The sequence below is a fragment of the Duganella sp. Root198D2 genome (assembly GCF_001428585.1).
GTDB lineage: Bacteria > Pseudomonadota > Gammaproteobacteria > Burkholderiales > Burkholderiaceae_D > Rugamonas.
Window position 1 is genome coordinate 108192 of the sequence record NZ_LMIC01000049.1, and the last position, 113925, is coordinate 222116.

Sequence of the window (113925 nt, forward strand, 5' to 3'; positions counted from 1 at the left end):
ATGTGGAGAAGCTGCTGCGCGCCGCAAGCAAGGCAGTGGCCGACTTCGGCGAAGAATTCCGCCAGATGTACGACCTGCGCAAGCGCACGCAGAAGGTGCTGGGCAAATACACCGAGAAGCACAATATCTGCTTCGACGGCATGAAGCGTATCACCCACGTGACCGACGCCACCGACTGGCGCGTCGAGTACCCGTTCGTGGTGCTGACGCCGGACAGCGAAGATGAAATGGCAGGCCTGGTGAAAGGCTGTATCGAACTTGGCCTGACCATTATCCCGCGCGGCGGCGGCACCGGCTACACCGGCGGCGCGATTCCGCTGACGCCATTGTCGGCTGTCATCAACACCGAAAAGCTGCTCAAGCTGGGCGCCGTTGAAATGAAGGTGCTGCCAGGCCTGGACCGCGAATACGCGACCGTGCACTCGGAAGCAGGCGTCATTACCAACAAGGTCAGCGAAGCGGCGGAAAAAGCTGGCTTCGTGTTTGCGGTCGACCCGACTTCGGCCCACGCCTCCTGCATCGGCGGCAATATCGCCATGAACGCGGGCGGCAAGAAGGCTGTGCTGTGGGGCACCGCGCTGGACAACCTGGCCTCGTGGCGCATGGTCGACCCGAACGGCGACTGGCTGGAAGTCACGCGCCTGGACCACAACCTGTCCAAGATCCACGACACGCCGCTGGCGCGCTTCAAACTGGAGTGGACGCATCCGAACGGACGCGGCGAATCGAAAGGCGAGCCGTTCAAGACCGAGATCCTGGAAATCGAAGGCCGCAAGTTCCGCAAGGAAGGCCTGGGCAAGGACGTCACCGACAAATTCCTGGCCGGTCTGCCCGGCGTGCAGAAAGAGGGCACCGATGGCCTGATCACGTCCGCGCGCTGGATCCTGCACAAGATGCCGAAGTTCACGCGCACCGTCTGCCTGGAGTTCTTCGGTCAGGCGCGCGATGCGATCCCGTCGATCGTTGAGATCAAAGACTACCTGGATGGCCTGCCGGCACAGGGCGAGCAATTCACGACCATCCGCCTGGCTGGCCTGGAGCACCTCGACGAGCGCTACCTGCGCGCCGTCGGCTACGCCACCAAATCCAAGCGCGGCGTGCTGCCTAAGATGGCGCTGTTCGGCGACATCGTCGGTGACGATGAAAGCGCCGTGGCGCTGGCCGCATCCGAAGTGGTGCGCCTGGCGAATACGCGCGTCGGTGAAGGCTTCGTGGCCGTGAGCCCGGAAGCGCGCAAGAAATTCTGGCTGGACCGCGCCCGTACCGCGGCAATCGCGAAGCACACCAACGCCTTCAAGATCAATGAAGACGTGGTGATCCCGCTGAACCGCATGGGCGAGTACACCGACGGCATCGAGCGCATCAACATCGAGCTGTCTCTCAAGAACAAGCTGCAGCTGGCCCAGGAACTGCGCGCATTCCTGGTCGCCGACAAGCTCCCGATCGGCAAGAGCGACGACGCCACCGACGACAAGGTCGGCTACGACGAAATGCTGGGCGACCGCCAATCCCAGGCGCTGGCGCTGCTGGACCAGGTGCATGCACGCTGGACTTTCACCCTGGCCAACCTGGACAAGCCGCTGGCGGAAGTGCGCGCCGACTTGCTGGCGCTGGGCCTGCAGCACCTGGCTGGCGCCCTGGACGACCGCCTGCAGCACCAGCCGCAAGCGACCCTGTTCGACGTGGCGCAAGACCGCACCGTGCGTATCAGCTGGAAGCAGGAAATCCGCGCGCAACTGCGCCAGGTCTTCAACGGCGGCGCTTACAAGCAGATCCTCGATGAAGCGCAGGCGATCCACAAGCGCGTACTGCACGGCCGCGTCTTCGTGGCGCTGCACATGCACGCCGGCGATGGCAACGTGCACACCAACCTGCCGGTCAACTCGGACCACTACGAAATGCTGCAGGATGCGCACAAGGCAGTGGCACGCATCATGAAGCTGGCCCGCTCGCTGAACGGCGTGATCTCGGGTGAGCACGGCATCGGCATCACCAAGCTGGAATTCCTGACTGAAGACGAGATCGGCGAATTCCGCGAATACAAGAAACGCGTCGACCCGGAAGGCCGCTTCAACAAAGGCAAGCTGCTTAACTTGCCGGGCATGGAAGCGACCCTGCTGAATGCCTATACGCCTTCGTTCGGCCTGATGGGCCACGAATCGCTGATCATGCAGCAAAGCGATATCGGCGACATCGCCAACAGCGTGAAGGACTGCCTGCGCTGCGGCAAGTGCAAGCCGGTGTGCTCGACCCACGTGCCGCGCGCCAACCTGCTGTACTCGCCGCGCGACAAGATCCTTGCGACGTCGTCGCTGATCGAAGCCTTCCTGTACGAAGAGCAGACCCGCCGCGGCATTTCGATCCGGCACTGGGAAGAATTCGAAGACGTTGCCGACCACTGCACCGTATGCCACAAGTGCGAATCGCCATGCCCGGTCAATATCGACTTCGGCGATGTGTCGATGAATATGCGCAACCTGCTGCGCAAGATGGACAAGCGCTCCTTCAATCCGGGCAAGCGTGCGGCCATGTTCTTCCTGAATGCGACCGACCCGTCCACGATCCGCGCCACGCGCGAGGTGATGATGGGCTGGGGCTACAAGGCGCAGCGCCTGGGGCATGAAGTGTTCAAGACCGTCGCGCGCAAGCAGGCCAAGGCACCGCCGCCTACGGTCGGCAAACCGGCCGTGCGCGAGCAGGTGATTCACTTCGTGAACAAGAAAATGCCGGGCAACCTGCCGAAGAAGACGGCGCGGGCGCTGCTGGACATCGAAGACAACAAGATGATCCCGATCATTCGCGATCCGAAGAAGACCAATGCCAATAGCGAGGCCGTGTTCTACTTCCCGGGCTGCGGGTCGGAGCGGCTGTTCTCCCAGGTCGGCCTGGCCACGCAAGCCATGCTGTGGGATGTGGGGGTACAGACCGTGCTGCCGCCGGGCTACCTGTGCTGCGGCTATCCACAGCGCGGTGCAGGGGATTACGACAAGGCGGAGAAAATGGTGACGGACAATCGTGTCCTGTTCCACCGCATGGCAAATACGCTGAACTACCTGGATATCAAGACTGTGGTGGTGTCTTGCGGTACCTGCTACGACCAGTTGGCTGGCTACGAGTTCGAAAAAATCTTCCCTGGCTGCCGCATCATGGACATCCACGAGTACCTGCTGGAGAAGAACGTCAAGCTGGAAGGCGTGACCGGCACCCGCTACATGTATCACGATCCGTGCCACTCGCCGATGAAGATGCAGGATCCGCTGAAGACGGTGAACGCGCTGGTGTCCACGGTCGACAATGTGAAGATCGAAAAGAACGACCGCTGCTGCGGCGAGTCCGGCACGCTGGCTGCCGCCCGTCCGGATATTTCGACGCAGGTGCGCTTCCGCAAGGAACAGGAGATGGTGGCCGGCGCCGACAAGCTGCGCCAGGATTTCGATGGCGACGTGAAGATCCTGACCAGCTGCCCGGCATGCCTGCAAGGCCTGACCCGCTATAACGACGATTCCGGTACCACTGCCGACTACATCGTGGTCGAAATGGCCAAGCACAAGCTGGGCGACAACTGGCTGGTGGATTACGTGGCGCGCGCCAATGACGGCGGCATCGAAAGGGTGCTGGTATGACGATCAACTGCGACCTGTGCAAGCTGCTCGCCAATCCGCCTGCGGACGTGGTGATCTGGCATGACGACCGCCTGGCAGTGATCCTGGTCGACGAGCCGGGCTACCCGGGCTTCACGCGTGTAGTGTGGCACGACCACGTGCGCGAAATGACCGACCTGCCGCCGGCGGACCGCGACCACCTCATGCAGGCCGTCTGGGCGGTTGAGCAGGCGCAGCGCGCCACCATGGCGCCGCACAAGGTCAACGTGGCCAGCTTCGGCAACATGACGCCGCACGTGCATTGGCACGTCATCCCGCGCTACACTGACGACGCGCACTTCCCGAACCCGACCTGGGGCGCAAGGCAGCGCGAGCCTGACGCGGCCGCCATTGCGGCGCGTGCAGCCCTGCTGCCGGCCCTGCGTGCGGCTATCATCGAGAATCTGAAATGAAGAACCCAACCGGCCTGACAGTCCACAGCAAATCGCGCTACCTCGAAATCTCTTTCGACGATGACGCGAGCTTCAACATTCCGTTCGAGCTGCTGCGCGTGTATTCGCCGTCGGCGGAAGTGAAGGGGCACGGGCCGGGCCAGGAAGTACTGCAAGTCGGCAAGCGCGATGTCGCCATGACCAACCTCGAGCCGGTCGGCAATTACGCCGTCAAGCCGACCTTTGACGACGGCCACAATTCGGGCCTGTACACCTGGGATTACCTGTACGACCTGGGCGCCCGCATGGAGCACCACTGGGCCGACTACCTGAAACGCCTGGAAGCCGCCGGCTTCCCTGGCGACTCCGGCCGCGAAGCCGGCACCGTGCTGCCCGGCGCCGCCACCAAGGCCCACGGCTGCGGCCACCACCACTGAGCCAGTCCGGATCCAGATCCGGTGATGCGCGCGCGCAGGCGCCGCGGGCCGGCGGATCGGCCTGGCGCAGAGGATGGCGGTGTCGAGGTAGATCTTGCTGGGCATTGGGCCAGCTTGCGCTTGGCCCGAATGCCTGCTTTCGGATACGTCAAGAAATGGCGGCATGTTGCCGCCATTGAAAGAATGCTTAGTTGACCATCATTTTGCGGCGCTGGAACTCTTCATAGCGTTGCTGCTCGCGTTCCCAGATGTAGCGGAATGCGGCGCGGGCTTCCGGAGTCAGGCGACGGATGGCCTCAACATTGAAGGTCATCGGGTGCGGCTCAGCGGATGCCAGTGCACGCGATTGGGCGCGGGTGGCATCGATGAACTGCTTGGTGGCTTCGTCGATATCCGGGAAAAAAATGTCCGCGGGCAATTTTTGCTGAAGCTCCATCTGAAAATCTCCTAGTAAGACAAATCGTCTGAGCCATAAAACGACTCGTTGAGCATTCTGGTTGACAAGCGTCATCAAAATCTGTGCGCCACCCCACAAATGTATAATGCGGCAATTACAAGGCACCCTCAAAATGACCAATACCACCCATTTCGGTTATAAAACCGTCAACGAAGACGAGAAAGTCAAGGAAGTCGCCAAGGTCTTCCATTCCGTCGCGGCCAAGTACGACATCATGAACGACCTTCTGTCCGGCGGCCTGCACCGCATCTGGAAGGCTTTCACTATTGCTAACGCTGCCGTGCGGCCGGGCATGAAGGTGCTGGATATCGCGGGTGGTACCGGCGACCTGGCCAAGGCATTCGCCAAGGCGGCCGGAACGACCGGCGAGGTCTGGCTGACCGATATCAATGAATCGATGCTGCGCGTCGGCCGCGATCGCCTCTTGAATAAGGGCCTGGTGACCCCCACCTTGATTTGCGACGCGGAGAAGCTGCCATTCCCGGATAACTACTTCGACCGTGTCAGCGTGGCGTTCGGCCTGCGCAATATGACGCACAAGGATGTTGCTCTTTCTGAAATGCGCCGTGTGCTGAAGCCGGGCGGCAAATTGCTGGTGCTGGAATTCTCGAAAGTGGATCCGGTCTTGCAAAAACCATATGACTTTTATTCCTTCACGGTGTTGCCGTGGATGGGCCAGAAAGTGGCCAACGATTCGGAGAGCTATCGCTACCTGGCCGAGTCGATCCGCATGCACCCGGACCAGGAAACGCTGAAGACCATGATGCAGGCTGCGGGTCTTGAGCGCGTGCAGTACTACAACCTGACGGCCGGTGTGGCCGCTTTACACACCGGCATCAAAATGTGAGACGCCAAAAGATGAAAATGAAAAAATTCCTGGCCGGCGCGATGATCGCGCTGTCCGCAGTGAGCATGATGAGCGAGTTGTCCGCACGCCCGATGGGCGGCGGCAAGTCCTTCGGCCGCCAGTCGTCGGGCGTGAGCAGCATGCCGCGCCAGGCAGCTCCGGCGCCGGCACCAAGCGCCCCGAGCGCAGCGCCGACCGCCAACCGTCCTGCTGCCGCACCGACTCCTGCAGCGCCCGCACCGGCCCCTAAGCCAAGCATGTGGAAGGGCATCCTCGGCGGCGCACTGCTGGGCCTCGGCCTGGGCGCGCTGCTGTCGCACTTCGGCCTGGGCGGCGCCATGGCGTCGGCCATCAGCTCGATCCTGATGATCGCCCTGATCGGCGGCGTGATCTTCTTCATCGTCCGTATGCTGCGCCGTAAATCGCAGCCGGCGGCCCAGCCGGCATTCAGCGGCAGCTACAACGGCGGCAACGTGCACCAGATGCAGCCAGCGGCGTTCGAACCGGTGGCGCCTGCGGCCGGTGCAGCGCTGGCGGCGCCTGCCGCGGCGGAAGCGGCAGCGCATGCGCCTTGGGGTGTGCCGGCCGATTTTGATACCGCTGGCTTCCTGCGTGGGGCCAAGTCCAACTACATCCGCCTGCAAGCGGCATGGGACAAGGCAGACGTGGAAGATATCCGCACCTTCACCACGCCTGAAGTGTTTGCCGAGCTGCGCATGCAGATCCAGGAGCGCGGCGCGCAAGCCGAGTACACCGATGTGGTGGCAATCGAGGCTGAGCTGCTGGGCATCGAGAACGACGGCAACGATTCCCTGGCCAGCGTGAAGTTCTGGGGCAAGATGAAGCCTGCAGCCGATGCGCTGCCGGAACCATTCCAGGAAGTATGGAACCTGACCAAACCGCATAACGGCAAAACGGGCTGGATGCTGGCAGGTATCCAGCAGCTTGCGTGACCTGGCGCAGTAACTGGTAAGATCGAGACCGCCCTGGTTTTCCGGGGCGGTTTTGTTTTATTTGGACCGACCTGATTATGTTTCCATTTCCTACCAGGCTGCCCGGCCTCAGCATGCCGGCAGCCGCCACCGTCAACCACTTGCTGGCGCAAGAGCCTTGGGCGCGCACCGAACTCAAGCTGCACGCCGGCAAGGTCGCCGTGATCGACGCCAGTCCTGCTGTACTGCGCTTGCGCGTCACGCCGGACGGCATGGTGGAGGCGGCAGGCAGCGAGACGGGAGCTGCGGTGACGATTCGCCTGAAGCTGGGCGAGCTGCCGCTGATCGCGCAAAACCGCGAGCGCGCTTTTTCGTACGTACAGATCGAAGGCGACGCCGAATTTGCCAACGCCATTTCGCACCTGTCGCAATCGCTGCGTTGGGAAGCCGAGCATGACCTGGAGAAACTGGTGGGCCCGGTTGCTGCCGTGCGCCTGGTCCAGGGCGCCAAGGCATTGGTGGAGGGCGCGCGCAACGGCCAGCGCAAAGTGGCCGAGAATGTCGCGGAGTACTTCCTCGACGAAAACCCGCTGTTGATCCGCCCGTTGGTGGCGGAAAGCTTTGCGGCCGACGTGACCCGCTTCCGCGACGACGTGGAGCGCGCCAGCAAACGGCTGGAAAAACTCGAACAAAAACTGGCTAAATGATCCGCAAATTCCTCAGGCTGTTCAAGATCGTCCGTGTCTCCGTCCGTTACGGGCTGGACGAAATCGCCATTTCCGGCTTCGACAAGCCGCGCATCAGCAAATTCCTCGACATCGTTTTCTTCTGGCGCGACCTGTCGACGCCGCGCGCCGTGCGCCTGCGCCGCGCACTGGAGGAGCTGGGCCCGATCTTCGTCAAGTTCGGCCAGGTGCTGTCGACCCGCAGCGACCTGTTCCCGCTCGATATCGTGTCCGAGCTGTCCAAGCTGCAGGACCGTGTGCCGCCGTTCGATTCCGACCTGGCGATTGCGATGATCGAAGCGTCGCTGGGCGCCCATCCTGACGAATTGTTCGCGCGCTTCGAGCGCGTGCCGGTAGCTTCAGCCTCCATCGCCCAGGTGCACTTCGCTGCGCTGAAGGATGGCACGCAGGTGGCGGTGAAAGTGCTGCGTCCGGGCATGAAGAAACTGATCGACGAAGACGTCGCGCTGATGCATATCGCGGCCAACTTCATCAACCGGCTGTGGGCCGATTCCAAGCGCCTGAAGATCCAGGAAGTGGTGCAGGAATTCGACAAGTACCTGCATGATGAACTGGACCTGATGCGCGAGGCGGCCAATGCCAGCCAGCTGCGCCGCAATTTCGCCGAATCCAAGCTGCTGCTGGTGCCGGAGATGTATTGGGACTATTGCTCCAGCAACGTGATCGTGATGGAGCGCATGTACGGCATTCCGGTGTCGCAGATCGGACGCCTGGCCGAGGCCGGCGTGGACCTGAAAAAGCTGTCCTCGGATGGCGTGGAGATCTTCTTCACGCAGGTGTTCCGCGATGGCTTCTTCCACGCCGATATGCATCCGGGGAATATCCTGGTGTCGATCGAGCCTGAATCGTTTGGCCGCTACATCGCGCTGGACTTCGGCATCGTCGGCACGTTGAACGATTACGACAAGGATTACCTGTCGCAGAACTTCCTGGCCTTCTTCCGCCGCGACTACAAGCGCGTGGCGGAGGCGCATATCGAATCCGGCTGGGCGCCGAAAGAAACCCGTGTCGATGAACTGGAAGCCGCGGTGCGCGCTTGCTGCGAGCCGATCTTCGACCGTCCGCTGAAGGATATCTCGTTCGGCCAGGTGCTGCTGCGCCTGTTCCAGACCTCGCGCCGCTTCAATGTGGAAGTGCAGCCGCAACTGGTGCTGCTGCAAAAGACGCTGCTGAATATTGAAGGCCTGGGCCGCCAGCTCGATCCTGACCTGGATTTGTGGAAGACGGCCAAACCTTACCTGGAGCGCTGGATGGCGGAGCAGGTGGGCTGGCGCGGGCTGGTGGATCGCTTGAAGGCGGAAGCACCGCGCTATTCGCATATCTTCCCGCAATTGCCGCGCCTGGCGCACCAGGCGCTCACCGTCGCGGCGGAGCGGGATGTGGAAACCAAAGCTTTGCTGGCGCACCTGGTGGCGGAGCAGCGCCATACCAACCGCTTGCTGTCGTTCTTTGCGTTCTTTGTCGGGTCGTTTGTGGTGGGTGCGGTGGCGTTTGTGGCGTATGCCCGACTTCACTAACCGCGATCCGCGCACGGCGGAGTTTTGGGACCAGCGGTTTGAGGCGGCGTTTACTCCCTGGGATCGGGGCGGGGTGCCGGAGCAGCTCTCCGCCTGGCTGCAAACCGGTGGCCCGGTGTCTGGCCCACAGGGTCAGACACCGGGCCACCGGTTTTCGGTGTTGATCCCCGGCTGCGGCAGCGGCTACGAGCTGCAAGCCTTCTGCCAGGCCGGCTGGAACGCCACCGCCATCGACTTTTCCCCCTCCGCCGTTGTTGCGGCGCAACAAGCGCTGGGCCCCTGGCGCGAGCACGTGCTCGAGGCAGATTTTTTCGCTTACGCGCCGCAGCAGCCGCTGGACCTGGTCTACGAGCGCGCCTTCCTGTGCGCCATGCCGCGCGACATGTGGCCGCGCGTGGTGCAGCGCTGGGCGCAATTGTTGCCGGAAGGGGGCCTGCTGCTGGGCTACTTTTTCTTCGATGGCAATCCAAAAGGCCCGCCCTTCGGCGCCGAGCGCGAGCAGCTGGCGCAGTTAATGAGTGCTCACTTTGATCTCGAGCAGGACGCGCCGGTAAGCGATTCCATCCCGGTATTCCAGGGCAAGGAGCGCTGGATGGCCTGGCGCCGGAAAAAAGCTTTATAATTCAGGGTTTTGATGTTTTTTGCGGAGTAATCGATGCCTATCTACGCTTACCGCTGCGAGGAATGTGGCTTTGCCAAGGATGTGCTGCAAAAGATCTCCGATCCGCAGCTCACGGATTGCCCTTCCTGCGGCAAGTCCACCTTTAAGAAGCAACTGACCGCGGCCGGCTTCCAACTCAAGGGCACCGGCTGGTACGTAACCGATTTCCGTGGCGGCACCGCCCCGGCAACCGGCGTTGCCAGCACGGCCAAATCCGAAGCCCCGGCAGCCGCCGCCCCGGCGCCTGCGCCGGCAAAGTCCACCAGCGAGGCGTAATTCCCCCGCACAAGGAACACGATGCGTAAATATTTCATTACCGGCTTGCTGGTCCTGGTACCGTTGTCGATCACGGCCTGGGTGCTGCACCTGGTGATCTCCACCATGGACCAGTCGCTGTTGCTGATCCCGGAGAAATGGCTGCCGGATGACCGTCGCCCATCGGGCCTGGGCACTATCCTGACCGTGGCGATCGTATTCCTGACCGGCCTGCTGACCAATAACCTGGTCGGCAATTTCATGATCCGCCAATGGGAAAAGCTGCTGCATCGCATTCCTGTGGTCAGCTCACTGTACGGCAGCGTGAAGCAGGTTTCGGACACCTTGTTCTCCGAATCCGGCAATGCTTTCCGCAAGGCGGTGCTGGTGCAATATCCGCATGCCGGCTCGCGCACGATCGGTTTCCTGACCGGCGCGCCGGCGACCGAAGTGCAGAAGCACCTGGACGGTGAATACATCAGCGTCTACGTGCCAACCACGCCGAACCCGACTTCCGGCTTCTTTTTGATGTTGCCGAAAAAAGATGTAATCGAGCTCGACATGAGCGTCGATGCCGCACTGAAGTACATCGTTTCGATGGGCGTTGTCGTCCCTGAATAAAACTTAACCTGAAACTGAGAATCAATATGTCCATGCGTACTGAATACTGCGGCCTCGTAACCGAAGCCCTCATCGGCCAAACCGTCAGCCTGTGCGGCTGGGTGCACCGTCGCCGCGACCACGGCGGCGTGATCTTCATCGACCTGCGCGACCGCGAAGGCCTGGTGCAGGTGGTCTGCAACCCGGAACAGGCGGAAGTGTTCTCCGTCGCCGAATCCGTGCGTAACGAGTACTGCCTGCGCATCACCGGCACCGTGAAAGACCGCCTGGCCGGCACCGTCAACAACAACCTGAAGTCGGGCAAGATCGAAGTCGTTGCCGCCAAGGTGGAAGTGCTGAACGCCTCCGTGCCTGTTCCCTTCCAGCTGGACGACGACAACCTGTCCGAAACCACCCGCCTGACCCACCGCGTGCTGGACCTGCGCCGTCCTCAGATGCAGAACAACCTGCGCCTGCGCTACAAGGTCTCGATGGAAGTGCGCAAGTACCTGGACAACCTGGGCTTCATCGATATCGAAACCCCGGTGCTGACCAAGTCCACTCCGGAAGGCGCACGCGACTACCTGGTGCCATCGCGTGTGAACGCGCACGAATTCTTCGCGCTGCCGCAGTCGCCACAGCTGTTCAAGCAGCTGCTGATGGTCGCCAACTTCGACCGTTACTACCAGATCACCAAGTGCTTCCGCGACGAAGACCTGCGTGCCGATCGCCAGCCTGAATTCACCCAGATCGACTGCGAAACCTCGTTCCTGACCGAACAGGAGATCCGCGACCTGTTCGAGACCATGATCCGCAACGTGTTCAAGAACACCATGGACGTGGACCTGCCAAACCCGTTCCCGGTGATGGACTTCGCCGAAGCCATGGGCAAGTACGGTTCGGACAAGCCGGACATGCGCGTCCAGCTGGAATTCACCGAACTGACCGACATCATGACCAACGTCGAGTCGAAGATCTTCTCCAGCGCCGCCAACCTGAGCAACGGCCGCGTGGTCGGCATGCGCGTGCCGAAAGGCGGCTCCATGTCGCGCTCCGAGATCGATGCATACACCCAGTTCGTTGCCATCTACGGCGCGAAAGGCCTGGCTTACATCAAGGTCAACGAAAAGGCCAAAGGCCGTGATGGCCTGCAGTCGCCAATCGTCAAGTCGCTGGACGACGCAACGCTGGCTACCATCCTGGAGCGCACCGGCGCACAGGACGGCGACCTGATCTTCTTCGGCGCCGACAAGGCAAAGGTTGTGAACGATGCGATCGGCGCGCTGCGCGTGAAGGTCGGCCACTCCGAGTTCGGCAAGGCCAACGGCCTGTTCAACGACGTGTGGGCGCCGCTGTGGGTGATCGACTTCCCGATGTTCGAATACGACGAAGAAGACGACCGCTGGACCGCAACCCACCACCCATTCACTTCGCCAAAAGACGGCCACGAAGACATGCTGGAAACCAATCCAGGCGCATGTATCGCCAAGGCCTACGACATGGTGCTGAACGGCTGGGAACTGGGCGGCGGCTCGATCCGTATCCACCGCGAAGAAGTGCAGTCGAAAGTGTTCCGCGCACTGAAGATCGGTGCCGAGGAAGCGCGCGAGAAGTTCGGTTTCCTGCTGGACGCACTGCAGTACGGCGCGCCTCCGCACGGCGGCCTGGCATTCGGCCTGGATCGTATCGTGACCCTGATGACCAAGTCCGATTCGATCCGCGACGTGATCGCCTTCCCGAAAACCCAGCGCGCACAGTGCCTGCTGACCCAGGCTCCTTCGCCGGTCGACGAGAAGCAATTGCGTGAACTGCATATCCGCCTGCGTTCGGCCGAGCCGAAAGTAGCCGGCTAATCTGCTGCAAAGGGCGGGCCGCAAAGCCCGCCTTTTTTACATGAAGCCCTACAAAATCCCGGAATCCGTCCTGGTGGTGATCCATACCGCCGACATGGAAGTGCTCCTGATCGAGCGCGCCGGCAATCCCGGCTACTGGCAATCCGTCACCGGCTCGAAGGACGCCGTCGACGAGCCCCTGCTCACCACCGCCACCCGCGAACTGTTCGAAGAAACCGGCATTGTTGCCGACGGCAGGGGCATCGTGCTGCGCGACTGGGGGCTGCAGAACATCTACGAAATCTACCCGGTCTGGCGCCACCGCTACGAACCCGGCGTGACGCACAACCTGGAACATATTTTCAGCGTGCAGGTGCCGTGCAACGTGCCCATCATGCTGAGCCCGCGCGAACATACCGCCCACGTCTGGCTGCCCTACCTCGAAGCTGCCGACCGCTGCTTCTCCCCCTCCAACGCCGAAGCAATCCTGCAACTGCCGCAGCACTTATAACTTGCAATTTGCTTGTTAATTGCACCCGGCTCGTTGTGGCTATAATCGGACATCGACTGTCACGCTGGGGGCGCACGCCATGCCGGAGACTCAGGATATCCTTCTGGAACAGTTGCAGGTCGGCTTATACGTCCACCTCGACTTGAAGTGGTTCGAGCATCCTTTTGCATTCAGCCATTTCAAGATCAAGTCGCAGGAGCAGATCCACCAGCTGCGCAGCCTGGGCTTGCACAAGATCCGCATCGACCCCGCCCTGAGCGATGTCCAGCCTGCCGCGATGCCGGTCGAGGCGTCGGCAGCCGCTGCCATGGAGTCGGCCGGCAAACCGCAAGCGCCGGCTCCCGAATCCCCTGAGCTTGCCGCCAAGCGCGCCATGATGGAACGCATGCGCCAGCAGCGCGAGAACGCGGCCCGCATCGAGCACGCCTTCGTCGATACTGCGCGCGCCATGAAGGACATGGAGAAGAACATCTTCGCGCGCCCGGCCGAGAACCTGCAAAAGGCGAGCGAGATGATCGGCAAGATTGCCGACTCCATCCTGAGCGCGCCGGAGTTGGCGATCCACGTCATGGGCGACCGCACCGGGGGCGAAGAAATCTACCTGCACTCGCTCAACGTCACCATGCTGTCGATGATGATCGCGCGCGACATCAAGCTGCCGCGCGAAGTGGCGGGGGCGATGGGTGTCGGCTCCATGTTCCATGACCTTGGCGTACGCAATATCCCCGACAAGGTGCTGACCAAGGCGGAAGCGTGGACGCATTCCGAGCAGAACATGTACGAGACCCATTGCGCGGTCGGGACCGAAATGGGGCAGCAGCTCAAGTTTCCCGCCGCCGCCGTGGCCATCGTGCGCGACCACCACGAGATGTTCGATGGCAGCGGCTACCCGCGCCATCTGAAGGGCGAGGAAATCGGCGTATTGGCGCGCATTGTTGGAATCGCCAACTACTACGACCGCCTGTGCAATCCGGTTAACGGCACGCCCGGCTTGACCCCGCACGAAGCGCTGTCGCTGATGTTCGCCAAGAACCGCGGCAAGTTCGATCCCAAGCTGCTGCAGGTGTTCATCCGCTGCCTGGGCGTGTACCCGCCGGGCACCATCGTACAGCTATCGAACGGCGCCACCGGCATGGTGGCCACCGTCAACACCGAGAAACCGAACAAGCCGGAACTCGTCGTGTATGAAGCGGGCGTGCCGCGCGAGGATGCCATCATGGTCGACATGGCCCTGGAGAGCGACCTGAATATCGTACGCGCCATCAAGCCTGCGCAAGTGCCGAAGGAAATCTACGCTTACCTTAGTCCGCGCAAACGGGTCAGCTACTACTTCGACGCCACCAAGCCGGGCCAGGGAGCTGCCGGGTGATCTCCGAACTACGCCAGCTGATGCTCGACCACAGCCCGCATATGATGCTGCTGGTCGATCCCAGCGACCTGCGCATCATCGTCGCCAACCAGGTGGCAGAGCATGTGCTTGGCTACTCGGGAGCGCAGCTGGTTGAAATGCAGATTACCGATATCGAGAGCTCGCTTCAGGACGTGTTTTACTGGGAAGATGTGCGCGGCGGCCACTTCCAGGATATCGACGCGCAGGAAGGCGAATACCAGCGCGCCGATGGCACCCAGATCATGGTCATGAAGTCGCTGCGCGTGCTGCGCCACGAAGAGCGCTGGCTGATCCTGATCCTGGCCCGCGATGCCCGGCAGGAACGCAAGGTTGAGGACGTGCTTGAACAAACCCTGTCGCAGCTGCGCACCACGCTGGAAGCGACCGGTAATGGCATCCTGGTGATCGACTGGCACAACAAGATCGCCAGCATGAACCGTCAGTTCAGCGAGATGTGGCACATCCCGGATGCCTTCCTCAAGAACGGCAACGATGCCGCCATCCTTGAATTCCTGACGGCGAACGTGGTGGAGCAGGAAGTGTGCCGCGAACGGCTGCAGCAAGTCAGCGACCCGCACGAGACGCTGGACCAGCTGCATCTGCAGGATGGCCGCGTATTTGAATGCCGCTCACGCCCACAATTCCTCGGTGAGCGCATAATCGGCCGCGTGTTCGGCTTCCTGGACACCACGGAGCGCGAGCATGCCGAACAGGCTCTGCGCGAATCGCGCGACCAGCTGGAGAGCCGCGTACACGAACGCACGCTGGCACTGCAGATGGCCAACATCACGCTGGAGGGCGAGAAGACGCGCCAGGCCGACTTGATCCGCAAGCTGGGCGAGGCGCAGAACCAGCTCCTGCAATCGGAGAAGATGGCTTCCATCGGCGTGCTGGCGGCCGGCGTGGCGCACGAGATCAACAATCCGGTCGGCTTCGTCAATTCCAACCTGAGCAGCCTGCAGCGCTATATGCAGTCCTTGATGCGCCTGCTCGACGCTTATGAGGCGCGCGAAGAGCACCTGCCGGAAAACGACCGCGGCGAGCTGAATGCCCTGCGCAAGGAGATCGATGCGGACTACCTGCGCGAAGACCTGGGCAGCCTGCTGTCGGAATCGATGGATGGCCTGGACCGCATCAAACGCATCGTGCAGGACATGAAAGACTTCTCTCATGCAGGCGGCGGCGACGTGCTGGTGGCCAACCTTGAAACGGGCCTGGACAGTACGCTGAACGTGGTCTGGAATGAAATCAAATACAAGGCGGAAGTCGTGAAGGAATACGGCGGCGTGCCGGAAATCGAATGCATCCCGTCGCAGCTGAACCAGGTGTTCATGAACCTGCTGGTCAACGCCGCGCACGCCATCGAGAACCGCGGCCGCATTACGGTGCGCACCAGTTATGAAAACGAGATGGTGACCGTGTCGGTGAGCGATACCGGCGGCGGCATCGCGGCCGAGAACCTGGGACGCATCTTCGAACCCTTCTTCACCACCAAGCCGGTCGGGAAAGGGACGGGGCTGGGCTTGTCGCTGTCTTACAGCATCGTGCAAAAGCACGGCGGCCGCATCGAGGTCGATAGCGAGATCGGGAGCGGTACCACCTTCCGTGTGATCCTGCCGCGACAGATGTCGCCCGCCGCCGAGGAAAATGATGTTGTAAATTGACTAATTGGCGCGCATCTGGCTAAGATGCCGCGCATGAAGAGACTGTTCCATCCGGGGCTACGCGCCAACACCGTCCGTCCGCCGCAGTCTGGCGAGTGCCACAACTGCCATGCCCCGGTGCCCGAAAAATTCTGCGGCCAGTGTGGCCAGCCCGGCCACGTGCATGTCGCCAGCGCGCACGAATTCATTCATCACTTCATCGGACATTACGTCGCCGCCGAGGGCAAGTTGTGGGCCACGCTGGGCTTGCTGTTTTTCCGGCCGGGGCAGTTGACGCTTGAATTCATCCAGGGAAGACGCGGCCGCTATATCGATCCCCTGCGGCTGTTGCTGACGATCTCGCTGGTCGCTTTCCTTTGCCTGAAAGTGATTCCCGCCATTGACCCGGCGCCCGGCAAGAAGGCGGTGCCTGAGGCGGCGCAGGCGCAAAATGCCGTGCCCCATGAGGCCATGCCGCCTTTGCAGCTGCTGGTGGTCAAGGCCTTCAGGTGGGGAAGTGCGTCATTTGCCACGAACTTCGAGCATTACCAGGCGCTCTCAAGCCACCAGCGAAATGAGGCTTTCTTCAAACTGTGGCTTGCAAAGGGGCCGACCGTGGCGCTGCTGCTGATCCCATTGATAGCGGTTTGGCTGAAGCTTGTCCACCTTGGCAATGGGTGGCGCTACGGCGAGCACCTGGTGTTCGCCATGCACCTGCTCGCATTCTCACTGGCCGGGCTGACATTGGGGATCGCGCTTGCCCCGCTCGCTGATGCCGCATGGATGGCCGCGCTTGTCGCCATTCCATTGTATTTACTTTGGGCGATGCGCAGGGTGTATGGCGGCGGCCTGGTGTTGCTGCTGCGCTGGGGAGCGGCAGCCTGCCTGACGGCGTATTCCTTCAAGGTCTTGATGTGGATGGTCTTTTACGGAGGCCTGGCAATGTCGCCTGTCACTTGAGGCAGGGGACGGCGAAATCGACGTGGTAATGCTCGTCATGCCGCACCCACGGCTTGCCCTTCATGAAGTTCAGCTTCTTTAGCGCCGCGCCGCGCGGCGTGGCGAACAGGCGCGGCAGGTAGGCGGTGTCGAAGATGACCTGCGCGATGCCGCGGCCACGCGCCCGGGCGGCCTGGTCGAGCTGGTACAAGTGCTCGGCCATCGCGGTAAAGTCGATGCTGTATTCGCCATAGCGCGCCGTGCGGTCGAATTCGATGTCGTAGCCGAAGTGCTGGGTAGCCGGCGTTGGCAGGCGTGCAGGAAGGCCGTCCCTGCCGTGCACCGGCACGAAGAAGTCGACCGACAGGCCATTCTGGTGCGTGCGGTGGGGGCGGAAGCGGCCGCCATACTCGTTGCCTGTTTCACCGTAGACATATTGTGCTTTTGGCGCCGCAAGCTCGAGCTTCGCATAGGCTTCGAGGATAATCGCCGACACTTCGCTGTGCACATGGTTGCGCCGCATGGCGACCGCGACCGGGCTGTAGGCCGTGAAGTTGGCACCCTCAGGCGGCAACTGGACGCTGCCTTCAATGCTGCCGCGATTAACTGTGCCGTGGCAATTGCTGGCGGCCGTGGCGCCTGGTGCAATGGCTGCCATGCCCCAGGCGCACATCGCCAGCAGAAAAGCTTTCGATGCAGAAGGGAAGGTAGTGTGTCGTTCGGTCATGGGGCATGACTATAAAGCAATTCCCAGCACTTTTGACAGGGAGCAAGCCGGGCAGTTGGGGTTAGAATGTTCCCATGATGATTCGCGTTGCCACATACAATATCCACAAAGGCGTCTCGTACCGTAGCCATCCACGGGTGCACGCCTTGCGCCATGCGATTGAAGCCTTCCATGCCGACCTGGTGTTCCTGCAGGAAGTGCAGGGCCAGCACGACCGGATCGAGGCCCGTTATGGCGAGGAAAGCCAGGGCCACCGGCACTGGCCGAAAAAAGCCCAGCATGAATTCTTTGCGGGTGAATCGCACCAGTCCGTTTACGGCATGAATGCGCAATACGACCATGGCCACCACGGCAATGCCCTGCTCAGCAAATACCCGATTGCACGCTGGACCAATACTGATATTTCCGACCACGCCTATGAATCGCGCGGCATCCTGCATTCGGTGGTGGAGACGGATGGCAAGCGGGTGCACTGTTACGTGATCCACCTTGGCCTGTTCGAGCGCAGCCGGGTGCGCCAGGCGGAGATCCTGATTGAGGCGGTGCGCAGTTCGGCGCCGGATGGCGAGCCGGTCATCATCGCCGGCGACTTCAACGACTGGCGCAATACCCTGACGGACAAGCTGCAAAGCGCACTCGGCGTGCGCGAAGTATTCGACGAGATCAATCACGGCCATCCGGTAGGCGACCTGGTGCGCACTTTGGCGCGGCGCAAAGCCTCCCAGCGCCCGGCCCGCACCTTCCCGGCAGCCTTGCCATTTTTCAGGTTGGACCGCATCTATGTGCGGGGCTTCAAGGTAGAATCCGCGGAAGTCCTGCATGGCCCGCTGTGGGCCAGGCTGTCGGATCATGCGCCCATCGTGGCGAACCTGAAACTGGTTTCCTGACACATGCGTCACGTTGATTTTCTGGCCGATAACGAAGTCAAACTCCTGCACTGCGGTACCGATTATTTTCCGGCACTGGTCGCGGCTATCGAAGCTGCCCAGTTTGAAATCTATTTCGAGACCTATATCTTTGCCGAGGACGAGACCGGCAAGCGCGTGATGGCCGCGCTCAAGGCGGCTGCGCAGCGCGGCGTCGTCGTGCGCATGATTACCGACTGGTTCGGCACCGGCCACAAGCCCGCCTACCGCCTGCATGCCGAGGTCACGGCGGCTGGCGTCGAGCATCGCATCTTCAATCCCTGGTTCCGGCGCGGCGTCACGCGCACCCACCGCAAGATCTGCGTGGTGGACGCCCAGGTGGCCTTTGTCGGCGGCATCAATATCAACGACGATATGTTTACCGACTACGACCACAACAAGGCGCTGGAGGCGCCGCGCTGGGACTTTGCGGTCGCAGTGCGCGGGCCGCTGGTCGAGTCCATCCATAGCGAGGCGGAAACGCAGTGGACCCGCCTGGGCCATATGAACTTCGTCAAGCGCCTGACCCTGTTCAACGAGGTGCGCAAACTGAACAAGATCGCGCGCCTGAGCACGATGCAGGCCGGGTTCGTCGTGCGCGACAACCTGCGTAACAGGCGCACCATCCAGCGCGCGTACCTGCAGGCGCTGGGCAGGGCGAAGAAGAGCGTACTGCTGGCCAATCCTTATTTTGCGCCGGGACGTAAATTCCGCCGCGCCCTGGCGGCGACTGCGCAGCGCGGGGTGGATGTGGTGCTGTTGATCGGCGTCGGCGAATTCTGGCTGCAGGATGCGGTGGCGCATTCCTTCTATCCCAAGCTGCTGGAGGCGGGCGTCAAGGTGGTGGAATACCGCAAGACGCAGCTGCACGCCAAGGTGGCCGTGATCGACGATGACTGGGCGACCGTTGGCTCCTCCAATGTGGACGGGCTGAGCCTGTTCCTCAACCAGGAAGCGAATGTGGTCATCAAGGACGCCGCATTTGCGCGTTCGCTGCGGGCCAAGATCGAGCAGGCGATTGCCGATGGGGTGGTGATCCACCAGCAGGATTTCGAACATGTCGGGCGCTTCCGGCGGGTAGGTTACGAAGTGGCGTACTTCTTCTACCGCACGCTGATGCGCATTTTTGCGGTAGGGAAGTACACATGAGTGACGTAAGAGTGGACAAATGGCTGTGGGCGGCGCGCTTCTTCAAGACGCGCCAGCTGGCCATCGACGCCATCGACAAAGGCAAGGTGAAGTTATCAAATGGCGAACGCATCAAGCCTTCGCGCAATGCGAAGCTGGGCGAGCGCCTGCATATCGATAATGGCGCGGATGAGTGGGACGTGCTGGTGGTCGGGATTTCCGGCAAGCGCGAAGGAGCGCCAATTGCCCGCCTGCTCTATGAAGAGAGCGAAGAATCGCTGGCGCGCCGCGCCGCCCTGATCGAGCGCAGGAAGATGTTCCCCGAACCCTTTGCCGACAACAAAGGCCGTCCGACCAAGCGCGACCGCCGCGCCTGGGAACGAGCAACTGGTGAATGAAAAGTCGGGGTCAGGTCTGGCAATCGGACATTGCGCGAAGCGCGAAGCTCCTCGAGAAGCCAGACCTGACCCCGACTTTCACGAGGATATTCCATGAATCAAATAGCCCTGCATTTTTTGGAAACCTATGCCAGCAATCGTGAGGTTGAGGGGGGATGGTTGTTTGGCAAAGCACTGCAACAGGCTCAACTCGATTATTCCGACAAGAGTCTTTGGCGCCTGGATCAATTGCTGACCCAGATTCAGGAGCGTGCGAAACCGTCGCGCGAGAAAGTACAGGATACGCTGGAAGGGCGCAATTTCTGCTCGCTCATCGCCTATTACCTGATCGAACTCGTGAGCCGTCGCACCGGCGCTTCGTTTGATTGGCACGATCGCGCCTCAGCGCTGGATGCGTTGCCGATAGGAAGCCAACTGCCGGACGATGGCTTCGCGCGCCTGGTTTCGATGGCGCCGGACCAGGGCGCGGCGTTCCTGCCGCTCGGCTGGCTCGAGGCAAGGCTGCTGGGCGACGGCCCGCAGCTCAGCGCCGATGATTATGTCAATAGTCTGGTGGCGCAGGTGGAGCGTAATGGGCCGGTTGTGTGGTGGACCGGCATGCATGCGCTAGGCCGAATGGCGTCCTGGCAGATGATGATGGCGGCCGATGGCGGGATGGTCTGGCCGGTGCGCCTGACTTCCAAAGCCCCGAATTCCTGGATTTCATCGGCTTTCTCCGGGCGCGATGTCGGCGAAGTCCTGGAATCAGGTGGCCGTATTCTTGAGGAAAATCCCGAAGGCACGGCTTGGCAGGTATTCAGTTATGACGGCGTGGCGGACCTCAAATCCGGACCAAGCGATGCGATTATGGTGCTCCTGTATACCTACGGGCCTTCGCCAATGAAGCTGAAAATTGCCTTCCCTTACCGGCCGGCCAAGGCTGGTGGCCCATTCGCGATCCTGGATCCCCGGCTTCTTGGCGCCAATCTGGAGGACGCTCAGATTGAACGATTGAATGGCGCGCTGGAGCAGGGCATCCAGAGCATCAAGTGGCCGTTCGGGACAAGCTGGGACCAGCTGCGCGCAGCTGGATGACCAGCAGGAAATGTCCACTTCCGTTCCTGACCCCATGGCGGACATTTGCTGCGGCGCAACAATAGAGGTGCACTTCTAGTAGTGCCGTTTGACTTTCGCCACACGCTGGATAATAGTACGAACGTTCGCAAAACTTTTCACCAGCGGCCGATCTGTTAGAGCGAGAATAAGGTTTTTCCTTCTTTCTGGATGGGTCCAAAAGTGAGTGGCACTCTTGTAAATACACCAACTAAATTCATGCGCAAAGGCGAAATGACCCGTGCGGCCATCCTCGATGTGGCCCTCGATCTGGCAAGCCGTGACGGCCTTGAAGGCCTCACCATTGGTTTGCTCGCCGACAAGATGAACATGAGTAAGTCCGGTGTGTTCGCGCACTTTGGTTCGCGAGAAGATTTGCAGATTGAAGTCCTGAAGCTGTATCACCATCGCTTCGAGCAGGAAGTGTTTTACCCGGCGATGAAGGAGGCCCGTGGCCTGCCTCGCCTGCGCGCCATGTTTGCCAACTGGATCAAACGTGTGAGCGTGGAAATCGCCTCGGGCTGCATCTATATCAGTGGCGCCGTTGAATATGACGACCGCCCTGGCCCGATCCGCGAAGAGCTGCTGGCAATGGTCGGCGCGTGGCAGGCAGCATTGCTGCGTTGCGTGCGCCAGGCTATCGACAACGGCGACTTGCGGCCCGATACCGATGCTTCCCAGCTTGTGTACGAGATGTATGGCCTGATATTGGCCCTGCACCACGAGGCGCGCTTCATGCGCACTCCTGGCAGCGTGGACCGGGCAGGCGTGGGCTTCAACCGACTGATCGAGAACTATCAACCATCCTAAGGCTGCGTTTCGCAGCAGCCGAGCAAACATAACCTTTTAGCTATCTGGAGAATAAAATGGGTCAATACGTCGCGCCAATCCGTGATATGCAGTTCGTACTGCATGAACTGCTGAAGGTGGAAGAGAAGCTGAAAGAGCTGCCTCCTCACGCCGAAACCGACGCGGACATCATCAACCAGGTGCTGGAAGAAGGCGCCAAGTTCACCTCCGAAGTGCTGTTCCCGCTGAACCACTCGGGCGACCGCGAAGGCTGCCACCACGATGCAGCGGCCAAGACTGTGACCACTCCAAAGGGCTTCAAGGAAGCTTACGCTCAGTACGTTGAAGGCGGCTGGGCTGCGCTGGCTTGCGATCCTGACTTCGGCGGCCAGGGCCTGCCTATCGTCCTGAACAACTCGTTCTACGAGATGCTGAACTCGGCCAACCAGGCATGGACCATGTATCCAGGCCTGTCGCACGGCGCCTACGAGTGCCTGAAAGAACACGGCACCGACGAACAGAAGAAGACCTACCTGCCTAAGCTGGTTTCCGGCGAGTGGACCGGCACCATGTGCCTGACCGAGCCACACTGCGGCACCGACCTGGGGATGCTGCGCTCGAAAGCCATCCCTAACACCGACGGCTCGTGGGACATCACCGGCGCCAAGATCTTCATCTCGGCCGGCGAACACGATATGGCTGAAAACATCCTGCACCTGGTGCTGGCTCGCGTACCGGACGCACCGGAAGGCTCGAAGGGCATCTCCCTGTTCCTGGTGCCTAAGTTCATCCCTAACGCGGACGGTTCGATCGGCGAGCGCAACCCGATCTTCTGCGGCGCGATCGAAGAGAAAATGGGCATCCACGGCAACTCGACCTGCCAGATGAACCTGGACGGCGCAAAAGGCTGGATCATCGGCCAGCCGAACAAGGGCCTGAACGCGATGTTCGTGTTCATGAACGCTGCCCGCCTGGGCGTAGGCGTGCAGTCCCTGGGCCTGACCGAAGTGGCTTACCAGAACGCGCTGGTGTACGCAAAAGACCGCCTGCAGATGCGCTCCCTGTCCGGCGTGAAGAACCCGGAAGGTCCTGCCGACCCGATCATCGTGCACCCTGACGTGCGCCGCATGCTGCTGACCGGCAAAGCCTACGCTGAAGGCGCGCGTGCTTTCGCTTCCTACGTGGCACTGCAGATCGACCGCGAACTGCACCACCCTGACGCCGATGTGCGCAAGGAAGCCGGCGACGAAGTAGCCCTGCTGACCCCGATCATCAAGGCCTTCATTACCGACAACGCATGGATCGCCACTTCCGACGCCATGCAGGTGTACGGCGGCCACGGCTACATCTCCGAATGGGGCATGGAGCAGTACGTGCGCGACGCGCGCATCAACCTGATTTACGAAGGCACCAACACCGTGCAGTCGCTGGACCTGCTGGGCCGTAAGATCCTGATGGACAACGGCGCCAAACTGCGCAAGTTCGGCGAGAAAGTGCGCGCCTTCGTGGAAGAAAACGGCACCGACGAAGCGATGTCCGAATTCGTCACCCCGCTGGGCGACCTGGGCGAGAAGCTGACCAAGCTGACCATGGAAATCGGCATGAAGGCCTTCCAGAACCAGGACGAAGTGGGCGCCGCCGCCGTGCCTTACCTGCGCGTCGCCGGTCACCTGGTGTACTCCTACTTCTTCGCACAGATGGCGAAGATCGCCCTGGAAAAAGAAGCGTCGGGCGACAAGTTCTACACCTCGAAACTGGCAACCATCCGCTTCTACTTCGGCCGCCTGTACCCAGAAACCGCAACCCTGATCCGCCAGGCTCGTTCCGGCGCCGCCAACCTGATGGCCCTGGATGCTGACCTGTTCTAATTAAAGGAAAAACATGAGCAACTTCAACGTGAAAAAAGTAGCGGTACTGGGCGCCGGCGTGATGGGTGCGCAGATCGCTGCCCACTGCGTCAACGCTAAAGTACCAGTGGTCCTGTTTGACCTGCCGGCCAAAGAAGGCAACAAGAACGGTATCGGCATCAAGGCCATCGAAGGCCTGAAAAAGCTGTCCCCGGCTCCTTTCGGCGACAAGGCCGACGCGGAACTGGTGCAGATCGCCAACTACGAAGACAACCTGGACCTGCTGGCCGGCTGCGACCTGATCATCGAAGCGATCGCCGAGCGCATGGACTGGAAGCATGACCTGTACAAGAAGGTCGCTCCGCACATCGCCCAGAACGCGATCTTCGCCTCGAACACCTCCGGCCTGTCGATCAACAAGCTGGCCGAAGGCTTCGACGCAGACCTGAAGGCGCGCTTCTGCGGCGTGCACTTCTTCAACCCACCACGCTACATGCACCTGGTGGAACTGATCCCGACCACCGACACCAAGCCGGAAATCCTGGACCAGCTGGAAACCTTCATGACTTCCGTGCTGGGCAAGGGCGTGGTCCGTGCCAAGGACACCCCGAACTTCATCGCCAACCGCGTTGGCGTGTTCGGCATCCTGGCCATCATCCACGAAGCCGAGCAGTTCGGCCTGTCCGTCGACGTGGTCGACGACCTGACCGGCGCCAAGCTGGGCCGCGCCAAGTCCGGTACCTTCCGTACCGCCGACGTGGTTGGCCTGGACACCATGGGCCACGTGATCAAGACCATGGAAGACAACCTGCCGAACGATCCGTTCGCAGCGCTGTACAAGACTCCTGCCGTGCTGTCCGGCCTGGTCGCCAAGGGCGCCCTGGGCCAGAAGTCCGGCGCCGGCTTCTACAAGAAGGTCGGCAAGGACATCATGCGCCTGGACGCAGCCACCGGTGAATACGTCGCCGGCGGCAAGAAAGCAGACGACATCATCGCCCGCATCCTGAAAGAAAAGGATCCGGTCAAGAAGATGAAGGCGCTGCGCGAATCGACCAACCCGCAAGGCCAGTTCCTGTGGGCGATCTTCCGTGACGCTTTCCATTACATCGCGATCCACCTGGAATCGATCGCCGACAACGCGCGCGACATCGACTTCGCCATGCGCTGGGGCTTCGGCTGGAACGTCGGCCCGTTCGAAACCTGGCAAGCGGCAGGCTGGGGCCAGGTTGCACAGTGGGTCAAGGAAGACATCGAAGCCGGCAAGGCGCTGTGCAATGCACCGCTGCCAGCTTGGGTGTTCGAGGGCAAAGTTGGCGAGCAGGGCGTGCATACCGCTGAAGGCTCGTTCTCGCCAGCGACCAAGTCCTACACGCCACGTTCCGAACTGGCCGTGTACAAGCGCCAGGAATTCCGCGCTCCGGTATTGGGCGGCGGCGGCGCCGATCCTAAGACTGCCGGCGTGACCGTGCACGAAGACGAGTCCGTGCGCCTGTGGCACACCGGCGACGACGTCCTGATCCTGTCGCTGAAGACCAAGATGCACGTGATCGGCAAAGGCGTGATCAACGGTATCAAGCTGGGCCTGGCCGAAGCTGAAAAGAACTTCAAGGGCATGGTGATCTGGAACACCGACGCAGCCGAAGGCGGCGCCTTCTCGGCCGGCGCCGACCTGCAGGAAGCCCTGCCAGCCTTCATGGCCGGCGGCGCGAAAGCGGTCGACCCGATCATCAAGGAACTGCAAGACACCTTCATGTCGATGAAATATTCCAACGTGCCAGTGGTGGCGGCTGTTGCCGGTATCGCCCTGGGCGGCGGCTGCGAGATGATGCTGCACGCATCGAAGCGCGTAGCGGCACTGGAATCCTACATCGGCCTGGTGGAAGTGGGCGTTGGCCTGATCCCTGGCGGTGGCGGCCTGAAAGAAGCGGCTGTCCGTGCTGCCAAGGAATCCAAGGGCAACGACATCCTGCAATTCCTGAAGACCGGCTTCACCAACGCTGCTACCGCGAACGTCTCCAAGTCCGCGCTGGAAGCGAAGGCCATGGGCTACCTGAAGGAAGACGACGTGATCGTGTTCAACGCGTATGAACTGCTGCACGTGGCTAAAACCACGGCACGTGCGATGGCCGATTCCGGCTACCGCGCGCCGATCCAGCGTCCGGTGCCAGTGACCGGCCGTTACGGCTGGGGCACCATCCGCGGCCAGCTGGTCAACATGCGCGACGGCGGCTTCATCTCCGCCCACGACTACAAGCTGGGCGACATGATCGCCGAGATCGTGTCCGGTGGCGACATCGACCAGGGCAGCGTGGTGAGCGAGCAGTGGCTGCTGGATATGGAACGCAAGGCCTTCCTGGAATTGCTGAACCATCCTAAGTCGCAAGAGCGCATCATGGGCATGCTGCAGACCGGTAAGCCGGTACGCAACTAAGAGCAAATGTCCATCCTGTCGCTGGCCTTTAAACTTTTACTTCGAGTGAAACCTGGCATGGTCTATGAGCAAATCAAGAAGCACATGACGGAGTCGCTGCCGTTTGTGCGCCTGCTCGGCATCCGCATCGACAGCATCGGCCCGGGAACGGCCGAAGTGTCGATGCCGGACGACGGCAAGCTGCATAACCACCTCGGCACGCCGCATGCAGGTGCGATCTTCACGCTGGCCGAAACGGCCTCCGGCGCAGCCATGGCAGGCGGCTTTGCCGACCTGATCATGGACATGCGCCCGGTCGCCAAGGAGTCGCGCATCCAGTACCAGAAAGTGGCCAAGGGCGCGACGCGCGCCTCCGGCAAGGTACCGGGCGACCTCGCCGCGATCCGCGCACAGCTGAAGGATGAAGGAAAAGTAGCGTTCCCGGTCAACGTCGACATCTTCGACGAACACGGCACGCTGGCAGCACAAGTACAGGTGGACTGGTACCTCTCCGCCAAACGCTAACGAATACAGATACTGGAAAGCTTAAAAATGAGCAAACAACTCCAAGACGCATACATCGTCGCCGCTACCCGCACCCCGATCGGTAAAGCACCGCGCGGTATGTTCAGCAAGACCCGCCCGGACGACCTGCTGGTCGCCGCCATCAAGGGCGCCATGGCCGCCGTGCCTGGCCTGGACCCGGCCCTGATCGTCGACGCGATCATCGGCTGCTCCTTCCCGGAAGCGGAACAGGGCTTCAATATCGCCCGTAACTCCGTGGTGCTGGCAGGCCTGCCGAACACCGTGGGCGGCGTGACCATCAACCGTTACTGCGCCTCGGGCATCACCGCCCTGGCCATGGCTGCCGACCGCATCCGCGTTGGCGAAGCCGACGTGATGATCGCCGGCGGCGTGGAATCGATGTCGATGGTGCCGATGATGGGCCACCATCCGTCGATCAACATGGACACCTTCAAGGACGAGAACGTGGGCCTGGCCTACGGCATGGGCCTGACCGCCGAGAAAGTGGCGCAGCAGTGGAAGATCTCCCGCGAAGACCAGGACGCCTTCGGCCTGGAATCGCACCGCAAGGCGATCGCCGCCCAGCAAGCCGGCTTCTTCAAGGACGAGACCACCCCGGTCGAGATCATCACCCGCACCCCTGACCTGCGCACCGGCGAGATCAAGGTTGGCAAGCGCACCGTGGATACCGACGAAGGCGCACGCGCCGACGCCTCCATGGAAGGCATGGCCAAGCTGAAGCCAGTGTTCGCCGCCAAGGGCACCGTGACCGCCGCGACCTCCTCGCAGATGTCCGACGGCGCCGGCGCGTTGATCGTGGTCTCCGAGAAGATCCTGAAAGAACACAACCTGACCCCGCTGGCCAAGTTCTCCTCGTTCGCCGTGCGCGGCGTACCACCGGAAATCATGGGTATCGGTCCTAAGGTTGCCATCCCAGCCGCTTGCGCCGCTGCCGGCATCACCCAGGACCAGCTGGACTGGATCGAACTGAACGAGGCTTTCGCAGCACAGGCCCTGGCCGTGATCCGCGACCTGAACCTGGACACCAGCAAAGTGAACCCGATGGGTGGCGCAATCGCCCTGGGCCACCCACTGGGCGCCACCGGTGCTATCCGCGCCGCGACCGTGGTGCATGCACTGCGCCGCAACCAGCTGAAATACGGCATGGTCACGATGTGCGTGGGCGCCGGGATGGGCGCAGCAGGCATCATCGAGCGCGTATAATCCGCGCGACGACGCGATAACGCATTAGCAAGGCGGGTCGGATGGCCCGCCTTTTTCATATCCACAGTCCTGTGAGCAGCAGGTGTCTGACCCTGCGGGTCTGACACCGGTTTACCGGTTCAAAGAACGGAGACAAACGAAAATGGCAATCCAGACCAGCAAAGCCAACGGCATCCTGACCATCGAATTCGACCGCCTGGACCGCAAGAACGCGATCACCTCCGCCATGTACCAGACCATGGCCGACACCATCAACGCCGCCGAAACCGACGCTGAAGTGCGCGCCATCCTGTTCACCGGCAAGCCGGAGATTTTCACCGCCGGTAACGACCTGGTCGACTTCGCCATGACCACCACCGCCAACGACGGCGTGGCATTCTCCGACCGGCCGGTAATCCAGTTCATGAAGGCCCTGTTCAACAGCACCAAGCCAGTCGTGGCAGCCGTGAACGGCGCCGCCATCGGCATCGGCACCACCATGCTGATGCACTGCGACCTGGTGTACGCCGCCGACAACGCGAAGTTCTCGGTGCCTTTCGCGGCACTGGGCCTGTGTCCTGAATTCGGCTCCAGCATGCTGCTGCCGGCCAATGGCGGCCATGCCCGCGCGGCGGAAAAGCTGATGCTGGGCGAACCGTTCAGCGCGCAGGAAGCCTACGACATGGGCCTGATCTCCAAGCTGCTGCCGGCCGACCAGGTTCTGGCCCACGCCCAGGCGCAAGCAGCCAAGCTGGTCGCCCTGCCGGCGGAGTCGATCCGCCAGACCAAACGCCTGATGAAGGCCGGCCGCGAAGCGCTGAAAGCCCACATCGACGTGGAAAGCGCGCAATTCGGCTCGATGCTGACCGGCGCCGAAGCGAAGGAAGCCTTCACCGCCTTCTTCGAAAAGCGTAAGCCGGACTTCTCCAAGTTCGCCTGACGCGAAGCATGCAAGCGATTCCTGCTCTGGCCTGGCTGCCGTTTTGTTTGCTGGGCCTTTCGATTGCTGGCACGGGCCTGGCAGCGGCGAACGATGAACGGCCAGCCTTCCTGCGGCACCTCTGGCTCGTCCTGCTCGGACTGGCGACTGGCGCCGGCCTGGCGGCAGGGGTGCTGCACCCCGTCGTGCTGGCCAGTATCTGCGCCTTACTGGCTTTCGCATGGTTGGCGAGCCGCCACGGCAAGCCCGCTGTGCGGGTGCTGTTCACGCTATTGACGCTGCTGCTGGCCCTTGCACTCGCAGTGCATGCGGTTCCTGGCTTCGACAATCCCTTGTTGTTGAAGGATGTGCAGCTGTCAGCTGCTTCGGCGCCGTACACCATGTATGCGAACTTCGATAAGGGGGTGGTCGGGGTAGTGCTGCTGGTGTTCTTCTGCCACCGTGCCAGTTCCTTGCGGGATTTTGGCGCCGCATTGAGATCGCAGGGTATTGTGCTGGCAGCGCTCCTGGTGGCGGTGCTGGGCGCGAGCTGGGCAATTGGATTCGTGCATCCCGACTTCAAACTTTCGCCATTCCTGCCGCTGTTCGCCGTCGTCAACCTGCTGTTTGTCTGCGTGGCGGAGGAGGCCTTCTTCCGTGGCGTCATCCAGGGGCAGCTTGCGCGCTACGGCAACACTTTAGCCGTAGCGGTTTCGGGCTTGTTGTTCGGTGCCGCGCACCTGGGCGGTGGTTGGCAGATTGGCGTGCTCGCCAGCCTGGCCGGCGTGGGATACGGGCTGTTGTATGCCAGGACGCGGCGCATCGAGATTCCGATCGCCGCCCACTTCCTGCTTAACCTGGCACATTTCATCGCGTTTACCTATCCGCGTGGCGGCTGAATGCGGGCTTCAAATCTCGACGATGCAGTTCGGATTGAAGCTTTCGTTCTCACCACTTCCGCTCTTTGACATATATCCAAACGGGTTGCACACAACTCGGCAAGGCCCGATTTCGTAGTCAAATGATTCGTGCATGTGGCCATGCACCCAAAGATCCGCCTTGGCCGCTACCTCGTCCAGGTTCGAGGCATAGGCGGATGAAGTCAGGTCGTTCGCATACTGGCTCGGAACCGAGCGCATGGAAGGCGCCATGTGGGTTACGACGACGGTTTTACCGCCGTGGGGATCAGCCAGCTTAGTGCTGATCCAGGACTTGTGCTGCTCATGGAACAAGGCAGTATCCTTGGTGCGCAGCCTGCCGTAGTTCTTGCTGGCGAGCCGTATGCGGCGGTAGTCAGACATGACCTCTTCCGCCCTGGTCATGGCGAAGTATCGCCGGTCATCTCCAAACAGCTTGAAGTCGGTCCATAACGCAGCACCCAGGAAGCGCACGCCTCCTATGACATGCTCATCGCAATTCAGGAACTTCACATTCTGCGTCGCGGCACTGGCGGCACGTATCTTTTCGATCTCGCTATCCAGGTTGTGGCCGTAACCTTCATGGTTGCCGTGCACGTAGATGACCGGGATACCTGCAAAGGCAGCTTCGGCCCACTGCACGGACCGCACGCCGCTGGTATCGATATCCCCAGCCAGGACAACGACGTCCGGCGACGAAGCGGCGATGTCAAACGAAACCTGGTGCTTATTCCAGAATTCGCGATGGAGGTCGGAGAGAATCAGTAAGCGCATGTCCTGATCATATCAGGCGGCCCCCGCCATCGATATGCAGCACCTCTCCGTTGATGTAGGTATTGGTCATCATGAACAGGATGGCGGCGCCAATTTCTTCCGCCTGTCCCACGCGTCCGACGGGAAGGCTTTCGGCAACCTGCTGAAGGAATGCTTTGCTGGTTTCACCCAGTACATCGAACAGTGGCGTGTCGGTGAAGCCTGGTGCAACCACGTTGACGCGAATGGGTTTCAGCTCTTGCGCGAGTGCGCCTGCAAGCGCTTCGACGCCTCGAACCGCAGCCGAAATCACCGCAACGCCGTTGCCGGTCGGGCGATCCGACAACTGGCCACCCGTCAGGATGATGGAACCTCGATTGGAAAACAAGGGCAGTGCTGCCTTGATCGCATACAGGGGCCCGGCGATACGTTCGTCCAGTGCGTGCAGCAAGACATCCGGATCGCAGTCGGCAACGCGGCCGGCATTAAAGGTGCCGGCGGTGACCACCAGGTGATCCACGCGTTCCAAGCCGGCGAATACTGCCTCGACTTCCGCACGGTCCGTAATGTCCGCCACGACGACACGCGCGCCTCCCAGCGAGTCTGCCGCCTGGTTCAGTTTTGCGCGGTTGCGGCCGACCAAAGTCAGTTCGGCGCCCAGGCTCCTGGCTTGGACGGCGGCGGCCAGGCCGATCCCGCTGCTGCCGCCGAAGATGACTACGTGTTGACTGTCGAGCATATCGTTCTTCCAGTTGAAGTTGAGTTGCGACGCAGTGTATGCTCTTCAAAAAGCGTTGGGTACGCTGTCAAATCGAATGGGTGCCATTCCAAAATGGAATGCTGAGGGCAATGGATCAACTCAAGGGAATGCAGTCTTTTGTGCGCGTCGTGGAAACGGGCAGCCTGTCGGCGGCCGCGCGCGATGCCGGTATCACGCAGCCAACCGTCAGCAAGACAATCTCGAATCTTGAGCGAACGGTTGGCGCCCGGCTGCTGGAGCGCAGCTTCACCGGCCTGACGGTGACGGATGCCGGAAAACGATTTTATGAACAGGCCAAACGCGTGCTTGACGCTTATGAGGAAGCGCTGGCGGACGTGCATGGAGCGCGGGAGCAGCCCTCAGGGGCGATCCGGGTGAGCGCGCCGGTCGGCATCGGCCAGGCGCATTTGAGCGCGGCAATCCAGCACTTCCTGGAAACGCATCCGAAGATACAGGTCGAGTTGATTCTGAACGATCGCATGATCGACCTGGTCGAGGAGGGCGTCGACCTTGCGGTGCGCCTTGGCGGCGAGCTTCCCGGCAACCTGATCGCGAGAAAAATCGCTTCGTCGCCGCGCGTGCTGCTCGCGTCGCCGCAATACCTGGATCGCTTCGGTGCGCCGGCAGCGCTGGAGGAACTGGCCGATCACAATTTCGTGCGGTACGCGTGGCTGCAAGGCGGCGACCGGATTACCTTCCATCGTGAAGGGCAAGCGTCGGAAGTCGCGGTACGCGGACGTTTTCGTATCAACAGTTCCCATGCGGTACGCGAATGCCTGGCGTCGGGATTTGCGCTCGGGATGGCGCCACTCTGGCTGGTCGGAGACTTGCTGCAAAGCGGGCAATTGGTACGCATCCTGCCGGCGTGGGAAGCTGCGCCGCATGAAGTTCATATTCTTTATCCTTCTCGCCGCTTTGTGCCAGTGCGTACGCGTGCCTTGATTGAATTCCTGCAAGCGACGATTCCCGCATGGCCCGGTATGGAAAAGGTGTAAAGGCCTTATCGATGCCTGGGCCTCGGGAACATTTCAGTCATCCGCGATGAGGGTGGCGCGGATGCCGCTGTGTTCACCTCCTTGAAGCAGCTGGAGAATGCTCTCGTGGCACACCAGATCGCCGGCGAAGCAGCCGCCCATCACGAACAACAGGCGCTCGTGCAAGGGCGTCCGTTCCAATAGCTGTGTATTCAGGCAGAAAGATGAAACGATCGGCTCAGGGTCAGTGGGATCGGCATCTTCTTCCTGGCCGGAATGCTCGGAAAGTTCCCGGTCCCAGCAATCGAACTTTTTTTGAAAGCCCACGTAGCAATAGTCCTCATAAAGGGACTTATCGTCATGCACCCACCACGCGGGGTGCATGGAAAGACCGGTAACTTTGCGTTCCAGCAGAGCCTCGCGCACGTGATTGCGCACGATAAGGTTGCCAGCGTCATACATCACATCGGGTGGCACGAGCATTGGCTTGATACCTTCCTTGCGGTGACCGCGTTTTTCGCCGTTGTAGAAAGCTAGCGGCGCCGAGTCGGGCGCTACCTTGCCCCTCCAGTATTCGCGCTCGTGCGTTTCATGGAAGGCGGTGGGATAGGGGAGCGACGCATTTCTGCCACGCCGGAGGAAGTAGTACTCTTTTTCAAACGCGGTCATCGTCTGGCTTTCATTCGTACGCAACTGTACCCATGCGAACTCCATGTCCGCGATGTTCAAGGCTGCCGCAGGCGCGGCACGATTTGTCCCGCCGGATAGCGGCCTTGCGCGTGCGGAGGTCGGAGCGCGGTACGAAAGGAAAGTCCAGCTCCTCGATCCGTGCTTCGGACAGCAATTCCTCAAGCTCGTGCACTTCATTTGCCGCACGCACGAAGTCAACGAGCAAATGCGCGAATTCCGCTACGGCGGCGTCGAGCGGTGAAGGATCTTCCTCGTCTTCGACGAAGCATTCCAGGTGGTTGGCAACTTCATGGATCGCGTGTCCTATTACCGGTCCGCTGCAGAGCAAGGCGAGCGGCAGCATCAGGCGCAGTTCGAGCATCAGGGTGGCACCGCCCGGACCTGCGAGGTGGGCGTACAGGGACGGGGGAACCGACTCGAAAACCATCTCCATGTACGCCAGCCAGGTCAGCATGCTGTCCTGCTCCGCCAGCAGTTGGTCGATCATCCGGCGGTTATGGGAAGCCAGCACTTCACGCGCCAGTTTCGGCCGCATCGCAGGTAGTACCCGCTCGAGGAAATCGTCGATGCCCTGCCGGTCGCCGTTGGCGATAAGAGCGGGCAGCCCGAAGATCGCGGCACGGTGTTCCTGCAGCCTTGCGGCGAAAGTGACGCCACCGCCGAATGCGCCATGGCTGAAGTCGTGCGGCGCGTCGGGCAATGTTCCTGGCAGCAGTTTGATCCCTGTTATGGCTGGCAGGCCGCCCAGGCGCCCTTTCCACCACACCCATTCGTCGGCCTCGGCGGATTGCGTCTCGTCGCCGGGCTGGGCGCCTTGCCGCATCGTGTCCGCTACGCTGCCCCAGAGTTCAGCATTGAACACGCTGCGCTTGGCGCGCAGCCATTTGGCCTGCAGCGGATTCCAGCCGCATTCCGCGGCGGCCTGGTAGGCGGCTGCGCCGCTGCCTTGCCACATTTCGCGCAAAGGCTGCAGTGCTTCCGTCAGGTGCAGGAAAGCACTGTGCAGGCGCAGGACGATGCTTTCGCGCTGCTCTTTGGCCTGGTAGGCAAGCTCCCTGGTGAGCAGTTCGATGGCGATGGGCGAGACAGGTTTTTTCATGGCGCTCTCTAGTTGCCAAAAATGCAAAGCAGCCATTATGGCAGCAAGTGCGCGGTCTTGCCGCTCAAGAGTGCGCGTATAATCCACGCGACGTTTTCAACGGGAGAATCCATCAATGTCCATGCAATTCCTGCGCCGCGCCGCCGCACTGTCTGTGCTGGCCGCCGCTATCGCCATCCCGGCCCAGGCCGACAGCTTTGCTTCGTCCGCCTCGAGCGCTGGTTCCGCATCCTCCGGTAGCATTTCCGATTCCATCGGCGGCTCCAGCAAGAGCTCCAGCGGCGACGACAAGAAAGTGGCCGCCGGCCAGTACCGCGTCATCGACGTGGCCGAGGCGCCAGGCAAGCCAGGCGCAACCCGCCTGAAGCTGCAAGGCCAAGGCAATGAATTCTTCCTCACCGTGCCGAAAGCAGCCCTGGCTGACCGCGCACTGCCGGCGGGCGCGCTGGTGCAGGTGAGCGAGCGTCCTTACGGCTACGAATTCGCGTACGCCGACACCCGCCAGGCCTTCTTCCTGGCCCTCGACGACGCATGGCAACGCGAACTGCGCTCGCACGCCATCTGATCTCTGCCTGCCTGGCGCTCGGCTGGAATGCCGCGGCGCAGGCTGGCGGGATGATGTTCTGCGACCGTCCGGCGAAAGTTTCGGCGGCGGCGCAGGACCACGTGCTGCGTTTCGCCGCCGTGGTGAAAGATGAACTGGAACGCTCCGGCGCTAGCGCCGCCGTGGTGTCGCGCGCCGGCCTTGACCTAGCGCGCTTCGCACTGCGCTACTCGCACGCGGGCCTGGCTTTGAAAGCCAACCCAAACAGTCCCTGGTCGGTGCGCCAGCTTTACTATGCTTGCGACGAGAAGCGCCCGCGCATCTTCGACCAGGGCATGGCCGGTTTCGTGCTCGGTGCGGAAGAACCGGCGCACGGCCACCTGTCGATGGTGCTGCTGCCGGAAGGAGCGGCCAGCAAACTTCAAGCAGCAGCGCTGGATGCGCAAACCCCTTTGTCGCTGCTGGCGGGCGAGTACAGTGCCAACGCTTATGCCTACGGCACGCGCTTCCAGAACTGCAACCAGTGGTTGGTGGAGCTGATTGCCAGCGCCTGGGGCGCATCCGCGCCGCAGCGCGAAGAGGCGCAGCGCTGGCTGCGTGAGCGCGGCTACCAGGCGCAAGCGGTCGACGTTGGCCGCACGCTGGTGATCGCCGCGCACTTCGTGCCGTTAGTGCACGTGATTGACCATCCCGACGAGGACTTGCGTGCGCAAACAATGCGCGTCAGCCTGCCTTCGTCGATTGAAAATTTTGTTCGCCGCGAAGCGCCACAAGCGCGTCGCATCGAGCTTTGCTACAACGCGAACCATATCGTGATCCGGCGCGGCTGGGAAACGATGGGTGCGGGTTGCGAAGCGCAGGCTGGTGACGAGGTTATCGCCTTTGAAAACGGAAATTAACAAGGTCATATGGACACTCCCATTGCGTCGCTTTACCTGATCTCCGCAGGTGCGCTGGCAATGTCGGCATTCCAGTCTGCGCTGGTGGCTCGCAACAGTTCTTATGTGCGGGCTTGCTGGGCTTTTGCAGTAATCTGCCTGACATTTGCCTGCTTCCAGTACACGAACGTGCAGCAACAGCTGGCGCCCGGGCTGGCGGAGGCGGTCAGGGCCCACAAATGGGTGAATTTCTTCTCGCTTTTGCTGGCGCCGCAGTTCTGCTACCTGGTCGCCTCCCTGGACCCAAGCCGAAGCGCATTCCGTCTTGCCTACGGCATTGCCTTCATATCGGCCGTGCTGGCGGTTGACAACTTCATGGTCCCTTTTGGCTATCGTTTTTCCTCATTGGCGAGCGATGCCCCAACGGAACTGGTATGGGGCGGGCACGCCTTCCTGCTGTTTGGCGAAACGACAGCCGCTTATACGGTAAGCCGCCTGCTGTCGCTGGGCGCCGTGGTGTTTGCGGTCATCTACTTTGTTCGCGTGCAGCGGCAGCGGGCACGTTTTTCCAACCGGCTGGTATGGAGTTCCGCGGCACTGGTCGTGGTGACGACAGCCCTGGGCGGCGCTACCGATACCGGCGTGCTGCGCATGCCGTACCTGAGCGGATTCGGTTTCCTGTTCCTCGCTGCGTCTTACCTGCTGCTGGTGAGGCGCGAAGCAACCCAGCGCCTGACCGAGAAGATTCGCATCAGCGCCGCGCTGGAGCGCGAACTGGAAAACCACAAGCTGTCCAGCAGGCGCATCGAGCGCGCCCTGACCAACGATGAACTGACCCGCCTGCCGAACCGCGAAGGCGCGCTGGAGAAGCTGCGCACCATGTCGGCCTGGAGTGAGTCGAGCATGACCCGCATGGCGGTGCTGCTGCTCGACCTGGACCGCCTGGCGATCATCAACGGCACGCGCGGCTACGAGGCCGGCAACCAGGTGCTGATCGAGGTGGCGCAGCGCCTGCGTGAACACTGCGGCAAGCGCCGGCTGGTGGCACGCCTTGGCAGCGCGCGTTTTGTGGTCGGTATTGCCGGCCACAAGACGCTGGGAGGAATCGAACGCGAAGTGGAGGGCGTGCTGGCTGCGATCAAGCCGCCTTTCGCGGTGGCGGGCAGCATCCTCAATATGACTTTCAGCGCCGGCGTGGCAATCTATCCTGACCATGCCGAGTCGGCGGAAGACCTGCTGGCATCGGCGGGCCTGGCGCTGCACGAGGCGCGCGACGCGGGACCGGGCAGCATGCGTACTTTCCACCCATCGCTGCAGAAGTCGCTGAGCGAGCGCATCGGCCTGGAGAATGAGCTGAAGGAAGCGCTCGAGAACGGGGAACTGTTCCTGCATTACCAGCCGCAGGTCTGTGCCGTCACGGAACGCGTGCTGGGAATGGAAGCGCTGATTCGCTGGCAGCACCCCGAGCTGGGCCTGGTGATGCCGGATAGATTCATCCCGCTGGCCGAATCGACCGGCACTATTGCGGCAATCGGCGCATGGGTGATCGAAAGTGCCTGCCGCCAGCTGCAGGATTGGCGTGCGCTGGGCTTCAGTGAAGTGCGGATGGCGGTCAACGTGTCGGCGCATCAGCTGTTGCTGGACGATCTTGACGACAATGTGCAATCGGCCTTGCGGCGCGCCGGCCTGATGGGCGCTGATCTTGAACTCGAGATCACGGAGTCGGTGCTGATGGAAGATCCGCAACGCTCGATCGAACGGCTCGAGACATTGCGCAGCCTGGGCGTGCGGCTTTCGATCGACGACTTCGGAACCGGTTACTCGTCCCTCGGCTACCTGAAAATGCTGCCGGTGCACTCCTTCAAGCTTGATCGCAGTTTCGTGCGCGACATCGGTACCAGCGAGAAGGATCTCGAAATCTGCGCCACTGCGGTCGGCCTGGCGCGCAAGCTCGGTCTCGAGATCGTTGCCGAAGGCGTGGAAGACATGGTGCAGGCAACGCAGTTGCGCCACCTGGGCTGCAACCTGCTGCAGGGCTACTACTTTGCGCGTCCGCTGGCGGCGCATGCGGCCACCAACTTCCTGATGGATCAAAGGCAGGCCGCCGCATAGCCGAAACAGTGGCCGCTTTTCGTGTTTGTAATAAAATAACGCGAATTGCCAAAAAGAAAATCGAGGACCGTATGGATACTCCCATTGCTTCGCTCTACCTTGTCTCCATGGGAGCGCTAGCAATGTGTGCATTCCAAGCCGCTTTGCTGGCACGCAGCAGCTCTTATGTGCGGGCCTGCTGGACTTTCGCCGTGCTGTGCCTGACGTTTGCATTGTTCCAGTTCTCCAATGTGCGGCAGCAGCTGGCGCCCGACCTGGCGGCTGCCATCGCCGCACATAAATGGGTGAACCTTTTTTCGCTGTTGCTGGTGCCGCAAATCTGGTACCTGCTTGCCTCCCTCGACGAGCGCAAATGGGCGTTCCGCCTGGCCTACGCCGTGGGCTGCGTGACTGCCTGGCTGGTGGCTGACAACTTTGCCGCGCCCTATGGCTACCGCTTTTCAGAGCTCTCGATCGACCTGCCAGGCGAATTATGGTGGGGCGAGCGTGCCTTCCTGCTGGCCGGTGAAACCACGCCGGCCTATGCGGTCAATCGCCTGCTGTCGCTTGGCGCGGCGGTGTATGCCGCGGTGTACTGCATTCGGGTCCGTAGCCAGAGCGTGCGCTTTTCCAATCGCCTGGTATGGCTCTCGGTGGTGCTGATCAGCGTCACGACTGCGCTTGGCGGCGCCAGCGATGCGGGCCGGCTGCAATTGCCCTACCTGAGCGGGTTCGGCTTCCTGTTCCTCGCTGCCTCCTACCTGCTGCTGGTGCGGCGCGAAGCCACCCAGCGCATGACGGAGAAGATCCGCATCAGCGCCGCGCTGGAGCGCGAAGTGGAGAGCCACAAGCGCGCCAGCCTGCGCTTCGAACATGCGCTGACCAACGATGCGCTGACGCGGCTGCCCAATCGCGCCGGCGCACTGGACTTGCTGCACAAAATGTTCGTCGAGAGCGAATCGAAGCTGACCCGGATGGGTGTGCTGCTGCTTGACCTGGACCGGCTGGCGATCATCAACGGCACGCGCGGCTACGAGGCCGGCAACCAGCTGCTGCTCGAGGTGGCGCAGCGTCTGCGGCAGCATTGCGGCAAGCGCATGCTGGTGGCGCGCCTGGGCAGTGCGCGCTTCGTTGTTGGCATTGCTGGACACAAGACATGGGCCAGCATCGAGAGCGAAGTGGAGTCGATACTGGAGGCAGCCAAAGCGCCGTTCGCCATTCCGGGCACAGTGTTGAACATGACGTTCAGCGCGGGCGTGGCAGTCTATCCCGACCACGCTTCGTCGGCAGAGGACTTGCTGGCATCGGCGGCGCTGGCGCTGCACCAGGCGCGCGATGCCGGGCCGGGCAACCTGCGCGTATTCCATCCTTCGCTGCAGCAGTCGCTGAGCGAACGTATCGGGCTCGAATACGAATTGAAGGAGGCGCTCGAGAAAGGGCAGTTCGTCCTGCATTACCAGCCGCAGGTTTGCGCGGCGTCGGATCGGGTGGTGTGCATGGAAGCGCTGATTCGCTGGCACCACCCGACGTTGGGACTGGTGATGCCCGATAAATTCATTCCGCTGGCCGAAGCGACCGGTTCCATCGCCGCCATCGGCTCGTGGGTGATCGATGCCGCCTGCCAGCAATTGGCAAGCTGGCGTGAAAACGGTTTCACCGGTGTCCGCGTGGCGGTCAACCTGTCGGCGCAGCAGTTGCTGGTGACCGACCTGGGCGACACGGTGCAGTCGGCCTTGCAGCGCGCCGGCCTGCAGGGTGCCGACCTCGAACTGGAAATCACGGAGTCCGTGCTGATGCAGGACCCGCAGCGCTCGATCGAAAGGCTGGAGGCTTTGCGCGGTCTGGGTGTCCGTCTTTCGATCGACGATTTCGGTACCGGCTATTCCTCGCTTGGCTACCTGAAGCTGCTGCCGGTGCATGCCTTCAAGCTGGATCGCAGCTTTGTGCGCGATATCGGCAGGTCCGCCAAGGACCTGGAGATCTGCGCCACCGCGGTCGGCCTGGCACGCAACCTGGGCCTCGAACTGGTAGCAGAGGGTGTGGAGGATGCGCTGCAGGCGGCGCAGCTGCGCAAGCTGGGATGCCACCTTCTGCAAGGCTATTACTTCGCACGCCCGCTAGCCGCTTACGCCGCAACGGACTACCTGGCAAACGACAGGAGAGTGGCGTGAGGCCGGGCTTCACCATCCAGTCACTCCCAGTGCCAGTTTTGGCCCCAGCTTTCCTGGTAATCCCACAGGTGCAGGTCCTGGCCGTCGAATGAGCCCCACCAGGCGTCCTTGACGTCGATGGCCTTGCCGGGCGCATGGGCCGGGCGCAGGGTCTGGCCGGACCAGGAGAAGCGCTGGTTGGCCTTGTCGTTGCAGTCCCAGATCACCAGCCTGGTGCCGTTGCCGGTGCCGAAAGCGTACACGTCGACGCATTTGTCAGGGTTGTTCTTGCTGCGCAGCAGGCCATCCGGGTCCTGGTACCAGAGTTGCGTGACCTGGCCCTGGCAGCTCCAGTGATGGACGGGCGTGCCATTAGCCATATTGTTGCCTTCGATGTCCATGCACTTGCCGCGGCCGTCGACCAGCTTGCGGAACACATAAGCGCTGCCAGGCTTGACGCTGGCGCTCACGCCCGCGCCCGCTCCCGTAATTGAACCGTCCGACACCAGCCGGATGCGCGCGCTGTCGCCGCTGACCATGAAGCTGGCGGCGATGGCGCCGGACAGGGATTTCACCAGCGTGCCATTGCGGTCATATACGTGGACAAAATCCCGATTCGCATCGGTGCTGCCAGTGAGGTAGACCTTCAGCGCAGCCGCGCCTGGAATGGTCAGCCACTGGGAGCGGTCCTCGTTGTTGCCATAGGCGCCGCTGCTCCAGGTGGTGGCGAGTGCTTCGATGCCGACGCTGGCGCCGCTCGAGGTGCCGGCGCCATCGGAGACCAGTTGTGCGATGATGGCGTTGTCCGCAACTACCAGTGATTGGGCAAACGCTGCGCTGAAACTGTGCAGCAGGCGACGGTTGCTGTCGTAAATGCGTAGAACATCGCCAGCGCCAAGCGAGCCGCTTACGTTGACGCGAACGGCGCCGGCGCCAGGCAGGCGCAGGGTCTGGGCGCGGTCTTCATTGTTGCCGTACGCGCCGGTATCCCAGCGTGTTGGGGCGTCGTCATACTTTTCCCATTTGCCTTCCTCCGCCTGGTCAGAGTAATTCAGCCAGACAGGGTTGGCGCCAGCGGCCAGGCGCAGGCGCTCGTTCATGTAAGCGTTGGCGGGAACGGAAAACGCAAAGCCGCTGCCGAAGGCCGCGCTGCAAGCCTGCTTGCCGCCTTGCCAGACGCCGGCAGCCGGAGTGACGCGCCAGTCGTCGGGCTGGGCCTTGTTCTGGCAGGCAAAGCGCAGCGCGGCGGTGCAAGCTCCATCATTCCAGCGCCCGTCGCCGCGCATTTGTGCGCAATCCTCGTTGTTGTAGTCATTTGGCTCGCCGTCGGCCCAGGACCAGATAGCGGAGGCGATCATTCCTTCGTCCCAGCGGTCCGCGTCGACATTGTCTGCGCCGCAGCGCATCAGCGCCGCAATGTTGGACGTGTCGATGGTGCCGGTTTCGTCGACCCAGGAATCGGGTAGCACATCCTTGCCCAGCTTGGAGTCGGAGACGGCATAGATATTTTCCTGGTCCATCGGCACGCCGTCCACCGTGCAGTTGGCGGTGTTGATGAATTTGACCTGCCGGCTGTTCCAGCCGCCGGCAGCCCCGGTTGCGAACAGAGGGCCTTGCCAGACCACTGCGCCGTCGTAGGTGTTGTTGGCGGATTTCACGAGCACGCGCTTGCCGCGGGCGATCATCTCGCGCGGCGACTCCCAGCGATTGGCGGGCTTGTCGGAGGGCTTGTACAGCAGGGAGCCGAAGACCGCAGTCAACGGTCCCACCACGCCGGCCTGGCTGTTGGCGCGGTCTTCCAGGTCGACGAAGACGATTGCCTTCGGATTGGCATCAAGCCAGTTGCGAATCTTCCACAGTTCATTGGGATAGTTGTCCGGCGCGCCGTAGATCGCCGAGCAGTCCTGGTGGCACAGCTGCACCTCGCCATTGTTGATGTGCAGGTCCAGGTCGACATTGCGGATGCCCGAATTGAGCAGCTGGTTCATCGGCCAGCGCTGGTTGGCCCAGGTGGCGCCGCTGTCGTTCCAGGCATTGTGCGCGCCCAGTACCTGGACGCGATTGAGTGGCGTATCCATCGCCACGTCGTACTGTGTACGGATGCCCAGGCCCAGGTCCGCGGCATGCAATGCCTGCATTCCGAACAGGAGAGAAACGATGACGCCTGCCAGCTTCATTCTGCCTCCGAAAGTTTAGTGCCCTGAACCGGCTAACTTACCCCAGGAAAGGCAGGCGCACGATGGAGGCCCACCTCTAAGATTTTGGCTCGTGCGGTCATTTACTTGTAGCAGAGTCCTGCTAGTTTTGCCGTCACAAACCATTTGAAGGAGGAACCGATGTTGAAAGCCGTTCGCTGCGCGGTCGTGACCGCGTGTGCCCTTTCTGCTTTGCCTGCCATGGCAGCTTGCCCTGACTACGTAACCGCAGCCAATCCGCCTGCACTGTCAGGGCCCGCCCGCAAGGGTTTTGCCAACTTCGGCAACACCATCCTGTCCGGCTTGTACAAGCCCTGGCATATGGCGCACGATGTCATCGTCAAGGCCGGCCAGCCTGCGACCATTACCGGCAAGTTCGACTACGACGCGGTGCTGCACAAGGACCTGGAAGGCGAGCGGGTTCACGCCTATCTTTACGGCAGCGGCATGCAGCAGTGGCAGTACCTCGGCAGCTTTATTACAAATAGCGATGGCAAGGTCAATGTGCCGCTGGGCGTGCGGCCTGTCGGCGATTATGCGGTGCGTTTCGTGGTGGAGGGCGACCTGAGCAGCACCAACGGCTACCTGAGCGTGGTCGACCCGAACCGCGATGCAGTGCTGTTCGATATCGATGGCACGCTGACGATCAACGATTTCGAGGCCTATGCCGACTACGTTGGCGTCAAGACCGCAACGGCATATTCCTATGCGCAGCAGGTTGTTAACGCCTACCGCCAGAAAGGCTACCAGGTCATCTTCCTCACCGGACGGCCTTACTGGGTGACGAAGGATGGCCTGGAATGGCTGAAAATCCAGAATATGGGCCAATGGCATTACCACTCCAACCCCTACGGCGACGGCCCGATCCCGCCAGATACACAGCAGTTCAAGACCGACTATGTGCGCTACCTGCGCAACACGGTCGGCCTGAACATCGTGCGCGCCTATGGCAATGCCACGACCGATATCGCGGCCTACGCCGATGGCGGCATCGCCAAGGCGCAGACCTATATCATCGGCCCGAACGCCGGCGCTTCGGGCACGCAGCCGATCCAGGGTGATTACACCGCCCATTACAGTTTTGTGGTGGAACCCACCCCGCTAGCTAGCTGCCGGCTGTAACGTGGTAGATTCCCACTTTGAACAATGAGAAGGAGGTTTGAAGTGGGAATCCTTGACGGCATGCTGGGCAACGCGTCCAAGATCGACATTGCGGACTTACGGGAAGACTTTGCTAAAGTGCTCGCACCGAATGAGCGGGTGGAGCATGCCTATCAACTGATACGCGACTATTTCGTCTTCACCGACAAGCGCCTGGTGGTGGTGAATATCCAGGGCGTCACGGGCAGCAAGAAGGAATATCACTCGATTCCCTACAGGAGCGTGACGCATTTCAGCATCGAGACCGGCGGTACGCTGGACCTCGACGCGGAGCTGAAGATCTGGATCTCCAGCACCTCGGAACCGTTCGCGCAAAAATTCAACAAACGCCTGAGCATTTATGAAGTGCAGGCAGTGTTGGCAAGCTACGTGCTGAAATGAAGCGATTTTTCTTCGTGTTGGTATTGGCTGCAGCCGCCTTCTTTATCTGGGGCGATCCTGCTGGGTTACTGCACCGCGTCAGCATGTGGGCTTGTGAATGGCTGCGCGTCTTCAAGGTCTGCTGACGCATCCATCTTTCGTTGGCGGGCGAATTGTTGCGGCGACGCTGTCGCTAGCATGATGGCTTTGATGGGAGCCGGACATGCCAGCCTACGAAGTCATCGATATCCCCAGCCACCAGCCATACCTGGCGGCGCGCGTGCGCCACACCGCGCCTGACCGCGCCAATGGTGCGCCGCCCGTGCTGTTCGTGCACGGGTCTTCATTCCCCTCGGGACTGTCTTTCGATTTCCGCATGGATGGGCAATCGTGGATGGACTGGATGGCGGCGCGTGGCTATGACGTGTATGCGCTTGATTTTCCCGGTTATGGACTGTCGGACCGGTACGCCGCCGATGCGCCGTCGCCACCCGGCAGAGCGCGCGAGGTGGTACCGGACGTGGACAGTGCGGTCGACGCCATCCTGGGCAAGACAGGCAGGCAGCAAATCCTGCTGGTCGGGCATTCCTGGGGCGGCTCGGTGGCGGCACGCTATGCGCAGGAGCATGCGAGCAAGGTGGCGAAGCTGGTGCTGTTTGCCGCAATCACGCCGCGCGCGGCGCAAGACGCCACCGGTGCGCCGGCGCTATCTGCCAAACCCTATGAGGAGCTGACGCCCGTCCAGCGAATTGCCGCGATGGATGATTTGCGCCCTTTGCAGGAAGCGCCGCTGTTGCACGCCGATATCTTTCGCCGTTGGGGCGCGCAATGGCTGGCATCGGACGATCGGCGCGATGGCGCAGTACGTTTCCCCTCCGGTCCCGGCGCCGACCTGGCGGACCTGCAGCAGGGCCGCACTTACTACGATCCCGCGCGGCTGGAAATGCCGGTGCTGCTGGTACGGGGAGAGTGGGATGCCTGGCCCAGCGCCGCCGACTACAAAGCCATGGCGGCCGCGATCAGGGAGGCACGCTACGCAGTGATTCCGCGCGGGACCCACGTGGTGCACCTCGAGACAGGGCGCTTCAAGCTGTATGAAGAAGTGCTGGATTTCCTGTATAGCGGACCAGCAGGAAGTCGATGAAGGCGCGCACCCGCAACGGCAGGTTGCGCCGCGTCGGGTACACGGCATAAACCTCGACCGGCGCCTTGCGCCAGTCTTCCAGCAAAGGCAGCAGTTCGCCGCGCGCAATCGCCTGCGCCACGATGAAATGCGGCAGGCAGGCGATGCCGTGTCCTTGCACTGCCGCTTCGCGCAGCGCGGCGCCGTTATTGACGCGGAACGATGAGCGCACGTCGACGCTGAAAGGAGTTCCATTGGCTGGATCGCGGAAAGACCAATAGGCGCTGTCATCCAGGTTGCTGTAGGCGAGGCCGCGGTGGGAGGCAAGGTCGTGCGGCGTTCGCGGCGCTCCATGCTGCGCCAGGTATGCCGGGCTGGCGCACACGGTATGGTCGATCGCGGCGATACTGCGCGCCACCAGGCTGGAATCCTTCAGGCGCGAGATGCGGATCGCCAGGTCGAAGCCCTCGTTGACGATGCGGTCGTTCAGGTCCAATTCGACGGCAAGGTCGGGATGCTGCGCTGCGAATTCCGCCGCCAGCGGCGCCAGGCACATGACGCCGAAGGACATCGGCCCCGCCACGCGCAGCTTGCCACGCAGGGCGGCGCTGCCCGACGAGACTTCGGCTTCCGCATCGTGAAGATCATCCAGCAGGCGCAAAGCACGCTCGTAAAGCAGGGCACCTGCCTCGGTGACGCTCATGCTGCGGGTAGAGCGCACCAGCAGTTGCGTGCCGAGGCGGTCTTCCAGCTCGCTGATGCGCCGGCTGACCGCCGACTTGACCACGCCGAGCCGCAGCGCTGCCCCGGAAAATCCCTCCGCTTCCACCACCGCTACGAACGTCTTCAAATCTTCATAGCGGTCCTGCATTGTTCTTCTCCGGTGGATTCTGTGTGCTCAGTGCGAGGTCCCCCAAGTGGCCGGCACGCGCCTATGATGGGGGTAGTATAAAACCTTCACAGGAGAGAAGCATGAAAATCAGGATGACTGCCGCGGCATTGTTGCTGGCCGCCGGAGCTGCGCAGGCCGGCGAACCGGTCTGGGATGCCAACAAGGTAGAACTGAAGGCGCAGAAGCTGGCCGACGGCGTGTACGCGATGGTACCGGCCGATGCGGCCAGGGCGGCGGATGGCGTGCCGATAGCCACCACCTCCGGCATCCTGGCCGGCAGCAAGGGCGTGCTGGTGGTGGATACCATGATCAACGAGCGCCTGCACAAGCAGGTGATGGCGGAGGCAAAGCGCCACGGTGCGCTGCGCTATGCGGTCAATACCAGTTACCACGGCGATCACTCCTATGGCAATTACTTCTTGCCGAAATCGGTCACCGTGATCCAGCACGCTGCGGCCAAGGCCTATGTGGATACCAATTTCGCCAAGGATGTCCAGTTCATGGAGGGTGCATTCGGCAAGGGCCGCGGCATCGACAAGATCAAGCCGCGCACCGGCGACGCGCTGGTGGCGAAAGACAGCCGCGTGCAGCTGGACCTGGGCGGCAAAGTAGTAGAAATAATTGATTTCGGCTTCGGCCAGACCGGCGGCGACCTGGTGGTGTGGGACCCGCAGGCCAGGGTGGCCTTCACCGGCAATCCGGTGATAGCCGGCCAGCCGTCGCTGCCTTGGCTGCTGGATGGCCACGTCCAGGATACGCTGGACACGCTGACCCGGATCTACAATTTCCTGCCAGCGGACGCGCGCATCGTGCCGGGGCACGGTCCTGTGATGGGCAAGGAGGCGATGAAATGGCACCTGGACTACCTGGCGGCGCTGAAGGCCGCCGTGCAGGATGCCCACGCCAAAGGCATGACGCTGGAGCAGGCGCAGGCGCACGCCGACCTGGCCGCATTCAAGGGCTATGCCATTTACGACTGGGTCCATAAAGGGATCAATATTCCTGCCGCCTATGCGGAGTTCAGGAAGTGATCAGTTGACACCGTAGCGCGCCCGGATGGCAGCCAGCGTGCCGTTCTGTTCGAGCTGGGTAATGGCCTGGTTAATGCGCGCCAGTTGCGCTTGCGTCGTGCTGGCGGCATTCAGCATCAGGTGTACTGGCGCACGGTAGGGCAGGTAGGACAACTGTACGATCCGGACATTTTGCAGACGCGCGACGTGGCGCAGGGCGTTCGCGTCGCCCATGATCAGGTCGCCGCGCCCGGCCTCCAGCATCTTGATGCCTTGTTCAAAGGTGCCGAAAGTACTGCGCCGTCCTTCCGCGTTCAGCACCGGCAGGGCGCGTTCGTAGTCATCGCCGTAAAAGCCCAGGCGCGGCGCCAGCAGGCTGGCACGGCGGCTGACAAGGTCCTGGAAGCTGTCGACGTGGCGGAATTTATCCAGCTTTTCGGGCACGGTGAACAGGCCCACGGTTTCCTGCCGATAGGGCAGGCTGAAACGGGCATAGCCGCGCCGTTCTTCGGTGGCGGAAGCTGCCATCAAGAGATCGAGCTTGCCTTGCTGAAACAGGACATTGCGCCGCGCCGGCGGCATTTCTTTTTCCAGCTGCAGGGCGCAGCCGGCGTGCTTCATTATGGCCTGCAGCAACTCGAAATCGACGCCGCCCAGTACCGCCTTGTCATTGTGATAAAAGTATGGTGGCCATTCTTCGGGTGCCAGGCGCAGGGTACAGGCCCCGGCAGGGCCGGCGAGTTGTAGCAGGAGCGCAGCGAGCAACAGCCTCATGGCCGAGGGCATCCGAAAGTATCCACGAGGACAGTGTTTCAGATGGCAGCGTCGCTGTAAAGGGAAAAGCTAGTCAGTGTGGTGCCGGTATATTTCCCGACCGCCGGCCCCGGTAGTGGCGCCGCAGCGCCAAGTGAACGTATTCTGCGGGCCGAATGTGACGGCCGTTTGACGCCAGTGTGACGGCTTGGTGTAATACGGCCCATGAAAACACACCATGCACTCCTGCAACAAGCCGTCGCCCTGCACCAGAAGGGCGAACTCGGTCGCGCGCAAGCCATCTACGACGAGGTGCTGCGCGCGCAACCGCTGAATTTCGATGCGCTGCACTTGAGCGGTGCCTTGGCGCGCCAGCAGGGCGAGCCGCAACGTGCGCTGGACCTGATCGATGGCGCGCTGGCCATCGACAGCCGCCGTGCCATCGCCCACTGCAACCGCGGTGTCGCCTTGCAGGATCTGGGCCGCTATGACGAGGCGCTGGCCAGCTTCGAACGCGCGCTGGCCTTGCAGCCGGACTACGCTATTGCCCTGAGCAACCGCGGCAACGCCTTGCGCCACCTGGGGCACCTGGATCGTGCGCTGGAAAGCTATGATGCGGCGCTGCGCCTGTCGCCCAGGTATGCCGACGCGCTGTGCAACAGGGCCCTGGTGCTGCAGTCGCTGGCGCGCCACGAAGCTGCTTTGGACGGCTTCGGCGCGGCGCTGACTGTGCGGCAGGAATATCCGGAAGCGCTACACGGCGCTGCCGTATCGCTGCTGGCGCTTGGCAAACCGGCCGACGCGCTGGAAGGTTTTGAGCGGGCGCTGCACCTGCAGCCGGAATACGCGGAAGCATGGTGTTCGCGCGGCGCCTTGCTGCTGCGCGCCCAGGACCATGGGGAAGCGCTGGCGAGCTTCCAGGATGCGTTGGCAGTGCGCCCGCGCTACGCCCGCGCCCAGCTTGGCCTGGCGAACACCCTGCGCGCCATGGGGCGCCGCGAAGAAGCGGTCGAAGCCTACCAGGCAGCGCTCTCCTTTGGCGCCGACGCTGAAACTGTCGGCTACATGCTGGCCATCATGGGTGCCGAGCAGGCGCCCGGTGCTTCGCCCGCCGCATATGTGAAGGCGCTGTTCGACCAGTACGCCGGCAATTTCGACCGCCACCTGGTTGACGTGCTGCGTTACCGCACCCCGTCCCTGCTGGTGGAAGCCTTGCGCCGCCACCTGCCGCCCGGCGAGCTGGATGTGCTGGATGCCGGCTGTGGTACCGGTTTGTGCGGCCCGTTGCTGCGGCCGCTGGCCTGCCTGCTGGAAGGCGTCGACCTGTCGCCGCACATGCTGGACCGCGCGCGCGATACCGGCTTGTACGATGGCCTGTACTGCGGTGAGATGGTGAGCTACCTGCGCGTGCGCCCGGCCAGCGTCGACGTCATCGTCGCGGCCGACGTGTTTGTCTACCTGGGCGACCTGAAAGCGGTATTTGCCGTGGCGCGGCTGGCGCTGCGCAGCGGCGGCCGTTTCGCGTTCTCCGTGGAGGAGAACGATGGCACCGAAGAATTCGCACTGCGTTCCTCCGGCCGCTATGCGCATTCGCGCGCAGGCGTCGAAGCGCTGGCGCGCAGCCACGGCTTCGCCATTAACGAGATTATTCCGAGCACGTTGCGCCAGGAAAGCGGCGCGGACATGCGCGGGCTGCTGGTCATATTATCGGGAAACTGACACCTTGTATGCACCTAATCTGCATTGCTGCTTCGACGACCAGCTGCAATTTTCCGGAATCAAGTGAGCATGGCCGAGCCTCTTGAAATTGCCGCCAATGCGGTGATGGCCGTCTCCATCTTCCTTGCCGGCCGCAATAACATTCATTCCTGGTGGACCGGCATTGTCGGCTGCACCTTGTTTTCCGTGCTGTTCTACGGCTCGCAGCTGTATGCCGACGTCGCGCTGCAGTTGTTCTTCATCGTCACCTGCATCATCGGTTGGCGCCAGTGGCTGCGTGGCGACTATGGCCATGCGCTGCATATCCGCGCCACGCGGCCTGCCACGCTGGTGAAGATGGTCGTTGCGGGAGCGGCGGCCACCGCGGCCTACGGGCTGATGCTCAAGCATTACACCGATGCCTTTGCACCCTTCGTCGATTCAACGGTGCTGATGTTCTCCATCATTGCGCAAGTCCTGTTGATGGGACGCCGTATCGAGAACTGGCCGGTGTGGCTGCTGGTGAACACCATCTCGATTCCACTGTATGCCAGCCGCGGCCTGTACCTGACGGCAGCGCTATATGCGGCGTACTGGATTAATGCCCTGGTCGCGTGGCGGCACTGGCGCCGCGAACGCGCCGCAGGCGTCTAGCATCCGCCTATTTCAACTGGAAGATCGCGTTCACGGTCTGTGAGTAGGCGATTGAATCCGGTACGCTGTATTTGCCGGTTTGGGGGGCAGTGCCGCGCGTTTCTCGGCCGGCCTGCAACTCCATGAAAGGCGCGCCGACCTGGGATAGCGGGCCGCGTGCAATGGCAACTACCGGGCCAAGTTTGCGGCCGAAGGATTTAGCCAGTGAGCTGCCCTTGTTGCGCGCATCGTCCGCGGCGGCTGCCATCAGCTGGGAGTTGATGTCGTCGCCGTCCGTGCGGTCGAAGGTGGAGCTGATATTGGTGATGTGGTCCATCTCGACCAGCTTGGCAATGAGCGCCGGCCATTGCGCCAGGTCGCGCACACGGGCGTGGAACAGCCGTCCCATCGAATAGGCGGGCTGCCGCTGTTCGCCCACTGGGACGGTCTTCTTTTCGATTTCATATGCCTCGATGTCGGCTTCCTGCACGCCGTGCTCGGCCAGCAGTTGCATTGCGCTGGCGCTCAGCTCCCGCAGTTGGCCGGCGGCGGTTTCCGCGCTGGCATCCTGCGTGCCGGCTTCGAACTTGACTTCGCCGATATCGGGACGCATCCACAATTGCGCCTTGCCGCTGCTGCTGACAAACGGGTGCGATGGCAGGGCGCCGCCGGATGCCTGTGCGCCGCAGCTGGCCGACATCGCACAGAGCGCAAGGGCCGCGATGGTGCGGCTCAATTTCATTGGTGCTGCTCCTGGATCCAGACGTATTGCACGTCCGTCTTGCCCGGGCCGTTCTTGAAACGGCACTTGGCGATGCCGCTGCGGGCCGCCTCGTCCAGGGCCCGGTGGCCGGACGATTTTACAATGGCCGAATCCTTGACGGCGCCATGTTCGTCCACCGTGAAGCTGAGGGTGACGGTGCCGGTATGCCCGGCTTCCAGGTCTTGCTTCGGCCAGGCCGGTTTGCCGCAAGAGCTGAAATCGACAAGAGGGCGCGTCGTCGCATCGTTCGAGCCGGCATAGGCGCAAGCGGTGAGGGTTGCCAGCAAGGCGGCGGTACAAAGTTGCTTCATTTGTTTTATCTCCTTATTCGAGGGTCCACACGTACTGCATTTTCTGCCAGGTGTCGACAGGCTTGCCGCGCACCGTGGCGGGTTTGAAATGGCATTTGCCGATGCCTGCCTGCGCCGCCTTGTCCAGGCCACGGTGGCCGCTGGACCTGAGTACTTTCGAGCCTGCGACCTTGCCGCTTTCATCGATGTTGAAAGACAGCGTCACGGTGCCGGTATGCCCTGCCTGCAGATCCTCGCCAGGCCACAGTGGCTTGGAGCAGGATTTGAAGTCGACGACGGCTGGCGTGCGTGCGGCGGGGACCTTTGCGGCATCGATGCGGGCATTGGCGTAGCCGGTCAGGCATGCAGCGCTGAGGCCCAGTGCGGCCACCGCTGCCTTCCAGTTGCTGCTCTGCTCTGGTGGCAGCAGCAAGTGGCGGATGCGTTGCATCAGGTCGCCGCCGTCGGCTGCCAATGCCATGCGCTGCGAGGAAAACTGCATCTTCTCCAGCTCGGACAGGGCGAGTGCCAGGCGGCGTGGTTCGCCAGTCAATTGCGCGGCGATGCCGTCGGCTACCAGTTCGCGTTCATGACGGATGCGGCGCGACAGCCACCACACTGCAGGGTGGTAGAACAGCAGGATCTCGACCACGTTCTGCAGCAGGTTGAGCAGGAAGTCGTGGCGGCGCACATGGGCCAGTTCATGCGCCAGCAGCGCCTCCAGCAGTTCCGGCGGCATGCGTGCCGCGAGGGCGGCGGGTACCAGTACGACGGGACGCCACCAGCCCGCAGTGATCGGGCTGGCCAGCGTTTCAACAATGCGCAGGCCGACTTCGCGGCGGATGCCGAGGCGGGCTGCGAGGCTCGATAGACATTGCTGCCAATGTTCATTGCGGCTGCCGTTGCGGCGGGCGCGCGTGATCCAGGCCAGGCCGAAGGCGCTGCGCATCGCCAGCGTGCCTACGCATGCCAGCCAGCCTGCCACCAGCAGGGGCAGGCGGTTGTCGATGCTGGCCAGCAGTTCGCTTTGCCCGAACGCGCCTCCGCCCGCCAGCACCAGGGTTTGCAGCGAACGGGGTGTGGCTTGCAGGGCGCCGGCGAATTCGTACGCTGGCCACAGCAGGCAGGCCAGCATTGCTGCGCAGGCCATGGCATAGCGCGCACCGGGGCGGGCGCCGCGCATCAGCCAAAGCAGGGCGGCCGCGGCCAGGCCGAGCAGCGCGCCCTGCCACAAAAAGTGAATCAGGGCCCAGCCTGCGGCATGGATGATGTCATTCATTCGGCTTGTCCCCTTGCTTCAGCAGCGCTTCAATCTCGTCGCGTTCCTTCTTCGAGATGCCGCTATTCAGGGCTGCCAGTACCAGTGCCTTGGCGGAACCGGCGAAGGCGCGCTGCAGCAGGTCCTGCAGCATATTGCCCTGCATCGCCTCGCGCGCCACGGCTGCGGCGTAAATGTGGGAGCGCTGGCTCTCGTCGCGAATCAGCAAGCCTTTGCCATGCATGATCTGCATCAGGCGCAGCACCGCGCCGTAAGCCAGGTCGGGCTTCCCGGCCAGCATGGCCTCGTGTACCTGTTTCGCGGTGGCAGGCCCCAATGGCCAGAGCGCCTGCAGCAGTTCCAGCTCGGCTGGAGTGGGTTTAGGAAGGGAGGGCATATTTATTTCCTGGTAAGGTTTTGACTAGAATAGTCTTTCTAGACAGAGTTGTATACTTTGTGGTCTTCACTGTGGCGTAATGTAGACAACGATGTCTATAGATCCAAATTGCATATAGGTCTGAGTTTTAATTAGTTTCAGAAATGAAAGGCCGCCGTTATAGTTGCCTCATGAAAACGCCAGCCTCACTCCTCCGCCACACCGTCTACCTGCTCTGCATGGCGCAGTGCATGTGCCGCTGCTAAGCGCACCCACTCAAACCCCTCGCAACAAACCGTTTAGCCATTCCCGCCCACGAGGCAGGCAGGCCCCCGCATACCCAAAAGGAAGAACATGATCAAGCCCCTCAGCATCACCCTGGCCATTGCTGCCGCTTTCCCGCAACTGTCGTATGCACAGGAAGAACTGGCGCGAGTCGTCGTGACAGGTTCGAATATCCGCACCTCCCAGAAAGAAGGCGCGAGCGCCGTGCAGGTGCTGACCGCCAAGGAACTGGCCGCCACCGGCAAGACCACCGTGGCCGATATCCTGCGTACGATTTCCGCCAATAGCGGCAACAGCTACAACGAGCAGTACACCGGCAGCTTCTCAGCCGGCACTGCGGGCCTTTCGCTGCGCGGCCTTGGCCAGAAGAACACCCTGATCCTGGTGAACGGCAAGCGCGTGTCTTCCTACGCCACTGCGCAAGACCTGCAGGAAGTCTTCGTCGACCTTAACTCGCTGCCGATGGCCGCTGTGCAGCGCATCGAAGTGCTGAAGGATGGCGCTTCCTCCGTCTACGGTTCGGATGCGGTGGCGGGTGTGGTCAACATCATCCTGTACAAGGAATTCAAGGGCACTGAAGTCAGCGCGCAATTGGGTTCTTCCACCGAGGGCACCGGCCAGCTGGAACGCAGCGCGTCGCTGCAGACCGGCTTTGGCAGCCTTGATGAAAATGGCTGGAGCGTGGTGTTCTCGCTCGACGCGCTGAAGCGCGACAAGCTGCAGCAAACCGACGTCTCATACCTGCGCGGCAGCGACTTCCGCGGTTATGCCAACGGCACCCTGGCATGGACTCCGACCAATTACTATGGCACTGCCGACGCGACCAAACAACTGGGCGGCGTGCAGGGCCCGCTGCAGGTGCAGAATTACGGCGACATCACGCCGGGCAAATCCGGCCAGGTGCTGGCCTACAATCCGGCCGAATTCCGCACCCTGGTCCCGGGCGTGGAGCGCGTGCACACTTCCTTGCGCGGCACCCTGAAACTGGATGCAAACACCGAAGCCTATGCCGAAGGCCTGTACGGCTATTCCTGGGCGGAGCAGACTTTTGGCGCGCCTTTGACCGTTGGCAGCGGGCTGCGCGCATGGAACAACAGCAGGCAGGCGCTGGATAACATTCCAGTGGCCCTGCCAGCCGGCCACCCGAACAATCCAGGCCCGACCGCGCTGCCATTCACTGCCACCCTGTTCGACCTGGGCCCGCGCCTGAAGCAAGACAAGGTGGATTTCTATCGCGTGCTGACCGGCATCAAGGGCAGCTGGAACGGCTGGGAATATGACGCCTCCATCGCCCGTTCCGGCAGCAAGCTGAAAGAAACGGTCGACAACTTCGTCAACCGCTACGAGTTTGAAAAAGTGCTGGCAGACGGCAGCTACAACTTCGCCGACCAGTCGAAGAACAGTGAAGCGGTGCGCAATCGCCTGCGCCTGTCGACCCTGCGTCCGGCTGAATCGAAACTGACGGTGGCCGATTTCAGCGCATCGAGGGAGCTGCTGGAACTGCCGGCCGGTGCACTGGGCTTCGCTCTTGGCGGCCAATGGCGCCAGGAAGAAATGAACTCCAATACCTCGACGGCGGTGCTGTCGGGTACCGAGCTGCGTCCCGCGATCAATATCATCAAGGGCAAGCGCGAAGTGACCGCGGCCTTCGCAGAATTCAACGTGCCAGTGCTGAAAGACCTGACCGTCAACCTGGCCGGCCGTGCCGACAAGTACAGCGACTTCGGCTCCGCCTTCTCGCCGAAAGCCAGTGTGCGCTACCAGGCCGCCCCATGGCTGCTGCTGCGCGGCACCGTGTCGCGCGGCTTCCGCGCACCGTCGCTGCCGGAGATCACCAATTCGACTTCGGTCAGCTACGGTTCGGTGATCGACAAGCTGGACCCGATCACGCCAAGCCAGGCGCGCGGCGTGACCAACATCACCGTCGCCAATACCGAGCTTTCGCCTGAACGCTCGAAGAACGTGAACCTGGGCTTTGTGGTGTCGCCATCGGCCAATAGCAGCGTGGGCGTGGACTTCTACCATATCCGCACCAACGGCGTGATCGACACCGAAAGCACGGACACCATCCTGGCCAACGAAAGCACCCACCCTGAGAAAGTGGTGCGTGATGCCCAGGGCCGGATCCTGACCCTATACCGCCAATATTCCAACCAGGGCGAGCGCGTAGTGAGCGGCATCGACGTCGACCTGCGCTACAAGCTGCCGAAGAATGCCTACGGCAACGTGACCCTGAATGCGCAATTGAGCCGCGTGTTCAAATACGAGCAACCGCTGTCGAACGGGGAGGCGCTGACCAACGGCGCCGGCACCAATTACTTCGGTTCCATCCCGAAATGGCGCGGCACCACCAGCGCTAGCTGGGAGCTGGGCCAGTGGAGCACCAACGCCGCATGGAATTATGTTGGCGGCTACGAGCAGACCACCCGCCCTGGCGAGCGTGTGAAACCATTTGCAACCGTGGACTTCAACGTCGGCTACAAGATCAGCGCAGCCACCAGCGTCAGCCTGCTGCTGGCCAATGCCTTTGACCGCAAGCCTTCCTGGGATAGCTCGTTCAACTTCTTCGACTATACGCAAGGCGACCCGCGTGGCCGCTTCGCGTCAGTCAAACTCAATCACAAGTTTTGATGATCGTGGCGCGGTAGCTGCTGGGAGTGGTGCCCATCCGTTCGCGGAAGGCGGTTGCGAAATTGCCGGCATTGGCAAAGCCCAGCAGCAGCGCGATATCCTGCACGTCCATGTCGGTATCGCGCAGCAGATGCATGCCGCGCTGGATGCGTGCTTCGCGGATGTAGGCAAACACGGTCATGCCGGTGTGGGTGCGGAACAACTGATTCAGTTTTTCACGGTAGGTGCCCACGCTGGCGGCAATTTCCGCCAGGCCGGGCAGGGCAGCCAGGTTGTCGTAGATCAGGCGCTTGGCTGCGTTGACGATCACCGAGTCGGTGTCGATCGGTTCGGCTTCGGCGGCCGCCACCGGGGGCCGCTTCATCAAATTCAGGTGCACGTGGATGCGTGCCGCCAGTTCCCCCGGCGTAAATGGCTTGCTGACAAAGTCGACGCCGCCCAGCTGAAGGCCCATGATGCGGTCTTCCACCGCTTCGGTGCCGCTCAGGAAAATAATCGGGATATCACGCGTCGCCGGATTGGCTTTTAATAGCCGGCAACAGGTGTAGCCGTCCATATTCGGCATCCGCACGTCCAGCAGGATCAGGTCAGGCTGGCCGGACAGCGCCAACTGATATCCCTGTTCGCCATTGAAAGCTACCGATACGCGGTAGGGCATTTCGCTTAACAAGTCGACGAGCATGCGCTGTTCGAACGCGGAATCATCCACGATCAAAATATTGCGCACTTGTGCATCGCTGGTCAGGTACATGGTTTTCCAGGGTCGGGCAGTGTTGCTTATTATGCCCATGTTTAAAAGAATGTTGCGCATTTCACATGGGGCAAAGGCGTTCTCTCCTCTGGCAAAAGTAAAGTGCGCCGCAACAACGCCGAATGGAAAGAAGATAGCCACGTTCCTTGCAAGAGTGATTTTTGGTGAGTCTTTTAGGGGTGTTTTCGCGGTTCAATTGAGTCTGAAGCATTCAACTGGTTAAATTAAACCAACTGACTAGGAGGCAACATGAAACATACCGACTTTGGCCAAATGCCATGCCCGATCGCACGTAGCCTGGGCAAGGTAGGCGAGTGGTGGAGCATCTTGATTCTGCGCGATGCGTTTTACGGCCTGACCCGCTTCGACGAATTCGAAAAGAGCCTGAAGATCGCGCCCAATATGCTGACCCGCCGCCTGGCCGGCCTGGTCGAGGGTGGCCTGATGGAACGCCGCCAGTACAGCACCCGTCCGCCTCGCTATGAGTACATCCTGACCAAGGCTGGCCGCGACTTCAAGCCTGTCCTGCTGGCCTTCATTGCCTGGGGTAACGAGCACCTGTCGCCGGAAGGCGCCAGCTTGCTGGTGGTGAGCCGCGAAACCGGCAAGCCGGCCGACCAGGTACTGGTCGATGCGAATAGCGGCCTGGCCATCAATGACGAGGACTATATGTTCGCGCCAGGGCCCGCAGCGCCGGAAGTGATGCGTAACCGCATCAACGAAGCCGGCCGCCGCATGCCTAATTAGGCAGCAGCTGTTCGTAGACCGCGTTTGCGATCTGCGACAGCTCTTTCTTTCCGACGGCAGCTGACAGCGCATAGCCGAAGCTGCCGTCGATCCAGTAAAACACCCCCACATTGCCTTCCTGCGCGAAGCGGAATCCGGTGTCGCGGTTTTGCTTTTGGCCGGAGCTGACGTAAAGCGTCAGGCGCTGGCCGCTGGCGTCGGCGTACATGAACTGGGCCACCGGGCCGGTGTCGCCGGGCAGTAGCCTGCCGCCAACCAGTTCGTATCCCTGTTGCACCAGTTGCGGCGGGCGCAGCTGCCTGCCCAGGCGTTTTGACAGCCAGGCCACCAGGTGCTGCTGCTGGTCGGCGCCGACTTCTACCGGGTGTTTGACTTCGGGCGTATAGACAGCATGGGCGATGGCGGCCTGGCGCGGCAAGGCGGCAAGCGCGGGGCTACCGGCTGCCAGGCCGGCGCCGCCGCCAGGTCCTGCGCCGCGCAACGTCCAGCCGGCGGCGCCGCCGATCACTGCGGCGCCGACGGCCACCGCCAGCATGGCGGCCATGCGGCGCCAGGCAGGGATGGTCCAGGCCGGGCCGCCTGTCGGGGACGGCGCGGATGGCACGGCGCGGCGCGGCGGGTCGAGCGCCTCCGGAATGCGGCTGTCCAGGACATCATCGAACAGCGTATGCAGGGCGGCATTCTGCTCGCGGTAGGCTTGCAGCCGTGCGGCTTCGGCGGGATGGTCGGCCAGGTAGCGCTCGACCGCAGCCAGCCGATCCGGCGGCAGGCGGCCATCGACCCAGGCTTGCAATTCGGCTTCGTTCATTTTACTACCTTCAAATTGGCCGCTGGCGGCTGGCCCGCCATCAGCCGCCGCAGGTTCTCGCGTGCGCGGCTCAGGCGCGACATCACGGTGCCAAGCGGGATGTCGAGCGTGGCCGCCACGTCTTCATAGCGCATTTCTTCCAGCGCCACCAGCAGCAGGACTTCGCGCTGCGCCGGCGGCAGTTGCTGCAAGGCGCGCTCCAGGTCGCGCATGTCCAGCGTTCCCGACGATGGCGCGCAGGGCAGGTCGCCATCCTCCAGCTCCACCGCCGGCGGGGGCGTGCGCCGCAACTGGTCGACGTGCAGGTTGTGCATGATGCCGAACAACCAGGCGCGCAAATCCCCGTCCGGCCGCCACTGGGCGATGCGCGCCCAGCCGCGTTCCACGGTGTCCTGCACCAGGTCGTCGGCGCGGGCGCTATCGCCGGTCAGCGCCCGCGCGTAACGGCGCAGGCGCGGCAGGCAGGCCAGCAGGCGCGCATGGATCTCATCCTGCACATCCTGCATGGGCTCAATCCTTGACGACGTGCCAGATGTCCTTGACGTTGTCGCCCGCGCGGTCGCCGGCCTTCTTGTCGCCGGCGAACAGGTAAAGCGGCTTGCCCTTGTAAGCCAGCTGTTTGCTGCCGTCATCGCGGGTGATAGCCGACCACGGCGCGGCCAGTTCTCCGGAAGCGGCAACGGCCGGCCAGTTTTTCAGGCAGCCATCGAGGCAGGCGCTCTTGCCGCTGCCGGCAACGTCCTTGTCGAAGGTATACACCGTCATGCCGGCGCCATCGACATAGACGCCGTCGGTTTTTTTCAGCGGTTCGGCAGCGATGGCGGCGGTGCTCATGAGGGCGGCCAGGGTGAGTACGATAGCTTTCATTATTAACCTCCATGGGTGATGAGTATTGCGTATACGTAGCGTGTGGCCAGCTTATTCCATCCTGCATAAAATAATTTTCCTGCCAATTCTGTCACGGAGGATGCGATGAACAATTTCATGCGTGTAGCTGTGTTGTCGGCCCTGCTCGGTGTAGGAAGCGCCTGGGCTGAAGGGCTCGCCAAAGCGGACCAGAAAATGCTGACCGACCTGGCCATGGCCAATATGGCGGAAATCGAAACCGCCAAGCTGGCATTGCAAAAGACCCAGAGCGACCGGGTCAAGAGCTTCGCCCAGCAAATGGTCGATGACCACACCAAGGGGCTGGACGAAGTGCGCAAGGTGGCTGCGGCGCGCAGCGTGACCCTGCCGAGCGAACTGGATGCCAAGCACAAAGCCATGGCAGCCAAGCTGGAGAGGCTATCCGGCGACAAGTTTGACCGCAGCTATATGGAGCAGGCCGGCGTGCAGGCCCATAAGGAAGCGCACCAGCTGGTGAGCAAGGCAGAGTCGACGGCCCAGGACAGTGAGCTGAAATCACTGGCGACCCGGCTGCAGCCCACCATCCACCAGCACCTGAATAATGCGGAACAGTTAAATGCTGCCATCAAGGGCGGCGGCGCGAGTATGGGCAGCAGCGGCACCGAGGGCAGCAGCGGCGGCAACAAGCCGGACGCCAGCTCTCGCGACAGCAAGCCCGAACGACGCTGACGGCAGCGGCAGGTGGCCGCGTTGTTGCTCGTTAAGCAAGCTTAAGCTACTTGAACACCGAAAAGTGCGGTCGTGCGGTATGATTCTCTACTGCAACACGTATTTCAAGGATATCAAGTAGTGGATTTGTTCGCGCTCGACGAAGAGCTGGCCCAGTGGGAAGCAGAATTACCGTATTCCGAGGGCGAACGCCGCCTGGAATTGCTATCCCTATTGGCTTGGCAGCTGCGCCAGCGCGATGGTGTGCGTTCGGCGCAACTTGTCGCCGAAGCAACTCCGTTGGCCGTTCTTTTGCCGCCGGCGGAAAGGCGTGTGCTGGCAGCGCGCTGGGAGCTGATCAAGGCCGAAGCCAGTTGGCTGGACGGCGACCTGGTCACTGCCAGCGCCATCGCCGAACGCGCCATGCTGGAATTCGCCCGCCGGAACGACCGGCTGGGCGCTTCCGATACCCACAGCCTGATGGCCTGGATTGCGGTCGACCGCGGCGACTCCGCCGGTTGCGAAAACGAGCTGGCGCTGGCCATTGCCGATGCCCGCGCCTCAGGCGACACCATGCGCATCGATATTTTCGAGAGCCTGGCGGCGCTATTCAGCGTGTTTCGCAATGCGCCGGCAGCCAACGAACGCTGGAGCAAACGTTTTGCCATCGACCTGGCGGGCCGGCACCCGGTGGTGGCGGGCTGGATTTCGGATTACCTTGGCACGGCGGCCTTCCAGGCGGCGGAATTCGGCCGCGCCATCAGCCACCTGATCGCGGCATTCGAGGCGGCCCTGGTTTCCGGCCAGGTTCGCCGCGCCGTGATCCTCGCCACCAATATCGGCAACGCCTTCACCCGCCTGAATGCGCACGACGCTGCGCTGGAATGGATGCAGCGCGGGCTGGAACTGGCGCGGCCCACCGGTTGGCCAATGTGCATCGGCCTGACCCAGATGCAATCGGCTGAAACGCTGCGCCACCTGGGCCAGCGGCCGGCCGCCAAAGCGCTGCTGCGCGACGCGCTGCAGATGCTGGCGCCCCTGTCCGGTTCGCGCGCCTTTGTCATGGCGCTGGAGTACCAGGGCGACCTGGCACTGGACCTGGGCGACTACGAGGCTGCACTGGCCAGCTTCCGCGAACTGGAGCAGCGCGGCCACGCACTGGCCCAGAGCGATTTCCACAGCTGCGCGCGGCGCGGCCAGGCGCATGCGCTGGCGGGGCTGGGCAGGATGCAGGAGGCGCAGGCAGCCGCCATGTCGGCACTGGCGCTGGCGCGCGAGCTGAGCGACCCGTTCAGCCAGATCGCGGCCTTGCGCGTGCTGGCCGATATCCATGCCGGCAATGCGATGTCGGTGCTGCAGTACCTGCGCGAAGCGCTGATGATCGCTGCCACCATCGATGGCTATATCGTGCCGGGCGAATTGCTCGATTCAGTGGCGCGCGAGTATGCCGCAGTGGGCGACTTCGCCCGCGCCTATGAATTTTCGGTACAGGCCAATGCGGCGCGCGTGCGCAGCAACAGCCAGGAAGCGACCAACCGCGCGATTGCGATGCAGGTGCAGCACCAGACCGAGCGCGATCGCCAGCTCGCCGCCGCTGAGGCGCAGCGTGCGGAAGTGCTGGCACAGACCAGTGCCACGTTGAGCCACCTGTCCGCCATCGGCCAGGAAATCACTGCGCAACTCGATGCGTCGGCGGTGTTTCGCGCGCTCGATCGCCATGTGCATGGCCTGCTCGATTCGACCCACTTTTCGATCTTCCTGCTGGACCCGGACGGCGCGGTGCTGCATTGCGCATTCGGGGTGGAAATGGGCTTGCCGCTGCCGCCGACCCGCATCGCGCTGTCCGATCCGCAATTCAACACAGCGCGCTGCGTACGCAATCGCGATGAAATCCTGATCGAGATCGAAGACAAGTCGGATACGCCCAACCTGATCCCGGGCACCTTGCCGACATTGACGCTGCTGTTTGCGCCGCTGATGATCGGCGAGCGCGTGCTGGGCGTGATGACGGTGCAGTCCATGCTGCCGCGCGCCTACGGTGAGCGCGAACGCTTGATTTTCCGCACCCTGTGCGCCTATGGTGCGATTGCTCTCGACAATGCGGCGGCGCAGGCGCAGCTTCTGGAGAAGAACCTCGAACTGGAACGGGCCTATAGGGCGCTGGAAGAGGTGAGCCTGACCGACCAGTTGACCGGCTTGCGCAACCGCCGCTTCTTCCTGCAGCATGTGGAGTCCGACGTGGCGCTCAGCCTGCGCGGGTATGACGGGGATGGGGCCGGCGCGGACAGCGACCTGGTGTTCTACATGGTCGACCTGGACCACTTCAAGGATGTCAACGACCGCCACGGCCACGCCGCCGGCGATTCGGTCCTGGTGCAGATGAAGGACCGCCTGCGCGAAGTATTCCGCGAGTCCGACTACCTGGTGCGCTGGGGCGGCGAAGAATTCCTGGTACTGGCGCGGGCCACCGACCGCAGTGGCGCGCATGTGGTGGCGGAGCGCATCCGCCAGGCCGTATCGTCGCGCGCTTTCGTTCTGCCGGACGGCACGCCGTTGGCGCGTACCTGCTCGATCGGCTTCGCCTGCTATCCCTTCCTGCCGTCGCAGCCTCGCCTGATGAGCTGGTCGCAGGTGGTGGAGCTGGCTGACGTGGGGCTGTACATCTCCAAGCACTCCGGGCGCGATGCCTGGACCGCGGTGCATGCGACCGATGCGGCGCAGCCGGAGGAGCTGTTCGCGCGCCTGGTGCACCAGCTGGACCAATGCGTGGCGCGCGGCGAGGCGCGCATCGTGACCAGCCTCGGGGAGCGCACTATAATCACCCCATGAGCACACATCGCTGTTCCTGGGCCAATCCAAACAATCCACGCTATATCGCCTACCACGACCAGGAGTGGGGCGTTCCATGCCGCGACGAACTGCGCCTGTTCGAGATGTTGAACCTGGAGGGCGCGCAGGCGGGCCTGAGCTGGGAGACTATCCTCAATAAGCGCGACAACTATCGCGCCGCTTTCGATGGCTGGGACGCACGCAAGATTGCCGCGTATGACGAGGCCAAGGTCGAACAGTTGCTGTGCGACCCGGGCATCGTGCGCAACCGGCTCAAGGTGAATGCCGCCATCACCAATGCGCGCGCTTACCTGCGCCTGCTGGAAGAGGGCAGCAGCTTGTCCGGGCTGCTCTGGAGCTATGTGGACGGCAAGCCGATTGTGAACCGCGTGGCTGCGCAGGGCGACCGGCCGGCGCGTACCGAGCTGTCGGACCGCATCTCAAAAGATCTCGCCAGGCGCGGGTTCAAATTCGTCGGGTCCACGATTATGTATGCGTATATGCAGGGCATCGGCATGGTGAATGACCATGACCTGGCATGCTTCCGCCACGAGGAGTGCCAGCACGGTGGCTGATTCCCGCCACGTCATCCTCGACACAGCATTCGGCAGCGGCGCCCAGTTCCTTGCAAGCTTGGCGCGCCGCAGCGCCGGGCACCTGCACTACCTCGCGATCGCCCCATCCGTCCCCGGCGCGTCGGTGCTGGCGGCGCTGGCCGCCGCCGCTCCCGGCCTGGCCGCGCAATGGCCGCTCGACGTGCCAGGCCTGCATCGCCTGCATGCACCTGCCGAACGCCTGACGCTCGACCTGCTCATCGGCCCGGCCGAAGCCTGGCTGCCCGAAATTGTGGCCCGCATCGATGAATTCATCATCGCCGAACCGCTCGGCCAGGTCCGCGCCCTGCAACGCCTGGCTGCGCCGGCATCCACGCTGCGCATGCGCCAGCCCGACGAGCAAGCGCTGCGCTGTTTGCGCGCCGCCGGCTTCACCGTCACCGGTGAGCCGGAAGCTGGATGGCAGCACGCTGCCTACACCAGCCGCAAGCCGCAACCGCCGTGCGCCCCAACGCCCGAACGCCGCGCCGTCGTGATCGGCGCCGGCGTGGCAGGCAGCGCAGCGTGTGAACGCCTGGCTGCGCGCGGCTGGCAGGTCACCCTGATCGAGCGTCATGACGCTCCCGCGCAGGAAGCGTCCGGCAACCGTGCCGGTATCTTCATGCCCCTCCTGTCGAAAGACGACAATATCCCCACCCGCCTGACGCGTGCCGCCTACCTGTACGCCCAGCGCGCATGGCAGAACCTGGGCGGCCTCGATCCGGACGCGCCGGGCGCCGAGGCAGGGGAGGGTGCAATCCGCGGCAATCGATGCGGCGTGCTGCAACTTGCGCGCGACGCCGAACACGCGCTGCTGCAGAAAGAAGTCGTCGACACCTGGCGCTACCCCGAACAATACGTGCGCTGGCTCGACGCACAGCAGGCAAGCGCCATGCTCGGCGCCCCAACACCCTATGGCGCCTGGCACTTCCCCGAAGGTGGCTGGGCTACACCGGCCTCCGCCTGCCGCGCCATGCTGCAAGCGTGTGGCGACAAGCTGCAGCGCATCTTCCATACCGAAGCCTTGCACATCGAACGCTCCGGCAGCGAATGGAACGTGCTGGACGCCCAAGGCAAGCTGCTCGCCACGGCACCGGTCGTCGTGCTGGCAAACGGCGCCGGTGCCACCGCGCTTGAACCGGCGCGCGAGCTGCCGCTCTACACCATGCGCGGCCAGGTCACCCACCTGCAGGAAGGCAGCTTCCCCAGCCTGAATCTGGTGGTTTGCCGCGAAGCCTATATGACGCCGCCGGTCGACGGCATCATTTGCGTCGGCGCCACCTACGACAAGTCCGCCGCACGCCAGCTCTGGCAATCCAGCCAGGACGAAAACCTGCTGCGCGCAGAAGAGATCCTGGGCAACCCGCATGGCGCAGGCGCTCCGCTGCAAGGCCGCGTGGGCTTCCGCACCATGGCTCCCGACCGCCTGCCGCTGGTGGGCCCGCTGCCCGACAACGCAAACCAGGCCCGCACCGAACGCCTGCGCGACCTGCCGCGCCACCCGGGCCTCTACGCCTTGCTTGGCTACGCCAGCCGTGGCCTGATCTGGGCGCCCCTCGCCGCCGAAATCCTGGCCTGTCAACTGGAAGACGAGCCCCTTCCCATCGAAGCAACACTGGCCGCCGCACTGGACCCCGGACGCTTCCTGCTCAAGCAGCGGCGCAAGCTATAATGGTTTCCTATCCAATGGCTGGAGAATCCATGGAAGAGCGCGCCGGCTCGCCAGAGCTGTTCATGTTCCTTGCCTCCACGGTGCACGACATGAAGAATTCCATCTGCGTGCTGACCGGTACGCTGGAGAACCTGCTTGTGCAGGCAGGGGATTCCGCGCAAGACAATCCGGCCTACCCGCAGATGGCGCAAATGCTGTACCAGTCCAAGCGCCTGAACGACCACCTGATCCAGCTACTAGCGCTCTACAAGGAAGTCGGCCGGCCCAATTACCCCTTCGACCCGACTCCGGTGCAGGTCAGCGAAGTGGTCGATCAGCTGGTGGCCCAGCAGCGTGTCCTGCTGCAATCGAAAGGCATCCGGCTCGATACCGGATTCCCGCCAGGCCTGATCTGGACCCTTGACGAAGACCTTGTTCTGGGCCTGCTGGCGCATGCGATCAACAATGCCGTGCGCTACACGCGCGACCGCATCGCCCTCACCATTCGCGAGCACGATGGCTTCCTGGAGGTGCGTGTGGAAGACAACGGCAGCGGCTTCCCGCCCAATATGCTGGAGGCAGGCCAGGTTACAGGGCAGGGCATCAACTTCCTGACCAATAGCAGCGGCCTGGGCCTGTATTTCGCCAGCGAAGTTGCCAAGTCCCATAAACATCGCCAGCGCCAGGGCAGCATTGCGCTGGAAAACGGCGGCATGCTGGGCGGCGGCTGCTTCATCCTGCGTTTGCCATGAACGCGCCCGCCGTCACCACAGCTGTCGCAGCAGCGACGGAAAAAGAACCCGGTATCAATTGGGCCGACAGGCGCTACCTGATCGTGGACGACTTTGTCGGGGTGCGCCAGTTGCTGCGCGAAGCCTTACGCAGTCTGGGCGCACGCCATATCGACCAGGCCTCGAGCGGCGGCGAAGCAATGGGCCTGCTGGCGCGCGTGCAATACGACGTGATCCTGTGCGACTTCAACCTGGGCGAAGGCAAAAGCGGGCAGCACGTGCTGGAAGAAGCCCGCACTCGGGGCTTGCTGATGCCAAGCTGCGTGTGGCTGATGGTCTCTGCGGAAAAAAGCGTGGAGGCGGTAATGGGCGCCGCCGAGCACCAGCCCGACGCCTACCTGATCAAGCCGATCACCGAAGGCGTGCTGCTGACGCGCCTGAACCGCGCCTGGCAGAAAAAGCAGATATTCCAGGACATTGACCAGGCCTACCTGGAAAAGGATTACCTGCGCGCCGCCAAACTGTGCGCGGAAGCGGCAGGTCGCAACAAGCTGCACGAAGTCGACCTGATGCGCATGCGCGCCACCTTGCTGCTCAAAGCCGGCGAGACGGAGCAAGCACGCCTGGTCTACGAAAAAGTACTGCAAGAGCGCGACTTCAACTGGGCCCGCACCGGCATCGGCAAGATCCGCATGGCCAACGGTGAAGACGAAGCGGCGCGCCAGATGTTCCAGGGGGTGATTGCCGAGAACCGCTTCTACCTGGACGCCTACGACCAGTTGGCCAAGTCCTTGCAGAACATGGGCCGCATCGAGGAAAGCTGCGATGTGCTGGAGCGCGCTGCCAGGATGTCGCCCAATTCGGTGCCGCGCCAGCGCGCGCTGGGCACGACCGCGCTCAAGCTGGGGAATATCCCGCTGGCCGAGCGGGCCTTCCGCAAGTGCCTGCAGATTGGCGAATACTCGATCATGAAGACGGTCGACGCCTACTTCGGCCTGGCGCGCGTGCTGGGCCAGAAGAACGACGCCAAGGAGGCCTTGCTGCTGCTGGCTGCGGCGCAGCGCGACTTCTCCGGCAGCATGGTGGAGCTGCGCTCCAAGATTACCGAAGGCCTGGTGTACCACGAGAGCGGCGACTACCGCCGTGCGCGCAAGTCCGGCGACGAGCTGGAAACCATGCTGAAACAGGACAGCGAACGGCCTGACACGGCGACCTGCCTGGAACTGGCCACCTTGCTGTTTGCTGTCGGCGTGAAAGATGCGCCGATCGAGCTGCTGTGCTACGTGGTGCGCAACAATGACGAGAACACCGTCATCCACGACGAAGTACAGCGCATCTTCGACAAGGCCCGCATGGGCGAGGAGGGTGCCGCCTTCATCAACACGGCGCGCAGGGAAGCGTCGGAGCTGATGAACAAGGGCGTGCTGCTATGGAAGACCAATAAGCTGGACGATGCGGTGGAATGGATGCGCGAAGCGCGCCGCAACCTGCCTGACAATATGCGTATCCTGTTCAACTTCGCCCAGATCCTGATCTCGCACATGCAGGCCAAGGGCTATAACGACACCCTGATGTCGGAAGCGAATGATGTACTGATGCACGTTGACCGGATTGCACCGGGCCAGCAGCGCTTTGCGCAGCTAATCGAGCAGTTGCAAAAGTTGATTCCCGGCCGGATGTCGGCGGAAGAAATCGAAGCCGAGCTGAAGGCCGCCATGAAAGATGACCACGACAAGGAGTGATCCATGCGCGATATCGCCAAAGAGGTCTATAGCAAGATGAAGGTCGGGGCTGCTGCCTGGATTCGTCCAGTCAGCGCGAAAGGGGACACGCTGGAATCCTTCCAGACCGCACACGACGCGGCCAGGGCCATGGAAGACGAAGGCTTGATCAATATCATGAAGGTGCAGCGCGATGAGGATGGCCTGATTGAGGCCATCCGTATCCAGAAGCTGAATTAAGGCTTCGGCGCTTTCGGGGCGTGCTTGGCGGCTGGCTTGCGCGCCGCCGGCTTGGCCGCTGGTTTGCTGGCGTCGTGCGCGGCGCCGTTCCTGGCTGCTGCCGGTTTGGCGACCGGGTCGGCAGCCATGGCCGTGTTGACGGCTTGCGCAAACTGTTCCTGCAGCAGGTTCCACCAGGCGGCGGGATTGGCCATCTGGTTGGCGGCGGCGCTGGCGCTGTCGTGCGCAGCAGGCTTGGCGTCGGCGGCCGGTTTGTCGTCTGGTTTGTCGCCTGGTTTGTCGGCCGGCCTGGCGGCTTCGGTCGCCGGCTTGTCGGCAGGCTTGGCAGCTGCCGGCTTGGCAAACGGATCGTTGTGCGGCGCTTGCTGCACAGCGGCAGCCAGCGATTGCCCCATCGATTTGAGCGCCGCGATGGTGCCGCGCTGCACTTCCAGCGCATGGATGCTCGAACGCAGCATGGTGGCGTTCAGGTTGAGCCAGGACTCGACCGCTTTCAGCTCGCTGATTTTCTTGTCCAGGTCATCCACCGACAGCGTCGGCGCGGCGATGCCGGGCATACTGATGCCTGGCACGCCCATGCTCCCCCACAGGGATTTAACGAAGTCCAGCGTATCCGTCATGACTGCAGCGCCGGGGATGTGGGGCATTTGTGGATTGCTCATTTCGGGTCTCCGAGGGTAGGTGGTTTAGCGTAGCACACAGCTCTCCCAGACAGCAACGAGCAGCAGCACGGCAACGCAAGCGCCGGTGGCCAGCAGCGGGGAAAGGTGCAGCACCATCGACAGCATGCCCAGCACCAGCAGCAGGGCGATGCCGAGCAAATGGGAAAGCGGCGGCCAGGCGCGCGTATGCGCCAGCCATTTGAACACGGCAGTACCGCTCAGGAAGAGCAGCGGGCCGCCGATGATGGCCGCCAAGGCGGCCGCGCTGCCATGGTGGGGATGGCTCAGCACCAGCTCATCGCCCACGGCACCGACGATGATGCCCGCCACGATCGGAATGTGCAGGTAGGTGTAGTTGTTGCGCGCATGGCGGCCCGGCGTTTCGGAATGCACGATGCGGTGATGCCCTTGTTCCAGCCCGTGGTCGAAATACAGCCACCACATCAGGATCGCCCCCATCACTGCCAGCAGGAAGGCCAGTACGGTAGCGCGATCGAAAGCCAGGTCGGCAAACGTGGCGCCGGTCACCAGCAGCGATTCGCCGAGCGCGATGATGATGAACAAGGCGCAGCGTTCGGCCATATGGCTGCCGTCGACATTCCAGTCGGCCAGCGTGGAGCGGCCCAGGCCAGGCACGAAGTAAAACATGACCGGCCCCAGCATATCCACCGCCAGCGCGCCGAGCCACCACGCCAGGCGCGATTCGGGAGCCGCCAGGCCACCGGCCAGCCACAGCGCGCCGCTGGCGCCAAGCCACAAAGCGATGCGCACGAAATTGCAGCGCAAAGCGGCATCTTCGCCGCGGCTGGCTGCCAGCATTGCCAGCGTGCGGCCAAGCTGCTGCACCAGGATGGAAGCGCCGAACAGCCAGCCCAGGTCGGTGAAGGCGCGCGGGATCGAAACCGACATCAGCAGGCCCGCCGCCAGCAGCGCGAACAGGGCAGCGCGCACGGATTTCTTCTCAGGGTCGAACCAGTTGGTAGCCCAGACCGTGTAGATCCAGACCCACCAGGTCGCCAGGAACAGCAGGCCGACCTGCAATGCGCCTTCGGCATCCAGCCTTTTCAGCAGGGTGTGGGAAAGCTGGGTAACGGCAAACACGAATACAAGATCGAAAAACAGCTCGACCATGCCGACCTTGCCGGAATCGGCCTGGCCGCGCTGGCGCAAAAGGGACATCGGGACTCCTGGTCAGAATATCCGGCAAATTATGCCATTGAGCGTGCTGTCAGCGGAAATGGGGGGCTACACGTTAAACTAGCGACCATGACGATCGTTACACTTCCCCGCCACCGCCGCCGCATCATTGCTATCTGTGCTGCCACCGTGGCACTGCATTTTGTGACGATCAACTGGGTCAGTGGCCGCATTGGCGCGGCCGAGCGCGAACGCGATACGGAAAAAAATGTCATCAGCGCGGAGCTGCGCCCGCCGCCGCCGCCCGATCCGGTAGTGCCGGAGCCGGTCAAAGCGCCGCCGCCCAAGCCGAAGCCCAAGCCGAAGCCGAAGCCGCCCAAGCCCGCCCCGCCGCCTGAAGAAGCGGCGCCGGTCGGCGAACCCGCGCCGGCGGAAACTGCGCCTGCGGAGCCGGAAGCGGCTGCGCAAGGCGGCCAAGCGGGCGCTGCGCCGGCCACCGCTGGCGTAGAATCCGCGCAAGCGCAGCCTGAAGCTGCGCCACAGGCCGAGCCGCCAGCCGAGCTCACACGCTGGAAGGTCGCCTTGCCGCCGTCCGCCCGGTTCGAACTGGACGTCAGGCGCAAGGACGCGGACGGCACCAACTGGAGCGGATCGGCCAGCATTGGCTGGCAGACGGACGGCGCCAGTTACAAGGCGACGCAGGAAGTTGGCATCAGCCTGCTGATCGCGCGCGTCAACCTGCTGGAAGTGAACAGCGAAGGCACGATCAACGAATTCGGCATCGCCCCTGCGAAGTTCAGCGAGAAACGCCGCAACCGTTCGGCCACCGCCACCCACTTCAACCAGCAGGAGCAGAAGATCACCTTCTCCGCCAGCGAACGCAGCGTGCCGCTGACAGCGGGAGCGCAGGACCGCGCCACGGTGCTGTTCCAGCTGGCCGGCATCGGGCGCGCGGACGTCAACCAGTTCGGCAAGCCGATGGAGATCCTGGTCGGTGAAGACCGCAACGCCCAGGTCTACAGCTTCCTGCTGGTGGGCGAAGATGAGATCGAAACCAAGATGGGCAAGCTGGTGACCTGGCACCTGGCGCGCCCGCCCAAGCCCGGCAGCTACAGCGCCAGGCTGGACATCTGGCTGGCGCCAAGCCTGGACTGGTATCCGGTGCAGATCCGTAATACGGAAAGCAACGGCGCCGTCACCACCCAAACCGTCACACGCATCATCAAGTAAGGATGTCGCCATGCGCAGTACCCTGATTACCCTGGCCCTGGCCCTGGCCTTCGCTGCCACCACCGCCAGCGCCGCCAAACCCGATTATCCGGTCGCCAAGCGCGCCACCAGCCTGCCGCCGTCGGCCGACCTGTCGTATGCCGTCAAGGGCAGCAACCACGGCTTCCCGCTGGCAGGCACCGGCACGATCGCCTGGCGCCAGGGAGAAGGCAGCTACTCGCTGCACAGCGAAGCGCGTTCCAGCCTGTTCGGCAAAGTGCTCGAGCAGCGCAGCGAAGGTACGCTGGACGGCTACGGCCTGGCGCCCGCCACCTTCTACGAAAAACGCTTCCGCAAGGAGCCGACCACCACCCGTTTCGAGCGCGACACGCGCCGTATCGAGTTCGAGGACGGCAAAACGAGTTACGCCATCCGCGGCGGCGAACAGGACCGCAGCAGCGTGACCTTCCAGCTGGCGATCCTGGCCCGCGCCACCCCGGACAAGTTCACGCCTGGCAGCGAATGGACCTTCTTCGTAGCCGGCCGGCGGGACGGCGAGCCCTGGACCTTCCGCGTGGTTGGCAGCGAAACGCTGGAAAATCCCACCCTCGGCGAACAAAAGGTACTGCACTTCAGCCGCAAGCAAGTCGGCGGCCATGAGCAGCAGGTCGACCTGTGGCTGGCCCCCGACCTCGACTGGTACCCGGCGCGCATCCTGTTGAAGGAAGAAGACGGTGATTCCTTCGAGCAAGTCCTAGAGAAAGTCAACCGAAAATAGCCACACCCGGCCTGTTATACTTGCACCCTCAAAGTCGGGGCTTGCTACCAATTTGAAAGTCGGGGTCAGCTCCGGCAATCGGACATTTCGCTATGCGAAATGTCCGATTGCCGGAGCTGACCCCGACTTTCAAATTGGTGGCCGACCCCGGTTTTAATTACTGGAGCGCAATGATTGATTTGATGGCAAGTGCGGCCCCGGCCGACACCAACCCGACGGAGCAAGAGCAGCAGGACGCCCTGCAGGCCCACTTCCAGCCCCATATTTCCGCCGACGAGATCGAGCAGGTCTATCACCTGAAGCGCGCCCAGCCGCTGCTGCAGGTGTTTACTGCATTGTTCCACGGCGGCTTCGAGGGAGTGCTGGTGCGCCTGCTGGTCCTGCGCGAACTTGCAAATGAAACAACTTCGTCCGCGTTTTCGCGCGCCGATATCAACACGCGCCTGGCCTACCTGCTGCCGGAAAGCCTGGAAACGGTGCTGAACCGCCTGCGCTCCAACGGCCTGCTGGCGTGGGATGCGCAGCAATCGGTATACCGCGTGACGCCGATGGCGCGCAATGTGCTGGCCTCGATCGACAGCCTGCTGGCGCTGGCTGCTCCGGAAGACGACGATGCCGAAATGGGTTTCCTGCTGTCGCAGGTGGCGGGCGCGCAAGCCGTGGGCGGCATCACCACCGAGCAGCTGCAGCATTTGCTGGGCCGCCTGGTCGACCTGACCGAAGAATTCCGCGACGCCATCGCGTCCGGTTCCGAATTCCGCCTGCGCGAATCGCAGGCAAAGTGGCACCAGGCCTGCGATTGGGTCGAGAAGGGCTCGGTGATCCTGCGTGCCATTACCACTGACGAAAATGCGGACAGTGCCACGCACCGCGCCGCGCAAGCCATCGGCCGTGCCCAGTCGCAGCTGCTGAACATGCAGGGCATGTTCTCGCGCGCACTGAACCAGATCGAGCGCCAGCGCGTGCACCTGGGCCAGTCCGGCCTCTCTACTACCGACATCAAACGCTGGCTGCTGGCCCATGAGGACCTGTCTTCGCTGGCGCTTGATGCGATCGACCAACCGGTGAAACCGCTGTTCATCACGCCTGCCGAGATGATCGACGTCGCCGAGACAGAATTAATGACAGAACGTGCCAATAACACTGGGCTGAACGGCCTGCCTGCCGGCCAGGATGCGCCGACCACGATCAACGATACCCCTGCGATGCAGAGGGAGCTGGACGACTGGCTGGCCCGCCTGTCCGACTTCGCGCAGCTGAACAACTTCCCGGCCGTGGCCGAAGGCTCTCCGCGCGAAGTCAAGGTGCACGAAGCGCTGCTGCCGGCATCCTTCGCCCTGGCGTCCTACCGCGCGTCGATGCTGCCGTTGCTGGGCGACGAGGCCGAGGCGTCGATGCAGGGCACCACAGCCGACCTGGCGCGCCTGCCGGTGCGCTTCTCGCCGCAAGACGAGATGGTGCAACTGCCCGACCTGGAGATCGCCGCCATATCCCTGGCCGCGCTGACCCTCGAATTAGACAAAGAAAGTCCGAAGTCCGATGAGTGACGATACCCAAATCCTGATCGCGCGCCTGGTAGCGCACCAGACCCTGCGCCGCGACGACAAGATGGTCAAGCGCGCCCTGTCGGACGAGTTGTTCCGCGCCGAAGTCGATGCCCGCCTCGCCGCCTGCGGCATGAAGCTGCTGGATAACGTCTACGCCGACCACGTCACGCTGGCCCTGCACCGCAATATCGAGCCGAAGGTATTCGGCGCCAAAGACACCTGGCAGAACAATAATTTCGGCCTGGCGCGCGACGGCGTGGCCCTGCTGGTGGTGCTGTGGGCGCTGATCATCCTGCCCAAGCGCGAACGCCAGGAAACCCACCAGGCGGCGGACGACGACCAGAACGATATGTTCGGCAACGACAAGCCGGTGCCGCGCGCGGAAGACACTTCGATCGGCATCCCGTACAAGGCGCTGCTGGCCGACTTCGGTGACAAGCTGGGCAAGAAGACCCGCATGGACATGAACCTGGGCATCCTGGGCAAGCTCGGTTTCATCGAGCGCCGCGGCGAGATCATCGTCGAAGGCCCGCTGCTGGACCTGCTGATGGATACCGACCTGCTGAAAGAGCGCATCATCAACGGCGCCCTGGCCGACGTGTTCAAGCGCGCCCCGGCGCAGATCGTGCACATTCCGCGTGAAGTGCTGGCTGCAGCCAACGACGCCGAGCCGCAGCAAGCGGCCAATGAAGAAACTCCAACGGAAGAATAAGCGATGTTCCAAATCAAATCCCTTGAGCTGGTCCACTGGGACTACTGGCAGCGCATCAAGAACATTCCGCTGGATGCCAAGATCATCACCATCGCGGGCCAGAACGGCTCCGGCAAGACCACCTTGCTGGACGCGCTGCGCACGCTGTTCGGCCTCGATTGCTCGATGGGCCGCACCTACAAGCATTACGCCCGCCACAGCGGCCAGCAGACCGCCTGGCTGCGCGCCGTGGTGGATAACAAGCCGCGGGGCAAGCAGCTGTCCAACCGTCCGTTCCGCAGCAGCGGTTTCTTCGCTGAAGACGAAGTAACCCTGTTCTGCCAGGTGCAGAAGAACGGCGGCGACTGGAAGCGCCAGTACCTGATGCGTCCCGGTAACGTGGACATCGAAGAAGTCACCGAAGCCAACGACTGGCTGGGCGTGGAGAACTACCGCAAGCGCCTGGCCAATGCCGGCCTGTCGCAAGCAATGTCCAAAGTGCTGGCGCTGGAGCAGGGCGAAACCGACAAGCTGTGCGAATACGCGCCGCGCCAGTTGCTGGACCTGGTGTTCCAGGTATTCGGCGACAAGGAAGTGCTGGATGCCTACGACGAGGCCAAGCGCCACCAGCGCGATACCGAGGAAGAGCTGAAGCGCTTCGAGGCCGAACTGGAGGGTTCCAAGACCAACCTGGAGGGTCTGCGCCTGCGCGTGGCCAATTACCACCAGTGGGAAACGCTGCACAAGGAACGCCGCAACCTGCAGGAAGAAGTGCTGCCATCGCTGGAATACCACGAGGCGCGCGAGAAGTCCGCTAACGTCAGCCGCCAGTTGCGCGAAGCGCGCAAGCCGTTGGCGCAGGCCGACCAGGTGCTGGCCGACAAGCGCAATGAAGTAGCCAAGCAAGCCAAGGCGTTGCAGGATGCGCAGCAGCAGGAAACCCTGCTGGAACAGGAACAGACTGCGCTGACTTCGCGCCTGAACCACATCAACGGCAAGCTCAAGCCGCTGGAATCGCTGGCGGAGCAGAAGTCCCGCCTGCAAAAGCTGGCTGCCGAATCCGGCGCGGACGTGGCCGATGCCGCAGCGGAACTGGAAACCAAGGAAGCCGAGCTGCTGAAACTGCGCTCGCAGCGCGACTCCGTGTCCAACCGCATCGCGCAGGACAAGGCTACCATCAATGCGCTGTCGGGCAAGAGCGCCATGCCGGAGCCGGACAATGTGCGCGCCATGCGCCGTGCCCTGAACGATGCGGGCATCCCGCACGCCATGCTGTCGGATATCGTCGAAGTGACCGATCCGAAGTGGCAGGGTGCGGTTGAGGGCGTGCTGGGCGGCTATGCCTCCGTGGTGCTGCTGGAGCGCTCGTCCGATGCGTCTTCCGCCTACCGCCTGGCGGAAAAGGAGCGCTATCGCCACTTCATCGTGCCCGATTGCGTGAAGGCGCACGAACCGAAGAACCAAAGCCTGCTGTCGGTGGTGAAGTTCAGCGGCCTGGCACCGGAATGGCTGATCGACCAGCTGTCGCGCATCACCCGCGTGGAGTCGGTGGAAGACGGCGCCAAGCTGGGCAATATCGAAGAATGGATCACGCCGGAGGCCTACCACAAGGAACGCCGCGGCGGCCGCTCGCTGTTCGTGGAAGCGTCGCGCTACCGCTTCGGTTCGGCCGGCAAGACCTCGCGTATGGACGCGATCCAGAAGAACCTGCCGAACCTGGAAGCCGAAGAAGACAAGTACACGCTGCAGATTTCCAAGCTGGCCTCGGAAACTTCCGCACTCAAAGCCCGCCTGGCCGGCGTCGATGCGGTGAAGGAGCTGTCGGCCCGCACCGGGGAATTCGACGAAGCCGCACGCTCCGCCGTGCCGCTGCGCGCCGAGCGCCTGGAAGTGGGCTCGCGCCTGGGCGAGCTGCAAGGCCTGATGAAGAACGCCACCGTGGCCCGTACCAAAGCCGACACCTCGTGGCAAAGTGCCCGCATGTCGCTGTCCGAAGCGGAAGCCGGCATGCGCCTGAACTTCAAGCGCCAGATGGAGCAGCGCTCCGACCACGCACGCGCCATGCTGGCGCTGCGCCGCCAGTGGCGCCACCTGCCGGGCGCCTGGCGCCGTCCTGCGCGCCGCCAGGCGCTGGTACAGCAGCACCAGAACGCGCACCAGGTCGACCTGCGTATTGCCAGCCTGCAGGCCTCGCTGGCGCGCGACGACTGGGAACTGGATGCGACCGTGATCGACCAGTATGCTCGTTTGAACGAGCAGCTGTCGAACCGGAAGTCGGAAACCGAAGAGCGCCGTTACCAGAACAACCGTGCGATCGAAGCGACCGCCAATGCGCGCGGCGCCTACATCGAGCGCCTGCGCTACACGATCAAGACCTATTCGTCGAACATCAAGGAACTGGGTGCGCTGGCCAATATCGACGTGCACGTCGAGCCGGTCAAGCTGGAGAATGACGACCTGCTGCTGTCGCAAGCGGGCCTGCAGGTGCGCTTCAAGTTCGACGGCAAGGGCCCGATCGGCCTGAACGACGGCGAAGCGTCGGGCGGCCAGCAGGTGATGAAATCGCTGGTGCTGCTGATTGGTTTGCTGAAGTCGGAAGACGGCTCCGGCGGCTTCGTGTTCATCGACGAACCGTTCGCCCACCTGGACATCCGCAACATCCAGCTGGTCGGCGAGTTCCTGAAGAACACCGACGCACAGTACCTGATGACGACGCCGCTGACCCACAACACCGACGTCTACGATCCTTCCGACCTCACGCTCATCACGAGCAAGAAAAAGAAAGACACCCAGTGGGCGCAGCCGATCTTCGTGCTGCAGCGCCGCCAGGCCGCCGCCTGATGGCGGCTGGCCGCACGCCGCGCTGGACCAGCGGCGAAGAGCCAAAGCCTGACATCATCGTCAAGTTGGCAGTGTTCCTGGCGTGCGCGGTTTTTTGTTTGTCCATTCCAGCGCGACAGTGGCTGGGCTGGCGTGCCGCGCAGAGCTACGTGGCCGTTCCGGTTGAGATGCGCAAGCTGGAAAAGGAGGCTTATTCCTACAAGGGGCGTCTGGAATACCGCTACCACGTAGAGTACGAATATGAAGTGGCCGGTCGGGCCTATCGCTCCAGCAAAATGTTCCTAATGGACGATTTCCCAACCGGCCAGCCACGCGCGTGTTTATATGAAAGCCTGCGCCAGGCACACGAGGCGCACGCGCCCATCATGGCTTGGGTCGACCCCGAAAAGCCGGCGAACGCGCTACTGGACCGGGAAGCATATGACGATCCGATGTACTTCATCTTCGCTGGCATTGCCCTGGCCGTGTTGTTAGGAACGGCAGCCTACTACTTCGTGCCGTGCCAGCCGAAACCTGCGCGCAAGAGGCTGCAGCGCCTTAATCGTTCGTGGTAAGCCCGACGGCACGATACAAGGGGCAGAACTTGATCGTGCCCGTCAGCAGCGGCACCACGCCAATCCAGCCCCACAGGCCGATCAGGCCGAATAGCGAAGCCGCGATCAAACCCAGGCCGACGGCAACGCGCAAGGCACGGTCCACCGTGCCGATATTTTCAATCATGGTCATGTGCTTTCTCCTCTCAACTGGCAACCAGTATGGGAAAGCCCGGCGTTGCCGGGAATGACCTGGATCAACTTAAGCGTGTGCTCAGGCTGCTTCTTTGGAGCAGGCGCCAAGAATGCCGTCGAGTTCCTTCTTCAATGCCAGTGCCACCGGCCGGCCGCGGATGCGGTTCACCATTTCGAAGAATGTGATGCGCATCGCTTTCAGATCCTCCAGCGTCTGCGCCGCTTCCAGCTTGGCCTGCAGGACCTGGCCGCGCAGGCCCAGGGTTGGCTCGATGGTGCGCGCATAGAATTCCCGCGCCTGCTTGTATTGCGCAGCGAGTTCTTCTTCGGTAGGCAGGATCGGCATGATGGTAATCGGCGGCGCTTCGCCTTCTTCGATGAAACCTTGTGCCAGCAGTTCCTGCACGGCCCCGGCATCGAGCCCGAGTCCGGTGACTTTCGGCAGCAGCTCTTCCATTGGATGGCGGCCGTCAATCATCACCAGCAGGGTACGCATACGGGTTTGCAGCCCATAGGTGCGCGCCGAGATCTCTTCCCGGCCCTTAGCGGTCTTGTTGTAAGTCGTCATAAGAATATTTCCTAATGGCAATCATTTTGTGTGAATTTAGAATACACGACCTTTAAGGATTTGACATCGGTTGAAATATCGTCTTTAATTTCTGTAACGACAGAAAAAAATGAAAAATAACATAATTCAACAACTATTCATTCTGGAACCGGTGAAACTCCGTGAGTTTCGTCATGTTAAAGGAGTGGAAGATAAATTTCACTATTGTAGTTTTTTCGTCACAAAGGAAGCTGGTCCATGTCCGTACTGACCTTGTATTTCGATGATGCCTGCCCGTTTTGCCGGCGCGAGATGGCGCGCCTGCGGCGCTGGGACCACTCCGGCCAGCTGGAATTCGTCGATATCGCGGCCCAAGGGTTCGATCCCGCCCCACTGGGCGCCAGCCTGGCCGCTATGAACACCGAACTGCACGGCTTGCGTGCCAACGGCACCATGCTGGTCGGCACCGACGCCATCCTCGAGGCATATACGCTGGTGGGCCGCTCCTGCCTGGTATGGCCATTGCGCGTGCCTGCACTGCGGCCACTGCTGGCATCGGCCTATCGCAGCTTCGCCCGCAACCGTTACCGCATTTCGCGCTGGCTCAGGATCGGCGCTGCGCGCCCCGCATGCGATGGCGACCGCTGCCAAATCTATTTTGGAGGTAAAGATGGAGCGTAAATGGCTGGTGCGCTGGATGTACGCCAGCGCCGCCGCACACTTGCTGGTCGGCCTGGCACTGCCATGGGGTGCCAGCGCGGCTGCCCTGGACTGGTACCTTGCCTGGCTGGGCCCGGCCTCGACGCGGCCGCAGCACGCCTGGTGGATGGCGCTATTCGGCCCGACCATCCAGTGTGTCGGGCTGTGGATGCTGGCGCTGGTGTGGTTTGGCGACCAGCGCCGCGAGCAGGCGGCCTGGCTGTGGGTGGCGGCCGGCATGCTGCTGTGGGGGCCGCAGGACATCATGGTTTCGCTGCGCGCCGGGGTATGGCCGAACGTGTGGCTCGACATCGCCACGCTGGCGCTCATGCTGCCCGCCGCCTGGCGCCTGTACCGGATCGACGCTGCTGCCCGCGATGCCGGCGAGGCATTGCCGGCGGTCGGTGAAGGAGAGCTGTTCCGCAAAATCCTCGGCAGTGAATGGAACAAGCTGCACCCCGACATCCAGCAGCGCTTCGCCAAGAATCCTGCACCCGGCAAGCCGCTGCTGTACTACGGCACCTTGTCGGAGCTGAGCGCGTCGCGCTTTGGCAAGCTGCTTGGCTACATCAGCAGGCCCTTCATCCAGGGTGCGCTGATCCCCTATAGCGACAGTGGCTTCCCGGTCGACATCCAGGTCTACGGCAAGCCAGGCTCGCAGAACATCTACAAGCAGCGTATCTACATGCTGAACGGCCGCAAGCCGATCAAGTTCACCTCCTACATGGCGGAGAGCGAGCGCGGCGAAGTGCTGGAATACGTGGGCCTGGGCCTGGGCATGAAACTCAAGCTGCACGTCGCCGACGGCAACCTGCATTTCACCAGCGACGGCTATTTCTGGGACATCCTGGGCTGGCGCATTCCACTGCCGGGCGTGCTCACGCCGGGCAAAACCTTCCTGCGCCATTGCAATGAGGCGCCCAACCGTTTCAACATCCGTATCGAAATCCGCCACGCGCTGTTCGGCACGACGTTCGTGCAGGCAGGCGTCTTCCGCGAAAGGCGCGAGGCGGAGAAGGAGGCAGCATGAATACGCATTTACTTGCATTGCAGCTCATGGCCGCACAAGGCTGCCTGGGCGCGTTCGACACGCTCTACCACCATGAATTGACGGAAGCCTTGCCGCAGCGCGCCACGGCACGGCGTGAGCTGGCCATTCATGCAGTGCGCGCGACGATTTACGGCGTGCTGTTCGTCGGCTTGTCGGCCTGGGTGTGGCAGGGCGCCTGGGCGTGGGTCCTGCTTGCGCTGTTCGGCGTCGAGATCGTCCTCACGCTGTGGGACTTCGTCGTGGAGGACCAGACCCGCCTGCTGCCGGCAACCGAGCGTGTGACGCACACCGTCCTTGCAATTAACGGCGGCGCCTTCATCACGCTGCTGGTGTTGGGAATGCCGCTCGCCATGGAGGCGCCCACCGGCTTCGCCTATGCGCCCCAAGGCTGGCTAAGCGTCTTCCTCGCCCTGTGCGGCGTTGGCGTGCTGGTATCCGGCATTCGCGATGCATTTGCGTCGCGCGCCCTGCCTGGCGCCGCAGCGGACAAGGTCCGCTTCGACGGCCCATCGCAAACGGTGCTCGTGACCGGCGCCACCGGTTTCATTGGCTGTTCGCTGGTGCCTGCCTTGCTCGCCAGCGGCCACCGGGTGATTGTGCTGTCGCGCGAGCCGCGCAAGGCGGCATGGGAGTTCGGCGGCGCGGTGCGCGCGGTGGGCAGCATGGCCGACTTGTCGCCAGCGGAGAATATCGACGTCATCATCAACCTGGCAGGCGCCCGCATCCTCGGCTGGCGCTGGAGCGAGCGCCGCAAAGCAGTGCTGCGCAACAGCCGCAGCGGATTGACGCAGGGCGTGGTGGACTGGATCGCAGGCGCGGCGCGCAAGCCGCGCCTGTTGATCAATGCTTCCGCGGTCGGCTACTACGGTATCCAGCCGCAAGGCGGCGAACATGTGTTGAACGAGGCTAGCCCGCCGCAGGCGATCTTCATGTCGCAGCTGTGCCAGGAATGGGAGGCGGCGGCCAGCCGCGCACGGGAATATGGTGTGCCAGTTGCGCTGGCACGTTTCGGCGTGGTCTACGGCCGTGGTGGCGCGCTGCAGCCGATGCTGCTGCCGATCAGGCTGGGCTTCGGTGGCCGCATGGGCACAGGGCGCCAGCGCAATTCGTGGATACACATCGCCGACTTGCTGGGTGCCATGGCCCACGTCTGGCGCTTAGGCGCCAATGCCGACGGCGCCTGGAATTTCACTGCTCCCGAGCACCCGACGCAACTGGAATTCACCCAGGCCGCCGCTGCCGAACTGCATCGCCCCAGCATGATGCCCACGCCCGCGTGGCCGGTGGAGCTGCTGCTGGGCGAACAATCGGCACTGCTGCTGGAGGGCTCCAGTGTCGCACCGGCGCGCCTGCTGGCCAGCGGCTACAGCTTCCGCTTCCCGACAGTGCGGCAAGCGCTGGCCGACCTGGTTTAGTCCAGCTTTTTCTGCGCCATGCTCCAGCGCAGCAGGCCGATGGAGTAGGCGGCCAGGTAGCCGAGCATCAGGCCGAAGGGGATCACGGTCAGCGGGTGCTGCAGCACTTCGGCCTGGTTGATCACGTGCGGGTGCTCGGACTGGCGGTTGACGTAGAACTCGACGCCGATCTGCAGCACGCGGGCGGCGAACAGCATGCAGACCAGGATGGCGGTCCGGCTCGGCGGCGTGAAATACAGCTTGCTGCCGGTGTTTTCAAAACGCGTCTTCTTGAGCGCGAAGAAGGCCAGCCAGGCACCGGCTATCACGGCAGCAGCCATCATCGCCAGCGCGGGTGGGTTGCGCAGCATGGACTGCGCGGCAGCCAGCAGCAGGACCGGCAAACCCGCCGCACCGACCCAGTGCCGCCACGCGACCGATTGCTGGCGGCGGAACACCAGCTTCAGGCGCGAGTAGACGCGCCAGATCAGCGTCGGGACAAGGATGAGCAGGACTACGGTGGTGACAGTCAGTTGCATTGGGCGCCGGATTCGTCAAAAAAGAAGAATTTTAACCGCAGGCGTAAAATACACCTTCGTGATCTCGCTTTCGGGAGCTCCAGCCATGGAAAAACACCGTATCCACGCCCACCGCGCACCGGATCTGCCGGTGCCGGTCGATGAGTCGCAGCCGCGCCCCGAGCCGGTGCATCCCCACAGTCCGCATAGTCCCGTCCCGCAAGACGAGCCGGTGCCCGACCATAACCCCGAGCTGCAACCGCCCGGTCAGTCGAAAGCCCAGTTGTAAAGCACGTCCAGCGCATTGTTGGTGCCAGTCTGCACCTGCAGCGTCACGCGGTTATTGAGCTTGTAGCGCAGCTTCACCAGGCTGGTCGCCGTGCCCGCGCCTTGCTCGAAGCTGATGTAGGCGCGCGAGGACAGCTTTTTGCCGACGGTGACCACCGTGCTTTCCAGTCCTTTGGCCTGGCTGACTCCCAGCTCATCCAGTCCGACGCGGTTGGCCAGGCTTGGACCGCCGCTGCCGCCCAGCAGGGCGCCGGCGGCAGTGCCAAGCAGGCTCATTTCATTGCCGGCCATGTCGGCGGTGCCGTGGCCGAGCACCATCCAGGCCAGCTTTTCACTGTCCGGCACGGACGGCGTGGAGACCAGCTTGGCGGATGGCGCCAGGGCGGTGCCGCGCACTTCGACGCCGGCTTCCACGTTGGTCTCGCTCAGCTCTTCGCCTTCGGGGCGCTTGCGCACGGCGCGGATGTTCAGGCTCGGGTTGTCATAAGCGCCGGTGAAATTCAGCACGCCGCGTTCGATGGCCAGGCGCTGGCCATAGGCGGCATAGGTGCCGCTGACAACACGGATGCTGCCGTTGACGCGTGGAGCGCGGCGATCCGCCACGCGCACGCGCACGCTGCCGGCAAGTTGCGCGTCCAGGCCTTTGCCGCGCAAGGTGAAATCGTCGCCCAGGTCGGCGTCGAGGTCGATGCTCAGCGGCAGGCCGGCCGTTACGGCAGCTTTCGGTTTTTCGCGGCCGAGGATCACTACGTCTTCGCTGATGGTCGGGGTATCGAGCGACGGCAACTCAATCACGGCGCGGTTGGCCTTGAACTTGCCGTCGAATTCGAAGCGCTTGGCGTCGCGCACCAGGGTGCTGCTGCCGCTCAGGACCAGGGTGCGGTCCGGGCGGTTGAATACTTCGAGCTTGTTGGCGGCCAGCTTGAGGTCCATCGACATGTCGCCGCCGGCCAGCCGCAGCCAGCCATCGGCCTGCACATTGCCGTCGGCGCCGTCGAAGCGCAGGCGTTGCAGCTGCAACTGGTCGCCGCTCACTTTCGCTTGCAGCTCGCCGTTGCGCAGGCGGATGCCTTGCTCGGCCCAGTTGATCACAAGCTGCTCGCCGACAACTTCGCCATCCAGCAGCGGGTTGGCGATGGTGCCGTGCCCCCCGGCGTGGGCGCGCAAGGCGCCGCCCAGCTCCATGCCTTGTACGCCCAGTAGCGGCGACAGCCATGCGATGGACGGCAGGCTGGCGCTGGCGCCGAAGGTCAGGGGGCTGTCGGAAGGGATGCGGCCGTCGCGCAACTGGGCGCTGGCTTCCAGGCGCGCGTTGCCGGCGCGGTCGCCAGCCAGTTCGGCCTGGGCGCGCAACTGGTCGCCGGCCACGGTGACGCGTGCGTCCAGCACTTTCAGGTCGAGCGGGATGGGGCGTTCGCCGCCGGTGATCGTCACGTCGCCTTTTTCGCGGAATACGTGCAGGTAGCCGTCCAGCGCCGGTGCAGCGCCTTTGGCGGCCGGCGCGACCAGGTCGAGCGACCAGTCGCCGCCCAGCGTCATGGTGCTGGCCACGTTGCTGCGCCAGGTATCGGACAATTGGGCGAGGTAGCTGGCGTTGACGCCGGCCGCGCTGCCTTTGCTGCGCCAGTGCAGGCCGTTCTTCTCCAGCGTCTCGATGCGCAGGCTGCCTTCCGGCATGGCGATGGTGGCGCTGCTTAATGCGAGCTGCTCCGGATTGGCCAGCCCGGCCACGCCTTCACCTTTGCCGCCGGTGACGCGCAGCGTGGCCGGCGCTTGCAGGTTGAGGGCGAAGCGGCCCTTGTTTTGCAGGGCATCGATGCTGCCGCTCCAGTTGTCCGTGCTGAAGCTGCCGTGCACTTTGGCGCTGGCATCGAAGTCGGGATTGGCGGCGGCTGCCTGCACCGTGTGGTTGCCGGCGCTGCCGCTCGCTTGCAGGCGCAGGCGGTCGAGCAGGATGCCCGGCATGTTCAGGCCGGTGACCGTCAGGTCGGCTTGCAGCGGATCGTCCGGGCCGAACGAGGTGCCGATGGTGGCGCTGCCTTTGATGGCGGAGATTTCCCGCTGGCCGGGCAGGCGCAGGTGGGCGCCGTCCAGCGTGGCGCTGAGCGTCGGCAGGGTGCTGGGACCGCGGCCTGCGACGTTGCCGCCACTGGCGTAGCCGCTGCCGCGCAAATTGCCGGACCAATCGCGGCCCAGCACGGCCAGTTGCGGCGCATCGAGCTTCCAGTCGATGCGGTCCTGCGGCTTGCCGAAGGAGCCTTTCGCCTGCAGCATATTGGGGCCGAGGTGCAGGTCGATGTCGCTGTCCTGCACGCGGCCCGGGCCTGCGGCGAATTTCGCGTGCCCGCTCAGCGCGGCGTTGCCAAGCGTGGATGCCGCTTGCAGGCGGATGTCGGCATTGGCCAGCCAGTCCGCGGAAGCGCGCAGCGTGGCGTCGAAATCGGCATTGATATTGCCCGCGACCGAAGATCCGAAACTGGCGGGATTGATGTGGCTCGCACTGCCGGACAGCTTGACGTCCATTGCGCCGGACAGTGCCGCCTCGCCGCTGGCGCGGATCACGCTGTCGGCGCGAGCCGGCTGGGCCAGGTAAGCCAGCCCGCGCGCCTCGGCGGTGAAGCTGGTGCGGGGCGCCTGGTAGCCGCCGCCCAGGATACCGCTGGCCCTGGCGCTGCCTTGCAGCTGCGGGTCAAGCACGGAGAGCTGGGCGGCGTCGAGCTGCCATTCCAGCTTGTCGCCCGCTGCGCCGAATGCGCCGCGCGCCGTGGCGGTGTTGCGGGCATAGGCGAGGCGGGCGTCGATGTTGGCGATGTGCCGGGCGTCGGCAGCCAGCTTGACGCTGCCGGACAGCGGCTGTCCCATCAACTTGCTGGGCTGCAGCGCGATATCGGCGTTTGCCCGCCAGTCCGGCGCCAGCTTGCCGCTTGCCTGCAGCGCCGCATTCAGGTCGGCTGACGGGAATGCGCCCAGCGCAGCCGGGTCGAAGCGCTTGACGACCGCGTTGGCCTTGAAGGCCTTGTCGCCTTTCAGGCTGGCTTGCGCGGTGGCGCCGACGCTGCCCTGGCCGGCAGTGATGCGCGCCTGGTGCAAGGTCAGCAGCAGGTCTTGCAGCGTGGCGTGGGCGTCCAGGCGCAGCTTGCCTTCCCCCAGCGCGGCGCGCAGGGTGTGCTGCCGGCCCTTGGTTTCGGCGCTGATATCGCCGGCGATTGCCGTGCTGATGGCGGCGCCATGCAGGGCGCGCAGGTCGAGGCGGTCGGTGTGCAGGCGCACGCTGGCGGTGTCGATGCTGCCGTCTTGCGGCAGGCGGCGCAACTTGCCGCTGCCGGTGAATTTGCCTGCGGCGCCGAGGTCGATCAGCAGGCCGCTGAGGCTTGCGTTATCCAGCGTACCGCCCAGCTGCGCGGAAGCGCTTTGCAGGGGCAGTTTCTGCTGGTCGAGCGGGCCGGCTGCGCTGCGGTTGCTTGCTGCCAGTTTGCCGGACAGCTTGTCGCCGTTGATGGCGGCTTCCAGCGCGAGGTCGATTGCTGCCCTCGGCCAGGCCGGGTCGAAGCGGGCCGGGTCGACGTCGTGCGCCTGCAGGCGGATGCTGCGCAGGGGCAGGGCGTCGAACGGCGCCAGCACAAGGGTCCCGTCGCCGTTGGCGTAGTTCGATTTGCCTTTGACGTCCAGCTTCAGTTGCGCGAGGTCGCCGCTGGCGAAGAGTTCCAGCCGCGTCGCGCTGCGCTGGACCAGCCCAGGGTCGGGCGGCGTTGCTGCCGGCGCGCCGGGCGGCGTCGTTGTGGAACCGCCTGGCCGGGCCGCAGGTGCCGGCGGGATAGGTGCGAGGGCGGCCGTGGCGCTCAGTTTGTACGGGTGCGCGGTGGAAATTTCGGCGCTGGCGGCAAGGGCGCCAACCGGCGTTTCGGCGCTGGCGTCCTTCAACTGCCAGTGCTGGCCATCGCCCTGCAGCTGCAGCTTGACGGCGCGCAGCTCGGTGCGGCTGCCATCTTCGCTGACCAGGGCCAGCGTGCTGACGCGGCCATCCGCAATGCTCAGGCGGAACGGCGGCGTGATCGATGCCGGCATCGCGGCGGGCTTGGAAGGCCCGGTGCTGCGCGACTCCGCCCGCGCTACATGCAGCTCGCTGATCGCCACGCCTTCGCTGAAGTACTGCAGCGGCGACCAGTTGATATCGATGTTGTCGAGCGTGAGTATGCTGGATTGGTCGCGATACACGATGCGCCCGATATGCATGCGCCCGTACAGTGAACCGCTGACGCCGGTGACCACGATCTGGCCGCCGCTGGAGCGCGCGACCTGGGCGACGATCTGCTGCAGCGTGGTCTCGCGCCCCAAAAGCCAGACGGCGCCGCCCAGCACCGCCAGTGTTACGCCGCCGCCGACCAGCGTGCGGCGCAGCCATTTGCGTTTGGCAGCCGCTGGCGGCGCGTCGGACGGCGGCGGAGTGTACGGCGTATCCATCAGAACGTGAACCCCAGCGAGAAGTGCAGCCGCGCCTTTTTGGTGGCATGGCCATACGCGATGTCGACGTTGATCGGCCCGACAGGGCTCTTGTAGCGCGCACCGACGCCATAGCCGGATTTGGGACGCAGGCCGCCCAGGGAATTGGACGCATTGCCGGCGTCGTAGAACACAGCCGCGCCCCAGGTCGGCTTGAACCAGTACTGGTATTCTGCGCTGCCGGTGACCAGGTAGCGGCCGCCGACTGTCGCTTCGCCTTGTGCCACGCCCAGCTCCTGGTAGGCATAGCCGCGCACGGAATTGTCGCCGCCGGCGCGGAACAGGTAAGTGGTCGGCACGCCATCCTGGCGCGCCGAAGCCAGCGCCCCGAATTCGGCCCGCAGGATCACGGTGGATTTCGGGCTGAGCGGGCGGTAAGTGATGCCGCGCGCCGTGGCACGGATGAATTTCTCGTCCGTCAGCAGCGGCAGCAGCGCCCCGCCCAGGGTGGCATTCAGCACATAGCCTTTGGTCGGGAACACCAGGTTGTCCACCTTGCGCCAGGTGGCGGCATAGGTGATCGGCAGGGACTGGCTGTGCGATGACAGCACCCGGTTCACGGTCTTGCTTTCGTTCAGGTATTCGATCGAGATGCTGCGCTCGAGCAGCGGCGTGCCCCAGGCCCGCTTGGCCGCGACGGAAGCAGTACGCGTGATCTCGCCCTCGATATCCTTGCGTTCCAGTGCCGCGCCGACGCTGTCGTTATTGCCGTCCGCCGTGGTCGGGAAGTAGAAATCGCTGCGCGCCTGCTGGCGCTTGGTTTCCAGCGTCAGCGCGCTCTTCATCTTCAGGCCGAACACGTTCAGGTCGTCATAGGTGCCCGACATGCGGTACCCCGTATTGGTGCTGAAACCCACGCCCACGCTGGCGTTCTTGCGCTTGTTCTCCACCACCCGCACCAGCAAGGGCAGCGGCGCCATGGAAGTCGGCTGCGGCACGCCTTCAGCCTTGTTCTCGGCGGCCTCGATCTGTTCATCCAGGATGGATGTCAGGTCGGCGCTTACCTCGACGTTGGCAAAGTAGCCGGTTTCCTGCAGCTTGCCCTGGTATGCCTGCAGCGCCGCTTCGCTGTAATAATCGCCCGGCTTGATCGGGTTCAGGTTGCGCACCGCCGATTCCGGATAGCGCCGCAAGCCTTCGATCTTCAGTTCGCCGAAGCGCATCTCCGGCCCGCTATCGAGCGCCACATGCAGCAGCGCGCGCTTGGTCTCGGGGTCGACCACCGCCTCGCTGGAAACCAGTTGCGCGCGCGGATAGCGCGTCTGCACCACGGCGCGCAGGAGGTCGCGCTTGGCCTTTTCCCATTCGTCCTGGCGGAACACGGCGCCGTTCGGCAGGCCCCAGCCCGCCTTCAGCGCATCCTTGTCGAAAGGCGCGCCGGAGGACGACTGGAAGCCCTGCAGCACGATGTCGACTTCACCCACCAGCACCGGGTCGCCCGGCTGCACCTCGATCCTGACGGTCGGCGTGCCGCTTTCGTCAAGGCTGATATTCACCGCCGGGTTGTAGTAACCGGCAGTGGCAACCAGCGTCTTGATCTGCTCCGGCGCGGCGCGCAGCATGCGCTGCAGCTGGTCGCGGTCCATGCGTTCGTTCGAGCGGTAGCGCAGCAGGTCAAGGTTATCTTCAAGAAGGGACTCCAGCTGGCGCGGCGCGTCGATGCGGACCTGGTAAGTCCAGCCCTGGGCAGCCGCCAGCAAGGGCAGCAGCAGGGCAGCGCAGCCCAGTACAAGGCCCCTCAATACTTTTATGCCGGTTTGTGCCAAAATTCGTGGTCTGTGATCTGGAAGTCGAAACCGAATGTTACCGGATCAGCCGCAATCTTGTCGGCCACTTAATGATTGATTACAAATAGACCTCAAAGAAAGACTGCGATGCTGACAAACGACGCCGCACTGGTCCTGTTCAGCGGTGGACAGGACTCGACAACCTGCCTGGCCTGGGCCCTGGAGCGCTACCCGCGCGTGGAAACCATCGGCTTCGACTACGGCCAGCGCCATGCGATCGAACTCACCGTGCGCCCGCGCCTGCTGGAGCAGATGCGCAGCGTCAAGCCGGAATGGGCCGAGCGCCTGGGCGAAGACCACATGGTCGACCTGGGCCTGATCTCGCAACTGTCGCAGACGGCCATGACCGAGGACATCGAGATCGTGATGCAGGAGAACGGCCTGCCGAACACCTTCGTCCCCGGCCGCAACCTCCTGTTCATGACCGTCGCCGCCACCCTGGCGTATCGCCGCGGCCTGACCGTGCTGGTGGGCGGCATGTGCGAAACCGACTTTTCCGGCTACCCGGACTGCCGCGACGACACCATGAAGGCGCTGCAAGTGGCCCTGAACCTGGGCATGGATACCCGCAACAAGCTGGAAACCCCGCTGATGTGGCTGGACAAGGCGCAAACCTGGCAACTGGCCGAACGCCTCGGCGGCCAGCAGCTGGTGGACCTGATCCGGGCCGATACCCACACCTGCTACAAGGGCGAACGCGGCGCCCTGCACGACTGGGGCTATGGCTGCGGCACCTGCCCGGCCTGCGAACTGCGCGCGCGCGGCTACCGACTCTATCAAGCGGCACTGAGTGGCAATCACGGCACTGGCGCCGATTGACTTTTTCTATAGGGCAATTATTTTGCCCTGAACAACTTAAGATGCTGGTATGCCGAGGCCACCTGCCAGCCCACCGCTGCAACGCCTGCTCCAGCCCCGCCTGCTGGCAGGGCTGGTGGCAGCGCTTTGCCTGACCGCGACCGGCAGCGTCTGGTGGGGCGCCCACCTTGATGCGGAACGCGATGCCCGCACCAGCTTCGAATACCACGGCCGGGAACTGGTCAACAATATGGCCGCGCGCATGCAGGCCTATGTCCAGGTACTGTATGGCGTGCAGGGCTTGTTTGCCAGCTCCGATTTCGTCGACCGCCAGGAGTTCCGCACTTATATCGAGCGCCTTGAACTGGAGCAGAATTTTCCCGGCATGCAGGGCATCGGCTTTATGCGCATGGTGCCCGGCGCGCAGCTGGAGTCGCATATCGCCATGGTGCGGGCCGAGGGCTTTCCTGATTATTCGGTAACGCCGCCGGGCCAGCGCAGGCAGTACGGCCCGGTGGTCTATCTCGAACCTTTCTCCGGCAGTAACCTGCAGGCCTTCGGCTATGACGGCCTGTCCGAGCCGGTGCGCCGCGCCGCCTTTGAGCAGGCGCGCGACTCCGGCCTGCCGGGCATGACCGGCAAGCTGCTGCTGAAACAGGAAACCAGCGGCCCGGTGCAGGCCGGCTTCCTCATCGCGCTGCCGATCTACCAGAACGGCGTTGGGCGCTATACCCTGGTCCAGCGCCGCAGCGCCTTGAAGGGCTGGGTCTACGCGCCGTTTCGCATGGACGACGTGATGGCGGCGCTGGGTCACGATGCGCTGCGCGGCCTCGACGTGGAAATCTACGACGGCGAAGAGCGCAACGCCATGAACCGCTTGTTCGACAGCGCGCCGAAGGCGTCCGCTGCGGAAGGGCGCCAGCATGCGCTCAAGCGCATCAGCCTGGCCGGCCGGCGCTGGACCCTGCATATCAGCGCGCTGCCCAGGCCGAACGGCGTGCTGTCGGATAAACCGCGCGCGATAGCCATCGGCGGCCTCCTGATCAGCTGCGTGCTGGCGCTGCTGGCCTACGTGCTGGCGGAAAGCCGGCAGCGCCTGCGCCTGGCACTCCACCAGAGCAGCCGCATGGGCGACGAGCTGCGCGAAGGGCAGGAAACCCTGCTGGCCATGGCCGAACATGCACAGGGCAGCCAGGCGGTGCTGCGCTGCATCCTCGACTCCACCGTGGACGGCATCCTGGTCGACAACTACAGCGGCGCCGTGCTGAACTCGAACCGGCGTTTCCGCCAGTTGTGGAACGTGCCGGAGCAGCTCGGTTGGGAAAACGACGGCGCCATCCTGCTGGCCCATATGGCCAGCCAGATCGAATTGCCGGATGCCTTCCTGCAGGCCTGCGCGCAGGCCGGACCGGGCGACGAGGACAGCCATGGCCAGCTCCAGATGCGCGACGGGCGCGTGCTTGAAGTCACGACGCGCCCGCTGCGCCTTGGCAGCGAAGCGGCGCGGCTCTGGTCCTTCCGCGATATTACCGAACGCATCCTGAACGAGCGGCGTGAAGAAGGACGCCACCAGGTGCTGGAACTGCTGGCGGCCGGCGCCCCGCAGCAGGAAGTACTGGACAGCCTGATGCGCGGCATCGAAGCCGTCAACCCGGGCATGATCTGCAGCGTCATGCTGCTGGACGAGGAAGGCAGGCACCTGCTGCTGTCCGCCGCGCCCAGCCTGCCGGCCTTTTTCCGGCAGGCCATCGACGGCTTGCCGATCGGCTTTGGCAATGGCTCCTGCGGCAAGGCCGTCACCAGCAATAGCCGCGTAATCGTGGAAGACATCGCCAGCGACCCGCTATGGGGGCCCTACCGTGAAATGGCGCTGCGTGCCGGCCTGGGCGCCTGCTGGTCGGAGCCGGTGCATGGCGCCAACGGCAAGGTGCTGGGCGCCTTCGCCATCTACCACCGCGGGCCGCAGCGGCCCAGCGTGGCGCAACTGGTGCTGATCGACCAGGCCGCCAGCCTGGCCGGCATCGCGGTGGAGCAGGCGCGCGCAGCAGAGGCCCTGCGCGTAGGCGAAGCGCGTTTTCGCAGCCTGTACGACCACGCACCGGTAGCCTTGTGGCAGCAGGACTGGTCGGCCGTGCGTGCGGCCATGCAGGAATTGCTGGAATCGGGTGTGGACGATGTGGCGCAATGGCTGCAGGTGAACCCGAGCCAGTTGCAGCGCCTGGCCGGGCTGGTGCGCATCACCGATGTCAATGCCGCCGGACTGGAACAGGTGGGAGCCGGCCCGGCCTGCAAGCAGCCCGGGCGGCTTGGCCTGGCGCAGAACTTCGCGCCTTCTGCCATGCCGGAGTTCGGGCGCGCGCTGCTGGCGATGGAGCAGGGCTCGCACCTGTTCCAGTGCGAGGGCAGCTTCCTGCGCCTGGATGGCGTGGAGCGCCAGAATGAACTGACGCTGCTGGTGATGCCGGGCCACGAGCACGCGCTGGACTTCGTCATCGTGTCCACCATCGATATCACGGAGCGCAAGCGACTGAACGAAGAGCTGGTGCAGCTGGCCACCACCGATTTCCTGACCGGCCTGCCGAACCGGCGCGAGTTCATGATGCGCCTGGAAGACGAGCAGGCCCGCCTGCAGCGCGATGTCGGCGGCCGCGCCGCCGTGCTGATGCTGGACATCGACTACTTCAAGGACATCAACGACGCTCACGGCCACGACTGGGGCGACGCCGTGCTGCGCCACCTGGCAGGGCTGATGCGCGATTCGCAGCGCAAGATCGACATGCTGGGGCGCGTCGGCGGCGAGGAATTTGCCATCCTGCTGCCGGGTGCCGACCTGGAAGCGGCGCGCGCTTTCGCCGAGCGCCTGCGCCAGCGCATTGCCGACACGCCGATGGGGCGCAACGGCAGCACCATTGCGATCACGGTCAGCATCGGCATTGCCAGCATGGCGCCGGCCGACCGCAGCGGCGACGCGGTCCTGGTGCGCGCCGACCATGCGCTGTACCGCGCCAAGCGCGCCGGCCGCAATCGCGTCGAAGGGTGATCAGTCGGGGCGCATGCGCAGCTGTTCCACCTTGTCGCCCTTGCCCAGGCTCAGGTCGACCAGCAAGGCGCCGCTGGTGTAGTTCAGGCGATAGCTGTACTTGCGCACCTCGCCGTCGGTGCTGCGCGCCAGTGCTTCCACCCTGCGCAGCGGGCCCCATTCGCGCAAGTCTTCCGACACCATGGCCAGGAATTCCGGCGACAGGTTGCCCGCCACCTTGTCGCTCAAGCCTTCCGGCAGCTTGCTGTCGGCGATGCTGGCGAACATGGCGCGCACGCGTTCGGCCACGCCCGGTTCGGTTTCCGCAATCGCCGCCTTCGGTTTGAGCGCCAGCGCCGGCAGGTAATGCGCAGCGACGATGTCGCCCAGCTTGCCGGGCCGCGCGCTGGCCGAATTGGCCAGCACCACCACCGAGAGCTTGTCGTCCACGAAGCGGTACAACTGCGAGCGGAAGCCCTGCCATGCGCCGCCGTGGGCAATGGCGCGATGGCCGTTGCGCTCGAACAGTTGCCAGCCGTAGCCGTATTCGGTGGCGGAACCGTCGTTCAGCCTGGCCGGCGTCCAGCTGGCTTTGCGCACGCTGGCCGGCAGCACCTTGTCGCCGTACAGCGCCAGGTCCCATTTCGCCAGGTCGCGCGCCGTCAGGTACAGGCTGCCGTCTGCCGTGGTATTCAGGCGCGGCGCCACCCAGGACTGGTTCACCAGCTTGCCGCCCTTGCGTTCATAGCCGCGCGCACGGTGCGGGATGATGTCGGCTTCGCTGATGATGCGCGTGCCCATGTCCAGCGGGGCGAAGATGCGCTCGCGCAGCTGGTCGCCGTAGAACTTGCCGCCCGCCTTGTTGCAGATGAAGCCGAGCAGGTGATAGCCCATATTCGAGTAGGACCATTTTTCGCCCGGCGCAAACAGCACGGGAATGTCGGCTTCCAGCGCGATCAGCTCTTCTTCGGTGTAATCCTTGGCCAGGTCCAGTTTGGCGTAAGGATCGCCCAGGCCGGAAGTATGCGACAGCAGGTGGCGGATGGTGATGCCTTCCCAGGTCTTGGGCGTATTGGCCAGGTGCTTCGAAACCGGATCGTCCAGCGACAACTTGCCGTCCTGCGCCAGCAGCATGACCAGCGCGGCGGTGAAGGTCTTGCCGATCGAGCCGGACTGGAACACGGTGTCGGGAGTGACCTTGACCTTGTTTTCAAGGTCGGCAAAACCATAGCCTTGTTCGCGAATGATCTTGCCGTCTTTGACAACGGCGATGGCAATGCCGGGAATATGGCTGCGTTTCATTTCCGCCTGGATGGCGTCGTCGAGTTGGTCAGCGAAGGCTGGAGCGCAGCAGGCGAGGGCGATTGCGACAGGAAGCAGCGAGATGGTCGGGCGCATGGATGCAATTCCGTATAGGTTGCCAAATTTGCATTCTAGCACCCGACCCAGGCGGTCAGGCAGGGGCGTGTTCCAGGGCTGGCGCGGCAGGCTTGCGGTCGCGGCGCTTCATCAGCCAGTAGATGAAGAACGGGATCATCAAAGGCAGCAGCAGGGGCGACACGGCAGCCATGGTCACCACGGCGGCCAGCGCCAGGGACAGGATCACGATCACGCCGACACCGGCCATCACCACCGCGACGATGGCTGCCACGAACACCATCACTACCGCCAGCGCGGCAAATACGCCGCCGGCCAGCATGGTGCCGAGCAGGGCGCCCAGCGGCCCGTCATAGTCCGAGTCGCCGACGGTGACGACGAGGTCGTTGCTGTCGATGGACATCCAGCCTGCAACCATGCAGAAGAACAGCAGGACCAGGGACAGGGCGGATACCTTTTTCATGATGGGCCTCTTGGCGTTGAACATGGTGTCACTGTAGGCCCGCTGGCCCGGGCCAGCCATCGGATTGCGACGAACGGTGGAATTGGGATGATGAACGGAAAAAGTTTCGCGGCGAGCCACAATCGCAGCTTGAATTCATTAACTGTTTGCCTATACTGAATATCCGATCACTGAGATGGAGGGGAATATGGCTTGGCTAGTAAGAGACGGGAGCCAATCGTTGCTCCTGGGAATCGACAGCGAACCGCGCCAGCGCAGCGCGACGATCGAGCTGGGCCCCAAAGGCCCGCCATCCGCACCACCGACGATTCCACCTATCATCATCAATCCCTTCAAATACCAGACGCCCGACCCGGCCATCGATCCGCGCATTACGCCGCTCGGCCCGCCGATCCTGCCGCCGCGATGGCCTGCCATGTCGCTGCATTGATTTCGCACAAGCCCGCCCGTCAAGCGGGCTTTGTTTTTCACTGGCTAGCGTAGGCGCCTCCTGCTATATTTCCCAGACGCATCTAACCTTGGGAATAAGATGGAAAGCCGTCTGCGCCGCCTGGAGGCCGTCCAGGAAATCCTGCTGGAAATTGGCAAGCTGTCCAATAGTTGCACGGACATCACGGTCTTCCTGCAATCCGTGCACGCGGCGCTGGGCCGCATCATGTACGCCTCGAATTTCTATGTGGCCCTGAGCGACCGCGATGCGCCCGGCAATGCCGTGCGTTTCGTCTACTTTGTCGACGAAGTGGACGACCATCCCTACAAGGACCAGCTGGTACAGTTGGCCACGCCCGACCAGTCGCCCACCGCCTGGGTGATCCTCAACAAGCAGCGCCTGGTGATGACGGGCGACGAACATCGCGCCCGCGAAGAGGACGAGGTATTCGGCGTCGGTACCATTGCCGAACATTGGGTCGGCTGTCCTCTGCTGGACCAGGGCCATGACGTGATCGGCGCCATGGTGATCCAGAGCTACGACAAAGAACATACCTACAGCGAAGAAGACCAGGCCCTGTTCGCGCAGATTGCCAACCACGTGTCGAGCGCCCTGCAAGGCTTGCAAAGCATGGACCGGCTGGAGCGCGCCGTCCGTGAGCGCACGCTGGAGCTGGAGCGCGAAGTGGCCGAGCGCAGCAAGGCCGAACGCTTGCAGCGCGCACTGTATGAAATTGCCAGCCTGTCCGCCTCCGCCTCCGCTGAATCGGATGCCGGCGTGCTGTATGCCCGCCTGCACGACATCGTCGGCAGCCTGATCACCGCCCGCAATTTCCTGATCGCGCTGTACCACCCCAAGCGCGACGAAATCTCGATCCCTTATTTCGTCGACGAGAAAGACCTGGAAGCGCCGCTCAAGCGTTTCGAATACGGCGTCGGCATGAGTTCTTTCGTGCTGAAGAAGCGCCAACCGATGCTGCTGGACGGGGCCGCGTTCGCTGCCTTGATGGCCGGCGGCGAAATCAATGAACCGCTCGGCAACCAGGGCATCGCCAGCTGGATGGGCTGTCCCATGATGGTGGGCGAACAGGCGCTGGGCGTGATCATCGTGCAAAGCTACGATGCGTCGGTGCTCTACTCGCAGGCCGAACTGGACATCCTGGCTTATGTTGCCAACCATACCGCGGCGGCCATCGCACGTACCCGCTCCGACCTTGCGATCCGCCGCGCCAAGGCCGAACTGGAAGAGCAGAACACCGCGCTGGCCAGCGCCCTGACGCAATTGCAGACCGCGCAATCGGAGCTGGTGCGGCAAGAGAAGCTCGCCTCGCTGGGCCGCCTGGTGGCCGGCGTCGCGCACGAGATCAACACCCCGCTTGGCATCTGCGTCACGGCCACCAGCCATCTGGTGGAAGAGCTGCGCCTGTGCCGCCTGGACCTGGCCGAAGGGACGCTTGACGAAGACGGCTTGAGCCAGTTCTTCGACACGGTCGACCAGTCGCTCAAGATCATGACCACCAATACCCAGCGCGCCGCAGCCTTGGTGCGCAGCTTCAAGCAGGTGGCGGTGGACCAGTCCTCCGACAATATCCGCCACTTCAACCTGCGCAAATACCTGGACGAAGTGCTGCTGTCGCTGCAGCCCAAGCTGAAAGGCAAGCCGATCGCCGTCAACGTCGACTGCCCGCCGGATATCCACTGCGAAAGCTTCCCCGGCGCCGTATCGCAGATCGTCACCAATATGGTGGTGAACTCGCTGGTGCACGGGTTTGAAGAGGGGCAAAAAGGCACCATCCGCATCACCGGCAAGCTCGATGGCGACCACGTGCTGTTCGACTACAGCGATGACGGTGTTGGCATGGATTCCACCACGCTGCAGCAATTGTTCGATCCTTTCTTCACCACCAAGCGCGGCTCCGGCGGCAGCGGCCTGGGCGCGCACATCCTGTACAACCTGGTGACCGGCCCGCTGGGTGGCACGGTGAAGGTGGTCAGCTCGCCCGGCATGGGCTTGCACTACCACCTGCGCTTCCCGCGCGACCAGCGCAAGCAGTCCGCATGACCCTCGCTCCGAACGTTGGCCGGCTTGATGCTGGCTTTGGCCTTTTTCACGCCGGCGTCCGGCGCCGAGGGCTGCGCGACAGGCCCACGCACGCGAAGTGACAGGCCTGGCATTCGAATTTGTCGCAGGGCCTGGCACCGACGGAGATGGTTCCTTCCTGCTGGATTACGAAATTATCAGTGTTGAGAATTCGAAGAAATGCATTTTCAATTGATCAAACTAACCACCGTCCTGCTGGCGGCGAACCTGGGCTGCGCCGCGCAAGCCGCGCCTTTTTCCGACCAGCCGCGCAGCTATGTCTTCACAGGAGATGGCGGAAAATCGGCTACAGCGCACTTTCCCTGGATCGCAGGCGGCCCGCCGGGTGCGGCGGAACACATCAACAGCTACCTGCACGACGCTTACTTGCAGACGCTGCCGGCTAGCGATCCGAAGGAAACCAGGATCAAGGTCCTGGACGGCATGACAATGATCGAATCGCAGGGCGTCAATGCGATGAACGGGGGTCGCATGGTGCGCGTCAGCATTGAAGAGGAAGGCTGCGGGGCTTATTGCAGCAGCGGCATCAGCGATTTCGACTTTGACGCAGCGAGCGGCCGCCCGGTTGGCGCGTTGGATCTGACCGCTCCGGACGCCAAGGCCAGGCTGCACCTCAAAGCGCACAAGGCCCACGTCGCGGAAATCGAAAAATTCCTGGCAGCGCTGAAGCGAGACCTGCGCAAGAGCGGTCCCGACAAGGCACGCCTCCAGGAGCAGATCGAGTTATACGAAATGTGCCTGTCCGGGCGCGAGGATGCAGCCAGGGACTACAGCTACCTCCTCGTCGCCGAGAACAGCCTGGTGGTATCGTTTGGGGAATGCGGCAGCCACGCCTCGCGCGCGCTCGATGAGCTTGGCGGATTTTCATACAGCGTGAAAGGCGAGGCCATGCGTCCTTACCTGAGCTCCTACGGTCGCCGCCTGCTGCTTGGCGATGCGCAGGCCGAAGCGCCCTCAATCAACAAGTCAGGACAGCTATTCAAGGGAACTATCAACGGCAGGCTGCCGGTAACGCTGTTCCTTGGCCCCAGCGGCCGCCTGGGTGAAAAGCCGTTTGATAGCGCGCATTATTATTACGATAAATTCCGCCAGCAGATCGCCCTGGTAATGCAGCGCGAAGGCGACGCGTTTGTGCTGACGGAGAACGACAAGAATGGCAAGCCAACCGCCGTGATGACGCTGAAACTATCGGGTGCAAAGCTTTCAGGCGAATGGCGTTCCGGCGCCAAACGCATGCCGGTGGACCTTACGGCTTATTGACCATGAAGATTGCGATCTGCCTGCTCGCCTCACTTGTTCCGGCTTGCGCCCATGCGGAAATGCATGGCGTATGGGAAGGCACCATTGGCCGCAGCAAGGTTGTCGCCTGCCTGCCCGAATATGGCGCCGGCGGCACCTACTACTACCGGCGCCACCTCACCCCGATTCCTCTTGCGAAAACAGTAGAAGGTGAATGGGACGAGTATGCCGATGGGAAGAATCCCGGACACTGGCAGTTGAAACAGGCCGGCGACGATGCACTGACGGGCACGTGGAGCAAGCGCGGCTCGCCGGGCCTGGCAATTCGCCTTGCCCGGCCTGCAGGCGCTGACCATTCCTGCGCTGGCGATGCGTTCAACGCGCCGCTGGAAAAGGACGTTGAAGTAAGCCGGGGGGAAGGATATTTTGGCGACCAGCGCTATGAAACGCTGTACGCCAGCGGCCCCTCCGCGGACCTTGGCACGTTCGAGGTGGTGCAATTGCGGGAGAAAACTCCGGCGGCAAACGCGATCAACCTGGCGCTGCGAGCAGGCTTCGCGGACGACAGGCAGAGTTTTTACGATTGCCGGCGTAACCTGCTGGAGATCACAGGTAATTTCGGCGGCAGTGCAGATGATCCGATGCAGTCGCTCAGCCAGGAGATCGTATTCTGGAACCGGCAGCTGTTGTCGGTCAGGACAAATGCGGTTGAGGAGTGCGGTGGGCGCTTTCCTGGCGCCAGGACTTCTTACAGGACATGGGACGTGGCAACAGGCCGCGAACTTGATCTGGACTACTGGTTCGGGAAGATCGGGGAAGAGGGACTGCCAGCGCCTGCCAAGCGCCTGGTGTTGGCGCGGGCCGAGGGGAACAAGGGTCCGGAGCCGATATGTACCGAACAACTTGACACAAACCGCTACTACCAGGTTGCCGCAACCGACAAAGGGCTGCTGCTCTATACCAATTTCATCTCCGTTTCAAGGAACTGCGACGAAGAAATCCTGGTGCCCTACGGCGAGATATTGAAGTTCCTGACGCCCGAAGCCAGGGCGGCCCTGGGTAAATAAGCGGCTTAGTCAGGGAATCGCTCGTTGATCGCGAGCGCCTTGTCGATGTTCTGCACCATCAGTTCCACGTATTTCGGGTCGAGGTGGCTGCCCGCCACCTCGCGCATGTGCTCCACCACTTTCTCGACCGGCCAGGCATCCTTGTAGCAGCGCTTGTGCATCAGGGCGTCGAACACGTCTGACACGGCCACGATACGGGCGTATTCGTGGATGTCGTAGCCTTTCAGCCCTTGCGGATAGCCGCTGCCGTCGAACTTCTCGTGGTGCTGGTGGGCGATCACGGCAGCCGCTTTCAGGATTGGGCGCTGCGAGCCGTCGAGGATTGACATGCCGACCGACGGGTGCTGCTTCATGATCTCCCATTCGGCCGCATCGAGCTTGCCAGGTTTCAGCAGCACCGAATCCGGGGTGGCGATCTTGCCAATGTCGTGCATCGGCGCCGCGTGCTTGAGTACCGCGGTTTCTTCTTCCGGCATGCCGGCCGCGGTGGCCAGCAGGTGGCAGAATTCGGCCATGCGGCGCACGTGGTTGCCCGCTTCGTTGGAGCGCGATTCGACCACATCGCCCAGGCGCATGATCAGCTCGGCCTGGGTATCGGTGATTTCCTGCGTCAGCAGGATATTGTCGAAGGCGATGGCGACGCCGCTGCAGAAAATCTCCAGCAGCTTCTGGTCGATCTCGGAAATCTCCTCCACGCCTTTCAGCACCAGCAGCGAAGCCTTGCCGCTGTTGTTGGGGAAGTAGCCGACGAAGGTGTCGCCGGTCATGCGCGAAATGCGGTTGCGTTCAGCGTCCTTGAGCTGGGCCAGCAACTGCGGCGTCAGCAGGCTGTCTTCGTCCTGGCCGATCTGGGCCAGCACTTCGTAATCGGTCTCGCCGCTGACGGCGCTGGCCCCGCGCAGGCGCACCAGCATGCTTTGCTCCAGGCGCAGCAGGGCGACCACCTGCTGCAGCAGGCCGTTGGCGAAGTCCTTCAGGTTGCGCGCCTGGAAGATGTGGGCCGAGGCGGCGATTACGCGCTCCAGGCCTTCGCGGTAGTGCATCTGCTGCCGGCGCGCTTCTTCCACCTTCATGATGTCGCGGTAGGCGCGCAGGGCGGCGAAAGTGGTGGTGAACAGCTTGGTGCGATCGAGCTCGGTCTTTTCCTTGTAATCGTTGATGTCGTAATTGACGATCACGCGTTCTTCCGGCGCCTGCCCCGGCTGGCCGGTGCGCAGCACGATGCGGGTGAACTGGTTGTCGAGGTCTTCGCGCATCCAGCGCGCCACTTCCAGGCCGGAGTCCTCGCGCTCCATCACCACATCGAGGAAGACCAGGGCGATGTCTTTTTCTTTGGCCAGCACTTCTTTCGCTTCGGCGCCGCTGTAAGCGTGCAGGAATGTCAGGCCGCGGCCTTCCAGGCGAAACCGGCTCAGGGTGAGCTTGGTGATGTCGTGGATGTCGGGTTCGTCATCAACCAGCAGGATTCGCCACGGCGTGAGTTTAGGCGTAGCAGAAGACAAGAAAGACATATTGGCAAATTCCAAATGTGACATACAGTCCTGGGTGATGCGCAATTTTTAGGCGCATCAAAATGATTGTAGTCCTACCCATTGTTATTAACAACAAGCAATACTGGATGAGCTAGATCTTTACAACATCGGCTGCTTCGCCGTAACGCTTTTGGCAGCGTTCGCACCAGAAAGTACGGCGCTGGGTGAGCCCGAGATGGGCCCGCTGCAATGGGATATTACATCTGGGACAGTCACGCCGGTTGTGTACCTGCCAATGTTTTTTAAGCTCAAACGCCTGCTTCCAGGTTTTGAACTCAAAACTGTATTGGCGCGCCTGCTTCACCAATTCACGCAATTTTCCTGGGGGTAAGTTAATTACTGTAGAGAGAGGATGAATGCGCAATCGGAACAATACTTCGTTTTTAATAATATTGCCAACGCCAGCAAAGATACTCTGGTCGAGCAAAACATCGCACACCAATCGCTCGGGATCTTCGCGCAATTTTTTCAGCGCCAGGCGCGGACTCCATTGCTCGGACATGACGTCGCCGCGCCAGTCATAAGCCTGCTCCAGTTCACCTTCGACAAGCTTGATTGAACAGGTGTAGAAGTTGAGTTCGCCGCCTTCTTCAAATTGCAGCGACAGCCGCGGATCGGCGCCTTCCTTTCGCTCGTCGATACGGTAGCTGCCGAACATCAGGAAGTGGATACGCAGCGCGAACAGCGGCAGCTCGATCAGGAAGTGCTTGCCCCAGCTGCGCAGCGACAGGATAGGCTGGCCGGGCAGTTCCTCGAACGGGATGAGTTTGCTGTTGCCGCTGGCGGCGGAAATCGTGCGGCCTTCAAACGCGCGCACTTGTTCAGTGAGGATGACGATCGATGGGCCTTCGGGCATGGCAAGCCTCCTTTGGCCCCAGTCTCCCGCCGTGAGGCAAGCCGCGCCGTGCGCCCACGCACAGTTGCTATACTCGTCTGCATGCTCATACGACACAGCACCGAACAAGACTGGCCCATCCTCAAAGCGCTGCGCCTTGCCGCGCTGCTCGATTCGCCCACTGCCTTTGGCGTGACGCACGCCAGCGCCGCCGCCAACCCTGAACAGCAATGGCGCGACCGTGCCGCTGCGCGCGGTCCGGCAACTTACCTGCTCGCCTTCAGCGGCGACACCCCGATCGGCATGGTCGGCGGCGTCGTCAGCGCCGCGCAGGAATTCAACCTGATTGCCATGTGGGTCAAGCCGGAACAGCGCGGCAGCGGCGCGGCGGCGGCGCTGGTGGACGCCATGAAGGCGCACGCGCAAGCCGCGGGCCACGAGCGTGTGGTGCTGGACGTGTCGCCGCTCAACGAGCGCGCCGCAGCGTTCTACCTGAAACGCGGCTTCCGCTTCCTGCCGCACTGGGAGGCGCTGGAAAGCCATCCGCACATCAGCGTGCAGAAAATGGCATGGCAGGCAAACGAAAGCTGATCCCCTGAACGCTTTCGTTTGCGGCGCGCATTTGGATAGTCACAATGTTGTCATTTTCGCTTTCTAGAATAGCGGGCAGTTTCAACTACCCCACTTTTGGAAAGCGTCATGGAAAACAAAATCGATCACGACGACATCGGCTACAACGATACCCCGAACGAACATTTCAGCGAAGTCCTCGACAAGCGCATCAGCCGCCGCAACCTGCTGCGCGGTTCGGTAGCGTCGGCCATCTCCGTGATGATGGGTTCGGCCACCCTGACCGCCTGCGGCGGCGGCAGCGACGATGCACCGGTCGTCACCAAGCCGGAGACGCCAGTACCAGTGGAGAAGCTGCTCGGCTTCAGCGCCGTGGGCAAGAGCCTGGCTGACGTGGTCACCGTGCCGGCTGGCTACACCGCCAGCGTGATCTATGCGCTGGGCGACCCGCTGACCGCATCGGCAACCGCTTTCAAGAACGATGGCAGCGATGCCGATTTCGACAACCGCGCCGGCGACCACCATGACGGCATGGAGTTCTTCGGCCTGGACAGCGCCGGCAAGCCTTCGGCCAGCGGCAACGAGCGCGGCCTGCTGGCGATCAACCATGAAGCGACCACCAACGAAAAGCTGGCGTCCTTCTTCATCCACGCCAACGGCGGCACCAACACCCTGCCGCGCCCGGCTGCCGAAGTCGACCGCGAAACCGCGCTGCATGGCATTTCCGTGGTGGAAGTGCGCAAGGCCGCCGGCAAGTGGGAATACGTCAAGGATTCCGCGTTCAACCGCCGCGTCACCTGCCTGACCGAGTGCGACCTGAGCGGCCCGGTGAAAGGCAATGCGCTGGCGAAAACCAAGTATTCGACGGACGGCAGCAAGGTCCGCGGCACGCTGAACAACTGCGGCACCGGCCGCACCCCATGGGGCTCCTTCGTCTCCGGCGAAGAAAACTGGAGCGGCTACTTCACCCGCGGCGCAGCCGACGATGCCGCGCGCGGCAACGACAAGAGCGTCGCAGCGCTCAAGCGCTACGGCCGCAACCAGGGCGCCGCGTCGCGCCACGGCTGGGAATCCGGCGGTGCCGACGACAAGTACGCACGCTGGAACAATTCCAAGCTGGGCGCTTCGCTGGACGGCTCCGACGACTACCGCAACGAGATGAACGGCATGGGCTATATCGTGGAAGCCGATCCGTACAACAAGTCCAAAAACCTGCGCAAGCGCACCGCGCTGGGCCGCTACGCGCACGAAAGCGCCGCCTTCGGCAAGACCGTGGCCGGCCAGCCATTGGCTGTGTACATGGGCGATGATTCGCGCAACGAGTACATCTACAAATTCGTCTCCACCGCGACCTGGAGCGACGCCGACGCCAACCCGGCCGACCTGCTGGCCACCGGCGACAAATACCTGGACTCGGGCAAGCTGTTCGTGGCCAAGTTCGCCGCCGACGGTAGCGGTTCGTGGATCGAACTGAACATCGGCAACGCCGCCATTGCTGCCTACGCCGGCTACAAGTTCGCCGACCAGGCCGACGTGCTGGTGAACGCCCGCCTGGCCGCCGACGCGGTCGGCGCCACCAAGATGGACCGCCCGGAATGGTGCTCGGTCAACCCTGCCAACGGCGAGGTCTACTTCACGCTGACCAACAACAGCGGCCGCACGGTACCGGACGGCCCGAACCCGCGCACCTATGAAGACATGAAGGGTAGCAGCAAGCAGAGCGGCAACGTGAACGGCCACATCCTGCGCGTCAAGGAAAAGGATGGCAATGCCTCCGCCGCCTTCACCTGGGACGTCTACCTGTTCGGCGCGCAGTCCGATGCCAGCCCGGGCCTGGTCAACCTGTCCAGCCTGACTGCCGACCAGGACTTCTCCAGCCCGGACGGCCTGGCGTTCTCGCGCGCCACCGGCATCTGCTGGATCCAGACCGACGACGGCGCCTACACCGACGTCACCAACTGCATGATGCTGGCCGGCCTGCCGGGCTCGGTGGGCGACGGCAAGAAAGTCACGCTGGCCTACGGCGCCAGTAATGTCGACACCTTCGTCGGCAAGACCCCGACGGCCGACACGCTGAAGCGCTTCCTGGTCGGCCCGGTCGACTGCGAACTGACCGGCATCACCGAAACGCCGGATGGCAAGACGCTGTTCGTCAACATCCAGCACCCGGGCGAAGGCACGGCCAACGCCAACATCGGCGACCCGGCCAAGTACACCAGCCAATGGCCGGGCAATGCCGGCTACGGCGCCGGCAAGCGCCCACGCTCGGCCACCATCGCCATCACCAAGAACGACGGCGGCCGCATCGGTAGTTGATTAAAAGTCGGGGTCAGGTCCGGCAATCGGACATTTCGCTTGCGAAATGTCCGATTGCCGGACCTGACCCCGACTTTTAGATTGTAAGCAGATGTCGCAAAAGAATCGGCCCCAAGTATCGGGGCCGTCTCTTTTGTCAGGAATTGTTTCAGTTGCGGCAAGGGGGCGGCGCGGGAGTATATTGAAGGTAATCTGCGAAAGGAAACCCATCATGAAACGCCAAACTCGCTTCTGGATTGCCGCCGCCCTGCTGCTGGCGGCGGCCGGCGCCGCCTCGGCAGGCGAGGTGACCGTCAAGTACCAGGATCCGGATAAGTTCTCGGACGTGCCGTTCTGGGAGCAGGACCGTGACCAGGTGCTGAAAGAGCTGACCGCCCACTTCGAACACCTGGCTCCACAGTTGCCCGCCAACCAGCAGCTGTCGATCACGGTGACCGATATCGACCTGGCCGGCCGTGTCGAACCGCGCCGGCGCTCGATGCACGATGTGCGCATCCTGCGCGGCGGGGCCGACTGGCCAACCATGGAATTGCAATATACCCTGCAACAGGAGGGCAAGGTGCTCGCCAGCGGCACCGACCGCCTCAGCAATATGTTGTACCTGGACCGCATGAACCATTATGCCGGCGGCGATTCGCTGCGTTATGAAAAGCCGATGGTCGATGAGTGGTTCAAGAAAAACTTCGGCGCGCCGACCCAGCTCAGCAGTAAGTGAAGGGCAGGGCGCTCAGTCGAGCCAGTTGACGCGGCTGAACTTGGCGCGGAAGTCGTCCGGCATCGGCACCACCTGGCTGTGGCTGTAGTTGTAGAACACGAAGCCTTGCTTGGCCATGGCCACCAGCGTGCCATCGGCCGGGCGGGTGATGCGGAAGATGACGTCGCCGCCATATTTGTTGAAATCCATCACGCCTACTTCAAACAGCAGCTGGTCGCGCGCATGCGCTTCGGCGCGGTAGGTGGTGGCCAGGTCGGTGACGATGATGCCGGTGCCGTCGGCTTCGGTTTCCTGCACGCCGAACTCGAACAGGAAGCGCGCGCGCGCTTCCGAGATCATGGAAATCATCGAGTCGTTGCCGAGGTGCCGGGCGCCGTTGATGTCGGTGACGCGCACGGTGAGCTGGGTCGAAAAGCAGAATTGATCTTCCGGGAACGCAAGCGTCAGTCTGGCCATGTCTTTCGGGGGCAAGTGGGAAAGCGCCCATTGTAGCGCGCCTTCGCCACCCGCATCGGGCCGCTACGGTTTGCGGATGATCTGATAGACCTTGCCGTTGGCGCTCGTTATGTACAGTTCGCCTGCCGCATCCTGGCCGAAGCCGGGCACCTGGCCGATATCGCCCACCGCCCAGTCCTTGCTGTCGCTGACAGCACCATTGGTGTACAGGAAGCTTTTCAGGAAGCCCTTGCAATAGTCCGAGTACAGGTAGCGCCCGGCCAGTTCCGGCAGGGCCGTGCCGCGGTAGACGAAGCCGCCGGTGATCGAGCAGCCGTTGGCGTTGTTGGCGCCGTGCTGGTAGTCGAACACGGGCAGGGTCAGGCCCTGCTGGGAACAGGTGGCGGCGTTGTAGCAGCTGCCGCCCTCCATGATGTTCCAGCCGTAATTGGCCGGCTTCAGGCCCGCCGGCACCACGTTGACTTCTTCCCTCAGTTCCTGGCCGACGTCGGCGACATACAGCGACGCGGTGGCGCTGTCGAAGGCGAAGCGCCAAGGGTTGCGCAAGCCGTAGGCCCAGATTTCGCCGCGCTTGCCGGCCTGGCCGACGAAGGGATTGTCGGACGGCACGTTGTACAGCGGCGCCACCACGTCGTCCACCTTCAGGCGCAGCAGCTTGCCCAGCAGCGAGTCGAGGTTTTGCGCATTGCCGCCGGGATCGCCGGCGCCGCCGCCATCGCCGGTGCCGGCATACAGGTAGCCGTCGGCGCCAAAGGCCAGCATGCCGCCGTAGTGGTTGGTGTAGGTCGGGTGCGGGATGGTGATGATGCGCTTCAGCGTGCCGGCATCGGCTATATCGGCATTGGCCGACACCTTCACCTCATCGATGGCGATATTGCTGAACTTGTCCGTGTAGTAGATGAAGAAGCGGCCGTTTTGCGCATAGCCGGGATGGAAAGCCATCGACAGCAGCCCGCCTTCGCCGTCGGTGCTGAGCAGGCCGGTGAGGTCGAGGAAGGGCGTGGCGCGCAAGCTGCCGTCGCTGGCCAGGATGCGGATGCGGCCCGGGCGCTCGACAATGAAACGGCGCGTATCGCCGGCTGGCGCCGTCAGCAGCAATGGAGTGCTGAGGCCGCTGGCCACTTCCTTCACCGCCAGCGCGAAGGCCGGCTTCGGTGGTTCCGGTTGCGTCACCGGCGGCGGGCTGTCGCCACCGCCGCCGCCGCCGCAGGCTGCCAGCAGTGCGCCCATCAAGGTTGCGGCCATCGTGCTGGCCGGGGACAAAGCGGGGGCCGCAGTCGCGGGCCGGGAATTCAGCTCATCTGCCATCATCTTCTCCGGTTGGGTTAGCAGCCAACTGTAGGACTGCCCCACCGCGCCATCTGTGCGGGAACGCACTTACTGGTTTTCACTCAAGAACAGCAGCGTGTGGCCGTGCGCTTCGGCTGCGCTGCGCTGGTGGTAGCTGCTGCGGTGGTTGCAGTTGAAGCCGTGTTCGGCATCCGGATAGAGGTGGATTTCCACTTCCTCGCGCGCCTCGAAACGTTCGGCAATGGCGCGCACTGCGGCGGGTGCGATGTGGGCGTCGCGCGCGCCGAAATGCAGCAGCAGCGGGGCGTGTATGTCGTCGGCGCGCTCCAGGCAGTGCTGGATGCCGCCGCCGTAATAGGCCACCGCATGCTCGGCGTGGCCGTTGGCCAAGGCCAGGTAAGCCATGCGGCCGCCCCAGCAAAAGCCCAGCGCGGCCAGCCTGCCTTCGGCGCCGGGCGTGGCGCGCAGGGCGGCGGCGGCGGCGCCGATGTCGGCCTGCGCCTGCGCCACGTCGGCGCGCTGCATGCACTGGGCGGCGCGGCCCCAGTCCGCCTCGTCATAGCCGAACGCGAGGCGCCGGCCCTGGCGCCAGAACAGGTCGGGCGCCAGCACCACGTAGCCGTCGGCGGCGTACTGCTCGGCGACCGCGCGGATATGGGCGTTGACGCCGAAGATTTCCTGCAGCAAGAGCAGGGCCGGGCCGCGGCCGCCGCGCGGCAGGGCCAGGAAGGCGTCGAAGGCGCCGTCCGGGCCATCGACCGTGCTCCACTGGGTGCTCAGGTCCATCGCCTCAGCCGCCTTGCTGCGGCCGCGCCAGCGCCTGCAGGCAGGCGTCCAGGTCCTGGCGCGCGAAGGCGCTGACGTTCTTCGCCATTTCGGCCGTGACCAGCTTGCGGGTCTGCTTGTCCAGGCTGTCGCGCAGCAAGCCCAGGAAACGCGGCGCAGCCACCAGCGCCAGGTGCTGGTAGCGGTGTTGCGCGGCGGCGGTGTCGAGCCGGTGGCCGATCTCGCGCGCGAACTGGCGCACTTCGTGCTGTACCGGTTCTTCCACCCGCGGCGCGGTGTGGCCATGGCCGTCGGGGCCGAAATACTGGCCGTGGCCGTCGGATGCCAGCTGGCGGTTGTCGGCGCGTCCCAGCGGGTTGGCCAGGTCTTCGATTTCCTCGGCCGGCAGCTGGCCGTCGCGCAGTTGGAAGATGCGGGCGTGGCTGCTGTCAGCCACGACGATCCAGGTGTGGTCCATGGTCGCCTCCTTGGTGTGGGCAGTCCAGTATAGGGTGCTGCCGTGGCGCCCGGCGCGCGCGAGCCGGGCAGAAAATGTTGCCCTATAGCATTAAATGTCCGGCCGTGCGAAAATGGTAAGCTCGCACAGCGAAGGCAGGGGCACGATGGACGATCCGATCAACGCAGCACCGCGGCAACCTTTCCGCACCCGCACGGCGGCGCTGGCGCTGCTGTGCGGCTTCGGCCTGACCGGCGCCCTGTTTGCCGGCGTCAGCCGGCTCGAGGCGCAGCGCGCCCAGCTTGCGTTCGAGCAGCGGGTGCAGGCGCGCGCCTTCGTGCTGCGCGAAGGCATCGGCGGCGCCCTGGCCAGCCTGCATGCCGTCAACCAGCTGCTGGTCGCGCGCCCCACCGCCAGCCGCGAGGAATTCCACCGTTTCGTCACGCCGCTGCTGGCGCGCCACCCTTATGTGCTGGGCACCAGCTACCTGCGCTTCATCGAACACGCCGAGCGGCCGGCGTTCGAGGCGGCGCTGCAGGCAGTGCAGCCGGGCGCCGCGGTGCGCGAGCTGCGGCAGGGACGGGCGCAGCCGGCAGCCGAGCGCCCGCGCTACCGGGTGATCGACTACATCGAGCCGCTGGCCGGCAACGAGGGCGCGCTCGGCCTGAACACCCTGTTGGCCGAACGCGACGACCCGGCCCGCCAGCGCGCCTATGCCAGCGGCGAGCCGGCGGCCGGGCCGCTGGTGCAGCTGGTGCAGCGCGCCGGCGGCCGTTCGCGCCTGGGCGTGGTGGTGGTCAAGCCGCTGTACAGCGGCGGGCGCGTGGTGGGCGAGACCGCCATTACCTTGCAGCCGGGGGAAATGATCGGCAAGATTTTTGCCAGCGCCGGGGCGGACGCCGGCGCGCCCGAGCTGCAGGTGTATGCCAGTGCCGGCATCGATCCAGCCAGCCTGGTGTACAGCGCGCCGCCGGCGCCGCGCAGCGGCGGCCTGGCGCTGCCGTCCTGGCTGTATCCGGCGCGCACGGCGCCGCTGCAGCAGGCGCTGGACGTGGCGGGCTCGCGCTGGCTGCTGGTAGCCACGCCCAGCCCGCGCGTGCTGGCCAGCGAGCACCTGGCCTCGCTGTTTACGCTGGTGCTGGGGGTGCTGACCACCGTGCTCGGCTCGGCCTTCATCGATTCGCTCAAGCGCCGCAAGCTGCTGATCCAGCAGCGCGTGGCCATGCGCACGGCGGAACTGAAGGCGGCCAACCAGGCCTTGCTGCTGCGCCAGCGCGCCATCGAGTCCAGCACCAACGCGGTGATGATCACCGCCGCCGAAGCGCACAACCCGATCGTCTACGTCAACCCGGCCTATGAACGCATCACCGGCTACCGCGCAGCCGAAACGCTGGGCAGCAGCCCGCGCATGCTGTTCGGCCAGGACCTCGACCAGCCCGGCATCGACGAGCTGCGGGCGGCCATCCGCGAGCAGCGCGACGGCCACGCGGTGCTGCGCTGCTACCGCAAGGACGGCAGCCAGTACTGGAACGACGTGTACCTGTCGCCGGTGCGCGACGAGCACGGCGCGGTGGTCAACTTCATCTCGATCCAGCACGACATCACGGCCATCAAGGCCTATGAATCGGAGCTGGAACACCAGTCGACCCACGACGCGCTGACCGGCCTGCCCAACCGCGTGCTGCTGCAGGACCGGCTGGCGCAGACCATCCAGCACTCGGGGCGCAAGGGGCACGAGCTGTGGCTGGTGTCGATCGACCTCGACCGCTTCAAGTTCACCAACAGCCGCCTGGGCCACAAGGGCGGCGACCGCCTGCTGCAGATCGTGGCGGCACGCTTGCAGGCGGCCGTGCGGCCGGTCGATACGGTGGCGCGCCTGGGCGGCGACGAATTCGCCCTGCTGCTGCTGCCGGAACGGGGTGGTGCTGCGCCGCGCGCCGAACAGCTGCAGCGCGTGCTGGACAGCCTGGCGGCGCCGCTGCTACTCGAGGGCACGCAGCTGTTCCTGACCGCCAGCGCCGGCATTGCCGTGTTCCCGACCGACAGCAGGGAGCCGGGCGTGCTGGCCGAACGGGCCGACATGGCCATGTTCCGCGCCAAGGAAATGGGCGGCAACCAGTACCAGTTCTACACCGCGGCCATGAACGAGCGCCTGGGCGAACGGCTGCGCATCGAGAGCGCGCTGCGCACGGCGCTGGAGCGGCGCGAGTTCGAGCTGCACTACCAGCCGCAGGTCGACAGCAGCACGGGGCGCATCATGGGCATGGAAGCGCTGATCCGCTGGCGCCACCCGGAGATGGGCATGGTGGCGCCCAACCGCTTCATCCCGCTGGCCGAGGAAACCGGCCAGATCCTGGCCGTGGGCCACTGGGTGCTGCGCACCGCCTGCCGCCAGCTGCGCGACTGGCAGAAGGACGGGCGGCGCACGCTGCGCATCGCGGTCAACGTCTCGGCGCGCCAGCTGGCCGAGCCGGACTTCGTGCAAGGGGTGGCGGAAGTGCTGGCCGATACCGGCCTGGCGCCGCATTGCCTGGAGCTGGAATTGACCGAAAGCGCGGTGATGAACGACGTGGCGCATGCCACCGCCGTCATGCACGAACTGAAGAAGCTGGGCGTGAAGCTGGCGATCGACGATTTCGGCACCGGCTACTCCTCGCTGGCGCACCTGAAGCGCTTCGAGATCGACGTGCTGAAGATCGACCAGACTTTCGTGCGCGACCTGACGGTCGATCCGGACGATGCCGCCATCGTCACCACCATCATCGCGCTGGCCGACAACCTGGGGCTGGAAGTGATTTCGGAAGGGGTGGAGACGCAGGAGCAGCTGGACTTCCTGCGCCGCCATGGCTGCCGCCATATGCAGGGCTACTTCTTCGGCCGGCCGCTGCCGGCCGAAGGCTTCCTGGCCCTGCTGCTGCAGGACGAAGCCGCCGCTAGCGCTTCACAAAGCTGAACGGATCGCCCTTGTTCCAGGCCGGCATGGCCTTGCCGTTGGCCACTTCATAGCCCAGGTTCAGGGTGAACTGGGCCTGCTGCACCATGCCCGCCAGGTCCCAGCTGGCGTGGTATTCGTCCTTGACGCTGTGGTAGTCGCCCTTGAAGGCGACGATGCTGGCGGCCGAGGCATCGTGCCCATGCTCGAACTCGAAGTGGCCGTCGCCGGAGAACACGGCGGAACCGACGTTGAACGCCGGCACGCCGGCCCTGGCGAACTGGAAATGGTCGGCGCGGAAGTAGGCGCCCGACAGGTCGGCAATCGGCGGCGCCAGCTTCAGGCCCATTTGGCGGGCCACCTTGGCGGCGCTGCGGTACAGGGTGCTGCGCTCGGCGCCGGCCACGCCGATGTCGCGCGTGCGCCCGGCAAAATTCATCGAATCGAGGTTCAGGTCGGCCAGCGTGCGCTTCAGCGGGAAGGCCGGCGCGGCGACATAGGCCTGGGCGCCGTGCATGCCGACTTCCTCGGCGGCCGGCCACAGGAAGACCTGCGAGCGTTTGGCCGGCTGCTGCACGGCGGCGGCAGCCATCGCCAGCAGGGCGGCGGCGCCGGAACCGTTGTCGATGGCGCCGTTGTAAATGCGGTCGGCGCCGTCGGCCGGGCCGTCGGCCTTGCCCAGGTGGTCCCAGTGCGCGGAATACACCACCGCTTCGTCCTTCAGCTTGGAGTCGCTGCCGGGCACGATGCCGACCACATTGAACTGCTCGACCTGGCGCACGCTGGAGCGGATCTCGCTGTGGGCGCTGATATTCAGGAGCACCGGGCGGAAGTCGCGCCGTTCGGCGGCGGCGCGCAGGGTGTCGAGGTCGAAGCCGGCTTCCCTGAACAGGGTGCGCGCATAGTCTTCGGACAGCCAGCCTTCGACCAGGTTGCCGCCGCCGGGCGCGTGGAAGCGCTCCAGCGAGAAGCTGGTGGCGGGCACGTTCCAGCCGTAGGCGGCCGAGGGCGTGGTGTGGATCAGCAGCGCGCCGGCGGCGCCGCGCCGCGCCGCTTCCTCGTACTTGTACATCCAGCGGCCGTAATAGGTGTAGCCTTTGCCGGCAAAGCGCTTCGGCTCTTCGGCGGTAGGCTGCGGGTCGTTGACCATCATGACCAGGATCTTGCCCGTGACGTCGGCGTCCTTGTAATCGTTCCAGTTTTCTTCCGGCGCGACGGCGCCGTAGCCGACGAACACCAGCGGCGCGTCGAACAGCACTTCGGCGCGGCCGCTGCCGGTGCCGATCAGGACATCCTCGCCCAGGCGCGGCAGCAGGGTGCTGGGGCCGGCGAAAAATCTGATCGAGCTGCCGGGCTGCAGGCGGGTGCCCTGGAATTTCACCGGCTGGCGGTAGCTGCCGTCCGCCAAGGGGCTCAGGCCGATGGCTGCGGCCTGGGTCTCCAGGTAGCGCACGGCGAGGTCGCCGCCGCGCTGGCCGGTGCCGCGGCCCTCGAGCAGGTCGTCGGCCAGGAAGGACAGGTGGGCGCGCAGCGGCGCTTCCTTGACGGTGGGCGCTTGCTGCGCTGCGGCAGAAGCGGCCGCCAGCAGCAGGCTGGCAGGGATGCAGTACTTGGTTTTCATGGCGCCGATCTTACCCCATAATGAAACGCATTCCCGGCGGCGAAACAAAGGAGATACATGGACGTCATTATCATCACCGGCGCATCCGACGGCATCGGAGCAGAAGTGGCACGCCAGCTGGCCAGGGCACGCGGCAAGGATGTGGCGCTGGTGCTGGCGGCGCGCAGCGAGGCGGCTTTGCAGGCGGTGGCTGCCGAGTGCGGCGCCGCCGGCGCGGCTACGCTGGTGGTGGCCACCGACGTGGCGCAGCAGGAGCAGTGCCGGCAACTGGTGGCGGCGGCGGTGGAGCGCTTCGGCCGTATCGATGCCCTGCTCAACAACGCCGGGCGCTCGGCGCACGCGCTGTTTGAAGAAGTGACGGACCTGGGCTGGTACGAAGACCTGATGAAAGTGAACCTGTGGGGCGCCATCTGGTGCACCCATGCGGCGCTGCCTTACCTGAAGGCGTCGCAGGGGCGGATCGTGGCCGTGTCGTCGCTGGCGGGACTGGTCGGGGTGCCGGGGCGCACGGCTTACGGGGCGACCAAGTTCGCCATGGCCGGGTTCTTTGAGGCGCTGCGGGCGGAGCTGAAGCCGTATGGCGTGAGCGTGACCACGGCTTATCCGGGCGTGGTGGATACCCAGATCCGTTATCGGGGTTACAACGCTGCCGGCGGGGAGCTGGGCAAGAGCAGCCTGCGCGAGGATGCGGCGATGCCGGTGGCCGAATGTGCGCAGCTGATCATCGGCGGCATGGCTGGGCGCAGGCGCGAGGTGGTGATGACGGCCAAGGGCAAGCTGGGACGCTGGCTCAAGCTGCTGGCGCCGGGATTGATCGAGAAAATGGCGTTAAATGCGTTGAAGGATGATGTCAAGCCGCACACCTGACCCGGATCTACCGGGTTAAAAGGGTAAAATAGCGCTTTCCGTCGCATCAGGCGATACAACAATAACCTCACGAGTGCCGCCATGTCTGACACCATGTTTACCGATTTGAACCTCAGCGCCCCCATTTTGAAGGCGCTGAAAGAAGTAGGCTACGAGACCCCGTCTCCGATCCAGGCTTCCACCATCCCCCACCTGCTGGAAAACCGCGACGTGCTGGGCACCGCGCAAACCGGCACCGGCAAGACCGCCGCTTTTGCGCTGCCGATCCTGTCGCGCATCGACATCAAGCAGGCGTCGCCCCAGGCGCTGGTGCTGGCGCCGACGCGCGAACTGGCGATCCAGGTGGCGGAGGCCTTCCAGCGCTACGCCGCCCACATCCCGAAATTCCATGTGCTGCCGATCTACGGCGGCCAATCCTACGGCCCTCAGCTGCAGGCGCTGCGCCGCGGCGTGCACGTGGTGGTCGGCACCCCGGGCCGCGTCATCGACCACCTGGAGAAGGGCTCGCTCGACCTGTCGAAGCTGAAAACCCTGGTGCTGGACGAAGCGGACGAAATGCTGCGCATGGGCTTTATCGAGGACGTCGAGCGCATCCTGCGGGAAACCCCTGAATCGCGCCAGACCGCCTTGTTCTCGGCCACCATGCCGGCCCAGGTCAAGCGCATCGCCACCACCTACCTGAACGACCCGGCTGAAGTGATGGTGGCGGCCAAGACCACCACCAACACCAATATCCGCCAGCGCTACTGGCTGGTGTCGGGCATGCACAAGCTGGACGCGCTGACCCGCATCCTGGAAGCGGAGCCGTTCGACGGCATGATCATCTTCTCGCGCACCAAGATCGGTACCGAAGAACTGGCGGAGCGCCTGCAGGCGCGCGGCTTCTCGGCCGGCGCCATCAACGGCGACATGCAGCAGGCGGCGCGCGAACGCATGATCGGCCAGCTGAAAGACGGCAAGATCGACATCCTGGTGGCCACCGACGTGGCGGCGCGCGGGCTGGACGTGGAGCGCATCAGCCACGTGGTCAACTACGACGTGCCGTACGACCCTGAGAGCTACACCCACCGCATCGGCCGTACCGGCCGCGCCGGCCGCAGCGGCGACGCGATCCTGTTCATCACCCCGCGCGAGCGCAACCTGCTGAAACTGATCGAGCGCACCACGCGCCAGGCGGTAACGCCAATGACGCTGCCAACCATCCAGGCCGTCAACGACGTGCGCGTGCAGCGTTTCAAGGACCAGATCTCCGACGCCCTGGCGCAGGAGGGCCTGTCCTTCTATGAAACGCTGGTGAGCGAGTACGAGGCTGAGCACAATGTCCCGGCAGTTGAAATCGCCGCGGCGCTGGCGCTGATGGCCAGCGGCGGCAAGCCGCTGCTGCTGGATAAATCGCGCGAAAAAGGCTGGCATGAAGACGGCGCGCCGCGCCAGGAAGGCCCGGGCCGCGAGGCGCGCGAACCGCGTGAGCCACGCGAGCCACGTGAGCCACGCGAGCCGCGTGCGAAGAAAGAACGCATCGAACGCGAGCCGGAGCCGGGCAAGGCCACCTACCGGGTGGAAGTGGGCTACCAGCACGGCGTCAAGCCGGGCAATATCGTCGGCGCCATCGCCAACGAGGGCGGCATCGATTCCAAATTCATCGGCCGTATCGAGATTTACGACGACTACTCGCTGCTGGATATGCCGGCCGACCTGCAGCCGGGCGACATCGAAACCTTGCAGGCGCTGCGCGTAGCCGGGCAGCCGCTGCGCCTGCATCGCGACGGCGAAACGCCGCCGCCGGCACCAGCCGCCAAAGCGCCGCGCGCAGCCAAGCCTGAACGTGCTGAACGTGCTGAACGTCCTGAACGTGCCGAACGTACCGAGCGCCCGGAGCGCGCCGCGCCGCCGCTGTCTTCGCGCGACGATGACGACGAACCGATGTTCGAAGAAGAAGCGCCGAAGCGCAAGAAGAAGGACAAGGCCGAAGCAGGCGACGGCGGTGCTGCCCCGATGCCGATGCGCGCCTACCGCGTGGAAGTGGGTTCGGGCGACGGCGTCAATG

At 63.4% G+C, this 113925-nt stretch carries 102 protein-coding genes (2 of these 102 running past the window's edge); 69 read left to right on the forward strand and 33 right to left on the reverse strand.

Annotation, left to right across the window (positions count from 1 at the left end; translation table 11 throughout):
• The 3 genes in view from ASE26_RS25980 to ASE26_RS25990 are tightly spaced (each overlapping or abutting the next) and all read left to right on the forward strand, a layout consistent with a single transcriptional unit that may run on beyond the window.
• Positions 1 to 3623 carry the 3' portion of an FAD/FMN-binding oxidoreductase gene (locus ASE26_RS25980; protein WP_057247190.1) on the forward strand. 385 nt of this gene lie to the left of the window's left edge, so only the last 3623 of its 4008 coding nucleotides appear in the window; the start codon falls outside the window, past its left edge; it ends in the stop codon at positions 3621 to 3623.
• On the forward strand, positions 3620 to 4054 hold the full coding sequence (locus ASE26_RS25985; RefSeq protein ID WP_057247191.1) for an HIT family protein: 435 nt from the start codon (positions 3620 to 3622) through the stop codon (positions 4052 to 4054). The genes ASE26_RS25980 and ASE26_RS25985 overlap by 4 nt, the downstream gene beginning before the upstream one ends.
• Positions 4051 to 4470: a gamma-butyrobetaine hydroxylase-like domain-containing protein gene (locus ASE26_RS25990; RefSeq protein ID WP_055937909.1), complete on the forward strand. Its 420-nt coding sequence runs from the start codon at positions 4051 to 4053 to the stop codon at positions 4468 to 4470. Before ASE26_RS25985 ends, ASE26_RS25990 begins: the two co-directional genes overlap by 4 nt.
• A 187-nt stretch (positions 4471 to 4657) precedes the next feature.
• On the opposite strand, the gene ASE26_RS25995 is transcribed toward ASE26_RS25990, so the two are convergent.
• Positions 4658 to 4981: a hypothetical protein gene (locus ASE26_RS25995; protein ID WP_156398190.1), complete on the reverse strand. Its 324-nt coding sequence runs from the start codon at positions 4979 to 4981 to the stop codon at positions 4658 to 4660.
• Between the two features lie 58 nt (positions 4982 to 5039).
• Between ASE26_RS25995 and ubiE the strand changes: the two genes are divergently transcribed.
• From ubiE to ASE26_RS26055, 12 genes are all read left to right on the forward strand, one after another.
• Positions 5040 to 5774 (forward strand): bifunctional demethylmenaquinone methyltransferase/2-methoxy-6-polyprenyl-1,4-benzoquinol methylase UbiE, encoded by a 735-nt coding sequence (ubiE, locus tag ASE26_RS26000; protein WP_055937912.1) that lies wholly within the window; start codon positions 5040 to 5042, stop codon positions 5772 to 5774.
• A gap of 11 nt (positions 5775 to 5785) precedes the next feature.
• Positions 5786 to 6727, forward strand: coding sequence for a Tim44 domain-containing protein (locus ASE26_RS26005; protein ID WP_057247192.1), 942 nt, complete (start codon positions 5786 to 5788; stop codon positions 6725 to 6727).
• A 77-nt stretch (positions 6728 to 6804) separates the two neighbouring features.
• Positions 6805 to 7413, forward strand: coding sequence for an SCP2 domain-containing protein (locus ASE26_RS26010; RefSeq protein WP_229208211.1), 609 nt, complete (start codon positions 6805 to 6807; stop codon positions 7411 to 7413).
• On the forward strand, positions 7410 to 8969 hold the full coding sequence (gene ubiB / locus ASE26_RS26015) for a ubiquinone biosynthesis regulatory protein kinase UbiB (RefSeq protein WP_055937923.1): 1560 nt from the start codon (positions 7410 to 7412) through the stop codon (positions 8967 to 8969). Before ASE26_RS26010 ends, ubiB begins: the two co-directional genes overlap by 4 nt.
• Positions 8953 to 9591, forward strand: a complete 639-nt coding sequence (locus ASE26_RS26020; protein ID WP_055937926.1) for a methyltransferase — start codon at positions 8953 to 8955, stop codon at positions 9589 to 9591. Before ubiB ends, ASE26_RS26020 begins: the two co-directional genes overlap by 17 nt.
• A gap of 33 nt (positions 9592 to 9624) precedes the next feature.
• Entirely contained in the window at positions 9625 to 9906 is a 282-nt protein-coding gene (locus ASE26_RS26025; RefSeq protein ID WP_055937929.1) for an FmdB family zinc ribbon protein, read from the forward strand.
• A gap of 21 nt (positions 9907 to 9927) precedes the next feature.
• Positions 9928 to 10506, forward strand: a complete 579-nt coding sequence (locus ASE26_RS26030) for a DUF502 domain-containing protein (protein WP_055937932.1) — start codon at positions 9928 to 9930, stop codon at positions 10504 to 10506.
• Between the two features lie 32 nt (positions 10507 to 10538).
• Entirely contained in the window at positions 10539 to 12338 is a 1800-nt protein-coding gene (gene aspS, locus ASE26_RS26035) for an aspartate--tRNA ligase (RefSeq protein ID WP_055938547.1), read from the forward strand.
• 40 nt (positions 12339 to 12378) lie between these two features.
• Positions 12379 to 12828: a dihydroneopterin triphosphate diphosphatase gene (nudB, locus tag ASE26_RS26040; RefSeq protein WP_057247194.1), complete on the forward strand. Its 450-nt coding sequence runs from the start codon at positions 12379 to 12381 to the stop codon at positions 12826 to 12828.
• A 79-nt stretch (positions 12829 to 12907) separates the two neighbouring features.
• Positions 12908 to 14197, forward strand: coding sequence for an HD domain-containing phosphohydrolase (locus ASE26_RS26045; RefSeq protein ID WP_055937938.1), 1290 nt, complete (start codon positions 12908 to 12910; stop codon positions 14195 to 14197).
• Complete coding sequence (locus ASE26_RS26050) at positions 14194 to 15882, forward strand: ATP-binding protein (protein ID WP_307145424.1); 1689 nt, start codon at positions 14194 to 14196, stop codon at positions 15880 to 15882. Before ASE26_RS26045 ends, ASE26_RS26050 begins: the two co-directional genes overlap by 4 nt.
• A gap of 33 nt (positions 15883 to 15915) precedes the next feature.
• Positions 15916 to 16821: a DUF3667 domain-containing protein gene (locus ASE26_RS26055; RefSeq protein WP_162259202.1), complete on the forward strand. Its 906-nt coding sequence runs from the start codon at positions 15916 to 15918 to the stop codon at positions 16819 to 16821.
• On the opposite strand, the gene ASE26_RS26060 is transcribed toward ASE26_RS26055, so the two are convergent.
• The gene (locus tag ASE26_RS26060; RefSeq protein ID WP_229207303.1) at positions 16814 to 17527 is read right to left on the reverse strand and encodes a penicillin-insensitive murein endopeptidase; all 714 of its coding nucleotides are present in this window, start codon (positions 17525 to 17527) and stop codon (positions 16814 to 16816) included. The genes ASE26_RS26055 and ASE26_RS26060 overlap by 8 nt on opposite strands.
• A 74-nt stretch (positions 17528 to 17601) precedes the next feature.
• Between ASE26_RS26060 and ASE26_RS26065 the strand changes: the two genes are divergently transcribed.
• From ASE26_RS26065 to ASE26_RS26115, 11 genes are all read left to right on the forward strand, one after another.
• On the forward strand, positions 17602 to 18414 hold the full coding sequence (locus ASE26_RS26065) for an endonuclease/exonuclease/phosphatase family protein (RefSeq protein WP_055937948.1): 813 nt from the start codon (positions 17602 to 17604) through the stop codon (positions 18412 to 18414).
• Between the two features lie 3 nt (positions 18415 to 18417).
• The gene (clsB, locus tag ASE26_RS26070) at positions 18418 to 19581 is read left to right on the forward strand and encodes a cardiolipin synthase ClsB (protein ID WP_057247196.1); all 1164 of its coding nucleotides are present in this window, start codon (positions 18418 to 18420) and stop codon (positions 19579 to 19581) included.
• Positions 19578 to 19958: an RNA-binding S4 domain-containing protein gene (locus ASE26_RS26075; protein ID WP_057247197.1), complete on the forward strand. Its 381-nt coding sequence runs from the start codon at positions 19578 to 19580 to the stop codon at positions 19956 to 19958. Before clsB ends, ASE26_RS26075 begins: the two co-directional genes overlap by 4 nt.
• Before the next feature lie 93 nt (positions 19959 to 20051).
• Entirely contained in the window at positions 20052 to 21032 is a 981-nt protein-coding gene (locus ASE26_RS26080; protein WP_156398191.1) for a hypothetical protein, read from the forward strand.
• A 237-nt stretch (positions 21033 to 21269) separates the two neighbouring features.
• Positions 21270 to 21860, forward strand: a complete 591-nt coding sequence (locus ASE26_RS26085; protein ID WP_055937958.1) for a TetR/AcrR family transcriptional regulator — start codon at positions 21270 to 21272, stop codon at positions 21858 to 21860.
• 56 nt (positions 21861 to 21916) lie between these two features.
• Positions 21917 to 23707: an acyl-CoA dehydrogenase C-terminal domain-containing protein gene (locus ASE26_RS26090; RefSeq protein WP_057247198.1), complete on the forward strand. Its 1791-nt coding sequence runs from the start codon at positions 21917 to 21919 to the stop codon at positions 23705 to 23707.
• Between the two features lie 13 nt (positions 23708 to 23720).
• Positions 23721 to 26117, forward strand: a complete 2397-nt coding sequence (locus ASE26_RS26095) for a 3-hydroxyacyl-CoA dehydrogenase/enoyl-CoA hydratase family protein (protein WP_057247199.1) — start codon at positions 23721 to 23723, stop codon at positions 26115 to 26117.
• A 57-nt stretch (positions 26118 to 26174) separates the two neighbouring features.
• On the forward strand, positions 26175 to 26621 hold the full coding sequence (locus ASE26_RS26100; RefSeq protein ID WP_057247200.1) for a YiiD C-terminal domain-containing protein: 447 nt from the start codon (positions 26175 to 26177) through the stop codon (positions 26619 to 26621).
• Positions 26622 to 26648: 27 nt separating this feature from the next.
• Positions 26649 to 27845 (forward strand): acetyl-CoA C-acyltransferase, encoded by a 1197-nt coding sequence (locus ASE26_RS26105; protein WP_055937972.1) that lies wholly within the window; start codon positions 26649 to 26651, stop codon positions 27843 to 27845.
• A 142-nt stretch (positions 27846 to 27987) separates the two neighbouring features.
• A complete protein-coding gene (locus tag ASE26_RS26110; protein WP_057247201.1) occupies positions 27988 to 28764 on the forward strand; it encodes an enoyl-CoA hydratase in 777 nt (258 codons plus the stop codon).
• A gap of 8 nt (positions 28765 to 28772) precedes the next feature.
• Entirely contained in the window at positions 28773 to 29642 is an 870-nt protein-coding gene (locus ASE26_RS26115) for a CPBP family intramembrane glutamic endopeptidase (RefSeq protein ID WP_082507587.1), read from the forward strand.
• A 9-nt stretch (positions 29643 to 29651) separates the two neighbouring features.
• Here ASE26_RS26115 and ASE26_RS26120 read toward each other — a convergent pair whose 3' ends face one another.
• Both ASE26_RS26120 and ASE26_RS26125 read right to left on the reverse strand, forming a co-directional pair.
• Positions 29652 to 30434 (reverse strand): metallophosphoesterase, encoded by a 783-nt coding sequence (locus ASE26_RS26120; RefSeq protein WP_055937982.1) that lies wholly within the window; start codon positions 30432 to 30434, stop codon positions 29652 to 29654.
• A gap of 7 nt (positions 30435 to 30441) precedes the next feature.
• Entirely contained in the window at positions 30442 to 31152 is a 711-nt protein-coding gene (locus tag ASE26_RS26125) for an SDR family oxidoreductase (RefSeq protein ID WP_055937984.1), read from the reverse strand.
• Positions 31153 to 31262: 110 nt separating this feature from the next.
• Here ASE26_RS26125 and ASE26_RS26130 point away from each other — a divergent pair, with 110 nt between their 5' ends.
• Entirely contained in the window at positions 31263 to 32168 is a 906-nt protein-coding gene (locus tag ASE26_RS26130) for a LysR family transcriptional regulator (RefSeq protein WP_055937987.1), read from the forward strand.
• A 33-nt stretch (positions 32169 to 32201) separates the two neighbouring features.
• Here the strand turns inward: ASE26_RS26130 and ASE26_RS26135 are convergent, their stop codons facing one another.
• Together ASE26_RS26135 and ASE26_RS26140 are read right to left on the reverse strand one after the other, a co-directional pair.
• The gene (locus ASE26_RS26135; RefSeq protein WP_156398192.1) at positions 32202 to 32876 is read right to left on the reverse strand and encodes a hypothetical protein; all 675 of its coding nucleotides are present in this window, start codon (positions 32874 to 32876) and stop codon (positions 32202 to 32204) included.
• Entirely contained in the window at positions 32827 to 33936 is a 1110-nt protein-coding gene (locus ASE26_RS26140; RefSeq protein WP_055937992.1) for a hypothetical protein, read from the reverse strand. Before ASE26_RS26140 ends, ASE26_RS26135 begins: the two co-directional genes overlap by 50 nt.
• A gap of 115 nt (positions 33937 to 34051) precedes the next feature.
• Here ASE26_RS26140 and ASE26_RS26145 point away from each other — a divergent pair, with 115 nt between their 5' ends.
• The 4 genes from ASE26_RS26145 (at position 34052) to ASE26_RS26160 (ending at position 39620) form a co-directional block, all read left to right on the forward strand.
• The gene (locus tag ASE26_RS26145) at positions 34052 to 34501 is read left to right on the forward strand and encodes a hypothetical protein (RefSeq protein WP_055937995.1); all 450 of its coding nucleotides are present in this window, start codon (positions 34052 to 34054) and stop codon (positions 34499 to 34501) included.
• A complete protein-coding gene (locus ASE26_RS26150) occupies positions 34468 to 35379 on the forward strand; it encodes a DUF2145 domain-containing protein (protein WP_055937997.1) in 912 nt (303 codons plus the stop codon). Before ASE26_RS26145 ends, ASE26_RS26150 begins: the two co-directional genes overlap by 34 nt.
• Before the next feature lie 9 nt (positions 35380 to 35388).
• Positions 35389 to 37470 (forward strand): bifunctional diguanylate cyclase/phosphodiesterase, encoded by a 2082-nt coding sequence (locus ASE26_RS26155; protein WP_055938001.1) that lies wholly within the window; start codon positions 35389 to 35391, stop codon positions 37468 to 37470.
• A 122-nt stretch (positions 37471 to 37592) separates the two neighbouring features.
• Positions 37593 to 39620, forward strand: a complete 2028-nt coding sequence (locus ASE26_RS26160) for a bifunctional diguanylate cyclase/phosphodiesterase (protein WP_057247202.1) — start codon at positions 37593 to 37595, stop codon at positions 39618 to 39620.
• Positions 39621 to 39640: 20 nt separating this feature from the next.
• On the opposite strand, the gene ASE26_RS26165 is transcribed toward ASE26_RS26160, so the two are convergent.
• Positions 39641 to 41776, reverse strand: coding sequence for a ricin-type beta-trefoil lectin domain protein (locus ASE26_RS26165; protein ID WP_057247203.1), 2136 nt, complete (start codon positions 41774 to 41776; stop codon positions 39641 to 39643).
• Between the two features lie 159 nt (positions 41777 to 41935).
• On the opposite strand from ASE26_RS26165, the gene ASE26_RS26170 reads away from it, so the two are divergent.
• The 4 genes from ASE26_RS26170 to ASE26_RS26180 all read left to right on the forward strand — a co-directional run bounded on the left by ASE26_RS26170 (position 41936) and on the right by ASE26_RS26180 (position 44459).
• On the forward strand, positions 41936 to 42916 hold the full coding sequence (locus tag ASE26_RS26170) for a lipin/Ned1/Smp2 family protein (protein WP_055938010.1): 981 nt from the start codon (positions 41936 to 41938) through the stop codon (positions 42914 to 42916).
• A gap of 42 nt (positions 42917 to 42958) precedes the next feature.
• Positions 42959 to 43336: a PH domain-containing protein gene (locus tag ASE26_RS26175; protein ID WP_055938013.1), complete on the forward strand. Its 378-nt coding sequence runs from the start codon at positions 42959 to 42961 to the stop codon at positions 43334 to 43336.
• Positions 43333 to 43461 (forward strand): hypothetical protein, encoded by a 129-nt coding sequence (locus ASE26_RS31900; RefSeq protein ID WP_255357045.1) that lies wholly within the window; start codon positions 43333 to 43335, stop codon positions 43459 to 43461. Before ASE26_RS26175 ends, ASE26_RS31900 begins: the two co-directional genes overlap by 4 nt.
• Positions 43462 to 43538: 77 nt before the next feature.
• Entirely contained in the window at positions 43539 to 44459 is a 921-nt protein-coding gene (locus ASE26_RS26180) for an alpha/beta hydrolase (RefSeq protein WP_055938016.1), read from the forward strand.
• Here ASE26_RS26180 and ASE26_RS26185 read toward each other — a convergent pair.
• Complete coding sequence (locus ASE26_RS26185) at positions 44401 to 45309, reverse strand: LysR family transcriptional regulator (RefSeq protein ID WP_055938018.1); 909 nt, start codon at positions 45307 to 45309, stop codon at positions 44401 to 44403. The two genes, ASE26_RS26180 and ASE26_RS26185, sit on opposite strands and share 59 nt — an antisense overlap.
• A gap of 101 nt (positions 45310 to 45410) precedes the next feature.
• On the opposite strand from ASE26_RS26185, the gene ASE26_RS26190 reads away from it, so the two are divergent.
• The gene (locus ASE26_RS26190; RefSeq protein WP_057247204.1) at positions 45411 to 46361 is read left to right on the forward strand and encodes an MBL fold metallo-hydrolase; all 951 of its coding nucleotides are present in this window, start codon (positions 45411 to 45413) and stop codon (positions 46359 to 46361) included.
• Here the strand turns inward: ASE26_RS26190 and ASE26_RS26195 are convergent, their stop codons facing one another.
• Positions 46362 to 47114 carry an ABC transporter substrate-binding protein gene (locus ASE26_RS26195; RefSeq protein WP_057247278.1) on the reverse strand — a complete coding sequence of 251 codons (753 nt, stop codon included), beginning with the start codon at positions 47112 to 47114 and terminating at the stop codon, positions 46362 to 46364.
• Between the two features lie 204 nt (positions 47115 to 47318).
• On the opposite strand from ASE26_RS26195, the gene ASE26_RS26200 reads away from it, so the two are divergent.
• Positions 47319 to 48812 (forward strand): tetratricopeptide repeat protein, encoded by a 1494-nt coding sequence (locus ASE26_RS26200; RefSeq protein WP_055938025.1) that lies wholly within the window; start codon positions 47319 to 47321, stop codon positions 48810 to 48812.
• A gap of 69 nt (positions 48813 to 48881) precedes the next feature.
• Positions 48882 to 49445: a nicotinamide riboside transporter PnuC gene (gene pnuC, locus ASE26_RS26205; RefSeq protein ID WP_055938027.1), complete on the forward strand. Its 564-nt coding sequence runs from the start codon at positions 48882 to 48884 to the stop codon at positions 49443 to 49445.
• Positions 49446 to 49452: 7 nt separating this feature from the next.
• Here the strand turns inward: pnuC and ASE26_RS26210 are convergent, their stop codons facing one another.
• The 4 genes from ASE26_RS26210 to ASE26_RS26225 are packed head-to-tail and all read right to left on the reverse strand — an operon-like array spanning position 49453 to position 52132.
• On the reverse strand, positions 49453 to 50166 hold the full coding sequence (locus ASE26_RS26210; protein WP_055938029.1) for an SIMPL domain-containing protein: 714 nt from the start codon (positions 50164 to 50166) through the stop codon (positions 49453 to 49455).
• Positions 50163 to 50498 (reverse strand): energy transducer TonB, encoded by a 336-nt coding sequence (locus tag ASE26_RS26215; protein WP_057247205.1) that lies wholly within the window; start codon positions 50496 to 50498, stop codon positions 50163 to 50165. The genes ASE26_RS26210 and ASE26_RS26215 overlap by 4 nt, the downstream gene beginning before the upstream one ends.
• 13 nt (positions 50499 to 50511) lie before the next feature.
• Positions 50512 to 51756 carry a M56 family metallopeptidase gene (locus tag ASE26_RS26220; protein ID WP_055938034.1) on the reverse strand — a complete coding sequence of 415 codons (1245 nt, stop codon included), beginning with the start codon at positions 51754 to 51756 and terminating at the stop codon, positions 50512 to 50514.
• Positions 51749 to 52132 (reverse strand): BlaI/MecI/CopY family transcriptional regulator, encoded by a 384-nt coding sequence (locus tag ASE26_RS26225; protein ID WP_055938037.1) that lies wholly within the window; start codon positions 52130 to 52132, stop codon positions 51749 to 51751. Before ASE26_RS26225 ends, ASE26_RS26220 begins: the two co-directional genes overlap by 8 nt.
• Positions 52133 to 52465: 333 nt before the next feature.
• On the opposite strand from ASE26_RS26225, the gene ASE26_RS26230 reads away from it, so the two are divergent.
• Positions 52466 to 55027: a TonB-dependent siderophore receptor gene (locus tag ASE26_RS26230; protein ID WP_057247206.1), complete on the forward strand. Its 2562-nt coding sequence runs from the start codon at positions 52466 to 52468 to the stop codon at positions 55025 to 55027.
• Here ASE26_RS26230 and ASE26_RS26235 read toward each other — a convergent pair.
• Positions 55011 to 55778: a response regulator gene (locus ASE26_RS26235; RefSeq protein WP_055938044.1), complete on the reverse strand. Its 768-nt coding sequence runs from the start codon at positions 55776 to 55778 to the stop codon at positions 55011 to 55013. The genes ASE26_RS26230 and ASE26_RS26235 overlap by 17 nt on opposite strands.
• 249 nt (positions 55779 to 56027) lie before the next feature.
• On the opposite strand from ASE26_RS26235, the gene ASE26_RS26240 reads away from it, so the two are divergent.
• Positions 56028 to 56525 carry a helix-turn-helix domain-containing protein gene (locus ASE26_RS26240; protein WP_055938047.1) on the forward strand — a complete coding sequence of 166 codons (498 nt, stop codon included), beginning with the start codon at positions 56028 to 56030 and terminating at the stop codon, positions 56523 to 56525.
• Here ASE26_RS26240 and ASE26_RS26245 read toward each other — a convergent pair.
• From ASE26_RS26245 to ASE26_RS26255, 3 genes are read right to left on the reverse strand one after another with little or no spacing between them, the layout of a single operon-like run.
• The gene (locus ASE26_RS26245) at positions 56518 to 57333 is read right to left on the reverse strand and encodes an anti-sigma factor (protein ID WP_057247207.1); all 816 of its coding nucleotides are present in this window, start codon (positions 57331 to 57333) and stop codon (positions 56518 to 56520) included. The genes ASE26_RS26240 and ASE26_RS26245 overlap by 8 nt on opposite strands.
• Positions 57330 to 57839, reverse strand: a complete 510-nt coding sequence (locus tag ASE26_RS26250) for an RNA polymerase sigma factor (RefSeq protein ID WP_082591480.1) — start codon at positions 57837 to 57839, stop codon at positions 57330 to 57332. The genes ASE26_RS26245 and ASE26_RS26250 overlap by 4 nt, the downstream gene beginning before the upstream one ends.
• 4 nt (positions 57840 to 57843) lie before the next feature.
• Entirely contained in the window at positions 57844 to 58167 is a 324-nt protein-coding gene (locus ASE26_RS26255; RefSeq protein ID WP_229207318.1) for a hypothetical protein, read from the reverse strand.
• A 138-nt stretch (positions 58168 to 58305) separates the two neighbouring features.
• On the opposite strand from ASE26_RS26255, the gene ASE26_RS26260 reads away from it, so the two are divergent.
• From ASE26_RS26260 to ASE26_RS26290, 7 genes are all read left to right on the forward strand, one after another.
• Positions 58306 to 58908: a DUF4142 domain-containing protein gene (locus ASE26_RS26260; protein WP_057247208.1), complete on the forward strand. Its 603-nt coding sequence runs from the start codon at positions 58306 to 58308 to the stop codon at positions 58906 to 58908.
• Positions 58909 to 59028: 120 nt separating this feature from the next.
• The gene (locus tag ASE26_RS31975; RefSeq protein WP_304438662.1) at positions 59029 to 61716 is read left to right on the forward strand and encodes a sensor domain-containing diguanylate cyclase; all 2688 of its coding nucleotides are present in this window, start codon (positions 59029 to 59031) and stop codon (positions 61714 to 61716) included.
• On the forward strand, positions 61713 to 62291 hold the full coding sequence (locus ASE26_RS26270) for a DNA-3-methyladenine glycosylase I (RefSeq protein ID WP_057247209.1): 579 nt from the start codon (positions 61713 to 61715) through the stop codon (positions 62289 to 62291). The genes ASE26_RS31975 and ASE26_RS26270 overlap by 4 nt, the downstream gene beginning before the upstream one ends.
• Positions 62239 to 63981, forward strand: coding sequence for an FAD-dependent 5-carboxymethylaminomethyl-2-thiouridine(34) oxidoreductase MnmC (gene mnmC, locus ASE26_RS26275; protein WP_229208212.1), 1743 nt, complete (start codon positions 62239 to 62241; stop codon positions 63979 to 63981). The genes ASE26_RS26270 and mnmC overlap by 53 nt, the downstream gene beginning before the upstream one ends.
• A gap of 29 nt (positions 63982 to 64010) precedes the next feature.
• Positions 64011 to 64712 carry a sensor histidine kinase KdpD gene (locus ASE26_RS26280; RefSeq protein WP_156398193.1) on the forward strand — a complete coding sequence of 234 codons (702 nt, stop codon included), beginning with the start codon at positions 64011 to 64013 and terminating at the stop codon, positions 64710 to 64712.
• Positions 64709 to 66433, forward strand: a complete 1725-nt coding sequence (locus ASE26_RS26285) for a response regulator (RefSeq protein ID WP_057247211.1) — start codon at positions 64709 to 64711, stop codon at positions 66431 to 66433. Before ASE26_RS26280 ends, ASE26_RS26285 begins: the two co-directional genes overlap by 4 nt.
• Positions 66434 to 66436: 3 nt before the next feature.
• The gene (locus ASE26_RS26290) at positions 66437 to 66652 is read left to right on the forward strand and encodes a hypothetical protein (protein WP_055938065.1); all 216 of its coding nucleotides are present in this window, start codon (positions 66437 to 66439) and stop codon (positions 66650 to 66652) included.
• Here the strand turns inward: ASE26_RS26290 and ASE26_RS26295 are convergent.
• Both ASE26_RS26295 and ASE26_RS26300 read right to left on the reverse strand, forming a co-directional pair.
• Entirely contained in the window at positions 66649 to 67314 is a 666-nt protein-coding gene (locus ASE26_RS26295; protein ID WP_055938068.1) for a PhaM family polyhydroxyalkanoate granule multifunctional regulatory protein, read from the reverse strand. The two genes, ASE26_RS26290 and ASE26_RS26295, sit on opposite strands and share 4 nt — an antisense overlap.
• 24 nt (positions 67315 to 67338) lie before the next feature.
• Positions 67339 to 68493 carry a low temperature requirement protein A gene (locus ASE26_RS26300; RefSeq protein ID WP_055938071.1) on the reverse strand — a complete coding sequence of 385 codons (1155 nt, stop codon included), beginning with the start codon at positions 68491 to 68493 and terminating at the stop codon, positions 67339 to 67341.
• A gap of 87 nt (positions 68494 to 68580) precedes the next feature.
• On the opposite strand from ASE26_RS26300, the gene ASE26_RS26305 reads away from it, so the two are divergent.
• The 6 genes from ASE26_RS26305 (at position 68581) to ASE26_RS26330 (ending at position 76071) form a co-directional block, all read left to right on the forward strand.
• Complete coding sequence (locus tag ASE26_RS26305; RefSeq protein ID WP_057247212.1) at positions 68581 to 69681, forward strand: DUF3108 domain-containing protein; 1101 nt, start codon at positions 68581 to 68583, stop codon at positions 69679 to 69681.
• A gap of 10 nt (positions 69682 to 69691) precedes the next feature.
• Positions 69692 to 70438, forward strand: coding sequence for a DUF3108 domain-containing protein (locus ASE26_RS26310; RefSeq protein WP_057247213.1), 747 nt, complete (start codon positions 69692 to 69694; stop codon positions 70436 to 70438).
• A gap of 170 nt (positions 70439 to 70608) precedes the next feature.
• Positions 70609 to 71985: a hypothetical protein gene (locus ASE26_RS26315; RefSeq protein WP_055938568.1), complete on the forward strand. Its 1377-nt coding sequence runs from the start codon at positions 70609 to 70611 to the stop codon at positions 71983 to 71985.
• Positions 71978 to 72697, forward strand: coding sequence for a hypothetical protein (locus ASE26_RS26320; protein ID WP_055938080.1), 720 nt, complete (start codon positions 71978 to 71980; stop codon positions 72695 to 72697). The genes ASE26_RS26315 and ASE26_RS26320 overlap by 8 nt, the downstream gene beginning before the upstream one ends.
• 3 nt (positions 72698 to 72700) lie before the next feature.
• Positions 72701 to 75517, forward strand: a complete 2817-nt coding sequence (locus ASE26_RS26325) for an ATP-binding protein (RefSeq protein ID WP_057247214.1) — start codon at positions 72701 to 72703, stop codon at positions 75515 to 75517.
• Entirely contained in the window at positions 75469 to 76071 is a 603-nt protein-coding gene (locus ASE26_RS26330; RefSeq protein ID WP_156410014.1) for a DUF3592 domain-containing protein, read from the forward strand. The genes ASE26_RS26325 and ASE26_RS26330 overlap by 49 nt, the downstream gene beginning before the upstream one ends.
• Here the strand turns inward: ASE26_RS26330 and ASE26_RS26335 are convergent.
• Both ASE26_RS26335 and ASE26_RS26340 read right to left on the reverse strand, forming a co-directional pair.
• Positions 76055 to 76243, reverse strand: a complete 189-nt coding sequence (locus ASE26_RS26335; protein ID WP_373922435.1) for a DUF2892 domain-containing protein — start codon at positions 76241 to 76243, stop codon at positions 76055 to 76057. The two genes, ASE26_RS26330 and ASE26_RS26335, sit on opposite strands and share 17 nt — an antisense overlap.
• An 81-nt stretch (positions 76244 to 76324) precedes the next feature.
• The gene (locus ASE26_RS26340) at positions 76325 to 76813 is read right to left on the reverse strand and encodes a hypothetical protein (RefSeq protein WP_055938086.1); all 489 of its coding nucleotides are present in this window, start codon (positions 76811 to 76813) and stop codon (positions 76325 to 76327) included.
• 237 nt (positions 76814 to 77050) lie between these two features.
• Here ASE26_RS26340 and ASE26_RS31775 point away from each other — a divergent pair, with 237 nt between their 5' ends.
• Genes ASE26_RS31775 through ASE26_RS26355 form a run of 3 tightly spaced genes read left to right on the forward strand, consistent with a single transcriptional unit; the run spans position 77051 to position 79957 of the window.
• Positions 77051 to 77473 carry a thiol-disulfide oxidoreductase DCC family protein gene (locus tag ASE26_RS31775; RefSeq protein WP_055938089.1) on the forward strand — a complete coding sequence of 141 codons (423 nt, stop codon included), beginning with the start codon at positions 77051 to 77053 and terminating at the stop codon, positions 77471 to 77473.
• On the forward strand, positions 77463 to 78521 hold the full coding sequence (locus ASE26_RS30340; protein WP_307145457.1) for a DUF4166 domain-containing protein: 1059 nt from the start codon (positions 77463 to 77465) through the stop codon (positions 78519 to 78521). Before ASE26_RS31775 ends, ASE26_RS30340 begins: the two co-directional genes overlap by 11 nt.
• On the forward strand, positions 78518 to 79957 hold the full coding sequence (locus ASE26_RS26355) for a TIGR01777 family oxidoreductase (protein ID WP_055938092.1): 1440 nt from the start codon (positions 78518 to 78520) through the stop codon (positions 79955 to 79957). The genes ASE26_RS30340 and ASE26_RS26355 overlap by 4 nt, the downstream gene beginning before the upstream one ends.
• On the opposite strand, the gene ASE26_RS26360 is transcribed toward ASE26_RS26355, so the two are convergent.
• Positions 79954 to 80475 (reverse strand): hypothetical protein, encoded by a 522-nt coding sequence (locus tag ASE26_RS26360; protein ID WP_057247216.1) that lies wholly within the window; start codon positions 80473 to 80475, stop codon positions 79954 to 79956. The genes ASE26_RS26355 and ASE26_RS26360 overlap by 4 nt on opposite strands.
• Positions 80476 to 80560: 85 nt before the next feature.
• Between ASE26_RS26360 and ASE26_RS30345 the strand changes: the two genes are divergently transcribed.
• Positions 80561 to 80743 carry a hypothetical protein gene (locus tag ASE26_RS30345; RefSeq protein ID WP_082507590.1) on the forward strand — a complete coding sequence of 61 codons (183 nt, stop codon included), beginning with the start codon at positions 80561 to 80563 and terminating at the stop codon, positions 80741 to 80743.
• Here ASE26_RS30345 and ASE26_RS26365 read toward each other — a convergent pair.
• The gene (locus tag ASE26_RS26365) at positions 80722 to 85203 is read right to left on the reverse strand and encodes a translocation/assembly module TamB domain-containing protein (RefSeq protein ID WP_055938105.1); all 4482 of its coding nucleotides are present in this window, start codon (positions 85201 to 85203) and stop codon (positions 80722 to 80724) included. The two genes, ASE26_RS30345 and ASE26_RS26365, sit on opposite strands and share 22 nt — an antisense overlap.
• The gene (locus tag ASE26_RS26370; protein ID WP_055938107.1) at positions 85203 to 86984 is read right to left on the reverse strand and encodes an autotransporter assembly complex family protein; all 1782 of its coding nucleotides are present in this window, start codon (positions 86982 to 86984) and stop codon (positions 85203 to 85205) included. The genes ASE26_RS26365 and ASE26_RS26370 overlap by 1 nt, the downstream gene beginning before the upstream one ends.
• A 132-nt stretch (positions 86985 to 87116) precedes the next feature.
• On the opposite strand from ASE26_RS26370, the gene queC reads away from it, so the two are divergent.
• Together queC and ASE26_RS26380 are read left to right on the forward strand one after the other, a co-directional pair.
• A complete protein-coding gene (gene queC / locus ASE26_RS26375; RefSeq protein WP_055938109.1) occupies positions 87117 to 87848 on the forward strand; it encodes a 7-cyano-7-deazaguanine synthase QueC in 732 nt (243 codons plus the stop codon).
• Positions 87849 to 87897: 49 nt separating this feature from the next.
• Positions 87898 to 90867, forward strand: coding sequence for a CHASE domain-containing protein (locus ASE26_RS26380; RefSeq protein ID WP_057247217.1), 2970 nt, complete (start codon positions 87898 to 87900; stop codon positions 90865 to 90867).
• Here the strand turns inward: ASE26_RS26380 and ASE26_RS26385 are convergent, their stop codons facing one another.
• Positions 90868 to 92244, reverse strand: coding sequence for a serine hydrolase (locus ASE26_RS26385; protein WP_055938115.1), 1377 nt, complete (start codon positions 92242 to 92244; stop codon positions 90868 to 90870).
• Between the two features lie 55 nt (positions 92245 to 92299).
• Positions 92300 to 92686 (reverse strand): hypothetical protein, encoded by a 387-nt coding sequence (locus ASE26_RS26390; RefSeq protein ID WP_156410015.1) that lies wholly within the window; start codon positions 92684 to 92686, stop codon positions 92300 to 92302.
• Between the two features lie 220 nt (positions 92687 to 92906).
• Here ASE26_RS26390 and ASE26_RS26395 point away from each other — a divergent pair, with 220 nt between their 5' ends.
• The 4 genes from ASE26_RS26395 (at position 92907) to ASE26_RS26410 (ending at position 97522) form a co-directional block, all read left to right on the forward strand.
• Complete coding sequence (locus ASE26_RS26395) at positions 92907 to 93116, forward strand: hypothetical protein (protein WP_055938122.1); 210 nt, start codon at positions 92907 to 92909, stop codon at positions 93114 to 93116.
• 99 nt (positions 93117 to 93215) lie between these two features.
• Positions 93216 to 95177 (forward strand): GAF domain-containing protein, encoded by a 1962-nt coding sequence (locus ASE26_RS26400; RefSeq protein WP_055938125.1) that lies wholly within the window; start codon positions 93216 to 93218, stop codon positions 95175 to 95177.
• 210 nt (positions 95178 to 95387) lie between these two features.
• Positions 95388 to 96476: a hypothetical protein gene (locus ASE26_RS26405; protein WP_057247219.1), complete on the forward strand. Its 1089-nt coding sequence runs from the start codon at positions 95388 to 95390 to the stop codon at positions 96474 to 96476.
• A gap of 2 nt (positions 96477 to 96478) precedes the next feature.
• A complete protein-coding gene (locus ASE26_RS26410) occupies positions 96479 to 97522 on the forward strand; it encodes a hypothetical protein (protein ID WP_055938132.1) in 1044 nt (347 codons plus the stop codon).
• Between the two features lie 5 nt (positions 97523 to 97527).
• Here the strand turns inward: ASE26_RS26410 and ASE26_RS26415 are convergent, their stop codons facing one another.
• Together ASE26_RS26415 and ASE26_RS26420 are read right to left on the reverse strand one after the other, a co-directional pair.
• Positions 97528 to 99033: a DUF3369 domain-containing protein gene (locus ASE26_RS26415; RefSeq protein ID WP_055938578.1), complete on the reverse strand. Its 1506-nt coding sequence runs from the start codon at positions 99031 to 99033 to the stop codon at positions 97528 to 97530.
• 112 nt (positions 99034 to 99145) lie between these two features.
• The gene (locus tag ASE26_RS26420; RefSeq protein ID WP_055938135.1) at positions 99146 to 99910 is read right to left on the reverse strand and encodes a DNA-formamidopyrimidine glycosylase family protein; all 765 of its coding nucleotides are present in this window, start codon (positions 99908 to 99910) and stop codon (positions 99146 to 99148) included.
• An 81-nt stretch (positions 99911 to 99991) separates the two neighbouring features.
• Here ASE26_RS26420 and ASE26_RS26425 point away from each other — a divergent pair, with 81 nt between their 5' ends.
• The 3 genes from ASE26_RS26425 (at position 99992) to ASE26_RS26435 (ending at position 103490) form a co-directional block, all read left to right on the forward strand.
• Positions 99992 to 100480: a GNAT family N-acetyltransferase gene (locus ASE26_RS26425; RefSeq protein WP_055938138.1), complete on the forward strand. Its 489-nt coding sequence runs from the start codon at positions 99992 to 99994 to the stop codon at positions 100478 to 100480.
• 108 nt (positions 100481 to 100588) lie between these two features.
• On the forward strand, positions 100589 to 102775 hold the full coding sequence (locus ASE26_RS26430) for a PhoX family phosphatase (protein WP_057247220.1): 2187 nt from the start codon (positions 100589 to 100591) through the stop codon (positions 102773 to 102775).
• Positions 102776 to 102986: 211 nt separating this feature from the next.
• Complete coding sequence (locus ASE26_RS26435) at positions 102987 to 103490, forward strand: DUF3016 domain-containing protein (RefSeq protein ID WP_055938144.1); 504 nt, start codon at positions 102987 to 102989, stop codon at positions 103488 to 103490.
• 12 nt (positions 103491 to 103502) lie between these two features.
• On the opposite strand, the gene ASE26_RS26440 is transcribed toward ASE26_RS26435, so the two are convergent.
• From ASE26_RS26440 to ASE26_RS26455, 4 genes are all read right to left on the reverse strand, one after another.
• Entirely contained in the window at positions 103503 to 103946 is a 444-nt protein-coding gene (locus ASE26_RS26440; protein ID WP_055938582.1) for a thioesterase family protein, read from the reverse strand.
• Between the two features lie 63 nt (positions 103947 to 104009).
• Positions 104010 to 105257 (reverse strand): sorbosone dehydrogenase family protein, encoded by a 1248-nt coding sequence (locus ASE26_RS26445; protein WP_082591481.1) that lies wholly within the window; start codon positions 105255 to 105257, stop codon positions 104010 to 104012.
• Between the two features lie 66 nt (positions 105258 to 105323).
• Positions 105324 to 106016, reverse strand: coding sequence for a dienelactone hydrolase family protein (locus ASE26_RS26450; protein ID WP_373922437.1), 693 nt, complete (start codon positions 106014 to 106016; stop codon positions 105324 to 105326).
• 10 nt (positions 106017 to 106026) lie between these two features.
• Positions 106027 to 106479 carry a host attachment protein gene (locus ASE26_RS26455; RefSeq protein ID WP_055938152.1) on the reverse strand — a complete coding sequence of 151 codons (453 nt, stop codon included), beginning with the start codon at positions 106477 to 106479 and terminating at the stop codon, positions 106027 to 106029.
• Between the two features lie 145 nt (positions 106480 to 106624).
• On the opposite strand from ASE26_RS26455, the gene ASE26_RS26460 reads away from it, so the two are divergent.
• Positions 106625 to 109411 carry an EAL domain-containing protein gene (locus ASE26_RS26460; RefSeq protein WP_162246604.1) on the forward strand — a complete coding sequence of 929 codons (2787 nt, stop codon included), beginning with the start codon at positions 106625 to 106627 and terminating at the stop codon, positions 109409 to 109411.
• On the opposite strand, the gene ASE26_RS26465 is transcribed toward ASE26_RS26460, so the two are convergent.
• The gene (locus ASE26_RS26465) at positions 109392 to 111011 is read right to left on the reverse strand and encodes a M28 family peptidase (protein ID WP_055938159.1); all 1620 of its coding nucleotides are present in this window, start codon (positions 111009 to 111011) and stop codon (positions 109392 to 109394) included. The genes ASE26_RS26460 and ASE26_RS26465 overlap by 20 nt on opposite strands.
• A gap of 57 nt (positions 111012 to 111068) precedes the next feature.
• Between ASE26_RS26465 and ASE26_RS26470 the strand changes: the two genes are divergently transcribed.
• Both ASE26_RS26470 and ASE26_RS26475 read left to right on the forward strand, forming a co-directional pair.
• Positions 111069 to 111878: an SDR family oxidoreductase gene (locus ASE26_RS26470; protein ID WP_057247223.1), complete on the forward strand. Its 810-nt coding sequence runs from the start codon at positions 111069 to 111071 to the stop codon at positions 111876 to 111878.
• An 81-nt stretch (positions 111879 to 111959) separates the two neighbouring features.
• Positions 111960 to 113925, forward strand: partial view of a DEAD/DEAH box helicase gene (locus ASE26_RS26475; protein ID WP_057247224.1) — the 5' portion only. The gene runs 248 nt beyond the window's last position; 1966 of the gene's 2214 nt are visible here — the first part of the coding sequence; it begins with the start codon at positions 111960 to 111962; the stop codon falls past the right edge of the window.

Bases quoted from the DNA above. Each gene is read 5' to 3' on its own strand.
- ASE26_RS25985 (WP_057247191.1), top strand. From the start codon at position 3,620: ATGACGATCAACTGCGACCTGTGCAAGCTGCTCGCCAATCCGCCTGCG.
- ASE26_RS25990 (WP_055937909.1), top strand. From the start codon at position 4,051: ATGAAGAACCCAACCGGCCTGACAGTCCACAGCAAATCGCGCTACCTC.
- ASE26_RS25995 (WP_156398190.1), bottom strand. From the start codon at position 4,981: ATGACGCTTGTCAACCAGAATGCTCAACGAGTCGTTTTATGGCTCAGA.
- ubiE (WP_055937912.1), top strand. From the start codon at position 5,040: ATGACCAATACCACCCATTTCGGTTATAAAACCGTCAACGAAGACGAG.
- ASE26_RS26005 (WP_057247192.1), top strand. From the start codon at position 5,786: ATGAAAATGAAAAAATTCCTGGCCGGCGCGATGATCGCGCTGTCCGCA.
- ASE26_RS26010 (WP_229208211.1), top strand. From the start codon at position 6,805: ATGTTTCCATTTCCTACCAGGCTGCCCGGCCTCAGCATGCCGGCAGCC.
- ubiB (WP_055937923.1), top strand. From the start codon at position 7,410: ATGATCCGCAAATTCCTCAGGCTGTTCAAGATCGTCCGTGTCTCCGTC.
- ASE26_RS26020 (WP_055937926.1), top strand. From the start codon at position 8,953: ATGCCCGACTTCACTAACCGCGATCCGCGCACGGCGGAGTTTTGGGAC.
- ASE26_RS26025 (WP_055937929.1), top strand. From the start codon at position 9,625: ATGCCTATCTACGCTTACCGCTGCGAGGAATGTGGCTTTGCCAAGGAT.
- ASE26_RS26030 (WP_055937932.1), top strand. From the start codon at position 9,928: ATGCGTAAATATTTCATTACCGGCTTGCTGGTCCTGGTACCGTTGTCG.
- aspS (WP_055938547.1), top strand. From the start codon at position 10,539: ATGCGTACTGAATACTGCGGCCTCGTAACCGAAGCCCTCATCGGCCAA.
- nudB (WP_057247194.1), top strand. From the start codon at position 12,379: ATGAAGCCCTACAAAATCCCGGAATCCGTCCTGGTGGTGATCCATACC.
- ASE26_RS26045 (WP_055937938.1), top strand. From the start codon at position 12,908: ATGCCGGAGACTCAGGATATCCTTCTGGAACAGTTGCAGGTCGGCTTA.
- ASE26_RS26055 (WP_162259202.1), top strand. From the start codon at position 15,916: ATGAAGAGACTGTTCCATCCGGGGCTACGCGCCAACACCGTCCGTCCG.
- ASE26_RS26060 (WP_229207303.1), bottom strand. From the start codon at position 17,527: ATGACCGAACGACACACTACCTTCCCTTCTGCATCGAAAGCTTTTCTG.
- ASE26_RS26065 (WP_055937948.1), top strand. From the start codon at position 17,602: ATGATGATTCGCGTTGCCACATACAATATCCACAAAGGCGTCTCGTAC.
- clsB (WP_057247196.1), top strand. From the start codon at position 18,418: ATGCGTCACGTTGATTTTCTGGCCGATAACGAAGTCAAACTCCTGCAC.
- ASE26_RS26075 (WP_057247197.1), top strand. From the start codon at position 19,578: ATGAGTGACGTAAGAGTGGACAAATGGCTGTGGGCGGCGCGCTTCTTC.
- ASE26_RS26080 (WP_156398191.1), top strand. From the start codon at position 20,052: ATGAATCAAATAGCCCTGCATTTTTTGGAAACCTATGCCAGCAATCGT.
- ASE26_RS26085 (WP_055937958.1), top strand. From the start codon at position 21,270: ATGCGCAAAGGCGAAATGACCCGTGCGGCCATCCTCGATGTGGCCCTC.
- ASE26_RS26090 (WP_057247198.1), top strand. From the start codon at position 21,917: ATGGGTCAATACGTCGCGCCAATCCGTGATATGCAGTTCGTACTGCAT.
- ASE26_RS26095 (WP_057247199.1), top strand. From the start codon at position 23,721: ATGAGCAACTTCAACGTGAAAAAAGTAGCGGTACTGGGCGCCGGCGTG.
- ASE26_RS26100 (WP_057247200.1), top strand. From the start codon at position 26,175: ATGGTCTATGAGCAAATCAAGAAGCACATGACGGAGTCGCTGCCGTTT.
- ASE26_RS26105 (WP_055937972.1), top strand. From the start codon at position 26,649: ATGAGCAAACAACTCCAAGACGCATACATCGTCGCCGCTACCCGCACC.
- ASE26_RS26110 (WP_057247201.1), top strand. From the start codon at position 27,988: ATGGCAATCCAGACCAGCAAAGCCAACGGCATCCTGACCATCGAATTC.
- ASE26_RS26115 (WP_082507587.1), top strand. From the start codon at position 28,773: ATGCAAGCGATTCCTGCTCTGGCCTGGCTGCCGTTTTGTTTGCTGGGC.
- ASE26_RS26120 (WP_055937982.1), bottom strand. From the start codon at position 30,434: ATGCGCTTACTGATTCTCTCCGACCTCCATCGCGAATTCTGGAATAAG.
- ASE26_RS26125 (WP_055937984.1), bottom strand. From the start codon at position 31,152: ATGCTCGACAGTCAACACGTAGTCATCTTCGGCGGCAGCAGCGGGATC.
- ASE26_RS26130 (WP_055937987.1), top strand. From the start codon at position 31,263: ATGGATCAACTCAAGGGAATGCAGTCTTTTGTGCGCGTCGTGGAAACG.
- ASE26_RS26140 (WP_055937992.1), bottom strand. From the start codon at position 33,936: ATGAAAAAACCTGTCTCGCCCATCGCCATCGAACTGCTCACCAGGGAG.
- ASE26_RS26145 (WP_055937995.1), top strand. From the start codon at position 34,052: ATGTCCATGCAATTCCTGCGCCGCGCCGCCGCACTGTCTGTGCTGGCC.
- ASE26_RS26150 (WP_055937997.1), top strand. From the start codon at position 34,468: ATGGCAACGCGAACTGCGCTCGCACGCCATCTGATCTCTGCCTGCCTG.
- ASE26_RS26155 (WP_055938001.1), top strand. From the start codon at position 35,389: ATGGACACTCCCATTGCGTCGCTTTACCTGATCTCCGCAGGTGCGCTG.
- ASE26_RS26160 (WP_057247202.1), top strand. From the start codon at position 37,593: ATGTGTGCATTCCAAGCCGCTTTGCTGGCACGCAGCAGCTCTTATGTG.
- ASE26_RS26165 (WP_057247203.1), bottom strand. From the start codon at position 41,776: ATGAAGCTGGCAGGCGTCATCGTTTCTCTCCTGTTCGGAATGCAGGCA.
- ASE26_RS26170 (WP_055938010.1), top strand. From the start codon at position 41,936: ATGTTGAAAGCCGTTCGCTGCGCGGTCGTGACCGCGTGTGCCCTTTCT.
- ASE26_RS31900 (WP_255357045.1), top strand. From the start codon at position 43,333: ATGAAGCGATTTTTCTTCGTGTTGGTATTGGCTGCAGCCGCCTTCTTT.
- ASE26_RS26180 (WP_055938016.1), top strand. From the start codon at position 43,539: ATGCCAGCCTACGAAGTCATCGATATCCCCAGCCACCAGCCATACCTG.
- ASE26_RS26185 (WP_055938018.1), bottom strand. From the start codon at position 45,309: ATGCAGGACCGCTATGAAGATTTGAAGACGTTCGTAGCGGTGGTGGAA.
- ASE26_RS26190 (WP_057247204.1), top strand. From the start codon at position 45,411: ATGAAAATCAGGATGACTGCCGCGGCATTGTTGCTGGCCGCCGGAGCT.
- ASE26_RS26195 (WP_057247278.1), bottom strand. From the start codon at position 47,114: ATGAGGCTGTTGCTCGCTGCGCTCCTGCTACAACTCGCCGGCCCTGCC.
- ASE26_RS26200 (WP_055938025.1), top strand. From the start codon at position 47,319: ATGAAAACACACCATGCACTCCTGCAACAAGCCGTCGCCCTGCACCAG.
- pnuC (WP_055938027.1), top strand. From the start codon at position 48,882: ATGGCCGAGCCTCTTGAAATTGCCGCCAATGCGGTGATGGCCGTCTCC.
- ASE26_RS26210 (WP_055938029.1), bottom strand. From the start codon at position 50,166: ATGAAATTGAGCCGCACCATCGCGGCCCTTGCGCTCTGTGCGATGTCG.
- ASE26_RS26215 (WP_057247205.1), bottom strand. From the start codon at position 50,498: ATGAAGCAACTTTGTACCGCCGCCTTGCTGGCAACCCTCACCGCTTGC.
- ASE26_RS26220 (WP_055938034.1), bottom strand. From the start codon at position 51,756: ATGAATGACATCATCCATGCCGCAGGCTGGGCCCTGATTCACTTTTTG.
- ASE26_RS26225 (WP_055938037.1), bottom strand. From the start codon at position 52,132: ATGCCCTCCCTTCCTAAACCCACTCCAGCCGAGCTGGAACTGCTGCAG.
- ASE26_RS26230 (WP_057247206.1), top strand. From the start codon at position 52,466: ATGATCAAGCCCCTCAGCATCACCCTGGCCATTGCTGCCGCTTTCCCG.
- ASE26_RS26235 (WP_055938044.1), bottom strand. From the start codon at position 55,778: ATGTACCTGACCAGCGATGCACAAGTGCGCAATATTTTGATCGTGGAT.
- ASE26_RS26240 (WP_055938047.1), top strand. From the start codon at position 56,028: ATGAAACATACCGACTTTGGCCAAATGCCATGCCCGATCGCACGTAGC.
- ASE26_RS26245 (WP_057247207.1), bottom strand. From the start codon at position 57,333: ATGAACGAAGCCGAATTGCAAGCCTGGGTCGATGGCCGCCTGCCGCCG.
- ASE26_RS26250 (WP_082591480.1), bottom strand. From the start codon at position 57,839: ATGCAGGATGTGCAGGATGAGATCCATGCGCGCCTGCTGGCCTGCCTG.
- ASE26_RS26255 (WP_229207318.1), bottom strand. From the start codon at position 58,167: ATGAGCACCGCCGCCATCGCTGCCGAACCGCTGAAAAAAACCGACGGC.
- ASE26_RS26260 (WP_057247208.1), top strand. From the start codon at position 58,306: ATGAACAATTTCATGCGTGTAGCTGTGTTGTCGGCCCTGCTCGGTGTA.
- ASE26_RS26270 (WP_057247209.1), top strand. From the start codon at position 61,713: ATGAGCACACATCGCTGTTCCTGGGCCAATCCAAACAATCCACGCTAT.
- mnmC (WP_229208212.1), top strand. From the start codon at position 62,239: ATGACCATGACCTGGCATGCTTCCGCCACGAGGAGTGCCAGCACGGTG.
- ASE26_RS26280 (WP_156398193.1), top strand. From the start codon at position 64,011: ATGGAAGAGCGCGCCGGCTCGCCAGAGCTGTTCATGTTCCTTGCCTCC.
- ASE26_RS26285 (WP_057247211.1), top strand. From the start codon at position 64,709: ATGAACGCGCCCGCCGTCACCACAGCTGTCGCAGCAGCGACGGAAAAA.
- ASE26_RS26290 (WP_055938065.1), top strand. From the start codon at position 66,437: ATGCGCGATATCGCCAAAGAGGTCTATAGCAAGATGAAGGTCGGGGCT.
- ASE26_RS26295 (WP_055938068.1), bottom strand. From the start codon at position 67,314: ATGAGCAATCCACAAATGCCCCACATCCCCGGCGCTGCAGTCATGACG.
- ASE26_RS26300 (WP_055938071.1), bottom strand. From the start codon at position 68,493: ATGTCCCTTTTGCGCCAGCGCGGCCAGGCCGATTCCGGCAAGGTCGGC.
- ASE26_RS26305 (WP_057247212.1), top strand. From the start codon at position 68,581: ATGACGATCGTTACACTTCCCCGCCACCGCCGCCGCATCATTGCTATC.
- ASE26_RS26310 (WP_057247213.1), top strand. From the start codon at position 69,692: ATGCGCAGTACCCTGATTACCCTGGCCCTGGCCCTGGCCTTCGCTGCC.
- ASE26_RS26315 (WP_055938568.1), top strand. From the start codon at position 70,609: ATGATTGATTTGATGGCAAGTGCGGCCCCGGCCGACACCAACCCGACG.
- ASE26_RS26320 (WP_055938080.1), top strand. From the start codon at position 71,978: ATGAGTGACGATACCCAAATCCTGATCGCGCGCCTGGTAGCGCACCAG.
- ASE26_RS26325 (WP_057247214.1), top strand. From the start codon at position 72,701: ATGTTCCAAATCAAATCCCTTGAGCTGGTCCACTGGGACTACTGGCAG.
- ASE26_RS26335 (WP_373922435.1), bottom strand. From the start codon at position 76,243: ATGACCATGATTGAAAATATCGGCACGGTGGACCGTGCCTTGCGCGTT.
- ASE26_RS26340 (WP_055938086.1), bottom strand. From the start codon at position 76,813: ATGACGACTTACAACAAGACCGCTAAGGGCCGGGAAGAGATCTCGGCG.
- ASE26_RS31775 (WP_055938089.1), top strand. From the start codon at position 77,051: ATGTCCGTACTGACCTTGTATTTCGATGATGCCTGCCCGTTTTGCCGG.
- ASE26_RS30340 (WP_307145457.1), top strand. From the start codon at position 77,463: ATGGAGCGTAAATGGCTGGTGCGCTGGATGTACGCCAGCGCCGCCGCA.
- ASE26_RS26355 (WP_055938092.1), top strand. From the start codon at position 78,518: ATGAATACGCATTTACTTGCATTGCAGCTCATGGCCGCACAAGGCTGC.
- ASE26_RS26360 (WP_057247216.1), bottom strand. From the start codon at position 80,475: ATGCAACTGACTGTCACCACCGTAGTCCTGCTCATCCTTGTCCCGACG.
- ASE26_RS30345 (WP_082507590.1), top strand. From the start codon at position 80,561: ATGGAAAAACACCGTATCCACGCCCACCGCGCACCGGATCTGCCGGTG.
- ASE26_RS26365 (WP_055938105.1), bottom strand. From the start codon at position 85,203: ATGGATACGCCGTACACTCCGCCGCCGTCCGACGCGCCGCCAGCGGCT.
- queC (WP_055938109.1), top strand. From the start codon at position 87,117: ATGCTGACAAACGACGCCGCACTGGTCCTGTTCAGCGGTGGACAGGAC.
- ASE26_RS26380 (WP_057247217.1), top strand. From the start codon at position 87,898: ATGCCGAGGCCACCTGCCAGCCCACCGCTGCAACGCCTGCTCCAGCCC.
- ASE26_RS26385 (WP_055938115.1), bottom strand. From the start codon at position 92,244: ATGCGCCCGACCATCTCGCTGCTTCCTGTCGCAATCGCCCTCGCCTGC.
- ASE26_RS26390 (WP_156410015.1), bottom strand. From the start codon at position 92,686: ATGAAAAAGGTATCCGCCCTGTCCCTGGTCCTGCTGTTCTTCTGCATG.
- ASE26_RS26400 (WP_055938125.1), top strand. From the start codon at position 93,216: ATGGAAAGCCGTCTGCGCCGCCTGGAGGCCGTCCAGGAAATCCTGCTG.
- ASE26_RS26410 (WP_055938132.1), top strand. From the start codon at position 96,479: ATGAAGATTGCGATCTGCCTGCTCGCCTCACTTGTTCCGGCTTGCGCC.
- ASE26_RS26415 (WP_055938578.1), bottom strand. From the start codon at position 99,033: ATGTCTTTCTTGTCTTCTGCTACGCCTAAACTCACGCCGTGGCGAATC.
- ASE26_RS26420 (WP_055938135.1), bottom strand. From the start codon at position 99,910: ATGCCCGAAGGCCCATCGATCGTCATCCTCACTGAACAAGTGCGCGCG.
- ASE26_RS26425 (WP_055938138.1), top strand. From the start codon at position 99,992: ATGCTCATACGACACAGCACCGAACAAGACTGGCCCATCCTCAAAGCG.
- ASE26_RS26430 (WP_057247220.1), top strand. From the start codon at position 100,589: ATGGAAAACAAAATCGATCACGACGACATCGGCTACAACGATACCCCG.
- ASE26_RS26435 (WP_055938144.1), top strand. From the start codon at position 102,987: ATGAAACGCCAAACTCGCTTCTGGATTGCCGCCGCCCTGCTGCTGGCG.
- ASE26_RS26440 (WP_055938582.1), bottom strand. From the start codon at position 103,946: ATGGCCAGACTGACGCTTGCGTTCCCGGAAGATCAATTCTGCTTTTCG.
- ASE26_RS26445 (WP_082591481.1), bottom strand. From the start codon at position 105,257: ATGATGGCAGATGAGCTGAATTCCCGGCCCGCGACTGCGGCCCCCGCT.
- ASE26_RS26455 (WP_055938152.1), bottom strand. From the start codon at position 106,479: ATGGACCACACCTGGATCGTCGTGGCTGACAGCAGCCACGCCCGCATC.
- ASE26_RS26460 (WP_162246604.1), top strand. From the start codon at position 106,625: ATGGACGATCCGATCAACGCAGCACCGCGGCAACCTTTCCGCACCCGC.
- ASE26_RS26465 (WP_055938159.1), bottom strand. From the start codon at position 111,011: ATGAAAACCAAGTACTGCATCCCTGCCAGCCTGCTGCTGGCGGCCGCT.
- ASE26_RS26470 (WP_057247223.1), top strand. From the start codon at position 111,069: ATGGACGTCATTATCATCACCGGCGCATCCGACGGCATCGGAGCAGAA.